Annotated in this window: 108 protein-coding genes (2 of these 108 cut by a window edge); 58 read left to right on the plus strand and 50 right to left on the minus strand. The window is 59.6% G+C overall.

What is annotated here, in order from left to right; translation table 11 throughout:
• A protein-coding gene (locus tag ACGKZZ_RS02400) for a DUF2798 domain-containing protein (RefSeq protein ID WP_411221829.1) crosses the window boundary here: on the plus strand, positions 1-177 show its 3' portion. It extends 51 nt beyond the left edge of the window; the window shows 177 of its 228 coding nt (coding positions 52-228); the start codon falls outside the window, past its left edge; the stop codon is at positions 175-177.
• Positions 178-192: 15 nt separating this feature from the next.
• Here the strand turns inward: ACGKZZ_RS02400 and ACGKZZ_RS02405 are convergent, their stop codons facing one another.
• A complete protein-coding gene (locus ACGKZZ_RS02405) occupies positions 193-1,011 on the minus strand; it encodes a sulfotransferase family protein (RefSeq protein ID WP_411221830.1) in 819 nt (272 codons plus the stop codon).
• Positions 1,012-1,151: 140 nt separating this feature from the next.
• On the opposite strand from ACGKZZ_RS02405, the gene ACGKZZ_RS02410 reads away from it, so the two are divergent.
• A complete protein-coding gene (locus tag ACGKZZ_RS02410) occupies positions 1,152-2,729 on the plus strand; it encodes a DUF5928 domain-containing protein (protein ID WP_411221831.1) in 1,578 nt (525 codons plus the stop codon).
• An 11-nt stretch (positions 2,730-2,740) separates the two neighbouring features.
• On the plus strand, positions 2,741-3,112 hold the full coding sequence (locus ACGKZZ_RS02415) for a histidine triad nucleotide-binding protein (RefSeq protein ID WP_411221832.1): 372 nt from the start codon (positions 2,741-2,743) through the stop codon (positions 3,110-3,112).
• A gap of 7 nt (positions 3,113-3,119) precedes the next feature.
• Here ACGKZZ_RS02415 and ACGKZZ_RS02420 read toward each other — a convergent pair whose 3' ends face one another.
• Complete coding sequence (locus ACGKZZ_RS02420) at positions 3,120-4,037, minus strand: ABC transporter ATP-binding protein (RefSeq protein WP_411221833.1); 918 nt, start codon at positions 4,035-4,037, stop codon at positions 3,120-3,122.
• A 76-nt stretch (positions 4,038-4,113) separates the two neighbouring features.
• On the opposite strand from ACGKZZ_RS02420, the gene ACGKZZ_RS02425 reads away from it, so the two are divergent.
• From ACGKZZ_RS02425 to ACGKZZ_RS02445, 5 genes are all read left to right on the plus strand, one after another.
• Positions 4,114-4,293, plus strand: coding sequence for a zinc-finger domain-containing protein (locus ACGKZZ_RS02425; protein WP_411221834.1), 180 nt, complete (start codon positions 4,114-4,116; stop codon positions 4,291-4,293).
• Positions 4,294-4,419: 126 nt separating this feature from the next.
• Positions 4,420-7,224, plus strand: a complete 2,805-nt coding sequence (gene polA / locus ACGKZZ_RS02430) for a DNA polymerase I (RefSeq protein ID WP_411221835.1) — start codon at positions 4,420-4,422, stop codon at positions 7,222-7,224.
• Between the two features lie 57 nt (positions 7,225-7,281).
• Positions 7,282-8,454, plus strand: coding sequence for a winged helix-turn-helix domain-containing protein (locus tag ACGKZZ_RS02435; RefSeq protein WP_411221836.1), 1,173 nt, complete (start codon positions 7,282-7,284; stop codon positions 8,452-8,454).
• Positions 8,455-8,574: 120 nt separating this feature from the next.
• Positions 8,575-9,234, plus strand: coding sequence for a DUF998 domain-containing protein (locus ACGKZZ_RS02440; protein ID WP_411221837.1), 660 nt, complete (start codon positions 8,575-8,577; stop codon positions 9,232-9,234).
• The gene (locus ACGKZZ_RS02445) at positions 9,224-9,745 is read left to right on the plus strand and encodes a DUF421 domain-containing protein (protein ID WP_411221838.1); all 522 of its coding nucleotides are present in this window, start codon (positions 9,224-9,226) and stop codon (positions 9,743-9,745) included. The genes ACGKZZ_RS02440 and ACGKZZ_RS02445 overlap by 11 nt, the downstream gene beginning before the upstream one ends.
• Positions 9,746-9,781: 36 nt before the next feature.
• Here ACGKZZ_RS02445 and ACGKZZ_RS02450 read toward each other — a convergent pair whose 3' ends face one another.
• The 5 genes from ACGKZZ_RS02450 to ACGKZZ_RS02470 all read right to left on the minus strand — a co-directional run bounded on the left by ACGKZZ_RS02450 (position 9,782) and on the right by ACGKZZ_RS02470 (position 14,523).
• Positions 9,782-10,927, minus strand: a complete 1,146-nt coding sequence (locus tag ACGKZZ_RS02450) for an AI-2E family transporter (RefSeq protein WP_411221839.1) — start codon at positions 10,925-10,927, stop codon at positions 9,782-9,784.
• 1 nt (position 10,928) lies between these two features.
• The gene (locus ACGKZZ_RS02455; RefSeq protein ID WP_411221840.1) at positions 10,929-11,897 is read right to left on the minus strand and encodes an endonuclease/exonuclease/phosphatase family protein; all 969 of its coding nucleotides are present in this window, start codon (positions 11,895-11,897) and stop codon (positions 10,929-10,931) included.
• Positions 11,898-11,913: 16 nt separating this feature from the next.
• Positions 11,914-12,861 carry a YihY/virulence factor BrkB family protein gene (locus tag ACGKZZ_RS02460; RefSeq protein ID WP_411221841.1) on the minus strand — a complete coding sequence of 316 codons (948 nt, stop codon included), beginning with the start codon at positions 12,859-12,861 and terminating at the stop codon, positions 11,914-11,916.
• Positions 12,862-13,021: 160 nt separating this feature from the next.
• Positions 13,022-14,077: an alpha/beta hydrolase family esterase gene (locus tag ACGKZZ_RS02465; RefSeq protein WP_411221842.1), complete on the minus strand. Its 1,056-nt coding sequence runs from the start codon at positions 14,075-14,077 to the stop codon at positions 13,022-13,024.
• A 29-nt stretch (positions 14,078-14,106) separates the two neighbouring features.
• Positions 14,107-14,523, minus strand: a complete 417-nt coding sequence (locus ACGKZZ_RS02470; RefSeq protein ID WP_411221843.1) for a CopG family transcriptional regulator — start codon at positions 14,521-14,523, stop codon at positions 14,107-14,109.
• A 351-nt stretch (positions 14,524-14,874) separates the two neighbouring features.
• Here ACGKZZ_RS02470 and ACGKZZ_RS02475 point away from each other — a divergent pair, with 351 nt between their 5' ends.
• Positions 14,875-15,072 (plus strand): CsbD family protein, encoded by a 198-nt coding sequence (locus ACGKZZ_RS02475; RefSeq protein WP_411221844.1) that lies wholly within the window; start codon positions 14,875-14,877, stop codon positions 15,070-15,072.
• A 163-nt stretch (positions 15,073-15,235) separates the two neighbouring features.
• On the opposite strand, the gene ACGKZZ_RS02480 is transcribed toward ACGKZZ_RS02475, so the two are convergent.
• Together ACGKZZ_RS02480 and nth are read right to left on the minus strand one after the other, a co-directional pair.
• Positions 15,236-16,228, minus strand: a complete 993-nt coding sequence (locus tag ACGKZZ_RS02480) for an adenosine kinase (RefSeq protein ID WP_411221845.1) — start codon at positions 16,226-16,228, stop codon at positions 15,236-15,238.
• Positions 16,225-16,869 carry an endonuclease III gene (gene nth, locus ACGKZZ_RS02485; protein WP_411221846.1) on the minus strand — a complete coding sequence of 215 codons (645 nt, stop codon included), beginning with the start codon at positions 16,867-16,869 and terminating at the stop codon, positions 16,225-16,227. Before nth ends, ACGKZZ_RS02480 begins: the two co-directional genes overlap by 4 nt.
• Before the next feature lie 123 nt (positions 16,870-16,992).
• Between nth and ACGKZZ_RS02490 the strand changes: the two genes are divergently transcribed.
• The 3 genes from ACGKZZ_RS02490 (at position 16,993) to ACGKZZ_RS02500 (ending at position 19,311) form a co-directional block, all read left to right on the plus strand.
• A complete protein-coding gene (locus tag ACGKZZ_RS02490; RefSeq protein ID WP_411221847.1) occupies positions 16,993-17,850 on the plus strand; it encodes a methylated-DNA--[protein]-cysteine S-methyltransferase in 858 nt (285 codons plus the stop codon).
• 122 nt (positions 17,851-17,972) lie between these two features.
• A complete protein-coding gene (locus ACGKZZ_RS02495) occupies positions 17,973-18,632 on the plus strand; it encodes an OmpA family protein (RefSeq protein ID WP_411221848.1) in 660 nt (219 codons plus the stop codon).
• A gap of 121 nt (positions 18,633-18,753) precedes the next feature.
• Positions 18,754-19,311, plus strand: coding sequence for an NADPH-dependent FMN reductase (locus ACGKZZ_RS02500; protein ID WP_411221849.1), 558 nt, complete (start codon positions 18,754-18,756; stop codon positions 19,309-19,311).
• On the opposite strand, the gene ACGKZZ_RS02505 is transcribed toward ACGKZZ_RS02500, so the two are convergent.
• A complete protein-coding gene (locus tag ACGKZZ_RS02505) occupies positions 19,308-19,997 on the minus strand; it encodes a sugar transferase (protein WP_411221850.1) in 690 nt (229 codons plus the stop codon). The two genes, ACGKZZ_RS02500 and ACGKZZ_RS02505, sit on opposite strands and share 4 nt — an antisense overlap.
• A 907-nt stretch (positions 19,998-20,904) precedes the next feature.
• On the opposite strand from ACGKZZ_RS02505, the gene ACGKZZ_RS02510 reads away from it, so the two are divergent.
• The 6 genes from ACGKZZ_RS02510 to ACGKZZ_RS02535 all read left to right on the plus strand — a co-directional run bounded on the left by ACGKZZ_RS02510 (position 20,905) and on the right by ACGKZZ_RS02535 (position 24,671).
• Complete coding sequence (locus ACGKZZ_RS02510) at positions 20,905-21,519, plus strand: ribonuclease D (RefSeq protein ID WP_411221851.1); 615 nt, start codon at positions 20,905-20,907, stop codon at positions 21,517-21,519.
• Between the two features lie 17 nt (positions 21,520-21,536).
• The gene (lptC, locus tag ACGKZZ_RS02515; RefSeq protein WP_411221852.1) at positions 21,537-22,133 is read left to right on the plus strand and encodes an LPS export ABC transporter periplasmic protein LptC; all 597 of its coding nucleotides are present in this window, start codon (positions 21,537-21,539) and stop codon (positions 22,131-22,133) included.
• On the plus strand, positions 22,130-22,612 hold the full coding sequence (lptA, locus tag ACGKZZ_RS02520; RefSeq protein ID WP_411221853.1) for a lipopolysaccharide transport periplasmic protein LptA: 483 nt from the start codon (positions 22,130-22,132) through the stop codon (positions 22,610-22,612). Before lptC ends, lptA begins: the two co-directional genes overlap by 4 nt.
• Positions 22,612-23,370, plus strand: coding sequence for an LPS export ABC transporter ATP-binding protein (lptB, locus tag ACGKZZ_RS02525; RefSeq protein WP_411221854.1), 759 nt, complete (start codon positions 22,612-22,614; stop codon positions 23,368-23,370). Before lptA ends, lptB begins: the two co-directional genes overlap by 1 nt.
• A 226-nt stretch (positions 23,371-23,596) precedes the next feature.
• Positions 23,597-24,166, plus strand: a complete 570-nt coding sequence (gene hpf / locus ACGKZZ_RS02530; protein ID WP_411221855.1) for a ribosome hibernation-promoting factor, HPF/YfiA family — start codon at positions 23,597-23,599, stop codon at positions 24,164-24,166.
• A 40-nt stretch (positions 24,167-24,206) separates the two neighbouring features.
• Positions 24,207-24,671, plus strand: a complete 465-nt coding sequence (locus ACGKZZ_RS02535; RefSeq protein WP_411221856.1) for a PTS sugar transporter subunit IIA — start codon at positions 24,207-24,209, stop codon at positions 24,669-24,671.
• A gap of 12 nt (positions 24,672-24,683) precedes the next feature.
• Here the strand turns inward: ACGKZZ_RS02535 and ACGKZZ_RS02540 are convergent, their stop codons facing one another.
• The 8 genes from ACGKZZ_RS02540 to cysQ form a co-directional block, all read right to left on the minus strand.
• The gene (locus tag ACGKZZ_RS02540) at positions 24,684-26,123 is read right to left on the minus strand and encodes a sulfotransferase family 2 domain-containing protein (RefSeq protein ID WP_411221857.1); all 1,440 of its coding nucleotides are present in this window, start codon (positions 26,121-26,123) and stop codon (positions 24,684-24,686) included.
• 4 nt (positions 26,124-26,127) lie between these two features.
• Positions 26,128-27,834: a beta-1,6-N-acetylglucosaminyltransferase gene (locus ACGKZZ_RS02545; RefSeq protein ID WP_411221858.1), complete on the minus strand. Its 1,707-nt coding sequence runs from the start codon at positions 27,832-27,834 to the stop codon at positions 26,128-26,130.
• Complete coding sequence (locus ACGKZZ_RS02550; protein WP_411221859.1) at positions 27,831-28,841, minus strand: glycosyltransferase family 2 protein; 1,011 nt, start codon at positions 28,839-28,841, stop codon at positions 27,831-27,833. Before ACGKZZ_RS02550 ends, ACGKZZ_RS02545 begins: the two co-directional genes overlap by 4 nt.
• A 43-nt stretch (positions 28,842-28,884) precedes the next feature.
• Positions 28,885-29,967, minus strand: a complete 1,083-nt coding sequence (locus ACGKZZ_RS02555) for a glycosyltransferase (RefSeq protein WP_411221860.1) — start codon at positions 29,965-29,967, stop codon at positions 28,885-28,887.
• Positions 29,968-30,082: 115 nt separating this feature from the next.
• Complete coding sequence (gene galE, locus ACGKZZ_RS02560; protein ID WP_411222196.1) at positions 30,083-31,066, minus strand: UDP-glucose 4-epimerase GalE; 984 nt, start codon at positions 31,064-31,066, stop codon at positions 30,083-30,085.
• On the minus strand, positions 31,067-31,957 hold the full coding sequence (galU, locus tag ACGKZZ_RS02565; protein ID WP_411221861.1) for a UTP--glucose-1-phosphate uridylyltransferase GalU: 891 nt from the start codon (positions 31,955-31,957) through the stop codon (positions 31,067-31,069).
• Positions 31,958-32,070: 113 nt separating this feature from the next.
• Positions 32,071-33,321, minus strand: coding sequence for a glycosyltransferase family 2 protein (locus ACGKZZ_RS02570; protein ID WP_411221862.1), 1,251 nt, complete (start codon positions 33,319-33,321; stop codon positions 32,071-32,073).
• Positions 33,322-33,328: 7 nt separating this feature from the next.
• Positions 33,329-34,126: a 3'(2'),5'-bisphosphate nucleotidase CysQ gene (gene cysQ, locus ACGKZZ_RS02575; RefSeq protein ID WP_411221863.1), complete on the minus strand. Its 798-nt coding sequence runs from the start codon at positions 34,124-34,126 to the stop codon at positions 33,329-33,331.
• A 126-nt stretch (positions 34,127-34,252) separates the two neighbouring features.
• Here cysQ and ACGKZZ_RS02580 point away from each other — a divergent pair, with 126 nt between their 5' ends.
• Positions 34,253-35,083, plus strand: a complete 831-nt coding sequence (locus ACGKZZ_RS02580) for an ABC transporter permease (protein ID WP_411221864.1) — start codon at positions 34,253-34,255, stop codon at positions 35,081-35,083.
• Here the strand turns inward: ACGKZZ_RS02580 and ACGKZZ_RS02585 are convergent, their stop codons facing one another.
• Positions 35,084-35,686, minus strand: coding sequence for an alpha-ketoglutarate-dependent dioxygenase AlkB family protein (locus ACGKZZ_RS02585; protein WP_411221865.1), 603 nt, complete (start codon positions 35,684-35,686; stop codon positions 35,084-35,086).
• A gap of 212 nt (positions 35,687-35,898) precedes the next feature.
• Between ACGKZZ_RS02585 and dnaK the strand changes: the two genes are divergently transcribed.
• The 3 genes from dnaK to radC all read left to right on the plus strand — a co-directional run bounded on the left by dnaK (position 35,899) and on the right by radC (position 39,852).
• Complete coding sequence (dnaK, locus tag ACGKZZ_RS02590) at positions 35,899-37,824, plus strand: molecular chaperone DnaK (protein WP_411221866.1); 1,926 nt, start codon at positions 35,899-35,901, stop codon at positions 37,822-37,824.
• 77 nt (positions 37,825-37,901) lie between these two features.
• The gene (gene dnaJ, locus ACGKZZ_RS02595; RefSeq protein WP_411221867.1) at positions 37,902-39,041 is read left to right on the plus strand and encodes a molecular chaperone DnaJ; all 1,140 of its coding nucleotides are present in this window, start codon (positions 37,902-37,904) and stop codon (positions 39,039-39,041) included.
• 67 nt (positions 39,042-39,108) lie between these two features.
• Complete coding sequence (gene radC / locus ACGKZZ_RS02600; RefSeq protein WP_411221868.1) at positions 39,109-39,852, plus strand: RadC family protein; 744 nt, start codon at positions 39,109-39,111, stop codon at positions 39,850-39,852.
• Here the strand turns inward: radC and ACGKZZ_RS02605 are convergent.
• The 3 genes from ACGKZZ_RS02605 to secA all read right to left on the minus strand — a co-directional run bounded on the left by ACGKZZ_RS02605 (position 39,849) and on the right by secA (position 45,202).
• Positions 39,849-41,408 (minus strand): substrate-binding domain-containing protein, encoded by a 1,560-nt coding sequence (locus tag ACGKZZ_RS02605; RefSeq protein WP_411221869.1) that lies wholly within the window; start codon positions 41,406-41,408, stop codon positions 39,849-39,851. The genes radC and ACGKZZ_RS02605 overlap by 4 nt on opposite strands.
• A gap of 24 nt (positions 41,409-41,432) precedes the next feature.
• On the minus strand, positions 41,433-42,398 hold the full coding sequence (locus tag ACGKZZ_RS02610; RefSeq protein WP_411221870.1) for a translocase: 966 nt from the start codon (positions 42,396-42,398) through the stop codon (positions 41,433-41,435).
• Positions 42,399-42,502: 104 nt separating this feature from the next.
• Entirely contained in the window at positions 42,503-45,202 is a 2,700-nt protein-coding gene (gene secA, locus ACGKZZ_RS02615; RefSeq protein ID WP_411221871.1) for a preprotein translocase subunit SecA, read from the minus strand.
• Positions 45,203-45,377: 175 nt separating this feature from the next.
• On the opposite strand from secA, the gene ACGKZZ_RS02620 reads away from it, so the two are divergent.
• Genes ACGKZZ_RS02620 through mutT form a run of 3 tightly spaced genes read left to right on the plus strand, consistent with a single transcriptional unit; the run spans position 45,378 to position 47,864 of the window.
• Positions 45,378-46,229 (plus strand): peptidylprolyl isomerase, encoded by an 852-nt coding sequence (locus ACGKZZ_RS02620; RefSeq protein WP_411221872.1) that lies wholly within the window; start codon positions 45,378-45,380, stop codon positions 46,227-46,229.
• Positions 46,230-46,232: 3 nt separating this feature from the next.
• Positions 46,233-47,462, plus strand: coding sequence for a bifunctional glutamate N-acetyltransferase/amino-acid acetyltransferase ArgJ (gene argJ / locus ACGKZZ_RS02625; protein ID WP_411221873.1), 1,230 nt, complete (start codon positions 46,233-46,235; stop codon positions 47,460-47,462).
• A gap of 3 nt (positions 47,463-47,465) precedes the next feature.
• Positions 47,466-47,864, plus strand: a complete 399-nt coding sequence (mutT, locus tag ACGKZZ_RS02630; RefSeq protein WP_411221874.1) for an 8-oxo-dGTP diphosphatase MutT — start codon at positions 47,466-47,468, stop codon at positions 47,862-47,864.
• Positions 47,865-48,153: 289 nt separating this feature from the next.
• Here the strand turns inward: mutT and infB are convergent, their stop codons facing one another.
• The 7 genes from infB to ACGKZZ_RS02665 form a co-directional block, all read right to left on the minus strand.
• A complete protein-coding gene (gene infB, locus ACGKZZ_RS02635) occupies positions 48,154-50,640 on the minus strand; it encodes a translation initiation factor IF-2 (protein WP_411221875.1) in 2,487 nt (828 codons plus the stop codon).
• A complete protein-coding gene (locus ACGKZZ_RS02640) occupies positions 50,637-51,284 on the minus strand; it encodes an RNA-binding protein (RefSeq protein ID WP_411221876.1) in 648 nt (215 codons plus the stop codon). Before ACGKZZ_RS02640 ends, infB begins: the two co-directional genes overlap by 4 nt.
• A 34-nt stretch (positions 51,285-51,318) precedes the next feature.
• Entirely contained in the window at positions 51,319-53,013 is a 1,695-nt protein-coding gene (gene nusA, locus ACGKZZ_RS02645; protein WP_411221877.1) for a transcription termination factor NusA, read from the minus strand.
• Positions 53,014-53,018: 5 nt separating this feature from the next.
• Positions 53,019-53,588: a ribosome maturation factor RimP gene (gene rimP / locus ACGKZZ_RS02650; protein ID WP_411221878.1), complete on the minus strand. Its 570-nt coding sequence runs from the start codon at positions 53,586-53,588 to the stop codon at positions 53,019-53,021.
• Between the two features lie 133 nt (positions 53,589-53,721).
• Positions 53,722-54,528 (minus strand): iron chelate uptake ABC transporter family permease subunit, encoded by an 807-nt coding sequence (locus tag ACGKZZ_RS02655; RefSeq protein WP_411221879.1) that lies wholly within the window; start codon positions 54,526-54,528, stop codon positions 53,722-53,724.
• Positions 54,525-55,256 (minus strand): ATP-binding cassette domain-containing protein, encoded by a 732-nt coding sequence (locus ACGKZZ_RS02660; RefSeq protein ID WP_411221880.1) that lies wholly within the window; start codon positions 55,254-55,256, stop codon positions 54,525-54,527. Before ACGKZZ_RS02660 ends, ACGKZZ_RS02655 begins: the two co-directional genes overlap by 4 nt.
• Complete coding sequence (locus ACGKZZ_RS02665; protein WP_411221881.1) at positions 55,253-55,729, minus strand: Fur family transcriptional regulator; 477 nt, start codon at positions 55,727-55,729, stop codon at positions 55,253-55,255. Before ACGKZZ_RS02665 ends, ACGKZZ_RS02660 begins: the two co-directional genes overlap by 4 nt.
• Before the next feature lie 69 nt (positions 55,730-55,798).
• Here ACGKZZ_RS02665 and ACGKZZ_RS02670 point away from each other — a divergent pair, with 69 nt between their 5' ends.
• A complete protein-coding gene (locus ACGKZZ_RS02670; RefSeq protein ID WP_411221882.1) occupies positions 55,799-56,722 on the plus strand; it encodes a zinc ABC transporter substrate-binding protein in 924 nt (307 codons plus the stop codon).
• On the opposite strand, the gene ACGKZZ_RS02675 is transcribed toward ACGKZZ_RS02670, so the two are convergent.
• The 3 genes from ACGKZZ_RS02675 to ACGKZZ_RS02685 form a co-directional block, all read right to left on the minus strand.
• Entirely contained in the window at positions 56,716-60,795 is a 4,080-nt protein-coding gene (locus ACGKZZ_RS02675; protein WP_411221883.1) for a translocation/assembly module TamB domain-containing protein, read from the minus strand. The genes ACGKZZ_RS02670 and ACGKZZ_RS02675 overlap by 7 nt on opposite strands.
• A gap of 1 nt (position 60,796) precedes the next feature.
• Complete coding sequence (locus tag ACGKZZ_RS02680) at positions 60,797-62,548, minus strand: autotransporter assembly complex protein TamA (RefSeq protein WP_411221884.1); 1,752 nt, start codon at positions 62,546-62,548, stop codon at positions 60,797-60,799.
• A 211-nt stretch (positions 62,549-62,759) separates the two neighbouring features.
• The gene (locus ACGKZZ_RS02685) at positions 62,760-63,239 is read right to left on the minus strand and encodes a hypothetical protein (protein WP_411221885.1); all 480 of its coding nucleotides are present in this window, start codon (positions 63,237-63,239) and stop codon (positions 62,760-62,762) included.
• Between the two features lie 69 nt (positions 63,240-63,308).
• On the opposite strand from ACGKZZ_RS02685, the gene ACGKZZ_RS02690 reads away from it, so the two are divergent.
• Positions 63,309-63,710, plus strand: a complete 402-nt coding sequence (locus ACGKZZ_RS02690; protein ID WP_411221886.1) for a hypothetical protein — start codon at positions 63,309-63,311, stop codon at positions 63,708-63,710.
• Positions 63,682-64,386, plus strand: a complete 705-nt coding sequence (locus ACGKZZ_RS02695; RefSeq protein ID WP_411221887.1) for a winged helix-turn-helix domain-containing protein — start codon at positions 63,682-63,684, stop codon at positions 64,384-64,386. The genes ACGKZZ_RS02690 and ACGKZZ_RS02695 overlap by 29 nt, the downstream gene beginning before the upstream one ends.
• Before the next feature lie 27 nt (positions 64,387-64,413).
• On the opposite strand, the gene ACGKZZ_RS02700 is transcribed toward ACGKZZ_RS02695, so the two are convergent.
• The 4 genes from ACGKZZ_RS02700 to rbfA form a co-directional block, all read right to left on the minus strand.
• Positions 64,414-65,196 carry a 3'(2'),5'-bisphosphate nucleotidase CysQ gene (locus tag ACGKZZ_RS02700; protein WP_411221888.1) on the minus strand — a complete coding sequence of 261 codons (783 nt, stop codon included), beginning with the start codon at positions 65,194-65,196 and terminating at the stop codon, positions 64,414-64,416.
• A complete protein-coding gene (locus ACGKZZ_RS02705; RefSeq protein WP_411221889.1) occupies positions 65,183-66,529 on the minus strand; it encodes a TldD/PmbA family protein in 1,347 nt (448 codons plus the stop codon). The genes ACGKZZ_RS02700 and ACGKZZ_RS02705 overlap by 14 nt, the downstream gene beginning before the upstream one ends.
• A 66-nt stretch (positions 66,530-66,595) precedes the next feature.
• Positions 66,596-67,351: a phosphodiester glycosidase family protein gene (locus ACGKZZ_RS02710; RefSeq protein ID WP_411221890.1), complete on the minus strand. Its 756-nt coding sequence runs from the start codon at positions 67,349-67,351 to the stop codon at positions 66,596-66,598.
• Positions 67,338-67,733, minus strand: a complete 396-nt coding sequence (gene rbfA, locus ACGKZZ_RS02715; protein ID WP_411221891.1) for a 30S ribosome-binding factor RbfA — start codon at positions 67,731-67,733, stop codon at positions 67,338-67,340. Before rbfA ends, ACGKZZ_RS02710 begins: the two co-directional genes overlap by 14 nt.
• Before the next feature lie 84 nt (positions 67,734-67,817).
• Here rbfA and dapB point away from each other — a divergent pair, with 84 nt between their 5' ends.
• On the plus strand, positions 67,818-68,636 hold the full coding sequence (gene dapB, locus ACGKZZ_RS02720; protein ID WP_411221892.1) for a 4-hydroxy-tetrahydrodipicolinate reductase: 819 nt from the start codon (positions 67,818-67,820) through the stop codon (positions 68,634-68,636).
• 72 nt (positions 68,637-68,708) lie between these two features.
• Positions 68,709-69,071, plus strand: a complete 363-nt coding sequence (locus ACGKZZ_RS02725; RefSeq protein ID WP_411221893.1) for a dihydrodipicolinate reductase — start codon at positions 68,709-68,711, stop codon at positions 69,069-69,071.
• A 5-nt stretch (positions 69,072-69,076) separates the two neighbouring features.
• On the opposite strand, the gene ACGKZZ_RS02730 is transcribed toward ACGKZZ_RS02725, so the two are convergent.
• Positions 69,077-69,259, minus strand: coding sequence for a DUF1674 domain-containing protein (locus ACGKZZ_RS02730; RefSeq protein ID WP_411221894.1), 183 nt, complete (start codon positions 69,257-69,259; stop codon positions 69,077-69,079).
• Between the two features lie 79 nt (positions 69,260-69,338).
• Here ACGKZZ_RS02730 and ACGKZZ_RS02735 point away from each other — a divergent pair, with 79 nt between their 5' ends.
• The 7 genes from ACGKZZ_RS02735 (at position 69,339) to ACGKZZ_RS02765 (ending at position 77,905) form a co-directional block, all read left to right on the plus strand.
• A complete protein-coding gene (locus ACGKZZ_RS02735; protein ID WP_411221895.1) occupies positions 69,339-70,607 on the plus strand; it encodes an RsmB/NOP family class I SAM-dependent RNA methyltransferase in 1,269 nt (422 codons plus the stop codon).
• Between the two features lie 85 nt (positions 70,608-70,692).
• On the plus strand, positions 70,693-72,441 hold the full coding sequence (locus ACGKZZ_RS02740) for a heparinase II/III family protein (RefSeq protein WP_411221896.1): 1,749 nt from the start codon (positions 70,693-70,695) through the stop codon (positions 72,439-72,441).
• Positions 72,442-72,462: 21 nt separating this feature from the next.
• Positions 72,463-74,052 carry a bifunctional phosphoribosylaminoimidazolecarboxamide formyltransferase/IMP cyclohydrolase gene (purH, locus tag ACGKZZ_RS02745; protein ID WP_411221897.1) on the plus strand — a complete coding sequence of 530 codons (1,590 nt, stop codon included), beginning with the start codon at positions 72,463-72,465 and terminating at the stop codon, positions 74,050-74,052.
• Positions 74,053-74,074: 22 nt separating this feature from the next.
• Entirely contained in the window at positions 74,075-74,545 is a 471-nt protein-coding gene (gene lspA / locus ACGKZZ_RS02750; protein WP_411221898.1) for a signal peptidase II, read from the plus strand.
• Positions 74,546-74,604: 59 nt separating this feature from the next.
• The gene (locus ACGKZZ_RS02755) at positions 74,605-75,132 is read left to right on the plus strand and encodes a DUF3035 domain-containing protein (protein WP_411221899.1); all 528 of its coding nucleotides are present in this window, start codon (positions 74,605-74,607) and stop codon (positions 75,130-75,132) included.
• A gap of 107 nt (positions 75,133-75,239) precedes the next feature.
• Positions 75,240-76,583: a M16 family metallopeptidase gene (locus ACGKZZ_RS02760; protein ID WP_411221900.1), complete on the plus strand. Its 1,344-nt coding sequence runs from the start codon at positions 75,240-75,242 to the stop codon at positions 76,581-76,583.
• The gene (locus ACGKZZ_RS02765) at positions 76,580-77,905 is read left to right on the plus strand and encodes a M16 family metallopeptidase (protein ID WP_411221901.1); all 1,326 of its coding nucleotides are present in this window, start codon (positions 76,580-76,582) and stop codon (positions 77,903-77,905) included. The genes ACGKZZ_RS02760 and ACGKZZ_RS02765 overlap by 4 nt, the downstream gene beginning before the upstream one ends.
• Before the next feature lie 54 nt (positions 77,906-77,959).
• Here ACGKZZ_RS02765 and dapA read toward each other — a convergent pair whose 3' ends face one another.
• Positions 77,960-78,835 (minus strand): 4-hydroxy-tetrahydrodipicolinate synthase, encoded by an 876-nt coding sequence (gene dapA, locus ACGKZZ_RS02770; protein ID WP_411221902.1) that lies wholly within the window; start codon positions 78,833-78,835, stop codon positions 77,960-77,962.
• A 132-nt stretch (positions 78,836-78,967) separates the two neighbouring features.
• On the opposite strand from dapA, the gene ACGKZZ_RS02775 reads away from it, so the two are divergent.
• On the plus strand, positions 78,968-80,923 hold the full coding sequence (locus ACGKZZ_RS02775; RefSeq protein WP_411221903.1) for a lytic transglycosylase domain-containing protein: 1,956 nt from the start codon (positions 78,968-78,970) through the stop codon (positions 80,921-80,923).
• On the opposite strand, the gene ACGKZZ_RS02780 is transcribed toward ACGKZZ_RS02775, so the two are convergent.
• Both ACGKZZ_RS02780 and mnmD read right to left on the minus strand, forming a co-directional pair.
• The gene (locus ACGKZZ_RS02780) at positions 80,897-81,763 is read right to left on the minus strand and encodes a DMT family transporter (RefSeq protein ID WP_411221904.1); all 867 of its coding nucleotides are present in this window, start codon (positions 81,761-81,763) and stop codon (positions 80,897-80,899) included. The two genes, ACGKZZ_RS02775 and ACGKZZ_RS02780, sit on opposite strands and share 27 nt — an antisense overlap.
• On the minus strand, positions 81,760-82,437 hold the full coding sequence (gene mnmD / locus ACGKZZ_RS02785; protein ID WP_411221905.1) for a tRNA (5-methylaminomethyl-2-thiouridine)(34)-methyltransferase MnmD: 678 nt from the start codon (positions 82,435-82,437) through the stop codon (positions 81,760-81,762). Before mnmD ends, ACGKZZ_RS02780 begins: the two co-directional genes overlap by 4 nt.
• Positions 82,438-82,484: 47 nt before the next feature.
• Between mnmD and ACGKZZ_RS02790 the strand changes: the two genes are divergently transcribed.
• Positions 82,485-83,525: an NAD(P)/FAD-dependent oxidoreductase gene (locus tag ACGKZZ_RS02790; RefSeq protein ID WP_411221906.1), complete on the plus strand. Its 1,041-nt coding sequence runs from the start codon at positions 82,485-82,487 to the stop codon at positions 83,523-83,525.
• Here ACGKZZ_RS02790 and ACGKZZ_RS02795 read toward each other — a convergent pair.
• The 4 genes from ACGKZZ_RS02795 to ACGKZZ_RS02810 all read right to left on the minus strand — a co-directional run bounded on the left by ACGKZZ_RS02795 (position 83,518) and on the right by ACGKZZ_RS02810 (position 89,015).
• On the minus strand, positions 83,518-84,987 hold the full coding sequence (locus ACGKZZ_RS02795) for a PLP-dependent aminotransferase family protein (RefSeq protein WP_411221907.1): 1,470 nt from the start codon (positions 84,985-84,987) through the stop codon (positions 83,518-83,520). The two genes, ACGKZZ_RS02790 and ACGKZZ_RS02795, sit on opposite strands and share 8 nt — an antisense overlap.
• Positions 84,988-85,069: 82 nt before the next feature.
• Positions 85,070-86,545, minus strand: coding sequence for an ABC transporter substrate-binding protein (locus ACGKZZ_RS02800; protein ID WP_411221908.1), 1,476 nt, complete (start codon positions 86,543-86,545; stop codon positions 85,070-85,072).
• A gap of 169 nt (positions 86,546-86,714) precedes the next feature.
• The gene (locus ACGKZZ_RS02805) at positions 86,715-87,989 is read right to left on the minus strand and encodes an acetylornithine deacetylase/succinyl-diaminopimelate desuccinylase family protein (RefSeq protein ID WP_411221909.1); all 1,275 of its coding nucleotides are present in this window, start codon (positions 87,987-87,989) and stop codon (positions 86,715-86,717) included.
• Between the two features lie 54 nt (positions 87,990-88,043).
• Positions 88,044-89,015 carry a DUF2125 domain-containing protein gene (locus ACGKZZ_RS02810; protein ID WP_411221910.1) on the minus strand — a complete coding sequence of 324 codons (972 nt, stop codon included), beginning with the start codon at positions 89,013-89,015 and terminating at the stop codon, positions 88,044-88,046.
• Positions 89,016-89,082: 67 nt separating this feature from the next.
• Between ACGKZZ_RS02810 and ACGKZZ_RS02815 the strand changes: the two genes are divergently transcribed.
• The 3 genes from ACGKZZ_RS02815 to ACGKZZ_RS02825 all read left to right on the plus strand — a co-directional run bounded on the left by ACGKZZ_RS02815 (position 89,083) and on the right by ACGKZZ_RS02825 (position 93,014).
• The gene (locus ACGKZZ_RS02815; protein WP_411221911.1) at positions 89,083-89,610 is read left to right on the plus strand and encodes a gamma-glutamylcyclotransferase; all 528 of its coding nucleotides are present in this window, start codon (positions 89,083-89,085) and stop codon (positions 89,608-89,610) included.
• Between the two features lie 74 nt (positions 89,611-89,684).
• Entirely contained in the window at positions 89,685-90,875 is a 1,191-nt protein-coding gene (locus tag ACGKZZ_RS02820; protein ID WP_411221912.1) for a biopolymer transporter ExbB, read from the plus strand.
• Positions 90,876-90,878: 3 nt separating this feature from the next.
• A complete protein-coding gene (locus tag ACGKZZ_RS02825; RefSeq protein ID WP_411221913.1) occupies positions 90,879-93,014 on the plus strand; it encodes a peptidoglycan -binding protein in 2,136 nt (711 codons plus the stop codon).
• A 3-nt stretch (positions 93,015-93,017) separates the two neighbouring features.
• Here ACGKZZ_RS02825 and ACGKZZ_RS02830 read toward each other — a convergent pair whose 3' ends face one another.
• The 3 genes from ACGKZZ_RS02830 to gloB all read right to left on the minus strand — a co-directional run bounded on the left by ACGKZZ_RS02830 (position 93,018) and on the right by gloB (position 97,218).
• Positions 93,018-93,923: a M23 family metallopeptidase gene (locus ACGKZZ_RS02830; RefSeq protein WP_411221914.1), complete on the minus strand. Its 906-nt coding sequence runs from the start codon at positions 93,921-93,923 to the stop codon at positions 93,018-93,020.
• 44 nt (positions 93,924-93,967) lie between these two features.
• Positions 93,968-96,292 (minus strand): ATP-dependent Clp protease ATP-binding subunit ClpA, encoded by a 2,325-nt coding sequence (clpA, locus tag ACGKZZ_RS02835; RefSeq protein ID WP_411221915.1) that lies wholly within the window; start codon positions 96,290-96,292, stop codon positions 93,968-93,970.
• A 158-nt stretch (positions 96,293-96,450) separates the two neighbouring features.
• Complete coding sequence (gene gloB / locus ACGKZZ_RS02840; protein WP_411221916.1) at positions 96,451-97,218, minus strand: hydroxyacylglutathione hydrolase; 768 nt, start codon at positions 97,216-97,218, stop codon at positions 96,451-96,453.
• A 62-nt stretch (positions 97,219-97,280) separates the two neighbouring features.
• On the opposite strand from gloB, the gene ACGKZZ_RS02845 reads away from it, so the two are divergent.
• The 7 genes from ACGKZZ_RS02845 (at position 97,281) to ACGKZZ_RS02875 (ending at position 103,769) form a co-directional block, all read left to right on the plus strand.
• Entirely contained in the window at positions 97,281-98,045 is a 765-nt protein-coding gene (locus tag ACGKZZ_RS02845) for a methyltransferase domain-containing protein (RefSeq protein WP_411221917.1), read from the plus strand.
• A 295-nt stretch (positions 98,046-98,340) separates the two neighbouring features.
• Positions 98,341-98,907 (plus strand): F0F1 ATP synthase subunit delta, encoded by a 567-nt coding sequence (locus tag ACGKZZ_RS02850; RefSeq protein WP_411221918.1) that lies wholly within the window; start codon positions 98,341-98,343, stop codon positions 98,905-98,907.
• Positions 98,908-100,446 carry a F0F1 ATP synthase subunit alpha gene (gene atpA, locus ACGKZZ_RS02855; protein WP_411221919.1) on the plus strand — a complete coding sequence of 513 codons (1,539 nt, stop codon included), beginning with the start codon at positions 98,908-98,910 and terminating at the stop codon, positions 100,444-100,446.
• 12 nt (positions 100,447-100,458) lie between these two features.
• A complete protein-coding gene (locus tag ACGKZZ_RS02860) occupies positions 100,459-101,340 on the plus strand; it encodes a F0F1 ATP synthase subunit gamma (RefSeq protein WP_411221920.1) in 882 nt (293 codons plus the stop codon).
• 16 nt (positions 101,341-101,356) lie between these two features.
• Entirely contained in the window at positions 101,357-102,781 is a 1,425-nt protein-coding gene (atpD, locus tag ACGKZZ_RS02865) for a F0F1 ATP synthase subunit beta (RefSeq protein ID WP_411221921.1), read from the plus strand.
• An 81-nt stretch (positions 102,782-102,862) separates the two neighbouring features.
• Positions 102,863-103,297 carry a F0F1 ATP synthase subunit epsilon gene (locus tag ACGKZZ_RS02870; protein ID WP_411221922.1) on the plus strand — a complete coding sequence of 145 codons (435 nt, stop codon included), beginning with the start codon at positions 102,863-102,865 and terminating at the stop codon, positions 103,295-103,297.
• Between the two features lie 121 nt (positions 103,298-103,418).
• The gene (locus tag ACGKZZ_RS02875) at positions 103,419-103,769 is read left to right on the plus strand and encodes an H-type lectin domain-containing protein (RefSeq protein ID WP_411221923.1); all 351 of its coding nucleotides are present in this window, start codon (positions 103,419-103,421) and stop codon (positions 103,767-103,769) included.
• Positions 103,770-103,927: 158 nt separating this feature from the next.
• Here the strand turns inward: ACGKZZ_RS02875 and ACGKZZ_RS02880 are convergent, their stop codons facing one another.
• Both ACGKZZ_RS02880 and ACGKZZ_RS02885 read right to left on the minus strand, forming a co-directional pair.
• The gene (locus ACGKZZ_RS02880) at positions 103,928-104,758 is read right to left on the minus strand and encodes a YdiY family protein (protein WP_411221924.1); all 831 of its coding nucleotides are present in this window, start codon (positions 104,756-104,758) and stop codon (positions 103,928-103,930) included.
• A 352-nt stretch (positions 104,759-105,110) separates the two neighbouring features.
• Positions 105,111-106,121 carry a ribose-phosphate pyrophosphokinase gene (locus ACGKZZ_RS02885; RefSeq protein ID WP_411221925.1) on the minus strand — a complete coding sequence of 337 codons (1,011 nt, stop codon included), beginning with the start codon at positions 106,119-106,121 and terminating at the stop codon, positions 105,111-105,113.
• A gap of 103 nt (positions 106,122-106,224) precedes the next feature.
• Between ACGKZZ_RS02885 and ACGKZZ_RS02890 the strand changes: the two genes are divergently transcribed.
• The 9 genes from ACGKZZ_RS02890 to rpsO all read left to right on the plus strand — a co-directional run bounded on the left by ACGKZZ_RS02890 (position 106,225) and on the right by rpsO (position 111,909).
• Complete coding sequence (locus tag ACGKZZ_RS02890) at positions 106,225-106,824, plus strand: 2-hydroxychromene-2-carboxylate isomerase (RefSeq protein WP_411221926.1); 600 nt, start codon at positions 106,225-106,227, stop codon at positions 106,822-106,824.
• Between the two features lie 5 nt (positions 106,825-106,829).
• Positions 106,830-107,681 (plus strand): alpha/beta fold hydrolase, encoded by an 852-nt coding sequence (locus ACGKZZ_RS02895; protein WP_411221927.1) that lies wholly within the window; start codon positions 106,830-106,832, stop codon positions 107,679-107,681.
• Between the two features lie 18 nt (positions 107,682-107,699).
• Positions 107,700-108,623, plus strand: coding sequence for a tetratricopeptide repeat protein (locus ACGKZZ_RS02900; protein WP_411221928.1), 924 nt, complete (start codon positions 107,700-107,702; stop codon positions 108,621-108,623).
• Between the two features lie 27 nt (positions 108,624-108,650).
• A complete protein-coding gene (locus tag ACGKZZ_RS02905) occupies positions 108,651-109,295 on the plus strand; it encodes an LON peptidase substrate-binding domain-containing protein (RefSeq protein ID WP_411221929.1) in 645 nt (214 codons plus the stop codon).
• Positions 109,292-109,477, plus strand: a complete 186-nt coding sequence (locus ACGKZZ_RS02910; RefSeq protein ID WP_411221930.1) for a Trm112 family protein — start codon at positions 109,292-109,294, stop codon at positions 109,475-109,477. Before ACGKZZ_RS02905 ends, ACGKZZ_RS02910 begins: the two co-directional genes overlap by 4 nt.
• Positions 109,478-109,549: 72 nt before the next feature.
• A complete protein-coding gene (gene truB / locus ACGKZZ_RS02915; protein WP_411221931.1) occupies positions 109,550-110,458 on the plus strand; it encodes a tRNA pseudouridine(55) synthase TruB in 909 nt (302 codons plus the stop codon).
• The gene (locus ACGKZZ_RS02920) at positions 110,455-110,991 is read left to right on the plus strand and encodes a DUF1643 domain-containing protein (protein ID WP_411221932.1); all 537 of its coding nucleotides are present in this window, start codon (positions 110,455-110,457) and stop codon (positions 110,989-110,991) included. Before truB ends, ACGKZZ_RS02920 begins: the two co-directional genes overlap by 4 nt.
• A 104-nt stretch (positions 110,992-111,095) precedes the next feature.
• Positions 111,096-111,512 carry a hypothetical protein gene (locus tag ACGKZZ_RS02925; RefSeq protein ID WP_411221933.1) on the plus strand — a complete coding sequence of 139 codons (417 nt, stop codon included), beginning with the start codon at positions 111,096-111,098 and terminating at the stop codon, positions 111,510-111,512.
• Between the two features lie 127 nt (positions 111,513-111,639).
• Positions 111,640-111,909, plus strand: coding sequence for a 30S ribosomal protein S15 (gene rpsO / locus ACGKZZ_RS02930; protein WP_411221934.1), 270 nt, complete (start codon positions 111,640-111,642; stop codon positions 111,907-111,909).
• 81 nt (positions 111,910-111,990) lie between these two features.
• On the opposite strand, the gene ACGKZZ_RS02935 is transcribed toward rpsO, so the two are convergent.
• Positions 111,991-112,270: the 3' end of a nitroreductase family protein gene (locus ACGKZZ_RS02935; RefSeq protein ID WP_411222197.1), read on the minus strand. Its footprint extends 410 nt past the window's final position; only the last 280 of its 690 coding nucleotides appear in the window; the start codon falls outside the window, past its right edge — the gene reads right to left on this strand; its stop codon occupies positions 111,991-111,993.

The raw sequence follows: 112,270 nt of genomic DNA on the forward strand, positions 1-112,270 counted from the left end.
CTGATGTCTCTTATCGTGTCGTTCATTGCGACATTTCAGGCGGTAGGGCTGGAACCGGGGTTCCTCGGGCTGTGGATGTCGTCATGGTTGTCGAGCTGGCTGGTCGCGTTTCCGACGGTTCTGGTTGTCGCGCCCGTCGTGCGCCGGATTGTCGAGCGCAACACCCGGAGAGCGTAGAGCGCGACCGCTCTGCTAGTCCCCCAGTTTTGCATGCACCTCGGCCAGATCGATTTCGCCGATGGGCATCTTGTTGCCCGGATTTTCAAAGTCGTATTTGAACAGGTCGAAATCGCGTTTGTAGATCTCGTAGACAAGATGCATCGACAGATCGTCGAAATAGTCTTCTACCGGATGGGCGCGTTTGGGGCCGTGGCCCTCGCTTTCGTTGAAGCGCGGGATCTTCTTTAGATCGATGGTCTTCTTCGTTTCGGCCGTGTTCAGAACCTCCGCCATGCCCTCGTTGAACCTTTCGGTCCAGAAGATGTGATCGTAGCGACCGCCATTGACGATAAACGTGCTGATATGGCCCGACATGGCCGACCAGTGGATGTCAGGGTCCATCGGGCGGCGCCAGCGGATGGTGTCGCGCGCGAACAGGAGGAAGCGGCGAAAGCTTTCGATCTGGTCGAACTCCTGCTTGCCATCCGCGCCTCCCACGTCAATGCCGTATTTCTGGATCAAGAGAGGCACGAGATTGCCGCGATAGCGCTTGCCGTTGCGTTGTATGCCGCAGATCTTGTCGAAAAACGAACTTAGGATGCGCGTGTAGGGGTTGCGCACGCAGGTAAACGAATAGGTGTCATGCGCTTGAATCCGCTGGGTGATCGCGTCTTTGCTGTGATCGAGCGCCCACTTGTGCAGGCCGCTTTGCGCGTCGTGAATGTCACCATCGAAAAATTCGCCATGATCTGAATAATACATGATCTGACCGATGGTCGAGCAGGCGCATTTCGGCACCACGCGATAGACCATGCTCTCGCTCTCGGTCATCCAAGTACCGGGAAATCCCATATTCTGCCGCCTCCAGCCTCGTTCCGGGCCTTTATCGACCGGTAACGTAAACAAAAAATCAAAGAAATGGAGTTTATTCAATGCATGATGCGTCGTATCACCGAGGGAGTGAGGCAAAAATAGGGCAGAAGATCCACTGAATGGCAAAAATTGCCTTTATATTACTGTGCCACAAGGATCCGGACGCAATTATCCGTCAAGCGCTCAGCCTGACGGCGGTCGGAGATTATATCTCGATCCACTTTGACGCACGTGCCGATGCGACCGCGTTCAAGACGATCCACACCGCGCTGGGCGACAATCCCAATGTCACTTTCGCCAAAAAGCGGATCAAATGCGGTTGGGGAGAATGGTCGCTGGTTCAGGCCACGCTGCACGCCGTCGAGGCGGCGGTAGAGGCATTTCCGCGCGCCACGCATTTCTACATGCTTTCGGGCGATTGTCAGGCGATCAAGACCGCCGAGTACGCGCATGACTATCTTGATCGCACCGATGTCGATTTTATCGAAAGCTTCGATTTCTTCGCTTCCGACTGGATCAAGACCGGCATGAAGGAAGAGCGGCTGATCTATCGCCACGTCTTCAACGAACGCAACGCCAAGTGGATTTTCTACAAAAGCATGGAACTGCAACGGCGGCTGGGCCTTGCACGCAAAGTGCCTGACGACCTTGAAATCCAGATTGGCAGTCAATGGTGGTGTCTGCGGCGACACACGGTCGAAGCGATCCTTGATTTCATCAGGAAGCGGCCAGACGTAAAGCGCTTTTTCTCGACGACATGGATTCCGGACGAGACGTTTTTTCAAACGCTTGTGCGCCATCTTGTGCCCGAATCAGAGATCGACTGCCGCACGCTGACCTTTTTGATGTTTTCCGATTACGGCATGCCGGTCACGTTCTATAACGACCATTTCGATCTGCTGCTCAGTCAGGATTTCCTGTTCGCCCGCAAGATCAGCCCCGAAGCGCTGGTGCTCAAGGAACGTCTTGGTTCGCTTTACTCCGCCAAGAATGTGAATTTCGAAATCTCGAACGAGGGGCGCTCGCTTTACAAGTTTCTGACCGGCAAGGGCCGCATTGGCCGCCGGTTCGCGCCCCGGTTCTGGGAGACGGAGAGCACGCTGGGCCGCGAACGCGAGATGTTGATCGTGGTGTGCAAGAAATGGCATGTCGCCAAACGGTTGGTTGCGCGCATTCAGCAAACAACCAACATTCCCTGTATCGAGTATCTTTTTAACGAAGAAGATACCGACGTGCCCGACATGGGCGGCATTCAATCCACCTTGGGCAAACGCCACCGTCACCGCAGATCGCTGATGCGGATGTTGTTCGATTATTACGATTCCGATCGCATGGTGGTGTGTATGGACCCCGGCAATCTCGACCTGCTGGAGGATTTCTGCCGGGATCGCGCGACCACGCGCCTGTTGGAAATCAATTGCACCTTCACCGACGAATATCTGATCGGCCATGCCATGCGCGTCGGCCTTGCCGGTGACAGAACGCCGCGCGAAACGCTGGAGCGCTTGCTGCCGACGATCCGCAACGACATCCTGCACGAGAGCGACCATATCCGCGATGCGGATTTCGAAAACTACACACGCATTCGCGAGGAAGACAGCCCGGAAGCGAACGCCGCCTCGCTCGCCGCATTCTTGTCGATCACACCGGAACAGGCGCTGGAGATCGCGCGCACCGACCATCTTTTTGCTGATTGAGGAGCCGAGACATGGCTTACGTCTATGACGATCAAAACATCTTCGCCAAGATCCTGCGCGGCGAGATTCCCAACGACACGGTGATGGAAACCGAACACACGCTGGCGTTTCGCGATATTCAACCGCAAGCGCCGGTGCATGTGCTGGTGATCCCGAAGGGTCCGTATGTGTGTTACGACCATTTCGCGCTTGAGGCGAGCGATGCCGAGATCGCCGATTACACCCGCACCATCGGCGAGATCTGCAAGGCCGAGGGCGTGCAGGACGGCGGATATCGCATCATCTCGAACGCCGGTGAGGCGGGGGTGCAGGAAGTACCGCATTTGCACATCCATATCCTTGGCGGACGGAATCTGGGCCGGATGCTGGCCCCGGCGCGGTAAGGTCCGATCAGGCCGAGCGGGTCAGCGACAAAAACACATCCTCCAGATCGGCCTGCTCGGTGCGCACGTCGCGGATGCGCACGCCGTTGTCGCGTAACAACGTCAGAACATCCTCGGCAGAGGTTTGCCGCGCGCGGTAGGTGATTGCGATGGTGCCGTCATCGCGTGTCGTGACACCGATGCCCTCGACCTCTGGCAAGGATCCGATGGCTGTCTCTGGCTGAATCACCATCGTCTTGGCGTCCAGTTGGCCAAGCAGATTGCGCGTGCTGTCGCGCGCGGCGACTTCGCCGTGATTGATGATCGCGATTTCGTCGCACATCTGTTCCGCCTCTTCGAGATAGTGCGTCGTCAAGATGATCGTCATGCCGCGCTCCCGGTTCAGCTTGCGCACGTTCTCCCAAAGCATCTGCCGCAACTCGATGTCGACACCTGCCGTTGGTTCGTCGAGCACCAGAACGCGGGGCCAGTGCACCAGCGCCTTGCCGAGCAACAGCCGCCGCCGCATCCCGCCGGACAGGGTGCGGGCATAGGCTTCGGCCTTGTCGGTCAAGCCGATCATCTCGAGAATTTCATCAGAGCGACGTTCTGATTTCGGCACGCCGTAAAGCCCCGCCTGCACTTCGAGCGCACCGCGCGGGGTGAAGAACGGATCAAGGTTCAGTTCCTGCGGCATCACCCCGATCGCCGCGCGCGACTGGCGCGGGTTCACATCTTGATCCCAGCCCTGGATCGTCACGCTGCCGGCGGTTTTGGACACCAGACCCGCCAGGATGTTGATGAGAGTCGATTTGCCGGCTCCGTTAGGTCCAAGCAAGCCGAACACTGATCCGTGCGGCACGGTCAGATCAACTCCCTTGAGGGCTTCTTTCCCGCCCTGATAGGTTTTGCGCAGGCCCTCGATCTGAATGGCGTCCTGTGTCATTGCGATCCCTTGCTCCTGTGCCGTTGTCGTCTTAAACCGCACTTATTGGAAAACCCCAGCGAAGGGAACGCACCAGATGACAACGCAAGCGCCGGAAACCAAGATCGTGGACAACTACCGCATTGCCTGCGACGGCGGCGAAGGCGCGCTGGGTCATCCGCGCGTGTGGTTGCAGATTCCGCAGGACACCGGCTTTGTCGAATGCGGCTATTGCGACGCGCGGTATGTTCACCGCGATTTCGAGGGCAAGGTCTGATCCATTCGAACCTGTGGTCTGCGGCGCGATTGAAGCCGGGACGCATCACCCGAGGCTGAGGTTCCTGCTGGCGCCGTGTCGCGGTCCGTGGCACATCTGGCGGATCACCAGACAGGGACGCGCGTTATGGCATTCGGCAAAGGACACCACCTTCATCTCATCGACGGATCGGCCTTCATATTCCGGGCCTATCACGCGTTGCCGCCGCTGACCCGCAAATCCGATGGCCTGCCGATCGGGGCGGTCGCGGGCTTTTGCAACATGCTGCAGAAATATGTCGAGGGAAACAGCGGCTCTGACGCGCCGACCCATGTGGCGGTGATTTTCGACAAGGGCAGCCACACGTTCCGCAACGAAATGTACGATCAGTACAAGGCCAATCGTGACGCGATGCCCGAAGATCTGCGTCCGCAGATCCCACTGACCCGCCGCGCAACCGAGGCGTTCAACATCGCCTGCGAGGAGAAGGAAGGGTACGAGGCGGACGACATCATCGCCACGCTGGCCGTTCAGGCCCGCGACGCCGGTGGCCGTGTCACGATCATCAGTTCCGACAAGGATCTGATGCAGTTGGTCGGCGACGGCGTGGAAATGCTCGATGCGATGAAGAACCGACGGATCGACCGCGACGGCGTGTTCGAGAAATTCGGCGTCTGGCCGGACAGGGTGGTGGATGTGCAGGCGCTGGCGGGCGACTCGGTTGACAACGTGCCCGGCGCGCCCGGCATCGGGGTCAAGACGGCGGCGTTGCTGATCAACGAGTTCGGCTCGCTCGAAGAGTTGCTCGACCGGGCTGAAGAGATCAAACAACCCAAGCGCCGGGAAACCCTGATCGACAAACGCGATCAGATCGAATTGAGCAAGAAGCTGGTGCTGCTCGATGTCAATACGCCGCTGGATTTCACGTTGGATGATCTTGAGGTGCGCGACCCCGACCCCGACGTTCTCATGCCGTTTCTGGCCGAGATGGAATTTCGCACCCTGACCAAGCGCATAGCCGATGCGCTCGATGTCGAGGCACCGGTGATCGAGGATACCACCCCCGAAGGTGCCAATCCGCCCGACGCCGACGCGCCGGAACTTCCCGCAATGAACCCTGAAAGCTACGAATGCGTCCGCGATCTGGACACGCTCAAGGCTTGGGTGGCGGAGGCCAGCGACGTGGGGCACGTCGCGTTCGATACCGAGACCACTGGCCTCAACGACATGACCGCCGGTCTGGTTGGCATTTCGCTATGCGTGGTGCCCGGCAGGGCGTGCTACGTTCCGCTTGCCCACAAGGCCGAGCAGGGCGACGGCCTGTTCGGGTCCGACGCGCTGGCCGAAGGGCAGATCACGCTGGAAGATGCGCTTGATGTCCTGAAGCCGATGCTCGAGGATCCGGCGGTTCTGAAGATCGGCCAGAACATGAAATACGACACTAAGATCATGTCGCGCTACGGGGTGGATATTGCGCCCATCGACGATACGATGCTGATGTCATACGCGATGAACGCAGGGCTTCACGGGCACGGCATGGACACGCTGGCCGAGCGTTATCTTGGGCACAGCTGCATTCCGATCAAGGAACTGCTTGGCAGTGGCAAAAGCCAGATTACCTTTGATCGCGTCCCGATAGATCAGGCCACGCGTTATGCTGCCGAAGATGCGGAAGTGACGCTGCGCCTGTGGCTCATGTTCAAGCCGCAACTGCACCGCGTCCGCGTCACCCGCGTTTATGAGGGGATGGAGCGGCCGCTGGTGCCTGTGCTGGCGCAGATGGAGCGCCACGGCATCAAGGTCGACCGCGATACGCTGTCGCGCATGTCCAATGCGTTCAGCCAGAAAATGGCGGGTCTGGAGGACGAAATTTATCAACTTGCGGGCCGCAAGTTCAACGTCGGCTCTCCCAAGCAGTTGGGTGAGATCCTGTTTGACGAGATGTCGCTTGACGGTGGCAAGCGGGGCAAGACGGGTGCCTATGCGACCGGCGCCGATGTGCTCGAGGATTTGGCCACCGAGCACGAATTGCCGCGCCGCGTTCTGGACTGGCGGCAATTGTCCAAGTTGAAATCCACCTACACCGATGCGCTTCAAGACCATATCAACACCGAAACTGGGCGCGTGCACACCTGCTATTCCATTGCGGGCGCCAATACGGGCCGTCTGGCGTCCACCGATCCGAACCTGCAAAACATCCCGATCCGCAGCGAGGAAGGCCGTCGCATCCGCGAGGCATTCGTGGCCGAGGAGGGCAAGACGCTGGTGGCGCTTGATTACTCGCAGATCGAGCTGCGCATCCTTGCCCATATCGCCGACATTCAAGCCCTCAAGGACGCCTTCAAGGACGGGCAGGACATTCACGCCGCAACCGCGTCTGAGATGTTCAACGTGCCGCTGGAGGAGATGACTCCCGACGTGCGCCGTCAGGCCAAGGCGATCAATTTCGGCGTGATCTACGGGATCAGTGGCTTTGGCCTGGCGCGCAACCTGCGTATTCCGCGGGCCGAGGCGCAGGGCTTCATCGACCGCTATTTCGAACGCTTCCCCGGCATCCGTGCCTATATGGACGACACCACCGAATTCGCCAAAAAGCACAACCGGGTCGAAACGCTGTTCGGTCGCGTCATCCACACACCCGAGATCAACGCCAAGGGTCCACGCGCGGGGTTCGCCAAGCGCGCGGCCATCAACGCGCCGATTCAGGGCACTGCCGCCGACATCATCCGCCGCGCGATGGTGCGGATGCCCGATGCTATCGCAGACCTGCCGGTGAAGATGCTGCTGCAAGTGCATGACGAACTGCTTTTCGAGGTGGAGCAGGGGGCCGAGGATGACTTGATCAAGGTCGCGCGCGAGGTCATGGAAGGCGCTGCCGATCCGGTGATCCGGCTGACTGTTCCGCTTGTTGCCGAAGCCGGACAGGGCAAGAACTGGGCCGAAGCACACTAAGGTGGCCTCGGCGCGGCGAAAGTTTGAGGGTGTTGCTCAAAGCTCTGGTGCCACGGTATGAGTGGCATCAGGATCTCCAACCAGGACGCCCGCCGTCTGTGGCTGTCAACGCACGGGCTCGGCGCCACGCCGACCGGCCCGCTTGACCCCGCTGCGTTGATCGGTGCCTTGGGCTTTGTCCAGCTCGATACCATTCAAGTTGTCGCGCGCGCGCATCATCACATTCTGTGGTCGCGAAACCAGAATTACCGCGAATCCATGCTCAACACGCTGCTTGCCGACGACAGAGCCGTGTTCGAGCATTTCACTCACGATGCGTCCGTGCTGCCGATCGAGACACTGCCGATGTGGCAACGCCAGTTCCAGCGCATGAAAGCCAAGGTGTCACGAACGGCTTGGTATGGTAAACACCTCGATCCGGGTGAGCTTGACGCCATCCTGAGACGCATCGCCAATGAAGGTCCGCTCTCGACGCATGATTTCGACAGCAAGAGTGTCGGCAAGTCCAAGATGTGGACGGGCCCGCCCCATAAGATCGGGTTGGATTATCTTTGGTATGCCGGCGAACTGGCGACGTCCCGGCGCGACGGGTTCACGAAGGTCTATGATCTTGCCGAACGGGTCTATCCTGCCCATCTGCATCGCCAAAAGATCGCGGACCGTGATCAGATCGACTGGCTTTGCAGCGCCGCCCTCGATCGCATCGGCTTTGGCACGCTTGGCGAGATCCGCAAGTTCTGGGACGCGACCGATCCCGGCGAAGTGGCGGCGTGGGCAACCCGCAACAGCTCGACGCTGGTTCCGGTCGAGGTGCAATCTGCCGATGGCTCATGGGCCAAGGCGGTCGCGTGTCCGGATATCGAAATGCGACTGCGCACCGTTCCGCCTCCCACCACGCGGCTTCGACTTCTCAATCCGTTTGACCCGGCGATCCGCGACCGAGCGCGGCTGAAACGTCTGTTCGGGTTCGACTACACCGTGGAAATGTTTGTTCCGGCCGTCAAACGCCAATGGGGTTACTACGTTTTTCCGTTGCTCGAAGGCAGCCGCTTTGTCGGCCGCATCGAAGCGAAGGCAGACCGAAGCAGCAAGACATTGATCGTCTCGAAGTTTTGGCTTGAACCGCGGGTTGCCGCCTCGGCACAGCGGTTTCGGAAACTCGATTCCGAGCTTGCACGCCTGTCACGGTTTGTTGGTCTGGACTCCGTTTCGTGGCACTGCTTGCGCTGACAGCGTGGCCCCGTGAACGCGCTTCAATCGAACATTCCCGGAACGATCGCGCGCGGGTCGCGTTTGAAACTCATAGCGGCGCCAGCTTGAAACCGCTTCAGCCCCATCAAGGATCTCCGAATGTCCGAACATCATCAGCCCAACTCGCAGTTATTATGGGCCGCCGGGCTGATCGCATTGATGGGGTCGCTCGCGCTCATTCTGGGTAATGTGATCGGGAGCATCGTGGTTCCCGGACACGACTGGGTCGCAGATACGGTGAGCGACCTTGCCGCCGGACGATATGAGATTATCCAGGACGTGGCGCTCTACGGCTATGCCGGAGCATTGTTCGCCTGTGCAATCGGCGCCGCACATCATCATAAAGACGGCACAAGATGGAACCTTGGCATAGGATGCTTGGCGATATTGACCGTCTGCGTGGTCGTGATCGGTGCGCGCAATGAGTATGGGGATAACGACAGCGAGGGCATCGTGATTCACATCTATGTCGTCTATGCGCTTGGGGTTCTGTTCGCGGCTTTGTTCTTTCTCATGGCGCGCGGCATGGCGAATATCGGAATCTGGTACGCCCGGTTCAGCTATGGCTGCGCGATCCTCTGGGTCATCGGCGCGCCGGTTTTTTTCATCATGCCGACCGGATATGACGGCATTTACGAACGCGGTTTGGGCGTTTTGACCGTGGCCTGGGTCACGGTCTTTGCATGGATGCTGATTTCCATCGCGCGCGGCAAGCTCGATGCGGAGATCAGCGCGCAAAGGAGTTCGGATGTTTTTTGACAACGCGATTCTCGACGCAGTCGCGAGGGGAGCTCTGCTGAGTGCCGTCGGGCTTTTTTGGGTCATCCTGCTGGTCCGGATCGTCGGGCTGCGCTCCTTTTCGAAAATGACGAATTTCGACTTCGTGATGACAGTGGCGATGGGGTCGCTTCTGGCGGGGGCCGCACAAACCGGCACCTGGCTGGATCTGTTGCAGACATTGGTCGCGATGGCTTCGCTTTTCGCCGTTCAGTACGGTGTCGCGCAGATGCGCCAGCGGTTTGATACGTTCGATACATTGGTCCAGAACACGCCGGTGTTTCTGATGAAAAACGGAGTCATCCTGCACGACATGCTACGCCAGACGCGGGTGAGCGAAGACGATCTCATCGCCAAGCTGCGCGAGGCGAATGCTCTTGATCTCAACAAGGTCCATGCCGTCGTCTTAGAGACGACGGGTGACGTTTCAGTATTGCATGGCGATCAAGTCGATGAAGTGTTGCTGGACGGCATTCCCGACGAACCAAAGTGAACGCGCCAGCTCCTCTGCAAAAGCGCAAAACGGACATCACACCGGCTCAGCCTCTTTCTCGGTTTGGGCATTTTGCCCGTCGCCAAGAAACCGCGCCAGCGTCGGCCAGGATCCGGTCTCGTCACAAACGATCTTGATGACGATCAAAATGGGCAAGGCCACGACCATTCCCATTACGGACCAAATCCATGCGAAGAACGCGACAGTCAGGAATACCACCGTCGTGTTCAGGCGCATCCGGCGCGATATGACGAGTGGCGTGACGAGCTGCCCTTCGATGGACGTCAGCGCGATATACGTGGCGAAGACGCCGAACGCGGGCCATGTGCCGTCTAACGTCACGAAGGCAACAGCGGCTGCGATCGTGGCACCCATCAGCCCGCCAAGGTAGGGGACAAAGTTCAGGCCGAAGGCGAGAAACCCAAAGATCACAGCACTCGACAAGCCCCAGATATACATCGCGAGCGCCACGGCAATGCCGAGACCTGTGTTGATGATCGCGATGCCTCCGAGGTAATGTCCCAATCGGTCTTCTATCGAATAGAGCACCCCGACGGCTTTGCGCTTGTCTCCGAAACGCTTGAAGCTTTGCACGGTCTTGACCAGAAACATGTCGCCGGACGCCACGAGAAAGAACAGCAGCACAAGCGCGAACATGATCCGGCTTAGAAAACCGGGCGCCATGCTGAATATCGTGGTGATGATGCCTCTGTTGGACACAACCTCGACTTCAACGGTTTCGGCGTCTTTCTCGGCAATGATTTCTTCCGCCGCTTCACTCGCATCGTTGATTTTTTCCAACGTGCCACCGGCGGAAGCCAGTTCGTTCTTGATCCGCTCCATAAGCGACGGCAAATCTTCGATGAACTGCGCGGCGGGCGCGCTGAGTTGCACCAGAAGCAAGCCGATCACCATCGTCAACACGGTGGTGAAGAGCGCGGCCGACACAACTGGTGGGATACCGATGCGCGCCAGCCATCGTCTTGGGCGGTTGAGCACGAAGTAGCCCAGAAACGCTGCCGTGACCGGGATCAGGAAATCGCTGGCCCAGACCATTGCTTGCAGCAGCAATATGCAAAAGATTCCGATGATCGGGACCTCCAAGCGTCCCAATCCGGTCCGTTGTTCCGATCCGATCGCAGGATCGACTGCGATGGGTTCGGTCTTCAGGTTGTCTGTCATGTCATGTGGCCTTGACGGGATCGACGAAAACGGTCGTCTTGATGGGGAAGTGATCCGATCCGAAATTTTCAAGCCGTTCGAACGACACCAGCTTGATGTCCTTGGTCAGGAATAGCTGGTCGATCGGCAGACGGATCAGCGGGTAGTCTGCATGAAAGCTCGAGACCATCCCGCGTCCGACCCGTGGTTCCTGAAACGATCCGTAATGCTTGAACCGGCGCGTCGTCCATGACCAGGCAACATCGTTGAAATCGCCCATGCAAATCGTCGGCCGCTCGGTCGATGACGTACGCTCCGCGGCGGCCTTGATCTGGCGGTCACGCACCTTGGTGCTGTTGCCGGGAACCGGTGGGCGCGGATGCAAGCCGATGAAATTGAACCCGGTTCCGTCGCGGTCACGCAGGGTCGCTTTCAGCGAGGGTGTGTCGTCCCCATCAGGCCAGAGAAATTCGCAATTCTCGACATCAAGACGGGTGGCGAAGATCATGCCGTAATGATCATCGGTGACATGCGATTTCACGGTTGCATAGCGCGCCAGCACGTCGCTCAACCCATCTGCCCAAGCTGCATTCGTCTCCATCAGCAAGAGAACGTCTGGGTCCTCGCGGTCGATGATGCTTGCCAGATCGGCGTAGCGGTCGTTTTCCATCAGGACGTTGACGGCCATGAGACAGATCGTGTCAGTGTCAGGACCGGGTGTTGTCTTTTCAATCTCAGTCCGCGCGATTGGAGTGTAGGGAAAAATCAGGATCGCCTGATAGGCGAAGGCAGCAGCCATCAGGGCCAGTAACACCGGCTTGAACGCGATCGCAAACGGCAAGGAGACCAGAAGCACGGCCAGAGCGAGCACTGCGATGTGCACGCGGGGGAAATCCCACATTCGCACCCACCATCTGACGCTGTTGGTCAGCGGCAGGACTGTGGTGACGACCACGATCACCGCCAGTATCCAGAGTAGCGCGTTCAACATCTGTCAGCCCCATGTGTCACTTGCCTGCAGCCTCGCCCAGCTTGTCGGCTTTGACTGCGTCGCGCTGGCCCATGGGCAGATCCTGCCCTTGCGTGGTGTCGCGGCGGGTCTGCGCTTCCAGTTCGGCATTCAGTTCCGCTCCGAGAAGTATGACAAAGGCCGAGATCCAGAACCACATCAGCAACACGACAACGCCCGCCAAGGTGCCGAAGCTTTCATTGTAGGAGCCGAAATTGGCGACATAAAAGGCGAATCCCGCAGAGGCGATGAGCCATCCAAAGCAGGCGGCAACGGCACCGATAGATGCCCATTGCCATTCCGGCTCATCGCGCGAAGGACCGTATCGATAGAGAACCGACAACCCGACCATGGTGAGGACGAACAAACCGACGAACAGAGCGACGCTCAGCAAGGTTTCGATGATACCGCCAAGACCGAGAAACTCGATCGCAATCGGCAAGGTAACAGTCGCAAGGAGCGCCACCAACAGACCGGCAAACAGAAACAGTGTCAGCGCGAAGGTCACCAGCTTCAGCTTTATGAACCCGCGCTTTTCGTCTTCGTCGTAGGCGACATTGATGCCTTCGATCAAACTCGCCACGCCCTTGGACGCAGAATAAAGAGCGAGAAGAACACCAACGATCGCGGCAAGGCCAAGGCCGCCGTTCTGTGATCCGGCAACCTTGGTTGCTTGATTCATGATGATCGAAATGACCTCCTCGGGCATGAGGCCGGACATGCTTTGCAACAGATCGACAACCTGGCTTGGTTCGACGACCAGCCCGCTGATGGCGAGAAACGCGGTGATGGCCGGAAATAGGGCGAGCAAGCCGTAGAAGGCTATTCCGGCAGCGATCAGGCCAACGCGGTCCTCGGCAATCTCGTCCTTCACGCGAAAGAGGATGTCTTTCCATCCCGACGATGGGATGTCCCCGGGTGAGTCTGCTTTGCGGCCACGCGCCATAGAAATTCCTTCTGGTGTCTTGGGCGAGTGCAGAGCCGTCGCTCTCACTCGGCCGGTCGTCTCTTGCGATGATGGCGGTTGCGGGCGTCGCTATGACCGCCCCGCGCAACCGTTTCGCGTTGCCAGAAGTAACGTCCCATTCACGTCATTGTTCCCAATCTCACGGGGAAAAGAAAAAGCGGACCATCTCGGCACTGGCGTCCGGACCTTTGGGGTCTGTGTAGGAGCCGGATGGTTGGCCGCCCGACCAGGCGTGGCCCAAGCCGTCTATGGTCCAATGCTCAAGCTCGGCCCTGCCCGACGGCCCCGTTGATACGCGACAGGTATAGCCGCGACCTCCCATCTGACCGGATTGAGTGGCTTCGATGGTTTGCGACGGACCAACATCAAGCGCTTGTTGCACGATACTGGCGCCGTTGGACGGATGTACGGTGGAATCTGAAGTTCCGTGAAACACGATGGTGCGCACCGGATCGGCCTGACGGTTCCGCGGTGTTAACGACTGTGCCCCGCTGCTCATTGCAGCAAAGGCCGACGGCACGTCTTTCGCCGCTCCGAAAGGCAGGCCGGAATGCGCGCCAACGCCGGTGAACACGTCTGAATAGGTTTCTCCCAATATGATCGCCATTGCCGCTCCGGCAGACAATCCGGCGACAAATGTTCTATCCCTCTCGATGTTGTAAATGTCGCGCACCTGTCGCGTTATCCCCGAAAGGATTGCAGGCTCTCCGGCATCACGCCGCTGATCACCCCGACTGAACCAGTTCCAGCATGATTGCGCATTATCGCCTCTCGCTTGTGCTGGGTAGACGACAACAAAGCGGTGCAGTTCGGCAAGGGCGTTCATTCCGGTACCTGCCGCGAAATCTTCGGGTGTCTGGGTGCAGCCGTGCAACATGACGACAACGCCGGTCACCCCGTCTTGGGCGGCTGCGGGAACGTAGGTGCGATAAGCCCGGCTTCCTGCATCACAGGAATAGGTATCTCGCGCGAAGGTGGCACCTTCGGGCAGGTGAAGTTCGGGTTGTGAAAGCCCGCCAAGCGGGAAGTTCAGCCCGGAAAGCATGCCGTCAAGCGAGGCGCTCATGGGAAGGCCCTGGTGCTCCGGTCCCGCCAATCCGTGCTGCGCCAAAGTGCGCTGAACAAGCTCTTGTGCTGCTGACATGCGGTCTTCGCCAGTCGTGTTGCGCGGTGCGCCCACGTTGAATCGTTTCATAATCTGTATCCTTGTCAGAGCACTCAGGCTCAGGTGATGCGGTCTGCGAGGGCAGCCTTGATGTCTTTGCTGGCCTGCAACGCGCCCAGCACTGTGATTGAACCGATGGTCTGCCGTGCAAGTTCCGGCGTCACATCGGGCGCGATGCGCGCCAGGCCGACGACCTTGACGTGCAACATCTCTCCGGCATCCCGCAGAGCTTCCAAATCGGCGACCGAATAGTCGCGAAGACCGAGTTCCATGGTGTGACGCTCGATCGACTTTTCGACGGCATCGACATGGCTGGCCAATTGATTGCGGATCGCGGTCCGGATCAGGTCGGTGCGGTTGGAATAGAACCCTTCCTGTACCAACAGGTCGATGCGCCCAAGATCGACGTAGCCGAGATTGATGGTGATCTTCTCGCTGTCGGGCGCTTTGTCGCGTATCGGTCTGACATTGCTCATTGTGATAATCTCCATCTATATGGATGGTATACGGATGTTAATGCTGTCAGCGCAAGTGGAACTTTGTGCGAATATCACGTCAAATCGAAAAAACCTGGCTGGGAGCTGGGCCGCGCAGAAATTCTTGTCTCGCGCTTCGGGAACAACCGTTCGACCTCGGCGTTGTTCAGATGCGCCACTCAGCAAGACCGAGTGGCAGGCGTATCAGGTGGATTGGCCCTCAGACGAGTAAGGCACAACGGTTCCGAGCCACGGTTTGGAACATATTCGTTCGGCTCCCAACTGGTGCAAACCGATTTAATGCTGCCGCAGGGGTGCGACCCGCGGCGCACAGACAGGAAAGGATATCCTATGAATTGGGATCAAGTCGAAGGCAACTGGAAGCAGATGACCGGAAATGTGAAAGCCAAGTGGGGCGATCTGACCGATGACGAGATCGCCGAGGTCAACGGCAATCGCGAGGCTCTGGAAGGCAAAATCCAGGCCAAGTACGGCAAGAGCAAAGAAGAAGCTAAACGCGAAGTCGATGACTTCCTGGCAGAGCGTTAAGGCGTTCCAGAGCCGCCCGGTCGGGCGGCTCTATCCTCGTTGATGGGCTGTCAGTTTCCCCCCGGTCAGCCGCCATCAACCAAGGCCCATCTGGTCGCTGGCACCACGCGTGCCACCTTGTGACCAGATGGGCCTTTTTTCGTGATGATCAAATATCTGATTTTCAGATCAGGCCGGACTTGCGAAACAGGGCTTTCAGTTCCGCCTCTGGCCGTGGCCCGATATGCGAGATGACCTCGCTCGCGGCGACGCAACCCATTCGCCCGCAGACGTCCATGTCGCGCCCCAGTGAGAGTCCGTAGAGAAAACCTGCGGCAAACTGATCTCCGGCACCCGTGGCGTCCACCGGAACCACCTTGGTAACCGGAATTTCTGTCCGCACCCCGTTGTGAATGATCGACACCGCATCGCCGGACCGAGTGCACACGACCAGCGGACAGACCGCAGCGACGGCCGCAAGATCGGCTTCCAGATCGTCGTTCTGATATAGCGACATGATTTCCGCCTCGTTTCCGATAACGAAATCCATCTCATGTTCGATCAGGTCGAGGAAATCCTCACGATGCCTTTCCACGCAGAACGGATCGGAAATCGCGATACCGGCTTTGCCCCCGGCGGCACGACAGGTGCGGGCGGTGCGAATGAACGCGTCTTTGCCCTTGTCCTTGTCAAACAGGTAGCCTTCCAGAAATACGATCTCTGCCTCCGCAGCGACATCCTCGGACACATCGGCAGGCCCAAGTTCGGCAGAGATGCCAAGGTATGTGTTCATCGACCGCTCCCCGTCGGGAGAGACAAAGATCATCGAGCGTGATGTGGGAAGCTCTCCGCCGGACACCGGCGCATTCACGAAATCGGTTCCGTCTTTTTCCATCGCATCGGCATAAAAGCGCCCCAGGGCGTCGTCGTGTACCCGACCGATAAAGCCGGTGCGCAAACCCAAATTGCCCAGCCCTGCAAGCGTGTTGGCAACCGAACCACCCGGTGTCTGGGTTCGTTTCTTCATCGCGGCATAAAGGGTTTCTCCTCGCTCCCTTTCGACCAGTTGCATGATGCCTTTCTGGATCCCCATCAGATCGAGAAACGTATCCTCGGCGCGCGCGATGACATCGACGACGGCATTGCCGATCCCGACGACCTGGTACTTTTTGCTCATAGGGTCTTATCCTCGAATTGGCAGAGATCGCGGATCAGACATGCCGCGCATTTGGGTTTTCGGGCGACGCAGGTATAGCGCCCGTGCAAAATCAGCCAGTGGTGGGCGTGTTGCTGGAAATCGACCGGAATGTGGTTCTCGATCGCGCGCTCTACGGCCACCACGTCTTTACCCGGGCAAATGCCCGTGCGGTTGCCGACGCGGAAAATATGCGTGTCCACCGCCTGCGCCGGATAGTGCCACCACATGTTGAGCACGACATTGGCGGTCTTGCGTCCCACGCCGGGCAGGCTTTCAAGTGCCGCGCGGGAGTTCGGAACCTCGCCGCCATAGTCGTCGACCAGCATGCGGCTGAGCTTGATGACGTTTTTGGCCTTGTTACGATAGAGCCCAATGCTCTTGATGTGTTCGATCACTCCGTCTTCACCAAGCTCCAGCATCTTTTGCGGCGTATCAGCGATCTTGAAGAGTTCCTTGGTGGCCTTGTTCACGCCCAGATCGGTGGCCTGCGCGCTCAAGGCGACGGCCACCACGAGCGTATAGGCATTCACATGATCCAGTTCGCCCTTGGGTTCGGGTTCAGTCTCCTGAAAGCGCGTGAAGATCTCGCGGATCGTGTGGTAATCGAGTTGCTTGGCCATGACATTTCATATGCCGCGCGAATCCTTGCGGGGCAAGCGGTGAACTTGCGCAGGTTTCGGGTCGCGGTGACGGGGCCGTATCGAATAGATATACGGACACGAAACCCAGAAGTGGATGGCATCATGGACAGCGCAGAACAGCAAAGCCAAGGCTATCATTTTCACGTCATGCGCCGGGCGCTCGAACTTATTGATGCGCATGGGCCATCCGTGTCGCTCGAGGAGCTGGCCGCCGAGATGAATATGAGCCCGGCGCATTTCCAACGGGTGTTTTCGCGTTGGGTGGGCGTCAGCCCGAAACGCTACCAGCAATACTTGACCCTGGAGCATGCCAAGGCGCTTTTGCAAAACCGGTTCACGACGTTGCACACCGCTCATTCGACCGGGTTGTCCGGAGGCGGCAGATTGCACGACCTGTTCCTGCGATGGGAGGCGATGAGTCCGGGTGAATTTGCCCGCAAAGGTGACGGTCTGGTCATCTATTGGGGCTGGTTCGACAGCCCGTTTGGTCCTGCGCTGGTCATGGGAACCGAAAAGGGGCTGTGCGGGATCGCGTTCTCGGCGGAAACAGGCGAGACTCACGCTTGGGAGGATTTGACGGCGCGTTGGCCCGAGGCGTCTTATGTCGAAGATGACGAGCGCCTGCGTCCGTGGGTGATGAACGCCTTCGGTGCAAACCCCGCCGACGAACCCACGCCGCTCTTCTTGATCGGCGCGCCGTTCCAGATCAAGGTTTGGGAGGCGTTGATGAACGTGCCGTCGGGCCATGTCACAACGTACTCCGAAATTGCGGAGTTTATCGGCCACCCCAAGGCAGTGCGGGCCGTCGGGACTGCTGTGGGGCGAAACCCGATCAGCTATCTCATCCCCTGTCACCGCGCGTTGCGCAAATCAGGCGCGCTTGGCGGATATCATTGGGGGCTGCCAGTGAAGCGCGGAATCCTGGCATGGGAGGCAGCGCGTCGGGATGCCGAAGTGTAATGTTTCAGATTTGGGCGGAAATGCGCCGATTTTGTCGGGATAATTGTTTCGGACAGGGACCTTGCACGATATGGTCAAATGGTCCCCGCGATGACGGGGCTTCTATTGAAGAGGCATTAAACATGATCCGAATCCGAACCAAATCCACCATGCTATTGGGCAGCGCCGCGTTGATCGCACTGACTGCATGTACCGATGTGAACGATCCCAACCGCCGTGCAAAATCTGGCGCCGCTGTGGGTGCGGGCGCGGGTGCCGTCGTCGGTGCACTGATGGGCAACGATCCCGAAGAACGCCGTCGCAATGCCGTGCTTGGCGCGGTGATTGGAGGGGGCGGTGGTGCCATCGTCGGCAACCAACTCGACAAGCAGGAAGCCGACCTGCGCAACCAGATCGGCAACGACAATGTCACCATCCGCAACACCGGTGATCGTCTGATTGTCACGCTCCCGCAGGACATCCTGTTTGCGACAGACAGCGCATCGCTGCGGCCCGACCTGCAACGCGACCTGCGCACTGTCGGCCAGAACCTCCTGGCGTATCCGAACACGACGGTTCAGGTCTTGGGCCATACCGACAACACCGGTGAGGCTGGTTACAACCTCGACCTGTCGCAGCGCCGGGCGCAATCGGTGGCAAATATCCTCATGAGCGAAGGTGTTCCGTCGTCGCGTATCCGCAGCATCGGTCGCGGTGAAGACCAGCCGATCGCCAGCAACCTGACAACGCAGGGACGTGCGCAAAACCGGCGTGTCGAGATCGTGATCCTTCCGAACGCCTGATCCCGATAAAGCTGAACATCCGGGCCCGCGCCAATTGGTGCGGGCCTTTCTTTTTGTGCGGGTCCGGGTTGCCAGTCTAGGGTTGCGACCCAATCGGAAGGCGACCCAGCAGGAGACATTCATGACAAGCCTGAGACTACTTGGCATTTGCGGCTCTCTTCGCAAAGCCTCGACCAACCGGTTGCTGATGATGGAGGCCGTTCGCCGTTTGGACGCGGCCAGTTTCACCGAAGCGAATTTGCGCTTTCCCCTATATGACAGTGACCTCGAAGACGAATCCGGCGTACCCAGCGATGTGCAGGCGCTTTCAGACCAGATCGCCGACGCTGACGCGGTGCTGATCGCGACGCCCGAGTACAACAAGGCGATTCCCGGCGTCTTGAAGAATGCGCTGGATTGGGTCAGCCGGACAAAAGGCAATCCCTGGTTAAACAAACCCGTTGCGCTGATGTCTGCAACCGCGGGGCGTGCAGGTGGAGAACGGGCGCAAAGCATGACCAGGCTTTGTCTCACGCCGTTTCGACCCTTGCTGGTTCCGGGGCCAGAGGTGCTTGTCGCGGCGACGTCTCAGCAATGGGATGAAAATGGTGTGTTGATCAACGACATAAATGCCAAAGCATTGGATGGTCTGATGCACATGCTGCACCGCCTCGTCGAAGCGCATCGGCGAATTGACTAGCAGCCGGTGCCTTTGCTGACGACGCTCAGTGTTTTCCACATCACCGAGATATCCTGGGCAAAGGTCACCTTGCTCAGGTAGTCGGCGTCGTAATTTGCGCGGTCTGCAAAGCTGCTTTCGTGACGGACCGACACCTGCCAAAAACCTGTGAGGCCGGGGCGAAGAGCGTAATATGCCGATCCCGGATAGATCGCTTGCTGATCAACCATCATCGGGCGAGGGCCGACCAGCGACATATCACCCTTCAGGACATTCCAGAGTTGGGGAAGCTCGTCGAGCGAGGTCTTGCGCAGGATATGACCAATTTTTGTAATCCGCGGATCGTCGCGCAACTTTTGCGTCCGATCCCATTCTGCCCGAGCGACGGGGTTGGTCTCAAGATGCTTTTCCAAAGCTGCATCAGCATTGGTGACCATGCTGCGCAGCTTCCACAACTTGAATGTCTTGCCGAAGCGGCCAATGCGGGTTTGACTGTAAAACGGCGATCCGCCGTCAACCGCAACCAAAAGCGCACAAAATGCGAGCACGAGCACGACGGGAACGGCGGCGGTCAAGACGAGGGCGACATCCAAACCGCGTTTGAGCCAGTCGCGGTACACATTTTTCGGTTCGGTTGAGGTGAAGGCGGCATTCACCAGTGTTTCAACATCGGCGCCTGGCATCGGATGGCGAATGTGTAGTGTCATGAATACACTCTTTGATCCTATGTGCATGGGCTCGGAATGATGCTGTCAAATACATGAAGAAATCGGGTGCGTGCCGCGCGGCGCGGCAGGCAATTGCTTCGGGCAAGAAACCCGGAAGTTCTGAATTTCAGGTAAATTTGGCAGATTTTAGCAGACGAACCGTACGCAACTCCCAATTGGAAGCACCAACCCCCAAGTGCCAACTTCAAACATGGCAGGATTGTGGCCTGCCGGAACATGTATGCTTATGACGATGTGCCTTATTTAGGTCAACTTTGAGATCTGCATATATCCTTGGCGGGTGCAGCGAGGCGATAATCAACCTAAGGGTGTGGGTGGATTTGCCGTATCGGCAGGCTGGATCGACGAAATCACTTTTTACAAATCGTGAGCAATTCTTCGCTTACGCTCAACCTGTGCGTGATTAACACCTTATTAATCCGATGGTTTCGCTCAGGCTATTGGCTCCAGAGATCCGCGAATTTCCCGATAATTTCGGTGATCAAGGCTAGAATAGACTCGTTTTGCAAAGCGACGTAACGTTAGTTTGGCCCCGAGTTCACGATTGATTTCTCAATCGAAATGTTTGTACAAACTGTGCGCGATGAAGGCGTTAGGGGCATTGTTCTGAAAAACGCGACAATCAATTAGCGCTCGGGGTCGTTCGGACAGGAGAATTTGTCACCGGTCCGAGAATTTCCGTTCAAACTGGCTGGATCACGCACTGACATATTTTGTAACAATGTAGGCGAAAATTAGGCAGTGCCGGTCACGGCCTCGCCGCAATCTGGTGCGAATCACGCCCCAATTCGCAGAATCAGGAAAAACTTGGGCAGAGTTGGACAGGTTGCGCCACATTCTGCGACGGTCTATCTCCGACACAGTCGTTTTCCTCATGGTGGTTCCAATGTCTCATACAGTTCATGCGCGCGATCTTCCCGATGATCTTGATCTGGGGCCGGAGGTTGCTATCGATTGCGAGACGATGGGGCTTCATCCGCATCGAGATCGGCTGTGCGTGGTTCAGTTGTCGAACGGTGACGGTACGGCGCATTTGGTTCAGATTGAAAAGGGTCAGACATCTGCACCCAATCTGGAGCGGCTGCTTGCCGATCCAGAGGTTTTGAAGCTTTTTCACTTCGGTAGGTTCGATATTGCAGTCATGCTGCACGCATTCGGTGTGCTCACCGCTCCGGTCTATTGCACCAAGATCGCAAGCCGTCTGGTGCGCACATATACCGATCGCCACGGGCTCAAGGTGCTGTTGCAGGAATTGCTGAGCGTCGACATTTCGAAACAGCAACAGTCAAGTGACTGGGGTGCGGCGAGCCTCAGTTCCGCGCAAATCGACTATGCCGCCTCGGATGTCTTGCATTTACACAAACTGCGTGATGCGTTGCAGGCCATGCTGGAGCGCGAAGGCCGTGCGGACGTGGCGCAGACCTGTTTCGAGTTTCTGCCGACACGCGCAAAGCTCGATCTCATGGGTTGGCCGGAGACCGACATCTTCGCGCACTCCTGAGCGGATCGGACAGCGGCATGTATTCGCGCCTGATCGCCTGGTTGAAAATTCTCCTGCCATTGGGCGCGTTGGTGCTTTTGTCGACCGTGTTTCTGTATTCGCGTGGTCCTGATCCGATTGTGACACTTCCGCTTTTGACCGATGGCACCGACCCCAGCCAATCCGAACAGGTGGGTCGCCCCATCTACGCCGGGACCACCGATAATGGTCGTGCGCTGACCCTCGAAGCAAGGCAAGCGCGAACGCAGAGCGTTGGCAGCTCCGATGTGGTGGCAGACGATCTGCATATTGTTCTGGATGTTGAGGACGGCAATCGGATCACAATTGATGCCGCGGTCGGGCAGATGCACGGAAGCGAGATGGTTCATCTGGAGGGCGGCGTCACCCTGCAAAGCACTTCGGGATACACCGTGCGCACCGAAAGCCTTGCCGCTGCGATCGAGCGTGTCGATATTGAAAGCCAGGCGCCGGTCAATGCGGACGGGCCTGGCCTGACGCTTTCGGCAGGGAAGCTTCGGGTGCTGGAAGACGACGACAGTTCGGATATTCAGTTGCTGTTCACCGATGGCGTAAAGCTGGTATATACGCCGCAACAAGTAAAGGCAGAGCAATGATCCGAGTTGTGACACTACTATGTATGCTAAGCCTGTCGACCGCGGCAATTGGTCAAGGAACGGAAGTGGCGTTCGGCACCGTTCAGCAGGACACCTCCTTGCCGGTCGAGGTGAGTGCGGACGCATTGTCCGTGTCCCAGAATGACGGATCGGCGCTGTTTACCGGGAACGTCGTCATCGGACAGGGCGAGATGCGGCTCTCTGCTCCCCGGGTGTTGGTGTTTTACACCGAAAATCAGTCCGGAGTCGAACGTCTTGAAGCCACTGGTGGTGTGACCTTGGTGAATGGCGATCAGGCTGCCGAGGCGAACAGCGCCGAATACGAGGTCAATCGCGGCACCATCCGCATGATCGGCAACGTGCTGCTGACCCAAGGCGCAAATACGCTGGTGTCCGACACGATGGATGTCGATCTGGAAAACGGCACGGCCCAGATGGAGGGCCGGGTTCGCACGGTCTTCCAGTCGGGAGAGAACTGATGCCGCAGCCGACGCTTTCCGTCACCGAAGGACAAAGCGGGCTGGTCGTTCGTCAGTTGCGCAAGAGCTACAAGAAACGTGTGGTCATCCGTGACGTCACGCTTGAGGTTCAGCGCGGCGAAGTTGTCGCCTTGCTTGGCCCGAACGGGAGCGGCAAGACGACGATGTTTTATGCGATCGCGGGGCTGGTCAATCCTGAAGGCGGGCAGGTTCTGATCGATGGGCAAGACGTGACGTACCTTCCGATGTACCGGCGCGCGCGTCTGGGGATCGGGTATTTGCCACAAGAAATGTCGATCTTCCGTGGTTTGTCGGTCGAAGACAACATCACCGCCATTCTGGATATCAGTCAGCCCGACAGGCTCAAGCGACGCGAGCGGCTGGAGGAATTGCTGGGTGAGTTTTCCATCGAGCATCTGCGCCGCGCTCCGGCGCTTGCTCTATCGGGTGGTGAGCGCCGCCGGGTCGAGATCGCCCGATGCCTTGCTGCCGATCCCAAATACCTCCTGCTTGACGAGCCATTCGCGGGGGTGGATCCCATCAGTGTTGTGGATATCCGCCATCTGGTTGCCGACCTCAAGAAGCGGGGCATCGGCGTTTTGATTACCGATCATAACGTGCGCGACACGCTCGAGATCGTGGATCGCGCCTACATTCTGCATGATGGCAAGGTGCTCATGTCGGGCTCGCCCGACGAAGTGGTGCGCAATGAAAACGTGCGCCGCGTCTATCTGGGCGACAATTTCCGCATTGGATAATTGCCGGCTTTCAGGTGGAAGTCATTGACAGATGTGCGCCGCGGGATTGAAATGGTCGTATGGCGTTTGAAAACTCAACTCGTCACGTTATGGCTGACCTCGTCACAGCGGTTGGATGATTGATCGCTATGCTCCACACGCCCTCTCCCCCCTTTGCTCGACACCGCCGCCCTGCTATCGTCGGGTGCGTCTGCGTGCAGAGCTAAGATAATAAAAAGGATATCATATGCGTTACCAGATAACCGGCAAACAGATCGACATCGGTGAGGCGCTTCAAACCCATGTGAAGACCGAACTGGACGGAATGCTTGGCAAATATGCCGGGCGACCGACGGATGCGACAGTCGTCTTTTCCAAGAGCGCACATGAATTTGTCTGTGAGGCAGTGGTTCACCTGTCGACCGGTTTGAACGCGACTGCCAAGGCGCATGCCACTGAAATCTATTCCGCTTTCGACGGCTGCTGCGAAAAAATGGACAAGCAGTTGCGGCGTTACAAGCGCCGTCTCAAGGACCACCACAAGGACCGTACAGAACCGGTTGAACTCATCGGCGCATCCTCCTATATCCTCGCCAGCGATTTGAATACGCATGAGCAAGAGAACGAGCCGGAGTCGCTTCAACCGATCATCGTCGCAGAGATGGAAACGAAAATTCCATCTTTGACTGTTGGCGAAGCGGTGATGCAGATGGAGTTGGCGGGGCTGCCGGTATTGGTGTTCCGCAATGATAAAAAGGACGGAGTGAACGTCGTTTATCGTCGGGAAGATGGAAACATCGGCTGGATTGATCCGTAAGCAGATTACGGGCGACATTCGTCCATAACGCGAGCAGCACATGAAATTTGCAGACCTGTTGAATCCCAAGGCCGTCAAGGCCGTGACGAGTGCGTCCAGCAAGAAGCGCTTGATGCATGACATCGCGGATGTGGCGGAGTCTGCGTATGGCATCCCGGCACAGCGCGCGGTCGAGGCATTGATGGAGCGCGAAAACCTTGGCCCCACCGGTGTGGGCCACGGTGTCGCGCTGCCACATGCGCGGCTCGATGGTGTAAAATCGGTTGTCGGCGTTTTCATGCTGCTTGAAAAGCCGATTGATTTTGAAGCGGTGGACCGCCAGCCCGTGGATGTCATTTTCGCGTTGTTCGCTCCCGAAAATGCCGGGGTGGAGCATCTCAAAGCGCTTGCGCTGGTATCGCGCACGCTGCGGGATCAGGAATTTTGCGCCAAGTTGCGTGCAAATCCCGATCCGGCGACCTTGCACACCATCATCACCGAAGCCGCGGTGGTGCAGGCAGCTTGATCCAAACCCCGCTCAGGCGGGGTTTTTCACGTCCAGGTCTTTGAATCCGAACATCATGTAATCACGCGGATACGCATCGCGACACAGGGTCTCGATGTCTGCGTCATACACCCGAGCCAGCTTTTCGTGAAGCGGATGCGCAGTATGTGCGATCGGAGGAGGCGTCGCGATGCCCAGCTTCCGAGCGATCGCCGGGAGTGCGGTTGATACATCTGCCTCGCGCAGAACGTGGTCGGGCAGGCAGAACTCCGACATGCCCTGAAGACAGGACACCTGACTGGCCCAGTGGGCGTCAACTCGAATACTCGTCTGGCCGTTCAGATTGGCGCGCAGGAAACGTAAAAAACCTTTGAATGCTGCCTTGTGTGCAGCGGCGTCATAGGCCGGATCGTTCATGTCCTCCGGTAGGTCAATGTCGTGAAAGCGGATCAGCTGGTTTCGGATCATGGTAAAGCTGCCCGGACCGGTGTTCAGAATGCGATCGCAAAACGCGGCGTGGGCGCGCGCGACGGGATGGCGCAAGACGGTAAACCGCTGGTGACCGGGATTGTCGAGCAACCAGCCACGCAGCGTTTTCTGATTGAACTTCGTCTCAAGCTCAGAGCCGTCGCCATCCAGAGCGCTCATCCATTGGCTGACCATGTCTTCGGGGCCCGACCGGATCGGCAGGTAAAGCAACGGTCGCGTTGTACAGGCCTTGTACGAGGGCACCACCGGCCCGCGGCGCGGTTCGAAATTTGGCGTGCGCGTCAGATCGAACCGGTCAAAGCTACGTAACGCCGCCTGCATCTGGTCGAAATTCTCGACCTTGGCAGAAAGCGGTTGCGGGTTCTGCGGTTTGAGAGTGCTTTGAAAGCTGTCAGGCGCAGTTGGTACGCCCAACCAATGCGCCAGTCCGCTTAGCACGTCAGTGTCGTGCAGATCGTCATAGCCGATGTAGAATGCCGTCTGCCCGGTGACTTGCAATCCATGCATCAGCTCAAGCTGACGAGTCTGAAGAGTGCCGACGTGACGCTCGAATTCGTGGGCATCGAAATGGGCCGTTGCTGTCTTTGCATTCTTGAAGTTGGTCAGTTTCCATTGATCTGTCGCACGCGCGATCTTGAGACTTATATAGCTGTCGATCGGATTGCGCGTCAGGATCACCTTGGCACAGCGCGGGTCGGTTAGCAGAGTAGGTAAAATCCGTGGATCGTGGTCGTGAAAATACCGAAAGCCGCCTAATTTCCTGGCCTGAGTGCGGATGGCTTTGAGCAAGCGATCGGGATTATCCTCGCGCTGTAGATGCGTCACACCGAGAATGTCATCGCGGTTTGGATATCCGATGAAGCTTGGATTGAATGCTTCGCCGAAACAGGTGATGCCGTCGATCTGGTTGAGGTAATCTTCAAGCAGGTTCGAACCGGTCCGCATTTCGGCAAACACGACGAAATAATCAAAATTCGCCGTCATCGCCTTACTTCTTTACCAAATAGGGGCGTGGAGGCGCCGATGCGCGGATCGGTGTCTGCGCAATCGGGTCGGCGGGAAAATCGCCCATCAAGTAGGGATGCATTCCCTGGTTCTTGAGGTTTTGCAGAAATTGGCCAAAGCCCGTCAGGTCAACCATCTTGGGCGCTTCGCTCAGACGGCGGTTGGGTTGAAAACCGATCTCGTCAACGATCACCTGAATGGCCTCCATCGGGCTTTCGATGAATTCGGCCATTGTCCAAATCCGTTTGCGGCATTTTGAATAAGGCGACCGAAGCGCGTCGAGCATTTCGGTCTCGACCTTTTGCAGCTGCGCTGCCTCTTTGCGCAGATCGGCAAAGGTTCGGTTGGATTGGAACAGCGGGATCGCCCAGGCGCCGCTGATGACCGATACCTGCGCGTTCGGGTCTTTCGCGATGTCCCAGATCACATGACGGGTGCTGTGCGGGCCAAGCTGAAAGCACTGGCGTTCGCCGCGCGTGTTCCACAGCAGATTGGTGAGGAACATCTTCGGATCATAGTCGCGCAGGATTGCACTGTCAGACAGTGAACCATTCATCACTGTCTGATCGTCGGCAAAATGCGCCCGATCCGGCGCAAACAGATGCCCGTGCACGCGCGCTCCGGTCACTTGCGCCAGCCACGGTTCAAAGTCGGTGAACAGTTCGGTAAACCCCTGAAACACCGAGTATTTCGCCGCCGTGACGCCGTTTTCCCAATCTTCATTGGGGTGACGGCTTTGCATGTAGAGCCCGGCACGGCCGCGCGTTCGGCGGTCTACGGCTTTGGCAAAAATCCGGTCGATCTTGCCCGGATTGGGCTCCTGCAAGCTCAATTCGCCCGGTTTGGGATTCAGAAACGTGTCGTACAAACGCTCGGCATTGGGCCAGATCTTGCGGGCAACAAAGCAATCCGAGCGCCGAAGCAATTGCAGATGGTCGTCGTAGAAAATATGTGGTTTCCCCTGAAAGTCGAATTTCGACAAGGTGAGGGATCGGCTGACGATGTTGGTCGAATACAGCCGCGCCAATGTCTGGAAGTAGCTTTCATCTGGAATCCAGACATGGCGGAAGTAGCGGTCATACACCTTGCGCTTGGGGTCATGCAGGATCGACGCCAGCGTTTGCCGCGTCAGACACCACCATTGGCTGCCCATATGCGGCACCAACCCATCGGGAATGTTGCGGCGGTATCCCAGCCTGCGCTGCAATTCGACAAACTTGTCAAACAGGTACCGGTTGTTGCGCCATGAAAATGGAAAGCGCATGGTAAAACGTTCTTCATCCAGACCGCCGACGGTCCAGGGCACATCGGCGGTTGTGGCGCTTTCGATGTGATCGGTGCGCGGGCGCGCCTTGAGGTAGTCGATCAGTTCCTGAACAGGGCGCAGCGGCAGACATGAACCGGAGGTCAGATAAACATGGCTGACGTCTTCAAATTCATCGAGCATCATCTCGCTGGCGTCCTGGCTTGCGGCGACAAGTGCCCAGGTTCCCCAATCGCATCGATGGCGGCGCGAAAAACGGATCAGAGGGTCATCGCTGAGACGCTCGGTAAAAATCTTGTAGCGCCTGTTCGACACAACCTCGTCAACATGGATGACCACCGGACAACCTGCCTTGGTCCAATGGCGCGCAGTCTGTTCAGCGCGATGCAGCGCGGTGTGGGCCAGCATGACGATGCCGATACTCATGCCCAGTTCCCCATCGACATGAGGCCCAGAATTTCAAGCTGCCGCCAGTTGATGTATTTCTCGGACCACTTGCACCAAAGCTCCGGATTGTCCCGAAGCGCGCTGGCGTAGGCCAGATATTCCTGGCTTCCGGCGTAATGCTCGCGGCGCTTGAGTTCTTCCATCGCCTTTTCGTTGAATGTGCTCAGAAACTTCGTGTGCAACAGCGCGCCAGAGGCTTTTTCGCCGCCCCATTCGTCGTAGACATAGTTCAAGCCACGCGGCAACAGCATGTGTGTGGAACTCGCGTAGACGTATCGCCTGTCCCACTTCACCAAGGGAATTTTGTTGAGTGCGGGGGCTGCTTCGGGCCGGTCGGGAAAAAACACGCGCGCACGTGGGCCGCCCTGTATCCAGAGATTGCCCAGCAGATGATTGCGCTTGAGCGTATAATTTCCTGAATCAAACCATGCGGCGATGTCCAGAGGGTTCTGCCCGGCCTGATAGGGCACCGCATCTATTGGTCCCTTGGGATACATATCCAGCAACATTGCGCTGAATGAGCGGATCGAGGATGCTTCCAACCAGTCGGTGAGCGCAGGCAGGGGGCGTGAATCGCAGAATGGGTAGACGAAGAATTCGTCTGGATCGACGGTCAGGCACCAATGACCGCTGCCGTATTTGCGCAACAGCCAGTTGAGCCAGTCCATTCCGAAGCGCGCGCGCTTATAGCTCGAACGGGTGTGCCAGACCGAGACGTCCGGCTGCTGGGCCAGCATTTCGGCGCTTCCGTCGGTGCTGTCATTGTCTACAAAGAAAAAATGCGAAACGCCCATCTCGCGATAGTACTTAAGGAAATAGGGCAGACGGATTCCTTCGTTGCGCAATGTGCAGAACAACAGGATATCGTTCTTGCGAATGTGATCCGTGCGTTTGGACACAGGTTTCAGTTCGCGGCGTTTGCGGAACGCGCGAATTCTCCAGCGCTTGCGCTGAAGCCTTAAGCCGTATCGTTGCACCACACCCAAGCGTCAGCTTTCTGTTTTACGGGTCGCACGTCGCGTCTGGGTATCAAAGGAGTGTAAACAGCCGGTTGAAATGTGCCTGCCATCCGGGGGCGTCGAACGCCCGCTGTTCTGTCTGCTCACCGCTTTGGCCCCGACATCTCTGCGTCAGTTGCTCGATCTTAGTGGCCCAAAGGTAGCGGTCTGATTCGCCTGCGTAAATAGGGTAATCCCCCAACACTTCCCTTAAGGCTGGCAAAGGGTTGCAGATTAGAGGCACTTTCAATTGCGCAGCTTCGATTGCAGGGTATCCAAAGCCCTCGGCCCGGCTGGGAAAGAGCAGGCCCGTGCTGCCTTGTAACAGCGCCCACATTTCAGGGTCGGACAGATTTGGCAATTCGTGCACGTTGGGTGGGCTCTGGTCGAGCCGCTGAAACACGTCTTCGTTGAGCCATCCGCGCCGGCCGCAAATCAATAGCCGTGGCGCGTTCGGGCCAGTGTGATCCGTCCAAAGATCGAGCAGAAAGCCGATGTTCTTACGCGGCTCGATCGTGCCTATCGCCATGAAGTATGGCTTGCCCGACCACGGACCCGCGGGCGCTGCCCCCAAAGTCATCTTGGGTAAACCCGGCCAAATCACCTTTACAGAAAGGGGGTTCAGCCTACGCGCGTGCTTTAAGATATGGGCCTTGGTGTCGTTCGAGTTACAAAGAACCAGATCGGCATATCTCTCGACCCGCTTGAAGAAACCCTGGAATTTCAGGCGGGATTTTTGGGTCTGGGTGTCGGGCCAATCAAGTGGAATGGTATCGTGCACGTAGGGTACGATCTTCAGCCTTTCGCACTGTGCAAGGCTGTGGATCATGCGGTCGGTAAAATTGGTTTGTCCGGTGTTGAAATAGACCGTTCCGGCTGGAAGGTGACGCTTCAACATCCTGCCGAGCCGTGACGGTGTCGCGCGATCCAAGGCGATCCGGCGAAGCCCGGTTTCGACCGCGCCGCGCAAGGGCGCGTTCCGGCGTGTCAATCGTGAAATCATGTCGGTGTCTTGCCAAACCGGCGCTTTGGCTTGCGCTAAAAGAGTTTGGCAACCCGCTTTGTCGAGCAAGAGGTATCCAAGCCTGGTGCGCAGAATTCCGAAAAGCGGCATCGGACACGCGGCAAGATGTTCGATATAGGCCTGTTCGATCCGGTCGATCCCGGTCGGGCGCAGGCCAGCGCGGCTGACGGTGCGGGTCACGTCAAGCAGATGCGCGGCGGCGGGGCTATCTTTGATAGTCAGCAACTTGATGCCAGCGCCATGCATCCTCGATCATGTGCGCCATGTCAGACCGTTTGGGCTGCCAGCCAAGCTCTTCTTCTGCGCGCACCGACCCGGACACCAGCTTCACCGCATCTCCGGCGCGCCGATTTCCGACCTTGGTGGGCACGTCCTTGTTGGTGATCCTGCGCGCGGCGTCGATCACCTCGCGGACGGAAAAGCCGGTACCCGTCCCGAGGTTGAAGTCGCGACTCTCCTTGCCGTCCATGAGCCAGCGAAGTCCGAGAATATGCGCATCTACCAGATCGCTGACATGCACATAATCGCGAACGCATGTGCCATCGGGGGTCGGATAATCGGTGCCAAACACGGTCACTCCGTCGCGAGTTCCCGCAACGGCATCCAGAACGATCGGGATAAGGTGGGTTTCAGGACGATGAAACTCGCCCACATCGGCGTCGGGATCTGCTCCGGCTACGTTGAAGTACCGGAAAATCACATGGCGGAGACCGTGCGTCGCCTCGAAGTCGTGCAACATGCGTTCGATGGCTTGCTTTGACGCGCCATAGGCATTGATGGGGTATTGCGCCGTGGTCTCGTTCAGGATCACGTTGTCCTGATCACCGTAGGTTGCGCAGGTTGAGGAGAATACGATATCGCGGCACCCATGCTCCACCGCTGCCTCTACAAGATTGAGCGATCCAAGGACATTGTTGCGCCAATAAAGACCGGGTTTGGCCATCGCTTCATCCACCCGGCTCAACGCCGCGAAATGCATGATCGCCGCTGGCGCGTGGTCCGCAAAGGCGCGGTCGATATCGGCGCGGATCGTCAAATCACCCTCAACGCAGGGGCCGAACTGAACCGCGTCGTGCCACCCGGTTGAGAAATTGTCGAATGTGACCGGCGTGAAGCCCGCTTTGGACAACGCCTTGCACGCGTGTGATCCGATATAGCCGGCACCACCGGTGACAAGGACTTTCATAATCTACTCTGCCGCGCTTTCAATCTGCATCACGGAATCAAGGAAGCTGCGCAGGTCGTCCTTGAGATCGTCTCGCGCCAATCCAAACGCAACCGTCGCCTGGAGAAATCCGGCTTTCGAACCGCAATCAAAACGCTGTCCACGGAAGCGGTAGCCATAGACCCCGGTATCATCGATTTCCGGAGCGATCGCATCGGTCAGCTGAATTTCACCACCCGCGCCGGTTTTGATCTTGTTCAGGTTTTTGAGGACATTGGGATGCAGGATATAGCGGCCGATCACCGCAAGGTTGGACGGCGCGTCCTCGGCACGGGGCTTTTCCACCATTCCCTTCACGGACACGAGCGCGCCCATGTCGTCTTTCACGTCCAGAATACCGTAGCTTGCAGTTTTGTCCCTCGGCACTTCCATCGCGGCGACGATGTTGCCGCCCGTTTCTTCATACGCCTCGACCATCTGTTGCAGACAGGGCTTCTCGGCGGAAATGACGTCATCGGGGAGCATGACGGCGAACGGCTCGTCACCGATCAGACGTCGGGCGCACCAGACTGCGTGTCCCAGGCCCAATGGCTTGTGCTGGCGCATATAGGCAATCGCGCCGCTTTCCATGTTGGTGGATTTCAAGTCCTCAAGTATATTGAGCTTGCCTTTTTTGCGCAGCTCCTGCTCCAGCAGCGGAGACTGGTCAAAATAATCCTCAAGCGCGCTTTTGCCGCGCGAGGTGATAAAGATAAATTCCTTGATACCCGCCGCGCGCGCTTCATCGATGGCGTATTGCACCAGCGGACGGTCGACCAGAGTCATGATTTCTTTTGGAACGGATTTGGTGGCGGGTAGAAAACGGGTGCCAAGCCCGGCCACTGGAAAAACGGCTTTTGTCACTTTTTTGCGCATGGGGCGGTTCCTTGTTCCTCGCGTCTTACTGCGCGTTCGTGAGTATGTCACAAGAATGCTAAGGCGTGTATGACATAACTGGGAAATAACTGCGGTTTTTTCTCGATTTCAGTCTAAATTTTGCCGATCAAAGCGTTTTTCGAGCGGATACCCTCCAATCTTTGCAACGTGCGGTTGATCCGAGTTTCGAACGTGCCGTTTTGCAAAAGCGGTTCGCCTCGCAGTTCGCGCCCGTAGATGCCGCCAGTGTGACGCCAGTAACCGCCTTCAGTAAACATGACGTGATGATACATGGCGGTTCTGGAATATTCAAACACGGTGACTCGGTGACCGTCTTGCACCAGTTTTCGGGCCTCAGTGTCGGTTCTTCTGCGCGCGAGGGGGCGACCGGTCAGATACAGGTCGGGCTTTGAACGCGCGGGAGCCTGTTCCATCGATCGGTGGTCCACGAAATTCAAATCGGGTCTATCGTCCGGATACCTCGTAATGCCAGTCCGATAGCCATGTTCCAATTCGCTCATCAGACGCGCAACACCATCCGGCATGATCGCGCCGCTTTGCATATGCCGCAGCAACCAGTTGCGCCGGTCCGCAAAAATCAGGTCTTTGCCCGCCTGACGCTCGGCTGGGGGCGTATGTTTTTGATGGAACACGCCAATGGACGCCCCGATCTCGAATAGCGTGCGCGGCGTCCGCGCTTTGGTTCGAAATGTGCTGGGTCCGCTTGCATGATGCACCACAGCCTTTGGAACGAACGCGGTTTGGCCGCCGGATTTCGCAATCCGCAAACATAGATCGGTTTCATCGAGGTAGAACGCAAAGCGGGGGTCAAAGCCGTTCATGTCCGCCAGCACGTTGCGTCTGATCGCCATATTCGTGCCGTGCAAGCGCGGGTACAGCGTGTTTTGCGGTAGGATGACTTGAATTGTTGGCTTCAAGAGGGGGGCCGGAAATGAGCGTCCGGTCAGGTCTACGCGTGTCGCCGCGTGCTGCACCGATATGCCGTTGCGGCCCAGCGTCGTCCCGCCCGCTTGCGCGACACTGGTCTCGACAAAAGGTGCAGTGATGTGGTGCAGCCACGTCGGCTCCGGCACGGCATCATCATCAAGAAACGCGACGATCTCTCCGTTTGACTGCGCGATGCCAAGGTTGCGCGCGGCTGAGATATTGGGGCGGTCAAACTCCAGAACTGTGATACGGCTGGGCGCTCGCGCAGCGCGCGCAATGCGGGATCCAGCAGGGCAGGCAACCACGGCAATTTCAAATAGCGGATAATCGATCTGGGATACCGCGAGCAAACATCTGCGAAGCCAATTGGCCCTGTTGCGGCTCACGATGACGACGCTGACGGAAAACGGCGTCATGTTGAGTTCAGGCGACGGATAGGTTGATGCCCGGCGCGGTTGCCACAAAAAACGGATTGGCGAATGTGGCCTTGCCATACGTCAACGGCTGCAAATCATCCAGACGCAGAACCCGTCCGCCAGCGCCACTCAGCACCGCATGGCCAGCAGCGGTGTCCCATTCCATCGTGCGCCCGAGACGGGGATAGAAATCGGCTTCTCCAGTGGCCACGAGGCAGAACTTCAGCGATGACCCGGCACTTTTGCTGTCTTTGACCGAATAGCGGTTGATGTAGTCATCCGTTGCCTGATCGCGGTGGGATTTGGACGCCACGACCATCAGGCCGTTTTCATCCGGTTCCGAGACCTTGATTGGCGCAAGAGCGCCGATCCTTTCCTTGTCAAAGGGGCCGCTTTCCTCGACGCTTTGTCCGGTTGCATCGGTGTAAAAGAGACGGTCTTTCGCCGGCGCATAGACTACGCCGCGCGTTGGCACTCCGTTTTCGACAAGCGCGATATTGACAGTGAAATCGCCGCGCCGGTGGATGAATTCCTTGGTGCCGTCAAGCGGATCGACAATCAGGAAATCGCGCACTTGCAGATCATGTGTGTCCGACTGCTCCTCGGTCACCAAGGGCATATCCGGAAAGGCGTCGCGAAGCCCGTCGGAAATCAAAGCGTCCGCCGCTTCATCGGCCATAGTGACGGGGCTGTCGTCGGATTTCGCCCGTATGTCGAAATCATCGGAGTGATAGATTTCCATGATCTTGTCGCCAGCCTCAAGCGCAAGGCGGCGCATCGTTTGCATCAGTGCATCATAGTTCATCGCGGACCGACCCCACATCAATTGATTTGAAAGCGCGTCTCTCTTATCATCCGCTTAATATTTGTCCGCAACAACAGTCAGAGAAACTGACGCCGAAAATGCGGGCTGAGGCAAAGGCAGACGAAGATGTTTCAAAAATCGGTCCCGACGAACCGGGTGTCCTCGGCTGTGAATCTTGCCGAGCTGGTGTATCACAACACCGTTCGCTCCATTCGCAAGGCGCATGGGAACGCATTCATGTCGATTGCGATCAGCGTGTTCCAGTCGCTGATGTTCGTGCTTTTCTTCTACGCGATGTTCACGATCATGGGCTTGAAGGGCTTGGCCCTTCGGGGGGATTTCGTGATCTTTCTGCTGACCGGCATCTTCATGTTCATGACTCACAACAAGGCGGTCGGCGCGGTGTTCGGCAGCGAAGGGCCGTCCAGTCCGATGATGCAGCACGCCCCGATGAACACCTTTGTGTCGATCGCCTCAGGCATGATTTCGACGCTTTATATCCAGGTGCTCGCGATGATCCTCATCTTGTTCGTCTATGACGTGGCCATGAACCCCTACGTGCTGACCGAGATTGTCGATCCTGTTCCGGTATTCGGCATGTTGCTGTTGTCATGGATTTCGGGTGGCGCAGTGGGATTGGTCTTTTTGGCGATGAAACCGTGGTTTCCAGGCTTTACCGGCACGCTGGCGACGCTTTACAAGCGCGCCAACATGATCGCGTCGGGCAAGATGTTCGTTGCCAATTCGCTGCCCGCCTTCATGGTGTCGATGTTTGACTGGAACCCGTTGTTTCACACCATTGATCAGGCCAGAGGGTTTGCTTTCATCAATTACGTCCCGCGCAACAGCAATTGGGAATACGTGATGTACCTCACGCTTGTGTTGCTGATGATCGGCCTGATGGGCGAATTTTATACCCGCAAGCACGCGTCTGCCTCTTGGTCGGCCCGGCGGTGATCAGGTCACCACACGCAGGGTCAGGTTGATCCGCCCGCCATTGGGCAGCAACGTCGAACTGTCAGGGCGCACGCGGTCGATCCCGTGATAGGCCCGCCGCGCCGCGCCTTGCATGACGACCACATCGCCCGAGCGCAGCCAGATGGACTCGGTCTTGCCGCCGCGCGTCGCGTTGCCCACGCGAAACAAGGCCTCGTCGCCAAGTGAGATCGACACGACAGGCTGGGAAAAATCCGCCTCGTCCTTGTCTTGGTGCAGGCCCATCCTTGCCGCTCCGTCATACCAATTGATCAGACAGCATTCAGGAAGCCGCGCATCGGGAACCAGATCGCGCCAGATCTTCAGCAGAGCGTCGGGAATCGGCGGCCAGTCAACACCCGACGGATGTCGCGGCTCGTAACGATAGCCTTTTGCATCGCTGACCCAGCCGTAATCGCCGGCCGCGCTCATTCGCACCGACATCGCTTTGCCGCGCGGCGTCGTCGGTTGGACAAGGGGCGCTACTGCCAAGCACGCGCGAAGCCGCTCGACCAAATCTTTTTGCTCTGACGCAGGGATATAGGCGGGGTGAATTTCGAAGTCACGGATGCGAAGAACGGTCATGTTCGCAATTTATTCTACCTCTTCGTGAAAGACATACCAAATTTTCAGAAATTCAGGGTAGCTGCGATGCTTGCAGGCGTAGTGTTGCCTCCTTATATACCCAGCGGACCTGCTGAAGATGAAAGTCTTTGGCGGAACTCACTGCGGGGCGGGATGCCGGAACGGGTCATCGTCTCGCGACATCGCCTTAAGATATGAAGGGATCGAAAAACATGGCCAAAGTGATTGGTATTGACCTTGGTACAACAAACAGCTGCGTCGCGATCATGGATGGATCGCAACCGCGCGTAATCGAAAACTCCGAAGGGGCGCGCACGACACCGTCCATCGTCGCATTTACCGACGATGAACGTCTGGTCGGTCAGCCTGCGAAACGGCAGGCCGTGACGAACCCGGAGAACACCGTCTTTGGTGTCAAGCGTCTGGTCGGTCGTCGCAATGACGATCCGGATCTGGCCAAAGACCGCAAGAACATGCCGTTCGAGGTGATCGACGGCGGCAATGGCGACGCATGGGTGCGCGCCAAGGGTGACAAGTATTCGCCCTCGCAACTGTCTGCGTTCATTTTGCAGAAGATGAAGGAAACCGCCGAGAGCTATCTTGGCGAGGAAGTCACGCAAGCGGTGATCACCGTTCCTGCGTACTTCAACGACGCCCAGCGTCAGGCGACCAAGGATGCCGGCAAGATCGCCGGACTCGAAGTGCTGCGGATCATCAACGAGCCGACAGCGGCCGCTCTGGCTTATGGCCTCGACAAGAAAGAAGCGCGCACGATCGCAGTCTATGACCTTGGCGGGGGTACGTTCGACGTCACCATTCTCGAGATTGACGACGGCCTGTTCGAAGTGAAATCCACCAATGGCGACACGTTCCTTGGCGGTGAAGACTTTGACATGCGCATCGTCAACTACCTTGCTGACGAGTTCAAGAAAGAGAACGGCGTCGACCTGACCAAGGACAAGATGGCGTTGCAGCGTCTCAAGGAAGCTGCGGAAAAGGCCAAGATCGAGCTGAGCTCTTCGAGCCAGACCGAGATCAACCAGCCGTTCATCTCGATGGATGGAAAAACCGGCCAGCCGCTGCACCTTGTCATGAAGCTGACCCGCGCCAAGCTGGAAAGCCTTGTCGGCGATCTGATCAAGGCGTCTCTCAAGCCGTGTCAGGCTGCGTTGAAAGATGCGGGTTTGTCGACGTCAGACATTGACGAGGTGGTTCTGGTCGGTGGTATGACCCGGATGCCCAAGGTGTTCGACGAAGTGACCAAGTTCTTCGGCAAGGAACCGCACAAGGGTGTGAACCCTGACGAGGTTGTCGCGATGGGTGCCGCCATTCAGGCCGGTGTTCTTCAGGGTGACGTGAAAGACGTTGTGTTGCTTGACGTGACACCGCTGTCGTTGGGGATCGAGACATTGGGTGGCGTGTTTACCCGCCTGATCGACCGCAATACGACGATCCCGACGAAGAAGTCCCAGATCTTCTCGACCGCCGAAGACAACCAGAACGCCGTGACGATCCGTGTGTTCCAGGGTGAGCGCGAGATGGCGTCTGACAACAAGATGCTGGGTCAGTTCAACCTTGAGGACATCCCGCCAGCACCGCGCGGTATGCCGCAGATCGAGGTGACGTTCGACATCGACGCCAACGGTATCGTGTCCGTGTCCGCCAAGGACAAAGGCACCGGCAAAGAGCAGAACATCACGATCCAGGCGTCCGGCGGTCTGTCGGAATCCGACATCGAAAAGATGGTTCAGGATGCCGAAGCCAATGCCGAGTCCGACAAGGAACGTCGCGAGATGGTCGAGGCCCGCAACCAGGCGGAAAGCCTGATCCATTCGACAGAGAAATCGGTCGAAGATCACGGCGACAAGGTTGACCCGACGACTGTCGAAGCCATCGAACTGGCGGTTGCGGCTCTGAAGGACGATCTGGAAGATGAGAAGACCACGGCTGACAAGATCAAGTCGGGTATCCAGAACGTCACCGAAGCTGCGATGAAGCTTGGTGAGGCAATCTACAAGGCGCAGCAGGATGGCGGCGACTCAGAGCCGTCTGCGGCTGATGCGCAGCAAGGCGGTGAGGACGATGACACCATCGTTGATGCCGACTTCGAAGATCTCGACGACGACAAGCGCGCCTAACGCTTGTTGGGCGGAACCGATCAGGGGCCGGACCGACCATCGGGCCGGCCTCTTTCGTTCCGTAGATGGAGGGATTGATGTCCAAACGTGACTATTACGACGTGCTCGGCCTGTCCAAAGGCGCTTCGCCCGATGAGATCAAGAAGGCGTATCGCCAAAAGGCGAAAGAGCTTCACCCCGACCGGAACTCCGGCAATCCGAATGCCGAGGCCCAGTTCAAGGAAGCCAACGAGGCACACGAGATTCTGAAGGATGCCGAAAAAAAGGCTGCCTATGACCGGTATGGGCATGCGGCTTTTGAAGGTGGCATGGGTGGCGGACGCCACGGCGGCGGGCAAGGCGATTTCGCGAGCGCCTTCTCGGATGTGTTCGATGACCTTTTCGGCGACTTCATGGGCGGCGGAGGACGTGGCGGTGGCCGTCAGCGCGCCGCGCGTGGGGCTGACTTGCGATACAACCTGCGCGTAACGCTCGAAGATTCCTTTGCCGGGTTGCAGAAAACGATCCAGGTGCCAACGTCCGTCCAGTGCGAATCCTGTTCCGGTTCGGGTGCCGAGGGCGGCGCCGAACCCACCACATGTCCGACCTGTTCGGGTATGGGAAAGGTGCGCGCGACGCAGGGGTTCTTCACCGTTGAACGCACCTGTCCGACCTGTTCGGGGCTTGGTCAGACGATCAAAAATCCCTGCAAGACCTGCGCCGGGGCCGGTCGGGTCAACAAGGAACGCGCACTCTCGGTGAACATTCCAAAGGGCGTCGAAACGGGCACGCGCATTCGACTGGCCGGAGAGGGCGAGGCGGGCTTGCGCGGCGGGCCTCCGGGCGATCTTTACATTTTCATCGAAGTAGCACCGCACAAACTGTTCGAGCGGGACGGCGTGCATCTCCATTGCCGCGTGCCCGTTTCGATGATCGTGGCCGCGCTCGGCGGCACCATCGAGGTGCCCACAATCGACGGTGGCCGCAGCCGCGTGTCGATCCCCAATGGCAGCCAGTCGGGCCGCCAGATGCGCCTTCGCAGCAAGGGGATGCCATCGCTTCGCGGTCAGGGGCAAGGTGATATGTTCATCGAACTTGCGGTTGAAACGCCGGTCAACCTGACCTCGAAACAGAAAGAACTGTTGCGCGAGTTCGAAGATCTCAGCGAAGACAACAACCCGGAATCGAAAAGCTTTTTCAAATCCGTCAAAGGTTTTTGGGATTCCATGAAAGGCTAGTCCAACGGCTCCGCAAAATGCGGGGCCGTTAGTGCTTTCTTAAGCGTCGCAGGTCCATTCTGCGGCTATGACGCAGTTCTCTAACACTCAGGCATCACTATTCGAGGCGCCGGCACCGATCCCGGCCAAACCACGTGTTCCGTCCTATATTGCGGGTCACCGGAAACGCTTGCGAGACAGGTTTCTCGTCGGCGGGCCAGAGCCGTTGCCGGATTATGAAATGCTGGAACTTTTGCTGTTCCGCACAATCCGGAACGGCGATGTCAAACCGGTTGCATACCGGCTTATCGAAACGTTCGGCGATTTCAATCGGGTCATCTCGGCGCCGATCCAACGTCTCAAAGAGGTGCAAGGCGTCGGGCACGAGGTGGCGGTTGATCTCAAACTGGTCGAAGCTGCGGCACATCGTTTGTCACAGGCGCGGGTTCTGCAAAAGCCAGTAATCTCAAGCTGGGACGCGCTGTTGGAGTATTGCCGAATAACCATGGCGCACCGAGAAACCGAGCAATTTCGCATTTTGTTTCTGGATCGCAAGAACGTGCTCATCGCCGATGAAATGCAGGCCAAAGGCACGGTCGATCATGTGCCCGTCTACCCGCGCGAGGTGATCAAGCGCGCGCTTGATCTGAATGCGTCGGCACTGATCCTGGTGCACAACCATCCCTCGGGCGATCCTACGCCATCGCAGGCCGATATCACGATGACGCAAGACATCGTCCGCGCTTGCGAAGCGGTGGGCCTGTCGGTGCACGACCATTTGATCGTCGGCAAATCGCGGGAAACCAGCTTTCGCTCGGACGGTCTGATCTAGCGAACCCAAACCTCAACACGTCGGTTCACCTGCCGACCCCAGCGCGTGTCGTCACATGCCATTGGCATCGCTTCGCCAAAGGCATCCGTCGACAGATGTACCTGAGAGAGGCTGGACGTTTCCACCGCCGCCTCGACGGCCGTTTTTACCGCGTGTGCCCTTTGGTGCGCGATATCGAGGTTACTTGATGCAGGCCCGGCCCCGTCCGAAAACCCGACGAAGACCATTTGACGCCCGTCATAAACACCGGCCTCAATGGTGTGTGCGAGGTGCTGTACGTTGGACCGCGATTGTGCGTCGAGCCGGGCCGCACCGGGTTCGAACCGAAACGATGTGGACAGCCGCCGCAGCGGCGACAGCGTGTCGACCATGCGCTTGAGTGTCTCCAAACCGTCCTCACCTTCGGCCGTCCGGATCGCGTTGGCAAATCGATCGCCTTGAACGTTCAGTGCAATTTCTTCGGGTGCCTGATCCACAAATCCTGCGCGACGGGAGATGATCTGCGCCGGGCCGGTGCGCGTGTAGGCGAGGAATTCCCGCGCCAGCTTGGGCAGGCGGCGGGCTGGAACGTATAAAAACATCGGTGCGGTCAGCGGGTAGTCTTCGGTCTTGATCGTCAACCGGTTGGCGCGCAACGAAAACCCACAGGTTCCGGTGAGTGCAAGCGGCTTGCTGTTGCCGATCTCGGAATGGCTGGAGATGCCTATGGCCAATTGATCTTCGGTCACCGCGCGAGCGAGGTCGGTGTTGGTTGCATGTCGGCGTACAGTGTCCAACAACCTCACCGACGCACGACGCAGGATGCGGTCCTCGACCGCCTGCGCGATGCCGGATTGGGCGTCGCGCAAATGCACCGATATGGGCGCATCAGGCCCACCCAGACTGCGCCAGTTTTCGAATTCGCCCGATAAAACACGCGCCAGATCGGTGATAGATATCGCAGAAACCGGATTTGTAGGCGATACGATCACTGTCATCGCATCTAGCGCAAGGACCCGGCTTCGGTTCACGTCATCCAGTTCGCCCAAACCGGCCTCGGCGGCAAGCGCCAGTTCGCCGGGGCGTATTTCGCGCAGCGCCATCACCAGGTCCGCCTCATCGGCGAGAAGATCGGCAAAGCCCTCGTCAGTGCTGGAAACGCGAAAGCTGAAGCGGCCCACCCTTGCGCCCGATTTGGGTTGGGACAGGATATATTCGAAATGTGTCTCATCACCGATCATGCGTTCGGACGTAAGACCATTCTGAAGCGCAAATCCTTCGACCAGTGCGGGCATCAACACCTCTCCGATTGTCGAGGACCCCGAGATTGACAATTCGGCCACGTAATTGACCAGCGATGGGCAACCGGGCCCCTCGCACAATACGCCTGAGCCATCGACGGTCAGTTCACCGTAGCGGGTTTCAACCCGGTAAAATTCTCCATCAAAGCCGAGAAGCGTACCGGAAAGCTCTATCGCGCCGTCCCGTGACCGTAGGGTCACGTCATCCGCAACCGCCGGTAAGCCCGAAACGAGCAGGAAAAGTACGGCCCCAAGTGCCGCACGAAAATGTCTCATGGAGTATGCCTTTGAAGCGCCCGATTACCTTGCGGCGATTGTCAGGTTTTCAACAACATTTTTCAACATCAAGAAATCGCCGACCGTGTCGCAGCCAGGCACATCAATCGTCAACTCCCGCGACTTCAGGTCGTGCTCTTGGCGAAGTTCAAGCGTTTGTGCCTCGACGACCGTGTTGCAATTAGAGGCTTGAATTGCCGCCTCGACCGTCAAAGTGACGGTGCCAGAGGACTCGGTCACGCCAGTGGGGAAAGTGTAGACCTCGGCCAAGAGAGCGTCGGGGGCGTCTGGTTGACCCAATCTGGTAAGAAAGCCGCCGTCGCCAGTTGCGGCGCGGCTTGCGTCGAAATTGGCGCCTTGCCAGATGTGACCATCCGAAAAGTACTGCGCGTCGAACTCGCGCGCGTGCAATTGCAATCCGGCGTCGCCGCGCCATTGCAGCACAACACGGTCGTAAAACGGAATTGTGCTGACCTCTGCATGTGCAACAGCGCCGGTGCCGTCAAGAAACGAAGCGATCACCAGCGCGCGTTCCGACAGCGCCGGAATGTCAACGCTGAGGCTGCCGTCGGGCTGCATCACGTCGGTGAACATCAAGCCGCTATGATGCAGTGTCACACGTTCGCTTCCGTGACAGGGCGCGCGCAACGTGACCGAGAGCATCGCGCCGGCAGTGGCGGTGGCGGTGAGGTCGATGTCGCAGGAAAAGCCGCTCTCCACCGGCGCTTTCGGCAGATCGATCCGGGGCGCGGTTCCCAAGGCGGCCGTGTTGCTTACGAGCGACGTCGGCAAAGCGACCGTGACCGGAACATCAAGCGGAACCGGCGCTTTGGGTGTCGATGACACCTCTTGAACGTCTGACATCACGAGTTGCTTCTGAACCGATCGCGCTGGCGTACCCGACGAGGGCAGGTATTGCATCGCTGCGCCAATGCCCAGTGCTGCGACAACCGTTCCGGCGGCGATAAGGACAGAAGCTTTCCGAATCATGGCAGACTCCCCGATGCGTTAACTGCAAGGATGTGTCTGTCACGCGATTCGGGTGCACCTAGGGCGCGGATTTGGTCACTTTGCGTCGGCTTTGTGGCACGAGATTATGTAAGTTTCCCATGACAATGCTTGAATTTCTTGCCTGATCCACATGGGCAAAGATCGTTTCTGCCGGGGTTCCCCCAGGTCGTCGGATCGTTCTCGTCAAAGCCGTCGACACCGCTGCTGTCCCGATCGTCTGAAGCGGTCGGTTGATCGGCAGCTTTCGACATCGCCGCCTGCTGCGCCGCGAGTTGTTCCATCATCGCGCGCTGTTCTTCTTCGGACATCGGGCGGATCTGACCAAGTTGCTTGGTGACATCTTCGCGCAGCGAATCGAGCATTGATTCGAATAGTTGAAACGCTTCGGATTTGTATTCGTTCAAGGGATCGCGCTGGGCATAGCCGCGAAACCCGACGACGGACCGCAGGTGTTCGAGCGTCAGGAGATGCTCGCGCCACTTGCCGTCGATGGTCTGTAGCAACACCTGCTTTTCGATCTGGCGCATCGTGTCCGGGCCGAAGGCTTTGGCCTTTTCGTCCATGAACGCGTCCGACGCCTCTTCGAGCCGTTCGCGGATCACTTCGCGGTCCACACCTTCTTCATCGCCCCACTCGACAACCGGCGCGTCAAACCCCACCAGTTCTTTCACGGAGGCTTGCAACCCTTCGGTGTTCCACTGGTCGGCATATGTTTTCGGAGGAACATAGGTGTCGATCAGATCGTCGATCACCTGATGGCGCATGTCCTGTGCCACTTCGGCCAGATCCTGTGCTTCCATGATCTCGCGGCGTTGGCTGAAAATCACCTTGCGCTGATCGTTCATCACATCGTCGAATTTCAGCAATTGCTTGCGGATGTCAAAGTTGCGCCCCTCGACCTTGGCTTGTGCGCGCTCCAGTGACTTATTGACCCAAGGGTGAATGATCGCCTCGCCCTCTTTCATACCAAGTGTCGACAGAACCTTGTCGAGCCGCTCGGAACCAAAGATGCGCATCAGATCGTCGTCTAGGCTCAGAAAGAATGAGGATCGCCCCGGATCACCCTGACGGCCCGAGCGGCCGCGCAGCTGGTTGTCGATACGGCGGCTTTCGTGCCGTTCGGTTGCCAGAACATACAATCCACCGGCGTCCTTGACCGCTTGTTCGTCGGCGCCATGCTCGGCTTCGATCTTCTTGCGCAGTTCTTCGGGGTCAGCATCGGGGTTGGCGGCGATCGCTTCCATGATCTGAAAGTCGACATTCCCGCCCAATTTGATGTCGGTTCCGCGACCGGCCATGTTGGTGGCGATTGTGACCGCGCCGAACTTGCCGGCATCAGCGACGATTTGCGCCTCCTGCTCGTGTTGACGCGCGTTCAGAACGTTGTGCTTCAGCCCTGCCTTTTCCAGCAATTGGCTGAGCATTTCGGATTTCTCGATCGACGTCGTGCCCACCAGAACGGGCTGGCCCTTTTCATGCGCCCCTTTGATCTCGGTGACGATTGCGTCGTATTTTTCCTGCGCGGTGCGGTACACACGATCATCTTCGTCGATCCGCGCGATTTCGCGGTTGGTCGGCACCTCGACAACGCCAAGCCCGTAAATCTCGGCGAATTCGTCGGCCTCGGTGACGGCGGTGCCTGTCATGCCCGACAGTTTTTCGTAGAGACGGAAGTAATTCTGGAACGTGACACTGGCGAGCGTGACGTTCTCGGGCTTGATATCAACGCCTTCCTTGGCTTCGATTGCCTGATGCAAACCTTCTGACAGCCGCCGACCGGCCATCATGCGGCCGGTAAATTCGTCGATCAGCACAACCTCGTCATCGCGAACGATATAATCCTTGTCGCGCTGGAACAGCTTATGCGCCCGCAGTCCCTGATTGACGTGGTGCACGATCGTGGTGCTTTCGGGGTCGTAGAGCGACTGATCTTCAGGCAGCACGCCCTGGTCTTGCAGGGTTTGCTCAAGAAACTCGTTGCCCTCATCGGTGAACGTGACGTTGCGCGTCTTTTCGTCGATGGTGAAATGCTCGTCTGTCAGCAGCGGAATGATCTTGTCGATGGCGACATAGAGTTCGCTGCGATCCTGTGACGGGCCTGAAATAATCAACGGCGTTCGCGCCTCGTCAATCAAGATCGAGTCGACCTCGTCCACCACGGCGAAAAAATGGTCGCGCTGATACATCTGGTTCAGCTCTGACTTCATGTTGTCGCGCAGATAATCAAAGCCCAGTTCGTTGTTGGTGGCATAGGTGATGTCGCTGGCGTACGCGGCTTGTTTTTCGGCATCCGGCTGGCGCGGATAGACCACACCCGTTGTCAGACCCAGCGCGCCATAGACGTTGCTCATCCACTCGGAATCGCGCCGCGCGAGATAGTCGTTGACGGTGACGATATGCACACCGCGCCCGGTGAGCGCGTTGAGATAGGCGGGGAAGGTGGCGACCAGCGTCTTGCCTTCGCCGGTTTTCATTTCGGAAATGTTGCCCTGATGCAGGAATATCCCACCCATCAGCTGCACATCGAATGCCCGCAGGCCCAAGGCCCGCTTGGCGGCTTCGCGGCAATTCGCAAAGGCTTCCGGCAGAAGATCGTCGAGCGATTCACCGTTTGAGACCCGCGCCTTGAATTCGGCGGTTTTCTCGATCAGCTGCGCATCGCTCAGCTTTTCGAATTCCGGTTCCAATGCGTTGATCTTTTCGACCAGCGGACGCGTCGCCTTGACTTTGCGGTCGTTCGGCGTTCCGAACACCTTGCGCGCGACTTTACCTAATCCCAGCATGGTCTCTCTTTCAGGTTTGACATCTTCGTGTGCGGCATCTGCTTGCCCGTTTCGCACACAGCCCATATGTCACAGGGGAACGACCGGCCTTGCAGAGCCTTCAGGCGATGTAAGGTCAGGGAAATACAGTGTCAACGTCACCCGTAGCTGCGGTGGCCCCGGAAAGGAACAAGCGATGTCGAATCTCATCACTAAATTGTCTGCAAGCGCATTTGCGATCATGCTGGCTTTGCCTGCGCAGGCGCAAGATACACCGACCGCCGACAGCGTCATGGCGACCATCAACGGCACCGAGATCACGCTCGGTCATATGTTGATGATCCGTGCCGCGCTGCCCGAGCAGTATCAGCAATTGCCCGACGAAGTGTTGTGGGACGGTATCCTGGACCAGATCGTACAACAGACCGTGTTGAGCCAGCAAAGCGAAGGCGAAGACAATCGTCGCATCGCGCTGGCGCTGGAAAACGAGCGGCGCGCGCTGTTGGCGGCACAGGCTGTCGAAGGCATCGTTGGGGATGCAGTCACCGACGAAGCGGTGCAGTCCTACTACGACGAAGCCTACCTCGCAGGGGAGCCGACAGAGGAATTTAACGCGTCGCATATTCTTGTCGAAACCGAGGAAGAAGCCGCCGCAATCGCGGAAGAGATCAAGGCCGGCGCTGACTTTGCCGAGATCGCCAGGGAGAAATCGACCGGCCCGTCCGGCCCCAATGGGGGTGAGCTTGGTTGGTTCGGACCCGGCATGATGGTGCCGGAATTCCAGACCGCCGTTGAACGCATGGAAATCGGTGCGGTGTCCGACCCGGTGCAATCGCAATTTGGCTGGCACGTGATCACGCTGAATGAAAAGCGCAACAAGGAAGCGCCCGAGCTTGACGCGGTGCGCGCAGAAATCGAAGGCCAGTTGAGCCAGCAAGCCGTCAACAAGGCGCTTGAGGATTTGACTGCAAGTGCCGACATCACCCGCACCGCCAAGGAAGACGTGGACACGTCGGTTCTCAGCAATCTTGAACTGCTGGAGAAGTAAAACATGGCCAAGATCACATCGGTCTCACCGCTTGCGCCGAAACGGTTTCCTGACCTGCCAGTTATCAAAGGCGCATGTTTTGCCACCGCTGCTGCCGGGGTGAAATACGCGGATCGAACCGATGTGATGTTGGCGCTGCTTGATCCCGGAACCCGTGTCGCGGGCGTGTTTACCAAATCAGCGACGCGATCTGCCAATGTGTTGGATTGCCAGGCCAAAATTGGCATAAATGATGATTCAGGTGCCGCGATTATCGTCAATTCGGGCAATTCGAACGCCTTTACCGGTCGCGCCGGAGATGCCTCGGTCAAGGCAATTTGCGAAGAAGTGGCGCGTGTGACCGGACTTCCCGCGTCGCGCGTTTTCACAAGTTCCACCGGTGTGATCGGAGAGCGTCTGCCGCATGATCGCATCAATGCCAAGATCGCCGAACTTGCCGGATCGGTCGACGCGGCACAGATCGCGGCCGCCGCCAAGGCCATCATGACGACCGACACGTTCGCCAAAGGAGCCTCGGCGGAAGTCGATTTGCCGGAAGGGCGTGTTTCGATTGCCGGTATCGCCAAAGGGTCAGGAATGGTCGCTCCGGACATGGCGACCATGTTGGTCTATATCTTTACCGACGCAAGGATTGCCCAAAGCGATTTGCAGTCGCTGGTGTCACAAATCAACGACAAGACGTTCAATTGCATCACTGTCGACAGCGACACCTCGACATCCGACACCGTTCTGGTCGCGGCAACCGGTGCGTCTGGCGTTGACGTGACGGCTGACACGGTCGCGTTCAAAGAAGCGTTAAGCGACGTCATGCGCGATCTTGCCCATCAAGTCGTGCGCGATGGCGAAGGCGCCACGAAATTCGTGTCGATCCACGTCAAGGGCGCTTTGAATGACGCCGACGCCAAGACGCACGCCCTGTCGATCGCCAACTCGCCGTTGGTCAAAACCGCCATTGCGGGCGAAGACCCGAATTGGGGCCGCGTCGTCATGGCGATCGGTAAATCCGGTGCCGCCGCCGACCGAGACAAGCTCGGCATTGCCTTCGGTGATGTGACCGTCGCCAAAGATGGCTGGGTGCATCCCGATTACCGCGAAGAACAAGGCGCAGCGGTGATGAAGGAGCAAGAGATCGAGATGACTGTTGATCTTGGGATCGGCGAAGGACAAGCCACGGTCTGGACCTGTGACCTGACCCACGGTTACATCACGATCAACGCGGATTACCGGTCCTAGCAGATGAGCGTTGTTCTGGTCTCCGCAGTGGCTCTGATCGACCCGGACGGGCGGGTTCTTCTGGCGCAACGACCGCAAGGCAAGGCGATGGCTGGCCTTTGGGAGTTCCCCGGCGGCAAAGTAGAAGCCGACGAAACCCCGGAACGCGCCTTGATCCGCGAGTTGCAGGAAGAACTCGGGATCGACACATGGGAGAGCTGTCTTGCACCGTTGACCTTTGCGTCGCATGCGTATGACAGCTTTCACCTGTTGATGCCACTGTTCGCCTGCCGAAAGTGGCAGGGAACACCGCAATCAAAGGAAGGTCAGGCGCTGAAATGGGTGCGGGTCAATCAACTCAAGGAATATCCCATGCCGCCCGCGGACATTCCGCTGATTCCCATCCTGCGAGACTGGCTGTAACGCAACGGCCAAGGCGACACGTGAGGCTTTGTTCTGGCCAAGGACGAACCCAGGTATTATCTCGAAGCTGTCAGACCTATGGGGAGATTTGACATGTTGAAAACAATCACTGTCGGAAGCTGCATGTCCGTTCAGGGGACTCTTGAGGCAACCTTGCCTGACGGGCGTATATCAATTCGAGTTGGAAACCGCATTTTCGTAGGCCCGCCGGTTCTTAAGGCGGCCTGATACAAAAAAAAGGGGCAACGCCAGCGCTGCCCCTTTTTTCATGCTTGTTTGCAGTCAGGTATCAGTCGAGCGCGCGCTCGACCTCTTCCCGCTCGAAAATCTCGATCACATCGTTCGGACGCACATCCTCGTAATTCTCGAACGCCATACCGCATTCCTGACCCGATTGAACCTCGGGCACTTCGTCCTTGAAGCGCTTCAGCGTCTTGAGCGTGCCCTCGTGGATCACCACGTTGTCACGCAACAAGCGAACACCGGCGCTGCGACGTGCGACACCTTCGGTGACTAGACAACCGGCGACCTTGCCGACGTTGGACACCTTGAAGACCTCTTTGACTTGCGCGTAGCCGATGAAGGTCTCTTTGATCTCGGCACTGAGCAGGCCGGAAGCCGCCGCTTTCACATCGTCCACGAGATCGTAGATGATGCTGTAATAGCGAATCTCGACGCCCTTCTGGTTCGCCGTGTTGCGCGCCGAGGCGTTGGCCCGCACGTTGAACCCGATGACAGGTGCGCCTGAAGCTTCGGCCAGTCCGATATCCGTCTCGGTGATCGCGCCGACACCGGAATGCAGGACCCGCACGCGCACTTCGTCGTTGCCGATCTTCTCCATCGCCTGAACGATCGCTTCGGCAGAGCCTTGCACGTCCGCTTTGACGAGGATCGGAAGCTCGGAGACGGTTTCGTCGTCCTTGGCCTTCTGCATCAACTGTTCCAGCGTGGTCGCTGCACCAGCCGCCGCGCGCTTTTCCTTGGCGACGTTGGCACGGTACTCCGCGATTTCGCGCGCCTGAGCCTCGGTCTCGGTGACGTTGAGAACGTCACCCGCCTCGGGCGTGCCATTCAAGCCAAGCACCTCGACAGGCACCGACGGTCCGGCCTCTTTCACGCGCTCGCCCTGATCGTTGATGAGAGCTCGCACCTTGCCGTACTGTTCGCCGACGACAAAGATATCTCCCTGACGCAGTGTTCCGTTCTGAACCAGAACGGTCGCAACAGGTCCACGGCCCACGTCAAGTTGTGCTTCGATCACCGCACCCTGTGCGGCGCGATCGGGGTTCGCCTTAAGTTCAAGGATCTCTGCCTGAAGCGCGATGGCTTCCAGCAGTTCGGGCAAACCCTGGCCCGAGATCGCCGAGACTTCGACATCCTGCACGTCACCCGACATCTGCTCGACCACAACTTCGTGTTGCAACAGGTCGGTGCGCACCTTGGTCGGGTTCGCGGCTGGTTTGTCGATCTTGTTGATCGCCACGATCATCGGCACTTTCGCCGCCTTGGCGTGATTGATCGCCTCCACCGTCTGCGGCATCACCGCGTCGTCGGCAGCAACCACCAGCACCACGATATCCGTCACTTGCGCACCGCGCGAGCGCATCGACGTGAACGCCGCGTGACCCGGAGTGTCGAGGAACGTCAACAGCGCGCCGTCCTTCGTCTTGACCTGATAGGCACCGATATGCTGCGTGATTCCGCCGGCTTCGGCTGAGGTCACATTGGCATCGCGGATCGCGTCAAGAAGCGAGGTCTTGCCGTGATCGACGTGGCCCATGATCGTGATCACAGGCGCGCGGGGCTTCAGATCGTCTTCTGCGTCCACGACCTCGTTGATGACATCTTCAACGTCGGAATCCGAAACGCGGGTCACCTTATGACCGAATTCCTCGATGATGAGCTCGGCGGTATCCGCGTCGATCGACTCGTTCTGAGTCGCCATGATGCCGCTGTTCATCAGCGATTTGATCACGTCACCCACGCGCTCGGCCATACGGTTGGCAAGCTCGGCCACGCTGATCGCCTCGGGCAGTTTGACGTCCCGCACGATCTTTTCGCGCGGCTGGCTGCCGCCCATTGCCTTTTGACGCGCGCGCTCTTGCTTGCGCTTCATCGCGGCCATGGACTTCTGACGGCCACCGCCGCCACCCAACGCCTGGTTCAGTGTCAGCTTGCCCGAGCGGCGACCGCCGCCATCGTCCGCCTTGCGGCGTCCGCCACCATCGCGCTCGCGATCGGTCTTGCGCGGCGCGGCTTGCGACGGCTTCGGGCCGCCGGAAGGCTGACGCGCGGCTGGCGCTTCGACCGGAGCTGCGGCGGCCTGCTTGGCCGCGTCCGCGGCTTCCTGTGCCTTGCGCTCTTCGTCTTCGGCCTTCTTGCGCGCACGCTCTTCGGCCTCGCGCTGTTCGCGGTCCTTGGCTTCCTTCTCGGCACGCATCCGGTCACGCTCTTCAGCGCGGGCTTTCTCTTCGGCTTCGCGTTGAGCGGCTTCTTCGCTCTCGCGCGCCTTGGCTGCCTGTAGCGCCTTCAGACGGCGCTCCATCTCTGCGTCTGAAATACCCGCCGGGCGTTTGCTGCCAGCCGCGGCGACGGCGGCACTTGCCGACCCGCCCGATGCTGGTTTTGACGCACCCGTTTTGGGCACCACAACGCGCTTGCGCTTGGTCTCTACCACAACGTTTTTGGTGCGTCCGTGGCTGAAGCTCTGCTTCACGTTCCCGGAACGGGGACCGCCGCGCAAACCCAACGTCTTTTTGCCGTCGTTATCGCTCATTTAGCTCTATTTTCCTTCCCAGCGACCCCTGCCGCTGTCTTTGCATCAGACGTTCCGATGCGAAAGCCCTTCAATCTTTGGGCCTCCTCTACAACACGTTGCGTGAGTCCACCAGCACCAAGCGCCGCGTGTATCACAGTTTGTCGCCCGAAGGCCATTCCAAGCTCATCCGCCGTCAGCCAGCCTATGTAATGGCCAAAATGCGGTGTGCTTAGTTTCGATTTGCCGCGGCTGGAGCCATCTTCGGCCTGCAAGAGCACTTCGGCAGTTTCCTTGGACAGTTCGCCTTTGACTTTTTCGTAGCCAGAGACAGCAAGTCCCGATTTACGGCTCAAACTTATCAGGTCAACAACCCGACGTGCAAGCTGCTGCTCTATCGTCTCCACAAGATCGGAGGACACACGCAATTCGGTGCGCGCCGCACGATGAAACATGTTCTTTTTTACAGCCGTTTCAAGAGCTGCGCGGGTTGCGGAAACCCAAATTCCCCGACCAGGCAGTTTACCGGCCAGATCGGGGCAGAGAACATTGTCAGGTCCGACCACAAAGCGGATCATCTCGGATTTCGGGCGCACCTCTCCGGTCGCAATGCACTTGCGCTCCGGGCCGCTTTCCCTGTCCTTGTTTTTTCCGCCGCGTGTCATGCGTGTGGTCGTCCTCGTTCAAAAGAAGCGCGGATCAGGCTTGTTCATCCGCGCTGTCCAGCTCGTCAATCTCTTCGTCGTCGTCTTCGGTGTCGTCCTCGAGTTCTGTCGGATCGACCCAACCCAGAAGAACACGGGCGGTCATCACCAGATGTTGCGCCTCTTCCAACGACATATCGAACGGCTCGAGCAAACCGTCGTCCTTGATGCGCTCACCGTTCTCGGTGGTCCAGCCGCCCGCCAGCTCCCAATCAGCGCAGGTGGCGAAATCTTCAAGCGTCTTCACACCATCTTTTGCCAGCGCTTCGACCATTTGCGGCGTCAGCCCATTAAAGTCGATCAGGCTATCCTCGGCGCCAAGCTCGCGCGCGGTTTCCAGCGCCTTTCGGGCCTGTGCCTCAAGATGTTCCTTGGCGCGGGTCTGAAGTTCGGCGGCGGTATCTTCGTCAACACCGTCGATCACCAGCAGTTCGTCAACCTCGACATAGGCCACCTCTTCGAGATTGGTGAAGCCTTCGGCGACCAGCAACTGCGCAAAGAACTCGTCGAGATCGAGCGTATCCATAAAGAGCTGCGTGCGCTCTTCGAATTCCTTTTGACGACGCGCCGATTCTTCTTCCTCGGTCATGATGTCGATATCAAGACCGGTCAACTGCGATGCGAGACGCACGTTTTGACCGCGACGGCCGATGGCAAGGCTCAGCTGTTCGTCCGGAACCACAACCTCGATCCGCTCGGCGTCCTCATCAAGAACGACCTTGCTGACTTCTGCGGGCTGCAACGCGTTCACAAGGAAGGTCGGAACGTCTTCGTTCCACGGGATGATGTCGATCTTCTCGCCCTGAAGCTCGTTCACCACGGCCTGAACCCGGCTGCCGCGCATACCGACGCAGGCGCCGACAGGATCAATCGAGCCGTCATAGGAAATCACCGCGATCTTGGCGCGCGATCCCGGATCACGGGCAACTGCCTTGATCTCGATGATGCCGTCATAGATTTCAGGCACTTCCATCTTGAAGAGCTCGGCCATGAATTCAGGCGCAGTGCGCGACAGGAAGATCTGCGGCCCACGCGTCTCGCGGCGCACATCCTTGATGTAGCAACGGATACGGTCGCCATTGCGATAGCTTTCGCGGCCGATCTTTTCGTTGCGGCGCAGGATGCCTTCGCCCCGGCCCACATCGACGATGACGTTGCCGTATTCCTCGCGCTTGACCACGCCGTTGATGATCGTGCCAGCACGATCCTGGAATTCCTCGAACTGACGGTCGCGTTCCGCTTCGCGCACTTTTTGCAGGATCACCTGCTTGGCAGATTGTGCGGCGATGCGGCCCATCTCGACCGGCGGCACTTCCTCGACAAAGGTATCCCCAACCTGCGCCGCCCCGGAGAATTCGGTGATCGGCGCGCCATCGCGCAGCCAGACCGCGTTCTGGGTCGGTTTGGGAGCAAGGAAATAGGGCTTGGCGCTCTCGGAGGTGAATTCGGCCTGATAGTTCTCAAGCTCTTCATCCTCGACCACGGTGCGCACGCGGGTGAATGTCGCGCGGCCTGTCTTGCGGTCAATCGACACGCGGATGTCCATTTCGGACCCGTAGCGCGACTTCGCGGCGCGGGCGAGGCTTTCTTCCATTGCCTCGACGACCAGACCGGGGTCGATCATCTTTTCGCGCGCCACCGCTTCTGCGGTCTGCAACAGTTCCAACTGGTTGGCGGAGGTGATTGCCATCGGTGTTACTCCTCTTCGGGCCCTTCGGCCTCGATCACGTCGTCAAAATTTTTCTCGTCGAAGCCTTGAGCCTTACGCGCCTTCAGCATTTCCTTGATCAGCTCGTCGGTCAGAACCAGCTTGGCATCGTCCAGCCATTCAAATTTAAGGCCGACAGTGCCTTCCTCGATGTTGATCAGAACCTCATCGCCTTCGACCCCGGCAAGAACACCCTTGAAGCGCTTGCGCCCCTCGATCAATTCAGAGGTCTCGATCTTGGCCTCGTACCCCTCGAACGTCTCGAAATCCTTGAGGCGGGTCAGAGGCCGGTCGATTCCAGGTGATGAGACTTCAAGCGTATAGGTGTCGAGGATCGGATCTTCGACATCCAGCGTTGCGCTCACCGCCGTGCTGATGGCGGCGCATTCATCCACCTCGATCCCGCCTTCGGGCCGTTCGGCCATGATTTGAAGCGTCGCGATCTTGCCGCCCATCAGACGAATGCGCACAAGTTCGAACCCCATATCTTCGATGACAGGGGTCACGATCTCGGCCAATCGGCGGTCTATCGCGGCTTTTGCGATCAAGTCAGACATTGTCGTGCAGGTCTCCAAACACAAAAAAACGGGCGCGCGGCCCGTTACAAGTTTCGGTGGGTGCCGACCGAAGCCAACACGCCGCTGTTGATGTGCATATACGAACCGTTGCCCGAGTCTGCAAGGGCTTTTGTCAGTTGCCCTGCCGAGCGCGCACCAAAAGCCCAAGACTGTTGCAGATGATGAAGATCGCGGCGGCTACGCTGACGATGGTCGGGCCGGTCGGCGTGTCGTAGAACCAAGACACCGCCAATCCGCCCAATGCCGATGTCGCGCCGATGATCCCTGACAGAAGCACCATCTGCTCGGGCGTCTTGGCAAAGACGCGCGCCGCCGCGGGGGGCACGATCAGCATCGCTCCGATCAGCAACACGCCCACCACCTTGATGGACACCGCGACGACCACCGCGAGCGTCACCGTCAGGATCAATTTTTCGCGCGCCGGGTCGATCCCCGATGCCCGCGCCAGATCCTCGTTCAGCGTGGCCGTCAGCAATGCGGACCATCGCCACGCCAACAGCGCGACAACCGCCAGAGCGCCGGCCCAGATGATCGCCAGATCCCATCGGCTGACCGCCAGGATGTCGCCAAACAGAAACGCCATGAGATCAATCCGCACCCCGTCAAGAAACGACACCGCAACGATCCCAAGCGCCAACGCGCTATGGGCGAGAACGCCCAGCACCGTGTCGACGGCGACGTTGCGCGCCGAGAGCGACGTGACCAACGATGCCATCGCCAGAGCCACCAACAGAGCGCCAAGAAAAACCGGCAGATCGAACGACACCGCCAAGGCGACCCCCAAAATCGCGGCGTGGGCGGTGGCATCGCCGAAATAGGCCATGCGCCGCCAGACGACGAAACACCCCAGGGGTGCTGCGGCCAAGGCAACACCAACACCGGCCAAACCGGCCCGCCACAGGAAGCTGTCGAGACTCATTCCGCCGCCTCATGCGCGTGATCGTGGCTGTGATTGTGCTCGTGACGATATAGGGCCAAAGCGCCTTGCGTGCCTGTCCCGAACAACGCGCGATACTCCGGTGCGCTTGCCACATGCTCGGGCGCGCCTTCGCAACAGACATGGCCGTTAAGACAAATCACGCGATCCGACGCGGCCATGACGACGTGCAATTCGTGGCTCACCATCAAGACGCCGCAGCCCATGTCCGCACGGATTTCTTCGATCAAGCGGTAGAACGCCGCGGATCCTGCCTGATCCAGGCCTTGCGTGGCTTCGTCCAGAACCAGCAATTGCGGATCGTTCAGAATTGCCCGCGCCAGCAGAACGCGCTGCATCTGGCCGCCCGACAGATCCGACAATTGCCGATCAGCCAGAGCGGCAACGCCCGTGCGATCCAGCGCGTCAAGCGACTGTGCGCGCGGAACTGGCGTCGGCAGGCTGAGAAACCGCAAGACGGGTAGGGGCAGCGTCGGGTCGATGTGCAGCTTTTGCGGCACATAGCCGACCCGCAGACCTTCAGTCCTGTCCACATGTCCTCTCGTTGGCTCGATCGCGCCCAGCAGAGTTTTCAGCAACGTGGATTTGCCCGACCCGTTCGGCCCGACGATGGTGACGATCTCTCCGGCATCAATCGAAAGGGTCACGTTCGACAGGATCGTCGCGCCGCCAAGGCGGACGCTGACGCCATGCGCGTCAATCAGGCTCATGCGCTTGCCCCTCGCTGGCAGTTCGGGCACAGACCTTCAAATTCGATGGTCATGCTCTCGATGCTGAACCCGGTCTTTTGCGCGCTCTCATCAAGCGCGACCTGCGCGCCCTGCGCCTCGGCCACGCCGTTGCAATCCCGACAGATCAGGAATGCCGGCGCGTGGTCCTTCCCTGGATGAGCGCATGCGACAAAAGCGTTCAACTTTTCGATTTTATGCGCAAAGCCGTTCTTTACCAGAAAATCCAGCGCCCGATAGGCGACAGGCGGCTGAGACCCAAGCCCCTCGCGGCGTAGCACGTCCAGAATGTCATATGCGCCAAGCGCCTGATGCTCCTGCAACAGGATTTCCAGCACCCGCCGCCGCACCGGTGTCAACTGCAACCGTGCCGCTCCGCACCGCGCCTCAACCTCGCGCACCGACTGAGAGATGCACGAACGATGGTCGTGTTCTGAAAATCCGATTGTGGTCATCTCAATCTCCTGCTTGACGAGACTGTTATGATATTACATTACAAAGCTCAAGTTCGAACCCTGAATTTCATGGATACCCATATGCTGCGCCCGATCCTGATCGCCCTGACGCTGAGCCTGCCATTCTCGTTTGTGCAGGCGGATACACCGCGCGTTGTGACCGATATCGCGCCGGTACACGGGTTGGTGTCCATGGTGATGGAGGGAATTGCAGAGCCAGTGCTTTTGATCCAGCCCACAGACAGCCCGCACACAAATGCGATGCGGCCCTCATCCGCCGCCGCCTTGCAGAACGCGGATGTGGTTTTTTGGGTCGGTCCGCAGTTGACCTCCTGGCTGCAAGGTCCGCTCGATAGTCTTGCTGACGGCGCACTCATGGTCGCGCTGCTTGATCTTGACGAAACTCACAGGTTGCCCTTCCGCGACAGCGACGCATTCGAACCGCACGAGCACGATCACGCCCATGACAACCATGCGGCAACGACCGACCCCCATGCCTGGCTCGACCCCGGAAATGCGACGGTCTGGTTGGCCCGGATTGCCGAAACGCTGAAATCAATCGATCCTGAACACGCCGCGCAATACGACGCGAACGCCAGTGACGCGCAGTCGCAGATTGCAAAAGAAGTCACCACGGCGCGCGATCTTCTCACCCCGCTTGCTGGCCGTCCTTTCGTGGTGTTCCACGACGCTTATCACTATTTCGAAGCCGCGTTCGACCTGCACTCAATGGGAGCCCTGGCTCTAAGCGACGCGGCCTCGTCCGGCCCGTCACACATCGCCGGCATCCAGTCGATAATCCGCGAACAGGGGGTCGTGTGTGTCTTTTCCGAGCCGCAATTCAATGACCGATTGGTGCGCACCGTGATCGATGGGACGCCAGCGAAATCCATTGAACTCGACCCGCTTGGGGCAAGCCTTTCGCCGGGTGTCTCGTTCTATCCCGCGCTTATCCGCGATATGGCCCAACGCTTTGCAGAATGCCTTCAGTAGTCGCGCTCGAAAAACACGCCGAGCGAAGAATTCCCGTCATTGTCCACGCTCCCGCGCGCTGAAATATCCGACGTTATGTCGAGGTTCAGATTGATTTCAGTGCGCCCGCCACTTTCGACAACCACATCGGAATAGACATTCTCTGAAATGTATTTGCCGGCACGAACCGCCGTGCCGCCTTCCTCGGTTTGCGACACGTCCAGATCGTCCAGCCCGAACCCTTCGCGCAAATTCGACAAAATACCGCCAGAGCTTCGCCCGGCGAGCGTGGCCACCGCATTTGCCAATTCCAGCGCCTGCAATGCCGAGATGCTCGACAAATCGCGCCCGAACAGCAGTTGAGCCAGAACTTCGTCTTCCGGCAACTCGGGTGTGGACGTGAACGTGATATCGGGCGAGGAGGCGGGGCCGTCCAGAATGATCCGCACCTGGATCCCGTTACTTGCCCGCGTGCTTGCCACAAAGCGCAAGATCGGATTGAAACTGCCGCTCAACTGTATCCGCCCTTCGTCCAGAGTAAGACGCTGGTTCAGGATATCGAGCCTGCCGCGCACCAGTTCGAACCCACCTTGCGGCACGATGTCGGACGTCGGGCCGGTCAGGCGCAGCGATCCGGCAAGCTCGGCATCCAGCCCGCGACCGCGCACAAACACCTGTCCGGGTGCGGTCAGGGTCAGGTCCAACCGGGTGCTTGACCTGCTGGGCGCAGCAGTTTCACTGCCGTTCTTATCCGTTTCGAGGTCCGCTCGCGCGATTGTCCGCATGACGGGGCGTGTCGCGCCGATGTGATCAATCGGAGGTATGTCGCTTAGCGCCGAAACGCCGGTTGTCGGAACCTGAATTTCGGTCTCGTTCAGCCGCAAATTACCACCAATCAAGAGATCGCGTCCGATCGTCCCGGTGATGTTCACGGTGCCATCGACGCTGGTGTCGTAGAGGGAAACGTCCCTGATCCCGAACCGCGTGAGCGTCGCCGTGATATTTGTGTCAAACGATTCCAGACCCAGACGTCCATTCACGGCAACCGATCCACCATTGTTGCCCTGCGCCGCCAGATCAATCTGCGCGGCTCCGTTTTGCAGACGGATTTGCCCGTCAATCGGGTTCAGGATGATGCCCAGCGTCGGTGCGCTCATCTCGGCCTGCGACGGCGTGATGGTGCCCGACAGGCTGGACAACGCCAGCGGCCCGTTCAGTGACAAATCAATCCGCGCCTGACCGTTGAGACGACGCGGCTCGATGAACGCGTTGGCCAAGCCAAGGGGTGCCAGTCCGTTGATCCGCAGGCTCGCGCTCTCTGCGCTCTGGACGCGACCTTCGACCGAAAGCGTTGTGCCGCCGGGACCATCCAGATCGACGTCCACGCCATATCCGCCGTTCATCTGCCGAACGGTGCCGTCTATCTCCAGAGCACCCTGAAAATCGGGCGCGATCAGGCCGACATTGCGAAGGCGAGCGTCAATCTCCAGGTCGCTGAGCGAGCCACTGACCTTGGCATTTATCTCGGGATTGACGACTTCCGCCGACACCTCATCCAAAGCGCCGTTTTGCCCGGCGGCCGACAGGTCGAACCGCGTAGTTCCCGCCAGAAGTCGGTCCACAATGGCGTTGTTGATGCCAAGCCCGGTGCCTTGGCCATTCGCCGAAACTTCGAAATCGCCACCGTCTTTATAAGATCCGCTCACATCCATCGTGGCGCGTCCGCGAAGCGATTGGCCTGCGAGGCCAGATAGGGGCGCAAGGCTGTCAGCCACCACCTGCGCCGAAAATTGTGCGTCAGGCTCCGACAGTGCCTGCGAGACACTTGCCGTTCCGGTCACGTCGATTGCGCCGGTGCTGAGTGAATAACTGTCCAGCGTCAGCCGCTGTTCATCCTGCACCCAGGCAAAGCGCGTTGTGAGGGTGGGGTTGCGTCCGACAGCTTGCGCAAAGCGCGCGTCCGCCAGCGAGATGTTCGAACCGCCCGCACTCAGATCACCGCTCACCGAGACCAGACCGCCGGTTTCAGCCTGCCGCACCGCGCCATCGCCTGTCACGCTCAACGATGCCGCGCTCACCATAGGCGAGCGGAGATCGGTGGCGCGGATGTCGGCGTTCCATGTGCCGTCCGGCCCGCCCGCGGCAACGATCTCGACCGTTCCATTCTGAAGCGTCACGCCACCCGCAACCGGCAGTCTGACAAGCCCAGACATGTTGCTCAGATCGGCGTTAAGTTCTGCTGTGCGCAATTGCGTTCCAGCCAACTGGACAGAACCTTCGAGTTTCGCGGCACCAGAAGCTTCTCCGGGGAACGCGTCGTTCAGAGCGCTGATGTCGCCGTTCAGAGTAAGCGACGTCTCCTCGCTGGTGATCGTGCCGCTCGCTTCGATCTGGGCGGCCGGAGTGACAATGCGCGCGGTTCGCAAGGTTGTGCCGGTCTCGTCGCGCCGCACGTCGATGCGCGCCGATCCGACGCCTGCAAGCACCCTGTCTGCAATCTCCTGACCGACGGACAGATCAACCGTTGTACCGTCGATCACCAGATCGGCCATGCCGGAAATCGGCGCAACCCGACCGTCGATCGTCACTTCGGCCCGCCCACCAAGGTCGCGCCCGGCCAGCGCCGAAAACCGGCTGATGCTCTCTGCCACCAGCTTGAGATCCAACGTGAGGGGAATCGTTGCCTCGGTGTCGAATTGCGCCGTTCCGCTCAGACCGAAATCCTCGCCATTGGCCTGCAAACCGGTGATCTGGATCGGCTCACCGCTTTGATAATCCACCCGCGCTGCGCCGTTCAGGTCTGTGCCGACAGCCTCCGCCAAAGCCGGATCGCTCAGTTTCAAGGCGTCAGCTTGCCAGGTCAGATCAAGGGCGAAGGTGCCGCTTTCGGCAAAGGCTTCCTGATCCAGTTCGCCGCGTCCGGTGAGTGTCAACGCCTCCAGCGACGCTGCCGGGTTGGAGAAATCCTCAAGTTTCGCATCGAAACGCAACTGCTCGTCCAGTTCAGCATCGAAAGTGACCGACGCGACTTGTGTGTCGCCTCCGCCAAAGGGCAAAATGACGGGGCCTCCGTCGGGATTGGCCAGTCGTCCCGTAGCATCCAGTGCTTCAAGCCAACCATTCGCCGCAATTGCGGCACTGCCTTCCAGCGACAGCGCATTGGCGTTCAATTCGAACTGCGGCAATTCGGTTCGCCCTGACGCATCGCGCGTCACCCGCGCCTTAAGCGCGATGTCAGTGCCAAAGAAGTCCTGAACGTTCTCGCTCACCAATGGCGTCGGGTCGCCGCTGATGTCCACCTGCACGTCCCATCCTCCCGCATCTTCCGGAGCGAGAATGGCAACTGTGCCGGTAATCCGGGGTTCTCCGTCTGTTGCCAATTCAATGTCGGCTTCGAAGTCTTCGATCGACCCCTGACCTTGTACCGTCAGGGCAACCGATGGCTCGTTCGGGATGCCCAACAACCTCGCGGCAATCCCGCCAGCGGCCTCCTCGGCGTTCAGATCGACGGACAACTGGCGCGCGTCGGGATCATAGCTTGCAGCCAACTGGATCTGGGCTTCGGTCCCGTCAACGCGAACAAGATCGAACTGGATATCGGCCCCGCCGTCCGCCAGTCCGGCGGACCCGGTGACGGTAAATTCCGCTTGCTCACCCAAAAGAGGTTCTCCCAGCACGACCGATTTCGCCTCGATGCGCCCGATTTGAACCGACACTGGCAAGTCGGGAATGGTGAAGGGCGTCGCTTCCGCGCTCGGCACATCAGGGCCGCTGTCCGGAGCGCGCGCAACGACGATGCTGTCGGCGGTAAATGCGGTCACCTCCACCCTACCGCGCAAGAGCGCAGAGCGGTTCCAGTCGAGCACCACGTTCTCGGCGCGAAACCATTCGCCCTGAGCATCGGAAATCGCGATGAGCGCGATGCTGGCCTCGCTCGACAGCGCGCCTTCAAAACCGCGGATGCGCACGTCGCGCCCGGCTCCGGACAGAAGGTCCTGCAACTTGCCAGCCAGAAAGCCGGGATCGTCGTCGTCCTGTGCATGTGCCAGGACCGGCAAGCATAGAAAGATAAGGAGTGCTGCTATCAATCGCATATCAGAATGCCTGTCCTATACCGATGTAAAGCTCAACGCTTTGTCCCGCATCGTCTCCGGTTACTGGCGTCGCGACATCGACCCGGATAGGGCCGATGCCTGTGTCGTAGCGAAGACCGACGCCAGCGCCGGCGTGCCAGTCACTATCGCCGGAAAAGCTGTTGTCCTCGGTGATGAAGCCCGCATCGTAAAAGCCGACCAGCCCGATTTTCTCACCCACCTTGGCACGCAGTTCTGCCGATGCAGCAGCAAAGCTTTGCCCGCCGGTGAAATCGCTCGACGATGTGGTCACCCCCAGCGATTGATAGGGTTGCCCCCGCACCGTGCCGCCACCTCCCGAGTAGAACAGGTAATCGGGGACAGTCTCGGACGGGCTCGGCCCCCAGACCGTTCCGATTTGTGCCCGGCCGGCGAGAACGAAGCGGTCATCCGCTCCGAACCCGAAATAGGTTCGCGCGTCGGACGTAAAGAGCAGCCCGCTTTCGGTGTCGTCGAGCCCGAGAAATGGCGTTCCCGTGGCCGAGAGATAGAACCCTTCAGTCGGGTTCAGCGTGTTGTCGCGGGTGTCGTAAGTCGCGCCAACCATCGCGGTCAATAGCGAGAACTGCCTGTCACCGAACGCATCTTCGGTATCAATGTAGCGATACCCCAACGCGAATGTGCCGCTCAACTCATCGGAAAAACGATGCGTCAGTCCGGCGCCGATGTTGGCCTGATTGCTGACATATCCCGGTTCGTTCAGCCGCTCGATTCCGGCGGTCAGGAAGAATTCGGTGTCCGGCGTAAACGTGGCAGGCCGCCCGTAGGTCAGGTTGAGCGCGTAATCCAACTCATCCTCGTCGGTCCCGATCCCGGCCACCTGGCCTTCGACACGAAGCCGCTCTGCACCGCCAAACAGGTTTCGATGCAGCCAGAACGCACTTAGCCTTCCGCCATCATCGGTCGACACTTCAGCGCCAAAGCCGAAGCGTCGCGGCTTTTGCTCGACCACCTGCAATGCCAGATCAAGAGTGCCATCGGCGTTGGGCGTGTCTGCCTCGGCAATGGCGACCGAACTGAAGACGCCGGTCTGGCGCAAACGGCGCTCTGCATCCGAGATTTCTTCGGGATCGAACACGGTCCCTTGAGGGATGCCGGCAATCTCGCGAATCCGTGTGCGGCGCACTCCGTCATTTCCGGTGACCACGATATCTCCGAATCGCAGACGCGGGCCGGGCGCAAGATCAAGGCGCACATCCAGTTGCTGTTTCGGGTGAATCGCCTTGATCTCTTGTCGATCAAGCTGCGCCTTGGCATGGCCAACCTCGCGCCATCTTGTGACACCGGCGCTGACCGCGTTGCGAATGGGGGCAGTGCCGGCACGAGCGCCGGATCGAAACGTGTCGGGAATCTCCGTACCCTCGGCCAATGGCGCAATCTCGGCCTTGCCGAACCGGAACCTTGGGCCGGGGTCGACAACGACATGGATCTTGCTGATCGCGCGGGGAGCCTCGAACGGCGAAATGCCGGCGGCTTCCTGACCGTCGATCTTGATCGAAACCACGGGGCCAAAGCGACCGACACTATAGAGCGCAGCAAGGATGCGCGCATAATCGGCTTGCGCGCCAGCCAGCAGGGATTGCGGTGTCGGGTTTTCGCCGTCGAGAAGTTCGATCAGCGACATCGCGTTTTTCAACTCGCTGCGCAACTCATCGCCGCCACCGTTCACATCCAGATCAAGATCCTGCGCCGGGCCCATCACAGGAACCACCATAAGTGACGCGCACAAAATAGTGCGTTTCAGCCCGATCATATGCCTCTACCCCGCTTGAAATCTCTTGTTGTTATAGCAGGCGAACGAATCATCGCGCAAACGGGTTCCGCCACACGGCGATCACAATTTGGAAGCGCCCGCTGCATCGCCCGACGATAGGTCGACCGAGGCGAAGGACAGCAGACGAGTTTCCAAAAGGCAGTGTTTTCCCTTATCGCCGCGCAACGGTGTAGCCGCGATCCCGAAGGCAGGGCAGCGCATAGGCACGCTGCGTGCCGCGGCGCGTCTCGACAGCCATTTGGCAACGTTTGGGCAAGGCACGCGCACTGCGATAGTTTCGCTTGAGGCACGGGGCCATCACCACGCGATTGACCCGCCCGCCTTCGATCTGGCGCACGCATTGCCTCGGCAGCGCAGCGGCACGGTTGCGAGAGCGGGGGACAACCTTGGGAATGTGGCGGTCACGGTGGATCACGTGTGGCGTGCGATCATAGTGCTTTGCCTTCTTCTTTTTCTTGTCGCGGTCATCGTCGCGCGCGTTTTCAATGGCTTTGCCAATGATAAAGACTGTGGCTGCTGCACCCAAAATTCGTGCAACATCCTCATTTGATGCCGCGTTTGCCGGCGCAGCGCCGATCCCGGCTATTGTGGTTGAGATTGCCAGAACAACTCCAATGAATTTGCGTGACATGATCTGAGTTCCTTTCCTGAGGTTCAGCGTCAATAGTGACGCTTTTTCCGCACGGGCCGGGGTTAGCCCATGCCCGCAGGTTCCAGTTCGGTCGACATCGAAAGGACAGGCAATATCGGGGTGTGGTTATCGGATAACCGCGTGGATGTTATTGAACTTCACGCGCGAACCTCGCAGGTTGACAGCATGACCCGCATTCTCGCATTTTTCCTTTTCGCCACGTTGATTGGCCCGGCCAGTGCTCAGGCGGAGTGTTACGCTGACTACAAGGCCAAGCAGGACGCCCCGTTTCGGTTGCATTATGGTGTGGCTGAAATCACTGCGCCCTGTAGTGTCGATGCCGCCAGGCGCCAGCTAGCCTCGAGACTTGAACAGGCCGGCTGGACGCTGTTGAACGTGGTATCGGTGTTTGACGAAAACGGGCTTGCCGAAAGGAAAGACAGTGCCGGACAGCACTTCCTCCGTTACTGAGGCGCGCCGCTCGGGCACCCGCATCGTGGCGATCGGCATCGCGGCGATTGTTGCTCTTCTGGCACTGGCGGGCGTGCTGCTCGTGCTCACCTTGCCCGATGCCAACGCGTTCAACATGCGGGTCGAGCGGATCTTTGTCGAAAACGATGACCTCACCTCTCAGGCAGAGGTCAAGCTGCTCGAGATCCTCGCCCAGTCCGGCACTGCTTTTTCGGATACGCTGGCCGGGTATCGAACAACCATCTTCGTATTGCTGGTCTTCGCCACCGCATTGCTCGTCGCGGCCTTGCTGTTTCTTGTGATGCTGGTGACGCTCAACCGGCGCATGGCGCAGATCGAGCGGTCGGGCATACAGGTGAGTTCCCTGATCGTCAGCCGCGAGGAGAACACTGTCTATCTCAACACGATGGGGTTCAAACTCACCGAAGCGATGATGGAAACGCTGGCGATTCTGGCAGAAGCACGCCTTGATGACGAGCTTCTGTCGGGCGCGCAGATCGAGGCGATTATTTCCGGGCGGATCGAAAGCGATTGCGACGAGGCCGCTGGCGCTACACGGATCAAGCGGCTGCGGGACGGGCTGGGCAACCAACTTGTCAGCGAATTGCTGATCAAGAACATCGCGCGGCGCGGCTATATGCTCGCCATCGACAAAGAGGTGATCGAAGTTCTTTAGCAGCCGCGACCGCCGTGGCAGCGCGCTCTATTTTGAATAGACCAGCCCGCTGGTGATCTGTGAGTGCAACGCAGATCGTGCACCAAGCACCCCTTGCGTTTGCGGCACCGGATTGTTGAACACGAGCGCCGCGCCGCGCCGGTCGGTTACCGTCGCACCCGCCTCTGACATGATCAGCGCGCCCGCGGCAATATCCCATTCCCAGCTTGGCCGAAGCGTCAACATCGCATCATAGCGCCCTTGTGCCACCAGGCACAGCCGGTACGCCAGCGACGGACGATGTGAGCGCGTGAACTGCGGCGCAGCGCCGCGCCAATGCGCGGAATCCATGTTCGGCCTGGTGGCCAGAACACGCGCGTGATCCACATCAACATCATTTGAAACACGTACCTGCGCATCATTGCAAAACGCCCCTTTCGACGTTTCGGCAGAATAGAGCAGGTTCATTTCCGGCAGGTAAACGACGCCTGCCGTGACGATACCATTTTCGACAATTGCAAGCGAATGCGCCCAGGTCCGTTCACCTTTGATAAAGCTGCGCGTGCCATCAATGGGGTCGACTATGAACACACGCTCGGTATTCAGCCGTTTCAAATCGTCCTCGGACTCTTCGCTCAGCCAGCCGTAACCGGGCCGCGCTGCCGTCAATTCTTCGCGCAACGCCGCGTCAACGGCGTAATCCGCTTGCGTGACCGGACCGGCGTCGTCGGGCTTGTCCTCGATATCCAGACCGCGCGCCTTCTCGCGCAAGGCAATCTCTCCAGCCGCTTTGGCGGCGTCGATCAAAAGACGCAGGTCACTCTCCGGCAAGGGTCAGTCCTTCGACCAAGACGGATGGCACCACGCGGCTCAACCACTTCCGCGCGTCGTTGGCCGGTGTAATCCGGCGCAGCATGTCGCGCAGATTTCCGGCGATCGTCACCCCGCTGACCGGATAGGCCACGGTGCCATTCTCCACCCAGAACCCGGCCGCGCCACGAGAATAATCGCCTGTGTTCGGGTTGATCGTCGATCCGATCATCGAGGTCACGACAAGCCCGGTGCCCATTTGCGCAATCAAATCATCGCGCGAGTGCGCCCCTTGCGTAAGCGCCACGTTCGATACGCTGGGCGATGGCCCGCCGGATGTGCTGCGCGCCGCATTCGCGGTTGGCGCAAGTTCCAGCTTGCGCGCGGTGGCCAGATCCAGCGTCCAACCGGTCAGGATACCATCTTTCACGATGTCGCGGGACTGCGTTGCCAGCCCCTCGGCATCAAACGGGCGCGATCCGGCAACCCGCATGCGGTGCGGGTTCTCAGTCAATGACAGCCCGCTTGGAAGGACGTCCTGCCCCAGCAAATCAAGCGCCCATGACGAGCGCCGCGCGATCGAGACGCCGTTGATCGCCGCCAACAGATGTCCGATGAGGCTTGAAGAAATCCGCTCGTCAAACAGCACCGGGTAGGCGCCGGTCTTGGGTTTGCGCGGTGCCATCCTCTCCAGCGCGCGCTCTGCGGCGGTGCGCCCGATCTCTTGCGGTGTGCGCAAATCGCCTTGGAAAATTCGCTGGTCAGCGTCGTGATCACGCTCCATTCCAGTGCCGGTCCCGGCGATCGCCACGCAGGACGTGTGCCGCGACGTGCGCCGGTAACCGCCGCTGAACCCGTTGCTTGCCGCAAGGTGTATGTCCTGCCAACCATAGCCCGCAGAGGCAGACGAGACCTGCGTGATCCCGTTCACCGCCAACGCGGCGCTTTCGGCAGAGCGTGCGTCGGTCTCCAGTTCCGCTGGCGTCGGTTCGTCCGTCGCATCGTAAAGCTCAAGGTCGCGGCCATCGCGCACATCGGCCAACTGGCTCGGATCAGCCAGCCCGACATACGGGTCTTCCGGCGCTTCCCTGGCCATCGCCACCGCGCGCTCGGCCATGATGGCAAGGCTTGCGTCGCGCACATCCGATGATGACACGTTCGCCACCCTCTGTCCGACAAAAACCCGCAAGCCGATATCGGTGGATTCCGAGCGCTCCGCCTGTTCCAGAACCCCGTTCCGCACGTCGATTGACGTCGCGCTGCCGCGCACGGCCAGCACGTCGGCGGCGTCCGCTCCGGCCTTGGCGGCACGCTGCAAAAGGCTTTGCGTCAGATGGTCAAGCGTGTCGGTCATGGGGCCTCCGGTGGGGTTTGGGCGATGAATGAGAGGTAGAGCGCGCTACCCCGCGCCGCAACCCTGCTACTGCGGCAGATCCTCGACCACGCCGATGATCGGCCCAAGCCAACGGCCAAAATCCGACCGTTTCAACTGCGGCGCGTAGAGCCGCGAGACGTTGCCGTCGAGGAACAAGGCTTGCGGCAGCTTCAGGTCATCGCGAAAAATGCGGCCAAATTCATGAAACGTCACCGGCTGGTCCGAGATCGCGAACACAACGCGCGTTCCATCAGCCGATGTTCCGACACCGTTGCGAATATAGCGCGAAGTGCTGTCGGGCAGAAAGCGTGGATGCAGTTCTCCATCGACCACCAGCATCGGGCCGGACTGCGTGGCATGGGTGCACTCCGGGCGCGCTGCTTCGTATGTCAGTGTCTCGATCACGTCGGCGCGACCGTCGCGGATACAGAACACGCCGTTGGGCAACAGGCCAAAATTGCCCGGCCCCGCGTTGGGAATCACCCGCATGAGCTCCTGGCCATCCTCGACGTAATGACCGACCGGCGCACGGTCGTCGTGATACATTCCGCCATTCATCGCGAAGGTCAGCTTTTGGCCGTCTTGCGTCAGCGCGCGGTCGATCGACGTGAACTGACCAAAGCGTTCACCCGACGGCGCGTCCAGGAACAGGCGAAGGGTGTCTTCGCGAGGATCGACACTGCAAGCGGTATAACGCAACCCCTCAAAGCTGCGGTTCTCGCACGCGACATCGGCTTGCACAAACGTTGCAAGCGTCGTCACACATGCCCAGACCGCCAGTGCGAGCCTAGCTTTCGACATCTCTGCGTACATCGTCTTGTTCGAACATCCGGCGCGTGTCGTCCATCCGGTCGAACGTGTCGTCCAGTCGGAAACGAAGTTCGGGAGAATGTTTCAGCGTCAGGTTTTTAGACACGATCCGGCGCAGCTCTCCGCGATTGCGGTCCAGCAACTCCAGAACGTCATCCTGCCCCTTGCCGCCAAGCGGCACGACAAATGCCGTCGCGATCTTGAGATCAGGCGACACGCGCACCTCGCCCACGGTGATCGAATAGCGGTTGAGGTCGGGGTCGTGAATGTCGCCGCGTGCCAGTACATCTGACAGGGTGCGTCGGATCAATTCGCCCACACGCAATTGGCGCGTGCTGGGGCCGTCCGAGGAATGAGATCGGTTTTTTGCCATATCCGGCACATAAGCCGTCCGACGGCCTTTGCCAAGCATCCGGCCAACCGCTATTGAGACAAAAATCCTTGACCGGAGCGGATCATGAGCGAAGAAATCGGCGTTGTTGTCACCGGAGTGTCCGGGCGCATGGGGCAGATGTTGGTGTCCGAAATCGCCAAACATCCCAAGATGTATCTTGCCGGAGCGGTCGAGCGCGCAGGCCATGACTGGATCGGTCAGGATGTCGGCAGCGCGATGGGCGGAGCGTCGATTGGCGTGCTGGTCGCTGACGATCCGCTCGATTGCTTTGCTCGCGCGCAGGCGGTCATCGACTTCACGGCCCCCGCCGCCACCGTCGCCTATGCCGAGCTGGCCGCACAGGCGCGTGCCGTGCATGTGATCGGAACCACCGGCCTGAGCGATGACGATCTTAAGAAGATCAAAGCCGCATCGCGTCATGCGGTTGTCGTTCGCGCCGGCAACATGAGCCTGGGCGTCAATCTCTTGACTGTGCTGACCCGCAAGGTCGCGGCGGCGCTCGACGAGGATTTCGATATCGAAGTGATCGAATACCATCACAACCAGAAGGTTGATGCCCCCTCGGGCACCGCGCTGATGCTGGGCGAGGCGGCGGCGACGGGGCGCGGTGTCGATCTTCGCGAGGTGTCCGACAGCGGGCGTGACGGACTGACCGGCGCACGCACACGCGGCGATATCGGGTTCAGCGCCGTGCGCGGTGGCGATATTGTCGGCGAACATGATGTGATGTTTGCAGCACAGGGCGAACGGATCATCCTGCGCCATGTCGCCAGCGACCGCGCGCTGTTTGCCCGTGGCGCGCTCAAGGCAGCCCTTTGGGGTCAGGACAAGGCGCCGGGCGATTACGACATGCTCGACGTGCTTGGTCTGTCAGAAGATTAAGCCGGAAATTGATGTGATCTGACACGGCGGCACACGCGTACCCTTTAATACCAGACGTGTTGAGAGGGTTCCATGCCACACCGCGCAGTCATCGCCGCGATCGCGCTTGTTTCAACTTTGACGCCGCAGAGTGCTGCTGCCGAGATGAAGCGGATCGACAGCAAATCGGAATTTGTGCAGCTCGTTCAGGGCAAGACCCTGTCGCGCGCCTTTGTCAAACTTCGCGTTGGCGCAGATGGCGCAATTGCAGGGCGCGGAGCGGGCTGGGATGTGACCGGGCGCTGGGATTGGAAAGACGGCTATTTCTGCCGCGATCTCAACTGGGGCGGAGACGATCTTGGCTATAATTGCCAAGAGGTCCGCGCAGACGGTCGGGCGATGCGCTTTACCGCCGACAAGGGCACGGGCGACGCCGCCAATTTCACCTTGCGTTAAGTGGCTTAAAAGTCGATCGCCAGACCACCCTTTTCCCAGTCACCATAGCGCACGGGCTCCGGCCCGTCACGGCCACCAAGTTCCTTTGGCAGAGGCGGTTGACTCGCCGCTTCCTTGCGGCGTGCTTCGGCCTCGGCCAAGGCGCGTTGGGCGGCTGCGGGAAGGGTCGGGTCGATTTCAGAGCTCATCGTGGTCTTCCATATCTTTGACCTTTGATATACGCGCGATCCGGTCCGGGACAACCCCGGCCTTGCCGAGGAACCCTGTATGTCACCCCGCTTAGTTGCCCTTGACGGATTGAGCCAGATCATCGGCGAAGGCCGTATGTTGTCCGAAGTGACCGGCGATCAGCTGTGGGAGGACCTGACGCCCCCCGAACGCGCCACCGCGCAACGGCTGATGACGGAGACGCTGCGCTATCTGGGCCGCGCTGACCATCTTCTGACGCCGCTCCTTCAACGCCAGCCTCCGCTGCGGGTGATGAACCTGCTGCGCATGGCCACGGTCGAATTCATGACCGGCGGCGCGGCGCATGGCGTGGTGAACGAGGCCGTAAAGCTGGCTGGACGCAACAAGAAAACCGCGCCGATGAAGGGGCTTGTGAACGCCGTGTTGCGCAAGATCACCGCGCTCGACGCCGAGGCGTGGAACAACGCGCCCGACACCATGCTGCCCAAATGGCTGCGCCCAAAACTGGTCAAGGCGTGGAGTAAACCCGTCGTCACCGCGATCGAGCGCGCCCATGCCGTGCCGCCGCCTGTCGACCTGTCGGTCAAGGAAGATGCCGAAGGGTGGGCGGAAAAGCTGGGTGGTGTCGTGCTTCCCACCGGGTCTGTGCGACTGTCGGCTCGCGGTCAGCTTTCGGCTTTGCCGGGGTTTGAAACCGGGGACTGGTGGGTTCAGGATGCCGCCGCCGCGATCCCGGTTCAATTGCTGGGAGATGTCAAAGACCAGCGCGTGCTCGACATATGCGCGGCACCGGGCGGCAAGACGATGCAGCTTGCCGCCAAGGGCGCACATGTCACCGCGCTTGACATATCGGCGCCGCGCATGGCGCGACTCTCGGAAAACCTGACTCGCACCAGATTGTCGGCAGAGGCCGTTACGGCGGACGCGCTGACCTACGAGGCAGACGCGTTCGACGCGATTTTGCTGGATGCGCCTTGCACCGCCACAGGGACGATCCGGCGGCATCCCGATCTGCCCTGTGTCAAGACCCAGACCAGCATCACCGACCTTGTCGCGCTGCAACGCGCTCTTTTGAAACGTACGGTCGAGCGTCTCCAACCGTACGGTCGGATGGTCTATTGCACCTGTAGCCTGTTGCGCGAGGAAGGCGAGGACCAGATCAAGTGGCTGCTGTCCCAGACCGACGATCTGGAGATCCTGCCACCCGAAGCGCCGGGCCTCGAGCCCGACTGGATCAGCCCGGAGGGCGGTGTGCGGTTGCGGCCCGACTATTGGCCCGATGCCGGCGGCATGGACGGATTTTACATGGCGCTCCTGCGCCGCAAAGGCGGGTCGTCGCCCGTGTGAAGATTGCGGCGTGACTCAAAGTCATTGGAAAGCTATGCTTGGAGCATAAGAATGCTTGCGCAAATGCAAGCCAGAGGCAGAGCAAATGTTTCGACTGGACGCCGTAAAAAGGGCGCAAACCCGGCTTTTGAACCGTGTTCACGCACGGTTGTCGGCGCGCGTCAAACCGGCGACTGCCTTTGTCGGACAGCCCGAACCCCGCACAGTCGGATCGTTTGCACGCGGGCGGCAGCTGACAGCGGGGAACCTTTTGTTCGCCGGTCATCTGGTCGAAGCGCCGGGAGCGTCGCTGTGGGACATCACGCCGCCTGACGACGCGTTCGTCGAGGAGATACACGGCTTTGTCTGGCTTGACGACATGGCCAGCGTTGGCGAGCCAGCGACCCGGCAGAAGGCTCAGAAATGGCTGTTTGACTGGATTGAACACTACGGCAACGGCTCGGGCCCCGGCTGGACGCCGGAACTGGCGGGGCGGCGGGTGATCCGCTGGCTGCATCACGCAATTTTCGTTCTGGGCGGTTCGACGCCCGAGCAATCGCATGCGTTTTTCCGCTCGATCGCGCAGCAGACGATATTTCTGAACCGACGCTGGCACAGCTCGACCCCCGGATTGCCGCGCTTTGAGGCGCTGACCGGCCTGATCTCTGCCGGCTTGTCGCTGCAAGGGATGGAAGCGCAAGCCGATCCTGCGATCCGCGCGCTTGGGCAGGAATGCGCGCGACAGGTCAGCGAAGCGGGCGGCATTCCGACCCGCAACCCCGAGGAACTGATGGAAGTGTGTACGCTGCTGATCTGGGCGCGCGATGTGTTGCATGATGCGGGCCGGTCACCGGAACTGACGCATCTCGAGGCCATTGCCAAGATCGTGCCGACCTTGCGTGCGCTGCGTCACGCCGATGGCGGGCTGGCGCGCTTTCACGGCGGTGGACGCGGCGCGGAAGGGCGGCTGGATACCGCTTTGGCCGCTGCCGGGGTCAAGGCGCAGGTCGCGCAGGATCTTGCCATGGGCTATGCGCGGCTCTCTGCGGGGCGGACCACGATGATCATCGACGCAGCCGCCCCGCCCACCGGTATGGCAAGCTTCAATGCCCATGCCTCGACGTTGGCGTTTGAATTGACCTCGGGCCGTCGCCCGCTGATCGTGAATTGCGGATCGGGCGCCAGCTTTGGCGAGGACTGGCGCCGTGCCGGGCGTGCCACACCGTCGCATTCGACACTCTGTCTTGACGGCTATTCCAGCGCGCGGCTGGGCGAGAAATCCCGCATGGGGCCGGTCGAGCGTGAATTGCTGGACGATGTGCCGAAGGGCGTGCCGACCGAGATGTCGCGAGCTTCTGACGGGATACGGTTCGAGGGCGGGCATGACGGCTATCTGCGTACGCACGGCCTCACTCATGCGCGGATCCTCGAGTTGACGTTCGACGGGCGCGGCATTGTCGGAGAAGACCTGCTCGTGGCACTGGATGCAACCGACAAGGGGCGGTTCAATGACAAGCTCGAGGCCAGCCGTTTGACGGGTGTGCCGTTCGATATCCGCTTTCACCTGCACCCCGAGGTCGACAGTGCCATCGACATGAACGGCACTGCGGTTTCAATGGCCCTGCGCAGTGGCGAGATCTGGGTGTTTCGCTTTGATGCGGCCTGCGAATTGTCGTTGGAACCGTCGGTGTTTCTTGAAAAAGGCCGTCTTCGCCCCCGCGCGACGAAACAGATCGTTTTATCTGGCCGCGCAATAGAGTATGCGACGCGCGTTCGCTGGTCGTTGGCGAAGGCTCAGGACACCGCCATCGCGGTCAGGGACCTTGTTCAGGACGATGTGAACCTGCTGACTTGAACATTTGGGATCCTTGCTGCCATGACCAACCTCGCCCCCATCCGCCGCGCGCTACTGTCCGTTTCCGATAAAACCGGGCTTGTGGACCTTGCCCAGACGCTTGCTGCACGCGGGGTCGAGATTTTGTCGACCGGCGGTTCAGCGCAGGCGCTGCGCGATGCCGACGTTGCGGTGACGGACGTGGCGGACGTGACCGGTTTTCCCGAGATGATGGACGGGCGGGTCAAGACGTTGCATCCGATGGTGCATGGCGGGTTGCTGGCGCTGCGCGACAATGATGCGCATATCGATGCGATGGAGGAGCATGGCATCGGCCCGATCGACCTTCTGGTGGTCAACTTGTATCCCTTTGAGGACACGGTCGCCAAAGGTTCGGATTACGACACCTGCATCGAGAACATCGACATCGGTGGCCCGGCAATGATCCGTGCGGCGGCGAAGAACCATGCCTTTGTCACTGTATTGGTCGATACCGAAGACTATGCCGCGCTGACCGAGGAACTGGAACAGAACGACGGCAAGACCACGCTCGCCTTCCGTCGCCGGATGGCACAGATCGCCTATGCCCGTACCGGAGCCTATGACGCCGCTGTCAGCACATGGCTCGCCGACGCCATAGACGAGCCCACGCCGCGCCGTCGGGTGTTTGCCGGAACGCTTGCGCAGCCCTTGCGCTATGGAGAGAACGCGCATCAGAAAGCCGCTTTCTACCACGATGGATCGGCGCGTCCGGGCGTTGCCACCGCGACGCAGTTGCAGGGCAAGGAGCTGAGCTACAACAACATCAACGACACTGACGCGGCGTTCGAACTGGTTTCGGAATTCCTGCCGCGCGACGGCTTTGCCTGCGTCATTGTCAAGCACGCCAACCCGTGTGGTGTGGCCACGGGCCGCACGCTGCTCGAAGCCTATCAAAAGGCGTTTGACTGTGACCGCACGTCAGCGTTTGGCGGGATCGTTGCGCTGAACTCGACGCTTGACGGCGAGACCGCCAGGGCCATTGCCGAGGTGTTCACCGAAGTCGTGATTGCGCCCGGAATTGATCAGGCGGCCAAGGATGTCTTTGCGCCAAAGACCAATGTTCGCGTGTTGCAAACCAAGGGAATCGCCAACACCGCCGCGCCGGGGCTGGCATGGAAACAGGTGTCTGGCGGATTTCTGGCGCAAAACCGCGACAACGGGCGGCTTGATCCTGATGACCTGAAGGTGGTGACGAGGATCGCGCCGACCGAGGCGCAGATGCAGGATCTTTTGTTTGCCTGGACGGTGGCCAAACACGTCAAGTCCAATGCCATCGTCTACGCCAAAGATGGCGCGACCGTGGGTGTCGGAGCGGGCCAGATGAGCCGGCTGGATTCCGCTCTGATCGCCGGGCGCAAGGCCGAACGCATGGCCGAGGCGCTTGGCCTGCCGGAGCCGCTGACCAGGGGCAGTGCGGTTGCGTCGGATGCGTTTTTCCCGTTTGCCGACGGTTTGCTGGAAGCAGCGGCCGCCGGGGCGACGAGCATCATCCAGCCCGGCGGGTCCATGCGAGACGATGAGGTGATTGCGGCGGCCGACGAGGCTGGTCTGGCAATGGTCATGACCGGGATGCGGCATTTCCGACACTAGACCCAGCATCGAAGGACTGCCCATGCGTCTTGTCACCCTTGTTGCATTTGCGATCTTCGTGATCGACCAGCTCACCAAATGGTGGGTGGTGCACGTGATGGATCTGGCCCGCCGCGGAGCGATCGACGTGTTTCCGCCTTACCTCAATTTTCGCATGGCGTGGAATACGGGCATCAATTTCGGGCTTCTGTCAGGCAATACGGACTGGACGCGATGGGTTTTGATTTCGGTTGCATTGGGGATCGTGTTGTTCGTGCTGGTCTGGATGCGCCGCTCGCCGCCGGGGCGGGCGGGGCTGATTTTTGCCGGGCTTTTGATCGGTGGCGCGCTGGGCAATGTGGTGGACCGGGTATTTTACGGCGCGGTGGCGGATTTTCTCAACGTGTCATGTTGTGGGCTTGGCAATCCTTATGCATTCAATGTCGCCGATGTTTCGGTGTTTATCGGAGCGATCGGACTGGCGCTTTTCTCAGGCGGCAAAAACGCCTCGTGACGGGCGCGGCCGGATGCGTTAAAGCAGGTTTGAGGCGAATATGGAGGCGGGCAGCAGCAATGCCGCACACGATCATGATACTGGCACTGATGGCCCTGACCGCGTGTAGCGCAGGGCAGGATACGGGTGAGCGCGACACGGACTTGCGCCAGTTGCGCAATACGACGGGCGCGCCCGAGGAGTTTTCCATCGTTCCCAACAAACCACTTGCGACCCCCGACACCCTTAGCGGGTTGCCGCAACCGACACCGGGTGGTGCCAACCGGACCGACCAGACACCGCTGAGAGACGCGGTTGCGGTGCTGGGCGGAGAACCTTCGCGGCTCGATCCGCAGGCGGGTATCGGTGCGGGCGATCAGGCGCTTGTCGCGCGTGCGTCGCGGTTTGGCCGCCAGCCGGGCATCCGGCAAGAACTGGCCGTCGCGGATCAGGACTTCCGCGAGCGGAAATCCTTGTTCAACTGGCGGCTGTTCAAGCAAGACACATATGACAGTGCCTATCGCCGCGAGTCGCTTGATGCCTACCGCACGCTTGACGCGGCACGCCGTGCCGGTGCTTTGACACCGTCGGCCCCCCCGCAGCAGTAGCAGCACAGCTCATTTTGAACCGCCTGAGCGCTCACAAAGCTGTTGGGTGGCTTGAAGTCGTCGGTGCACGTCGTAGGTTTGTCGGGTAACTCACGGAGATATTGCCGATGCATCGTCTGATAGCCCTTGCCGGGGCAGTCTGTCTTGCCGCCGCGCCGTTGCGAGCGCAAACCATCGAAGATCAGGTTAGCACCTTTCAGCTTGATAACGGTATGGATGTGGTGGTGATCGAGGATCATCGCGCGCCTGCGGTGATGCACATGGTGTGGTATCGGGCCGGATCGGCGGACGAACAGGTCGGGGTGTCCGGCGTCGCGCATTTTCTGGAGCATCTGCTGTTCAAGGGCACCGAAAAGCGCGCACCGGGAGAGTTCAGCGAGATCGTCAAGGCCAATGGCGGGTCGGACAACGCGTTCACCAGCTATGATTATACCGGCTATTTTCAGCGCGTCGCGGCAGACCGGCTCGGTCTGATGATGGAGTTTGAAGCGGACCGGATGAAGAATGTGCAACTCGATCGCGAGGATATTCTGACCGAGCGTGACGTGATTGTCGAAGAGCGCAATCAGCGGGTCGAGAACGATCCCGGATCGCTGTTTCGCGAACAGCGCATGGCGGCGCAATATCTCAACCATCCCTATGGCACGCCGATCATCGGCTGGCGGCACGAGATGGTGGATCTCGATCTCGACGACGCGCTCGCTTATTACGAACAGTACTATTCGCCCAACAACGCGGTTCTGGTAGTCGCGGGCGATGTGATACCGGACGAGGTTCTGGCGCTGGCGCAGGAGCATTACGGCCCGATCCCGCGCAACGAGGCTTTGCCCGAGCGGGTGCGTCCGACCGAGCCGCCGCAGATGGCCGAGCGACGGATGTCGTTCAGCGACCCGCGTGTCGCGCAGCCCTATGTGATGCGCACGTATCTGGCTCCGGAACGTGATCCCGGCGATCAGCGCAAGGCGGCGGCACTGACGTTGCTGGCCGAGATTCTGGGCGGGTCGCAAACATCCGTACTGCCGCAAAAGCTTCAGTTCGAGACCAAGCGCGCGGTTTATACCAGCGCATTTTACAGTGGCCTGTCGCTTGATGACACAACCTTCGGCTTGGTCAATGTGCCCTCCGAGGGGGTTAGCCTGGAAGAAGCCGAAGCGGACATGGATCGGGTCGTGACAGAGTTTCTGGAAGGCGGCATCGATCCCGAACAGCTTGAGCGGATCAAGTTCCAGTTCCGTGCCGCGCAGGTCTATGCGCTCGACAATTCCGATTCGCTGGCGCGCCGCTACGGCGCAGCCCTGACGTCGGGGCTGACGATCGAAGATGTGCACGACTGGCCAGACATCGTGCAATCCATCACGCCGGACGAGATCATTGCGGCGGCGCGTGAGGTGTTTGATCGCGATAGGGCCGTGACAGGTTTCCTGCGCAGCTCTGCTGAGGTGACACAATGAACTTTGCCCTGAGAATCGCGGCCCCGATGATCGCTTTCGTCTTGATGGCGATGCCGTTGCGGGCTGAAATCGAAATATCCGAGGTTGAAAGCCCCGGTGGTGTGAACGCCTGGCTCGTGGAAGAACATTCCATCCCGTTCGTCGCGCTGGAGCTTCGTTTCAAAGGCGGAGCGTCGCTCGACTTGCTGGGCAAGCGCGGCGCGACCAATCTCATGGTCGGATTGTTAAAAGAGGGCGCTGCGGACATGGACGCGCGAGCGTTCGCCGAACGTGCTGAATCTCTGGCGGCGAGTTTCAGCTTCAACGCAAGCGACGATGCCGTAACAGTGTCAGCGCGATTCCTCACCGAAAATCAGGACGAGGCGCTGGCTTTGTTGCGCGATGCGCTGACCCAGCCTCGGTTCGACCAACAGGCGATCGACAGGGTGCGGGCGCAGGTCGTGTCGGCGATCCGCTCTGACGCGCAGGATCCGGATGCGATCGTCGGCGCAAAATTCAACGCGATGGTCTTCGGCGATCACCCTTACGGATCAGAGATTGAGGGCACCGAGGAAAGCGTGGCAGCCCTTGATCGCGACGATTTGGTTGCCGCGCACAAAGGCGCACTGGCGCGTGACCGCGTTTATGTCGGCGCGGCTGGGGCCATCTCGCCAGAGGAGTTGGCCGCGGTGCTGGACGAGTTGCTGGCCGATTTGCCCGCCACGGGTGTCGCGCAACCTTCCGATGTCGAGGTTGCGACCGAAGCAGGAGTGACCGTCGTGCCATTCGACGTGCCGCAATCGGTGGCGATCTTTGGCCATGAAGGCATCGCCCGTGACGATCCCGACTTCTTTGCAGCCTATGTGCTGAACGAAATTCTGGGTGGCGGCGGCTTTGAGGCGCGATTGATGGAAGAGGTGCGCGAAAAGCGCGGACTGACATATGGCGTCTACAGCTATCTCGTGCCGAAGGATCACGCAGCGCTATATCTGGGCCGTGTGTCGAGCGCCAATGACAGGGTGGCCGAGGCGATTGAGGTGATCACCGAGGAATGGGCCAAGATGGCCGAAAACGGTGTCACCGAGGCCGAACTGGAGAGCGCCAAGACCTATCTCACCGGGGCGTATCCCTTGCGCTTTGATGGCAATGGCCGGATCGCGAATATTCTCGTTGGAATGCAGATGGATGGATTGCCGACCGAATATGTGACCACGCGCAACGACATGATCGAGGCGCTCACGCTGGATGACATCAAGCGCGTTGCGGCGCGTATTCTGAAGCCTGAGGCATTGCGGTTTGTGGTGGTCGGTCAACCTGAAGGGCTGGACGCTCCGGGGCAGTAGCTCAGGACCGCGCGAAGCCCTCGCGCGGTCTCCTTTGCGTGCGACACGGGCTTGTCAGTTCAACAGACCGGCGTGGCGCAATCCGGCGTCGATCAGCTCGCGGGTGGGTTGGGTCACCGGAAACAATGGCGGGCGCATTTCTTCGTCGCACAAGCCCTGCCGATACATGGCATATTTTGCGCCGCTGACGCCCGGTTCGGCAAAGATCGCGTGGTGAAGTGGCATCAGCCGGTCCTGCAGATCAAGTGCGGTGGCAAAATCGCCTGCAAGCGTCGCCTCCTGGACCTGCGCACACAGCGCGGGCGCGGCATTGGCGGTGACCGAGATGACCCCGACGCCGCCTTGCGCATTGTAGCCATGCGCGGTGGCATCTTCACCGGAAATCTGGATAAAATCGCGCCCGCAGGTGATGCGCTGGGCACAGACGCGGGCAAGATCGCCTGTGGCGTCTTTTACGCCGACGATGCGCGGCAGCTTGGCCAGCTCGCCCATCGTGCTGGGCAGCATATCCACGGCCGAACGTCCGGGGATGTTGTAGATGATGATCGGCAGGTTGCAGGCGTCATGCACCATCTTGAAGTGCTGGATCAGCCCGTTCTGGGTTGGCTTGTTGTAATACGGTGTCACCACCAAAGCGCCTTGCGCGCCCGCAGCTTCCGCGTGCTGTACGAAGCGGATGCATTCATCGGTGTTGTTCGACCCGGCGCCGGCGATAACGGGGATACGGCCGTTGGCGGCCTCGACAACGCAGGTCACGACGTCTTCGTGTTCCTCATGCGTCAGCGTCGGGCTTTCGCCGGTGGTGCCGACGGGAACAAGCCCGTGGCTGCCCTGATCCACATGCCAATCGACCAGACGTTTGAGCGTGTCAAAATCCACTGCACCGTTTCTGAACGGTGTGATCAGTGCAGGCATCGACCCTTTGAACATCGTCACGCTCCTTTTATGTGTTATGGCCTGAGTGGACCAGTGACCCGTCCCGCATATGTGATTTGAAGGTCGCAGGGGGCGGGGTATCCTTAGCGAGCCGTCTATCCTGTTTCAGTGGAGAAAATGCAAGTCATGATTCGGCTCAAAGCGGTTCTGACGGTGTGGTTGATGATCGTGCCCGTTCTGACAATGGCGCAAGTGCGCGAACGCCCCCTGGAGCGGGCGATGGATTTGATGCGCGAGGGCAACTGGGCCGCCGCACAGATTGAAGCGCGCGGCGATGGGCAGGCGGCTCTGGATGTGATCCTGTGGCACTATCTGCGCGCGGGCCTCGGTTCGGCGCGCGAGGTGCAGGATTTTCTGGCGCGCAATCCGGATTGGCCCGGTCTGCCCTATTTGCGCAAGAAAAGCGAAGGCGCGATCGCGGCAAGCTCTGCCGAGGCGATTCGCGTCTTTTACGCCGATCACACTCCCGAAACGGGTGCCGGTGCCCTGTCTCTGGCACGCGCGCAATTCCTGGCCGATGAGCCCGACAAGGCAAACGCCACCTTGGTGAACGCCTGGACAACATTAAGCTTGGCCAGTGACGAAATCACGGCGATGCGGGCGGCCTATGGCGAGGTTCTGGCGCCACACCATAAGGACCGGCTCGACGCGATGCTGTGGCTGGGCTGGATCAGCAATGCGCAAGCGATGATTCCCTTGGTCGGGGAGGGCGAGGCGGCGCTGGCTGCGGCGCGGATCGGCTTGCGCACGGACGCGGCGGGAGTGGATCGGTTGATCGAAGCGGTGCCTGCTTCCCTGAGCATGGACGCAGGTCTGGCCTATGAACGATTCGCATGGCGGATGCGCAAGGGGCGAACCGACGATGCCGTCGAATTGCTGCGCGCACGGTCGAAAATGGCGGAGTCGCTGGGTCGGCCAGAGATATGGGCCGGTCAGCGCGCGGTGTTGGTGCGCCAGATCATGCGCGCGGGCGATTACGGTCTGGCCTACGAACTTGCTGCCAATCACCATTTGACCGAGGGCGCGCGTTTTGCCGATCTGGAATGGCTGGCGGGGTATCTATCCCTGCGGTTTCTTGAGGCACCGAAGCGGGCCGTGACGCATTTCAACGCGTTTCGCGGCGCGGTCGAGACGCCGATCTCGCTGGGCCGCGCCGGGTATTGGCTGGGCCGCGCCTATGAAGCGGCAGGCAATAAAGACGCCGCGGCGCGCGCCTATGCGTCTGGCGGCCAATTCCAGACATCGTTTTACGGCCTGTTGGCGGCAGAGCGCGGCGGGATCGCACCCGATCCGCGCCTTTCGGGAAAAGAAGCCTTTGCCGACTGGCGCGATGCTGAGTTCACCACCAGTTCGGTGTTTACTGCCGCGATCCTGCTTCTGGATGCCGAGGAAGCGGTGCTGGCCGAGCGGTTCCTGACCCATCTTGCCGAGAGTCTCGAGCGTCGCGAGATCGGACAGCTTGGACAGATGTTGGAGGATTTGGGGCAGCCTCATATTCAGGTCATGCTTGGCAAACGCGCGGCGCAATCCGGATATGAAATCCATGCGCCCTATTATGCGTTGCACCCGGTAGCCGAGCTGTCGCATCCCGTTCCGACCGAGCTTGTTCTGGCAATTGCGCGGCGCGAATCCGAATTCGATCCGCTGGTCATTTCGCCCGTCGGGGCGCGCGGGTTGATGCAGGTGATGCCGGGCACGGCGAGGGAGGTCGCGGGTTGGCTGCAAGTGGACTATTCCGAGACCAAGCTGCTGGCCGACCCGGTGTATAACGCCGTTCTGGGGAGCGCCTACCTGGAACGCTTGGCCGAGCAGTTCAACGGCAATGCGGTGATGATTGCCGCCGGCTACAATGCCGGACCGAGCCGGCCTGAGCGCTGGATGCGAGAGCGCGGCGATCCGCGGGCGGGGGGTATGGAGATCATCGACTGGATCGAGCACATTCCGTTTACCGAAACGCGCAACTACGTCATGCGGGTGACCGAAAGCCTGCCAATGTACCGCGCGCGCTTGGGGCGAGAACCGCATCCGGTGCCGTTTTCGGAAGAACTGGCCGGATCAACCCTTCTGCCGCGCACGCCATAGGGTGAAGAGGCCAGCCGACACGATCAGTGCACCGCCGACGACAACATGGGTTTCGACCGTTTCGTTGAACACCAGAAGGCCGATGCTGACCACGAACGGCAATTGCAGGTAGGCGAACGGCTGGACCGCACTGGCTTCGGCCACGTCATAGCATTTGATGAGCAGAAAATGCCCCAAAGCGCCCGTCACGCAGAGCGCTGACATCAATGCCCAGTCGGTGCCGGTCATCGGCTCCCAGAACCAGACGCCCACCAAGGTGATCGCAATCGCGCCGACGGTCCCGGTCCAGAAAAAGCTGGTGGCCGCACCGTCGCGGCGCGCGGCGTAGCGGGTGAGCAGCCCGTAAAGCGCGAACATCGTTGCGGCAATGGCGGGGAGAATCGCAAATGGGGAAAACACGCCCAAACCGGGTTGCAGAATGATCAGTATGCCGACGAAGCCGACACCGATCGCCGCATAGCGCCGCCAGCCGACATATTCGCCCAGCACCGGGCCGGACAGGGCCGCGATCAGCAAGGGATAGCAGGCGAATACCGCATGGGTCTCGACAAGGCCGAGATAGGTGAAGGACAGCACCATCACGCAGATTTCGCTGACCAATAACAGGCCGCGAAACACCTGTAGCTTCGGTTGCGTGGTTGCAGCAGCGGCCCTGACCCCTCCGGCGCGACGGGTGGCGATGACGACGACAAAGGCCGCGAAGAACCAGTATCGGATCATCACGATCATCAGCACGTTGTAGGTGCTGGCCAGGTGCTGCGACAGGCCGTCCTGCACGGCGAAAACCAGCGTCGTAGCCACCATGAGCCAGATGCCGAGCGTGTTGTTCGTGGTGGTCATTCGGCAGCTTTCCGGGCAGTGGTCATGTGACGCTTGCGGCCATAGCCGGGAATGCGCTGAGTTAGAAGCCCTGCGGCATCAAGTGCGCGCCGCACATGGCCTGCGGCGGTGTAAGTGGCGGCAGTGCCTTGGGGCGCAGTGTGGGCTGCGACCTGTGCCAGAAGGGCGGGCTCCCAAAGCTCTGGATTCTTGGCAGGAGAGAAACCGTCGAGAAACCATGCATCCGCGGGGTGGCGCAGTGTTGAGAGCGTTTCGCGCGCGTCGCCGACAACAATTTCGAACGACAGATCGGGCAGGGTGATGCGCCTTTCCCCACGTTCCCAATGGGGGCGCAGATCATTGGCGATGTCGGCCAGTTCAGGAAACGCGGCCTGCGCGCGGATCATATCATGCGGCTGCATCGGGAAGGCTTCGAAGCTGGTGAAGTAAAGAATTCCGGTTTGATTGGTTTCGCGCCACATCTGAAGCGCCGCGAGAAGGTTGAGGCCGGTGCCGAAGCCAAGCTCGGCGATGTGGAAACCGTCGCGGAACCGCGCGGGCAGATCGTTACCGGCCAGAAACACATGCCGCGTCTCGGCCAGCCCGTCGTCGAGGGAAAAATAGGGATCATCGAACCGGCGCGAGACGGGAACCTCTCCGTCGCGCCAGTCGAGCGCTTCTGACTGGTGTTTCATGTGGGTGTACCTTACCTGCGGCGAGACAGTGGCGGGGGGTTGACGGAATGGCAATGGTCGAAATCACGGTACGCGGCGCGGGCATTTTCGGACTGAGTATCGCATGGGTTCTGACCCAACGCGGCGCGTCGGTGCAGGTGGTCGATCCCTTCGGCGCCGGTGCCGGTTCGAGCGGTGGCCTGGTCGGGGCATTGGCGCCGCATGTGCCGGAGAACTGGAACGGCAAGAAAGCGTTCCAACTGGACAGCTTGCTGATGGCGGAGAGCTTTTGGGCCGAGGTGCAGGAGGCTGGCGGGGTTGATCCGGGCTATGCGCGGTTGGGCCGGCTGCAACCGATTGCCGATACGCACGGTCTTGAGTTGGCGCGGTCCCGGACGTCGGGTGCCGAAGAGCTTTGGAAGGGGCGTGCCGAGTGGAACGTAATCCCGGCGGTTGACGCAGGAGCGTTTGCGCCATCTTCCGCGACCGGTTTTCTGATCCGGGACAGCCTGACTGCGCGTATGCATCCGAGACAGGCTTGCGCGGCATTGGTCGCGGCCCTTCGCGCGAAGGGCGTCAAAGTTGTCGCTGACGCCCCTGACCGGGGCGCGGTGATCTGGGCAACCGGCTGGCAGGGCTTGCGCGATTTGTCAGAGCAGATCGGCAAATCCGTGGGCGCGGGCGTCAAGGGGCAGTCGGCGGCGTTTGCATGTGACGCGCGCCATGCGCCGCAGGTTTTTGTCGATGGGCTGCATATCGTTCCGCATGGTGATGGAACGGTCGCGATCGGATCGACCAGCGAGCGGGAATTTGACGACCCAAGCACGATTGACGCGCAATGCGATGCGCTGATCGCCAAAGCGATTGACGCAATGCCGGTGCTGGCCGATGCGCCGGTGGTGGCGCGCTGGGCGGGAGTGCGCCCGCGCGCCCGATCGCGTGCACCGATGCTGGGGGAGTGGCCAGGGCGAGAGGGGCATTTCATCGCCAATGGAGGTTTCAAGATCGGCTTTGGCATGGCGCCGAAGGTGGCGCATGTGATGGCGGAACTGGTGCTCGACGGGCGCGATGCCATCCCCGAAGGATTCCGCGTCGCGGCGTCTATGTGAACGGCGTGGCCTGAATGGCCTTGGCGATCTCGGCGATGCCCGGCTCGATCCGGGCTTGGGCGATGGAGCTATAGGCCAAGCGGTAGTAGTTGCGCGGCGGGGCGTCTCCGGCAAAGAACGGGGTGCCGGGTTCGATCAGGACACCGGCCTCGCGAAGCCGGGTAGCAAGCTCTTCGCTGTCTATATGGTCGGGCGCGCGCATCCAGAAGGACGACCCGCCATAGGCGCCTTGACCGGCGATCCTCAGATCATGTTTGCGGATCGCATGTTCCATAATGGCGCGCCTGTCGGCCAGCGCTTTGCCAGTGCGCCGGATCAGGCTGTCGTAATGGCCGAGGCTCAGAAAATAGGCGGTGGTGCGTTGCATCAGGCCGGGCGGGTGGCGCAGGATTGACGCGCGCAACGCGCGGGCTTCGCGGATGAACGGGGCCGAGCCGACAAGGTAGCCGAGCCTCAGACCGGGAAAGAGAGATTTGGAAAAGCTGCCGACATAGATCACCCGTCCGTCGCCATCGAGACTTTTGAGCGCGGGCATTGGCGGCTTGAGGTAGGCCATTTCGAATTCGTAATCATCCTCGACGATCAAGGCGTCAAGCGCGCGGGCGCGCTCAAGCAGGGCCTGTCTGCGCGCCAAGGGCATGGTGTGGGACGTGGGGCACTGGTGGCTGGGCGTGGTGAAGATCACGTCGGTGTTGGCCGGAATGTCAGAAGGCGGCAGCCCATCCTTGTCGACATCGACCGCGCATCGGTGGCAACGCGACTGGGTGAGAATGTCGCGCAGGGCCGGATAGCAGGGGTTTTCGATCACCGCCTGACGGCGTTGCGTCAAGAGAACCTGCGTCGTCATCCAAAGCGCGTTTTGTGCACCCATCGTGATGAGAACCTCGTCTGGAGCGGCGGTGATGCCGCGACGGGGCAGGGTGTGGCGCAGGATGAATTCGACCAGTTGGGGGTCATCCTGATCGTAGTAATCGCGAGTCAGCGCCGCGAAATCTCGGGCGCCAAGAGCTTGCAGCGCACAGTGTCGCCAGTTGGCATGATCGAACAGTTGCGGATCGGTCTGACCATAAAGGAACGGGTAGCGATATTGCGCCCAGTCCTGCGGTTTGACGGGTGTGGCCCCGCCGGTGAACTTCTGACCCAAAGCACGCGCCCAGTCGACCGCATCCTGCCGCGCAGGTGCAGCTGCAAAATGCGGTGGCTCGGGCGCGGTGTCGGACACGAAATAGCCCGAGCGTCCCTTGGACGACAGGTAGTCGTTCGACAACAATTCGGTATAGGCCAGCGTGACGGTGATCCGGCTGACGCCAAGATGCTGGGCAAGCTTTCGTGTGGACGGCAGCTTCTCGCCGCGCCGGAAGCGGCCTGACAGGATGCCTTCGGCCACCATCTGTTGAATGCGCGATTGCAGCGTGCCCTTGGTGTCGGGCTTGAGAAAAAAGGTCTCCAGCGGTACGGCCATGCGAGTCAGACTAGTCTGGACTTATGGAATGCGCAATCTGGACCGAAGGCCGGGGCGGATTCTCCGCCCGCGGCCATTGTCTTTATTCAGACCAAGACACGCCGGTCAGGTCGGTTGCCTGGGTCGGCGCGTTCTGCCAAAGACCTTTGATGCGTGCGTCTGCGATTGTCGGGAACGCAAGTTGGAACAGATAGGCGTTGACATAATCGTCCGCGATGATGGTCTGCGCCTGATGCAGCAGGGCGGTGCGCTGTTCGGGGTTTGTCGTTTCGCCAAGCTGGGTCATCAGCGATTGCAACGCCGGATTGTCGTATTGAAAGTAGTAATCGGGCCGCGCGTAGATGCCGATATCGAACGGTTCGGTGTGGCTGACGATGGTCAGGCCGAAATCCTTGCCGCGAAACACTTCTTCGAGCCATTGCGCCCATTCGAGATTGGTGATCTCGGTCTGGATGCCCACAGCGCGCAGTTGCGATGCGATGATTTCACCGCCACGCCGGGCATAGGAGGGCGGCGGCAGCTTCAACGTCGTGGTGAAGCCATCGGGCAAACCAGCTTCGGCCAGCAGCGCCTTGGATCTTTCCGGATCAAAGGCGGATTGCGCCGTCAGGTCGAGATAGTCGGGATTGTGGGGCGCGAAATGCGTGCCGATGGGTGTGCCCAGACCGAACATCGCGCCGTCGATCACGGCTTGGCGGTCAATCGCATGGGCAACAGCCTCACGGACACGCACATCATCGAACGGGGGAAGCTTGTTGTTCATCGCCAAGATCGTCTCGCCCTCGGTCGAGCCGACAAGAACCTGAAACCGCGGGTCGGCTTCGAACTGGGGCAGATTTTCGGGCGCTGGAAATCCGGCGAAGGCGTCGATATCCTGCGCCATCATAGCGGCAAAGGCGGCTGTGGGATCGGAGATGAACTTGAATGTCGCCGAATCCAGCGCCGGCGCGTCGCCCCAGTAGTCGGGGTTGCGCGACAGCTCGATCCGGTCGCCCTGAACCCATTCGTCGAATTTGAACGCGCCGGTGCCGATCGGCGTCTGCTTGATCGTGTCGATGCTCTCGGGCGCGACGATCACGGCGTCGCCCCAGGCCAGGTTGAACAGGAAGTTGCCGTCTGGCGCGGAAAGTGTGATCTCGACAGTTGAGGGGTCGACGGCGTTCACCTCTGCGATGCCTTCGAACAGAGCCTTTTGCGCATTGGCGCTGTCATCGGCACGGGCGCGGTCGAGCGAGAACTTGACGTCCTCGGAATCCATCGTTGTGCCGTCATGGAAGGTGACGCCATCGCGAAGCTTGAAGGTGTAGACCGTGCCGTCTTCGCTGATGTCCCAGCTTTCGGCCAGTCCGGCGACCACAGAGCCGTCGGACATGAACCGCGTCAGGCCTTCGAACACGTTGGTGTAGAGCACCGAGTCGATCGCACCGGCTGCGGCGCTGGTCGGATCGAGATGCGGCGGTTCAAGTTGCAGTGCGATGGTGATGTCGGTTTGCTGGGCAAACGCAGGTGTGCAGAGCAGCATCGCGCTTGCGGCGGCGCCGAGAAAACGGGCTTTCATGAAGTCCCTCCTGTTGACGGGCGAGGCCCGGTTGTTTTGCCGAGTGTCATGGGGAATCGCGATGCAATCAAGCGCCGGATTTTTTCGCGCGCATTTCGGTGGTCGCGAGAATTGCCCGTCGGGGGGCCAGCCCCCCGATCCCCCCTAGGTATTTTCGAACCAGAGACGATCAGGGCAGGAGCAGGGATTGCAGGCTGCGCGTCATGACCTTGGCGCTGTCGAGCATGTCGGTGACGCCGATCCATTCATCGGGTTTATGCGCCAGTTCCAGCACGCCGGGACCATAGGCAATGCAATTGCGCAGCTTGCCGATCCGGTCGATGTGTTTCTGGTCGTAGGAGCCGGGGGAAGCGACATAGGTCGGGTCCTGACCAAGCACGTCGCGGATGGCGGCGTGCACTGTGGTGACGACCGGTGCGGATTTGTCGGTCATGGACGGGATGACGCGATTGAGTTCGCGGATGTCGTAGTCGAAATTCGGGCGTCGCGCCTTGAGGTCGTCGAGCAGGTCGATCACTTCCTGGCGCACGGCCTCGACGGGCTCCTCCATAAGGAAACGGCGGTCGATCACGATGCGGCAGGAATCCGGCACGCAATGGGCAGGCAGGCCTGTGTAATCCTCGGATTGCTCGGCCTGTCCGCCATGAACCGAATTGATGTTCATAGTCGATTGCCGCGCGCCTTCGGGAACGACGGGCATGTCGGTGCGCCGCGATGCCATTGCCGGGAAGAGCGTGTCTTCGAACGCTTGAAGCACCGCCCCCATGTGGCGCACCGCGCAATCGCCGAGAAAGGGCATGGAGCCGTGCGCAATCTCGCCCTTGGTCTCGATCTCGGCCCACCAGCCGCCGCGGTGACCCAGGCAGATGCGGTCCTTGTTGAGCGGTTCGGGAATGATGACATGCTGCACGCGCGCTGGATCGAACCAGCCATGTTCGGCGAGGTAGGCCACGCCGCCATAGCCGCCGGATTCTTCATCTGCCGTGCCGCTGATTTCGATTGCGCCAGTGTAGTCGGGGTGCTGGGCGATGAAGGCTTCGGCGGCAATGATGGACGCTGCCAGCCCGCCTTTCATGTCGCAGGCACCGCGGCCGTAAATCCTGTCACCCTCAAGCGCGCCGCCGAAGGGATCGCGGGTCCAACCGTGGCCCACTTCGACAACATCGGTGTGCGAGTTGAAATGCACGCAGTCGCCGCTGGCCTTGCCGTCATGGCGCGCGATCAGGTTCCAGCGCGGAAAGCGCTCGCTGTCGCCGGGGGCGCCTTCTGCACGCACCCAGGTGGTTTGGAATCCGGACCCGGAGAGACGGGTGTCAAGATAGTCGCAGATCGCGGCGTAATTCCGGCCCGGAGGGTTCAATGTTGGAATCGCGATCAGGTCTCGCGTCAATGCGATCACGTCGTCGCGCGCCTCGTCAATCCTTTGGAACAGCCTGTCGGTCATGTCTCACCTTGCTTTGCGCGCCAGTGTCGCGGCGCCGTGGCGGCTTGGCAAGCTTCAGCGCAAGAGAAGCGGTGGTAGCTGGCCGATTTTCAACGGTCCGAGAAAGACGGCTCCCGATGTCAAGCCAAGCGTGACATCAAGCGCATCGCGCGATCCGCTGAGACCGGAGAGCAGGGTCAACATGTCGATCACGCCATCCGACAGCGCTGGCGGGAGGTCACCCTTTTCGCGCGCAGCGTTCAGGCTTTCGCGCCAGTTGTCAGCCTTGATCGTGACGGTGCCAGTCGGATAGCCCAGCGGATCGATGTCGGCATCGCCGGTGATCCGGAGTGTCAGTGCACCATAGCTGATTTCGCTGTGTCGCACGGCAAGATGTGTGAGGCGCGCAGCGGGGTTGGCGGAGCCGTTCAGCGGGCCGCTCAGGGTGACGACGGTGTCGGCGCGCAGATTGGAGAGGGATTCGGGCGCCAAGCCACCGCTGTTTGGCAGGTCAGGCAAGGCAATGCCGTCGACGGTCAGCGCCAGACGATAGCTCGCGTCGCTCGGTTCGACCTTGTGCAGCGCGGCGTTCACGCCCGCGAGCGCGATGGAATGATCCGGCAGTGTCAGGTTGAGCACGGATGCCTCAACGTTGCTGCGCAGAAATTGCGTGTGTTCGCGCACGACGCTGGCGCGCAAGCCGTCGGACCCCACCGACACCTCACCGGACGGCGTGAACAGCGTCTGGGTGTCGGCCCATGCAACGATCACATGCGCATGGTTGTAACTGAGGCTGAGCACCTGAAAGAACGGTGCTTGCCATCCGTGTTGGCCGTCCGGAGACCGCAGCAACGGGCCTGTCACGGTGAGATCTGTCCGGTTGGGGAAGCCGCGAATTTCAAGATCTTGGTATTCAGCGGTCCACCCTTGATCGCGCTGGGCCTGAAACCAGTTCTCGACGCTGACGCGCATCGTGTGGGCCGCATAGAACCACCAGGCGCAATAGCCTAGCGTTGCCACAAGAATGGCCGCGAAAAGCCGTTTCATCCGCGTACCCCCTTTTGTCTGCCGCGTGTTTGGTGTTTATCGCGCTCATGCCAGCAGGACCAGTGACATGACGCTTTGGGTTTTCGGATACGGATCGCTCTTGTGGAATCCGGGTTTCACGCCGGTTGCGACGGCCCATGCGCGGCTCGCGAATTATTCGCGCAGCTTTTGTATGCGCTCGATCCATCATCGGGGCACCGAAACCGATCCGGGGCTGGTGCTGGCGCTGGACGAACATCCTGGCAGCCTGTGTGATGGCCTGGCGATGCAGATGCACGAGGCTGAATATGACGCGACAATGGCCTATTTGCGCGAACGTGAACTGGTCTCGGCGGCGTATCTGGAAAAGCTCTTGCCGATCCGGTTCAGCGACGGGCGCGAAGTGACGGCGGTTACGTATGTCATTGATCCCGATCACGTTCAGTATTGCGCGCTTGATCTGGAAGAACAGGCGCGGATCATCGCCAGAGCGGTTGGCGGTCGCGGGCCGAACAGCGAATATCTGTTCAACACCGCGGCGCATCTTGCGGAGCTTGGCATCCCGGACACGGATCTGGAATGGCTGAGCGCGCGTGTGCGGGCCCTGATCGCTTAACTGCTTGGAGATTGGTGCTTTTGCGCCTAGTGTCGGTGCCGAAGAACAAGAAACGTGCGTCAGGAACTGTCCGTATGGACCAGCCGGACATCGAGGCCGAGCCACATTTTTCACAGCCTGTGCGTCAGGTGTTGATGATGCTTGTCGTTCTGGGGCTGACCGGCTCCGGGGCGTTTCTGGCATTGCCGCGGGTGTTGCCGGTCTTCGAGGCCAACCCGTATCTCAACGGTTTTATCATCTTCGTGTTCGGGATCGGCGTTCTGGCTTGCTTTTGGCAGGTGTGGCAACTGATCCAGTCTGTGCGCTGGATCGAGGCATTTGCCCGCGAAAAGGATCATAGTTTTCAAACGTCGGCACCGTTGCTTTTGGCACCGTTGGCAACTTTGCTGCGATCGCGCGGCAAGCGGATGCAGATCAACACGGCATCGACCCGCTCCATTCTGGATTCCGTCGCCACCCGCATAGACGAAGCGCGCGAGATTACGCGATATATCGTCAACCTTTTGATTTTCCTGGGCCTTTTGGGCACGTTTTACGGGCTTGCCACGACCGTTCCGGCTCTGGTCGATACGATCCGGGGGCTTGCACCCGAAGATGGCGAAACCGGGACGGAAGTGTTCTCGCGGCTCATGCAGGGATTGGACAGCCAGTTGTCGGGCATGGGCGTTGCCTTTGCGTCGTCTTTGCTGGGGCTCGCCGGATCGTTGGTGGTTGGGCTGCTGGAGCTGTTTGCGGGGCATGGCCAGAACCGGTTTTACCGCGAGTTGGAAGAGTGGCTGAGTTCGATCACGCGGTTGGGGTATTCCAGCGGTGATGGTGACGCTGCGGCCGATGCGGATGTGACTGCCGTTCTCATGGACCAGATGGTCGACAATATGGAATCGCTGCAACTGCTGTTCGCGCGCTCGGAAGAGGGCCGCTCGGAGGTGGAGAACCGTCTGGGCCAACTTGGAGACGCTCTGGAGCGGATGACCGAACGCATGGAGGCCAGCGCACCCACCGCGAAGGCGTTTTCCCGCATTGCCGAGGGGCAGGAGCGGTTGATCGAGGTGTTGGAGCACAAAGCTGCCAACGAGGGACTGGATGCGGAAAGCCGGATGCGGTTGCGTTCGATCGATGTGCAGATGCTGCGCATCCTTGAGGAAATATCGGCCGGGCGGCAGGAATCGATGGCCGAACTGCGCACCGATCTAAGCGGGATCGCACGGGCGATGGACCGGATCGCGCGCATGGCTGGCCGAGGCTCGGGCAAGGGCGAGGGCTAGGCGATGGCGTTGTCGCGGCGCACCGGAGCAAGGTTTCAGGCCTCGATCTGGCCGGGATTCGTAGATGCCATGACCGGGCTTCTGCTGGTGCTGATGTTCGTGCTGACCATTTTCATGGTTGTGCAGGCGGTATTGCGCGACACCATAACAGGTCAGGAAACGCAGCTGAATTCGCTGTCCTCGGAAATTGCGGAGCTGGCCAGTGCTCTGGGGTTGGAGCGGCAGCGAACCGTGGCGTTGCGCAATGAGCTCGGCGCTTTGAATGCCACGCTGGACGACACGCAAACCCGGCTGACCGAGCAGGACGCGATCATTGCATCCCTATCGGCGACGCGCGACCGTCAGGCGGCGGCGTTGGACGCCGCCGATGCGCGTATCGCGTCATTCGAGGAGCAGGTCGCCGGGCTGTTGTCGCAACGCGATGAAGCGCGCGATCAGGCGGCGGATCTCACGGCGGTTCGAGACCGGCTGATGAGTGAGCAAGAGGCGCTCAATCTCGCTCTTTCATCTGCGCGAGGTGAAATTGACGCCCAGGCCGAGGCAGCGCGCCTGGCTGCGGCAAAACGTGAAGCGCTGGAGGCGTTGGTTGCCGATTTGCGCACGCGCAGCGAAGAAACGGCGGCAGAGATTGGCGCTTTGAGTGAGCAGGTCGAAACCCTTGAGACCGCGTTGAGCGAGGAAGAGGCGGCAAAGCTGACCGAAGCGGCGGCGGCAGAGGCATTGCGCGCGCGGCTGCAAGAGGCTGATGCAGAGCTGACCGCGATGACAATGGCGCTCGAGCAACAACGTGCACAGGCGGAAGAAACGCTGACCCTTTTGGCGGCGGCGCGCGGGTCAGAGGCGGACTTGAACGCAAGACTGGCGGCCGCCCTGCTGGAGGGCGAGGAAACGGCGGCGTCCCTGCAGGCGCGCCTTGACGCGCAGGCAGATGAAATCGACGCATTGGAAGCTGATCTCGGGCGCGCTCAGGTTGACCAGACAACGCTGACCTCATTGGAAGCGCGGTTGTCGGAGGCTCTGATCCGGGTGTCAGAGGCCAACGCTCTGGAGGCGCGGCTGGAGGAATTGCGGTCACAAAACGCCGAGCTGAGCGAAGATCTTACCGCTTCGGAGCAAACCAGTGCAGACATGATGGCCACGGTCGATGCCTTGCGGCAAGCCTTGGCAGATGCACAGGCGGACGCAGCGGCGCGGGTCGCGCAGGAAAAATCGTTGGAAGAGCGTCTTGCGGCCGCGCTGGCCGAACAGTCGACCATTGATGCGTCGCTCGGTGAGACGCGGGATCAATTGGCGGCGGCGCTTGCCGCGAAGATCGCCGCTGAAACTGCGCTGCAAGACCGGATGTCCACCGCCGAGGAACGGCAGGTTCTGCTGTCTGAAGCACGTGCCCGGTTGCAGGAGGAAAGCGAGAGGGCGACTGCGGCGCAACGTCAGACCGAGTTGCTGAACCAACAGGTTGGCGCATTGCGGCGGCAATTATCGTCGTTGCAATCGCTCCTCGATGAGGCCGAGATGCGCGACAGTGAAGCGCAAATCCAACTGGAGAGTCTTGGCAGCGAATTGAACACCGCACTGGCCCGCGTTGCCGCCGAGGAGCGGCGGCGGCGGCAGTTGGAAGAAGCCGAGCGTCAGCGTCTTGAAGAGGAACGCCAACGCCTTGAAGGCGAAAAGCAGGATCTGGAGCGCTATCGTTCGGAGTTCTTTGGCCGTCTGCGCGACGTGCTGGGTGCCCGTGAGGGAGTGCGTATCGAGGGCGACCGGTTCGTCTTTTCCTCTGAAGTGCTCTTCCCGCCGGGACAGGCGGCGCTTTCCGTGGACGGGCGGCGTGAAATTGCGAATGTCGCTGCAATCCTGCGCGATGTGGCCGCCGATATTCCGGAAGAGATCAACTGGGTGATCCGCGTTGACGGTCATACTGATGACGTGCCGCTGTCAGGCCTTGGCGAGTTTGTAGACAATTGGGAGCTGTCGCAGGCGCGGGCGTTGTCGGTCGTGCGCTACATGATCAACTTCCTGGACATCCCGCCGCAGCGCCTGGCGGCAAACGGGTTCGGGCAATATCAACCGGTGAATACCGACGACACGCCAGAGGCGCGGGCGCAGAACCGTCGGATCGAATTGAAATTGACAGAGCAGTAGCGGTTACTGGACGGCCACGTCCGCACGGCGCACGGCCAGAATTGTGTCGCCGCGTTTCATCGTCACATAACCGCGATACGTGCCGGTGTCCCATCCGGTGGCAGGTGGTCTGCGACCGAAGGCCCGAAAAAACCGGGGCTGATCCGCGTCAAGCCGGGCCGTGTGGCTGAAAATTTCTTCGTTTGGCCCGTGCATCACCAATTCGATCAGATCGCCGCGAATTCCGTGGAACGCGTGGCCGTAAAGGATCATCGGGTCGGTGGGCGAAAGGCTGTCAACGCGCGCGGCGCCGGACTGGACGTCTTCCATGTCGGGCATGCGGAGCGACACACCCGCGCTCGCAAGGCCGCCGTCAATATAGCGAGGCGTCTCGCGCCAGAGCGAGTCCAGGGGTTCGCCGCACGCATTGATCTGGTCGGGCGCGAAGGGGTCGATAATATCGCTCCCTTGGGTGATGGTCAGGTGCAGATGCGGAAAGATCGTCTGACCGCTCAACCCGACTTCCCCCAATCGCTGCCCCGCCAAAACCCGTTGACCCGGCGTGACGGGAACCGAGCCAAGCTTCAGGTGGCAGTAGACCGACTGATAGCCGTTGCCATGATCGATACGGACAGCGTTGCCGCATTCCTGGCCGTTCAGATCCGTACCGGGAACATAGGGTTGATCGGGACGTGTGTTGCGGATCGCTTGAACGCGGCCGTCCGCGGCAGCGAGGACGGCAACTCCGGTCTTCATTTGTTCGAAGGTGAGGAGGGAGAAATCCGTACCGCTATGCGCCTCGCGCGATTTCTGTCCGCACCGGTAGTCCGCGACATCGGTCGTCGGGTCAACGTCGGGGTAGTCGGAGATCACACAAGTTTTTCCCAAGGTGCAGTCAAGCGGCATGCGCAGAAACGAAACGTCCGCCACAACGGATGTGGCGGACGCGAGATATATCAGGGCAAGACTGCGGATCACTCTGCCGTCAGAAGCGGTGGTTTCTTGCTGGAGAGGCGCCGGCTTTCCGGACCCTCGAGATCAAGCACCAGTTTGTCATCCTTGACAGACACCTTGACCACACCGCCTTTGGCCAGCTTGCCGAACAGCAGTTCCTCGGCCAGCGGCTTTTTCAGGTGCTCCTGAATGACACGGCCCAAGGGGCGCGCTCCCATCTTGTCGTCGTACCCTTTGTCCGCCAGCCAAATCGCGGCGGGCTCGGTCAGTTCGATGGTTACGTTGCGGTCCATCAATTGCGCCTCAAGCTGAAGCACGAACTTTTCGACCACTTGCAGGATCACCGACTTGGGCAGCGGCGCGAAGGAGATGACCGCGTCCAGACGGTTGCGGAATTCCGGCGTGAACGTGCGTTCGATGGCGGCCGTATCCTCGCCCTCGCGACGGTCGCGGCCAAAGCCGATTGCTGCTTTCGCTTGCTCGGTCGCGCCGGCGTTGGAGGTCATGATCAGGATCACGTTGCGGAAGCTGACGGTGCGCCCGTTGTGATCGGTCAATGCGCCGTGGTCCATCACCTGCAACAGGATGTTGTAGACATCCGGGTGCGCTTTCTCGATCTCGTCGAGCAGCAACACGCAGTGCGGATGCTGGTCGACGCCATCGGTCAACTGCCCACCCTGATCGAAACCGACATAGCCGGGAGGTGCGCCAATCAGACGGGAGACGGCGTGTTTCTCCATGTACTCCGACATGTCGAACCGCAACAGCTCCACGCCCAGCGTGTCGGCCAATTGCTTTGCGACCTCGGTCTTGCCCACACCGGTGGGACCGGCGAACAGGTAGTTGCCGATGGGCTTTTCAGGTTCGCGCAGACCGGCACGGGCCAGCTTGATTGCCGACGACAGCGCATCGATGGCGGCATCCTGACCGAAGACAACACGTTTGAGGCTGGCTTCGAGATCGCGAAGCACCTCTGCGTCGTCCTTGGAGACGCTTTTTGGCGGGATGCGCGCGATCTTGGCCACCACGGCCTCGATCTCCTTTGCTCCCAGCGTCTTGCGCCGTTTCGACTCCGCGACAAGGTGTTGCGCTGCACCGGCTTCGTCGATCACGTCGATCGCCTTGTCGGGCAGCTTGCGGTCATTGATATAACGCGCCGAGAGTTCGACGGCGGATTTGATCGCGTCAGCGGTGTATTTAACGCTGTGATGCTCCTCGAAATAAGGTTTGAGGCCCTTGAGGATCTTGATGGTGTCTTCGACAGAAGGCTCGTTCACGTCGATCTTCTGGAACCGGCGCGACAGCGCACGGTCTTTTTCAAAGTGCTGACGGAATTCCTTATACGTGGTCGAGCCCATGCAGCGCAGCTTGCCGCCCTGCAACGCAGGCTTGAGCAGGTTGGATGCATCCATCGCGCCACCAGAGGTGGCACCGGCCCCGATCACGGTGTGAATTTCGTCAATGAACAGCACAGCGTCGGGATGGTCTTCAAGCTCGGTCATCACTGCCTTGAGGCGCTCTTCGAAGTCGCCGCGATAGCGTGTGCCCGCCAGGAGCGCGCCCATGTCGAGTGAATAGATCGTGGTTTCGGCCAGAACAGCAGGTGTTTCACCCGACACGATCTTGCGTGCCAGACCTTCTGCAATCGCGGTCTTGCCGACGCCCGGATCGCCCACCAGAAGCGGGTTGTTCTTGCGGCGGCGGCACAACACCTGAATGCAGCGCTCAACTTCGGAATCACGCCCGATCAGCGGATCAATATCACCCTCGCGGGATTTGGCGTTGAGGTCGACGCAATACTTGGCAAGCGCCGATTCCTTCTGCTCGCCCTGCGGCTCCTGTGGCTGGATATCGTCCTCGCCCTCAGATGCACCGGTCACGGGACGGCTTTCGCCAAAGGCCGGGTTCTTGGCCACGCCATGCGCGATATAATTCACCGCGTCATAGCGGGTCATGTCCTGATCCTGCAGGAAATAGGCGGCGTTGGATTCACGCTCGGCAAAGATCGCAACCAGGACGTTGGCGCCGGTCACTTCGCTGCGCCCAGAGCTTTGGACGTGGATCGCGGCACGCTGAATGACGCGCTGGAACGCGGCTGTCGGCACTGCCTCGGAGCCTTCGATGTCGGTCACAAGATTGGACAGGTCGTCATCGATGTAATCAACCAGCGTCGTCCGCAGTTCTTCGGTATCCACAGAACACGCCTTCATCACGCGCGCCGCGTCAGGTTCGTCGATCAACGCCAAAAGCAGATGCTCCAGCGTTGCAAATTCGTGCATTCGGGAATTGGCAAGCGCCAGCGCCGAATGGATGGACTGCTCAAGGGTATTCGAAAATGAAGGCACGGCTGGGTGCTCCTTCTTTTTTTGTGTTGGGTCGCAGGGTACGCCACAACTGTCATCTTAATATTAAAGTTTGGTCGTTACCGACAAACCTTCAAGTTTTTTCTTCCCCTTGACCGATCACAACCGTCCGATTTTGTGCAACTTCATGTGAATATGTCTCAGAAGCTGTCTTTTCGGGCGCGGATTTCGGCAAAGACGTCGACAGGGTCTGCGCCGATCATGTCGAGATGCGACTGAACAGCAGAGCTTTCGGCACGCAGGAAAGGGTTGGTGGCCAATTCGTCGGCCAGTGTGCTGGGAACGGTGGGTTCGTTCTTTTCTCTGGCATTATCTATGCGCTCGATGCGCGCTTTCAAGTCGTCATTGTCAGGATCAATGGTGATCGCAAAGCGCGCATTGGCTTGCGTGTATTCGTGACCGGAACAGACAAGCGTGTCCGGGTCATGGTCTGCGAGCTTTTGCAGACTTTCCCACATCTGCTCCGGCGTACCTTCGAACAGACGTCCGCAGCCCAAAGCCATCAGGCTGTCACCGGTGAACGCGTAGCCCGAACTTGGCAGGACAAACGCGATATGGCCGACCGTATGACCGGACACATCAAGAACATCGACAGTCTCGCCGCCGAACTCGAAGCTCTCGCCGTCGCTGACTTCGCGGTTGAGCGTCGGCAGGCGATGGATATCTGCCTTGGCGCCGGTGACTTTCGCGTCATATTTTTCCAACAGATCGTCAACCCCGCCGGTGTGGTCGTGATGGTGATGGGTCAGCCAGATCTCGGTCAGCGTCCAGTCGCGTTTTGACAGTTCCGCCAGAACCGGCTCTGCCTCGGGGACGTCTATGCAAACCGTGTCACCGCTGTCGCTATCATGCAGCAGGAAGGTATAGTTGTCCGACAGGGCCGGAAGCGTGACGAGTTCAAGAGGCATGGCGTTTCTCACTGTGGCGGTTACATTCGGGCGAACCTTGGCGCAACGCAACGGAGGTCGCAATGCACCTTGATGTGCAGACCTTGCACAAGTTTTATTATCGCAGCGCGCTAGGCCGCGTCGCGCAGCGCGTCGTGCGCGATCAGGTGCGCAGTTTTTGGCCCGAGGCAAAGCGGCAGACCGTTGGCGGGTATGGCTTTGCCATTCCGCTGTTGCGCCCCTATCTGACAGAGTCGCGGCGGATCATCGGTTTGATGCCGGCGCAGCAAGGGGTGATGGCATGGCCTGCCGGGATGCCGAACGTGTCGGTGCTGTGCGAGGAAACCCTGTGGCCGATCGAAAACGGGCGGTTTGACAAGCTGGTTCTGATGCACGGCCTGGAAACATCGGAACGGCCTTCGGCGCTGCTTGAAGAATGCTGGCGCGTTCTCGGGCCCGGCGGCAAGGCGTTGTTTATCGTCCCGAACCGGTCGGGTCTCTGGGCGCGATCCGATGCGACGCCGTTCGGCTACGGCAGACCCTATTCGGCGGGGCAACTGGAATCACAGCTCAAGGCACATCACTTTGAACCGGGGCGACATACGGCGGTGTTGTACCAGCCCCCCTCGACACGCCGGTTCTGGATGAAGACCGGACCGTTCTGGGAGAAGATGGGCCGGCGCGTCTCGGCCCTCGTGGCCGGCGGCGTGTTGATGATCGAAGTGACCAAGATCACACCCAAGCCGACGGGCACGCGGGTGGAGAGCCGTGTCCTCAAGCCGCTGGGCAGTCTGGTGCCGGCACCTACGGCGGAACCGGTGCAGGCCAGAGTGCAGACGGACGGATGAGCTTGTGCGATGCAAGCGGCAGGCGGCGACGTGCAGTCAGCAGCCAAGCGGATTCGCAAACACCACGAAAAATCCACCCTTTATCGTGTTTTTGAAGCGCGCAATACGTCGCACTAGCGGCAAAGTCATATAAAAAAGGGATTTGTAAACTTCGTTGAAATCTTCATAGCGTGTTGCGGGCTTTGGATGCCTCTGCTACATCCGCGCTGATTTCTATGCCTTACGGCATTTGCCAAACTGAACACAACCTCTGACCATCGCCCTTGCGAAGGATCGGGGGCAATATAGCGGAAGGGTGGACGTGTCTGAATCAGCATCCATTTCCTCTGGCATCGCTGACCGCTATGCCATGGCGGTCTTTGACCTGGCCAAAGAGGACAAAGAGCTGGATAAGCTCGAAACCGATCTGGACGATCTGTCGGCGGCACTTGCCGCCAGCCCCGAACTTGTGGAATTGATCCGCTCCCCCATCTACAGCCGCGATGCGCAGTCGGGGGCAATTTCAGCGATTGCCAAGAAGATGCGCCTGACGGCGACGATGCAAAAGGTGTTGGCATTGATGGCGTCCAAGCGCCGTCTGTTCGTGTTGCCGCAAATGATCGCCCGTCTGCGCGACCTGATCGCGGCGGAAAAGGGCGAAGTCACTGCAGATGTCGCATCGGCAGTCAAGCTGACGGACGAGCAGTCCAAGGAACTGGCCAAGACGCTCAAGGCGAACATTGGCAAAGACGTGAAGATCAATGCGACCGTTGATGAAAGCCTCATCGGCGGTCTTGTCGTTAAAGTGGGTTCGAAGATGATCGACACGTCGATCCGCTCCAAGCTCAACTCCCTGCAAAATGCTATGAAAGAGGTCGGATAAATGGGTATCCAAGCAGCCGAGATTTCTGCGATCCTGAAGGACCAGATCAAGAACTTCGGGCAGGACGCCGAAGTCTCCGAGGTGGGGCGTGTGCTCTCCGTCGGCGACGGTATCGCGCGTGTCTATGGCCTCGATAACATCCAGGCCGGTGAGATGGTCGAATTTCCCGGCGGTATCCGGGGCATGGCGCTCAACCTTGAGTCCGATAACGTCGGCGTCGTGATCTTTGGGTCCGACCAGGAGATCAAGGAAGGCGACACCGTCAAGCGCACCAAATCGATCGTTGACGTGCCGGTGGGCAACGAATTGCTGGGCCGCGTTGTTGACGGTCTGGGCAACCCGATTGACGGAAAAGGTCCGATCGGTGCGACCGAACGAGCGATCGCCGAAGTCAAGGCGCCGGGCATTATCCCGCGCAAATCGGTTCACGAGCCGATGGCGACCGGACTGAAAGCCGTGGACTCGATGATCCCGATCGGCCGTGGCCAGCGTGAGCTTATCATTGGTGACCGTCAGACCGGCAAGACGGCCGTCGCGCTCGACGCGATGTTGAACCAGAAATCCTACAACGATGCCGCCGGAGACGATGAAAGCAAGAAGCTTTACTGCGTCTACGTCGCCATCGGCCAGAAGCGCTCCACAGTGGCGCAGTTGGTTAAAAAGCTCGAAGAGAACGGTGCGATGGAATATTCCATCGTCGTCGCCGCGACCGCGTCCGACCCGGCGCCGTTGCAGTTCCTCGCGCCCTATGCCGCGACCTCGATGGCGGAATTCTTCCGCGACAACGGCCGCCACGCGCTCATCACCTACGATGACCTCTCCAAGCAGGCCGTGGCTTATCGCCAGATGTCCTTGCTTCTGCGCCGCCCGCCCGGCCGCGAAGCATATCCGGGTGACGTGTTCTACCTTCACTCGCGTCTGCTTGAGCGGTCCGCGAAGTTGAACGAGGATCATGGCGGCGGTTCTCTGACGGCGTTGCCGATTATCGAAACGCAAGGTGGTGACGTGTCGGCCTTTATTCCGACCAACGTGATCTCGATCACCGACGGCCAGATTTTCCTTGAGACAGAATTGTTCTATCAGGGCATCCGTCCTGCCGTGAACACCGGTCTTTCGGTGTCGCGCGTTGGCTCGTCGGCGCAAACCAAGGCGATGTCCTCGGTGGCCGGTCCGGTGAAGCTGTCGCTCGCGCAGTATCGCGAGATGGCGGCCTTTGCTCAGTTCGGCTCCGATCTTGATGCCTCGACCCAGCAATTGCTGAACCGTGGTGCGCGTCTGACCGAGCTGATGAAGCAGCCGCAGTACTCGCCGTTGACCAACGCCGAGATCGTGTGCGTGATCTTCGCCGGCACCAACGGTTATCTCGACAAGCTGCCGCTTGATCGGGTTCGGGATTTCGAACAGGGTCTGCTTGGCCATCTGCGTGGCAAGCGTAAGGACATCCTCGATTGGATCACCAACGAGGATCCCAAGATCAAGGGCGACGCGGCAGACAAACTCAAGGCCGCGCTTGACGAATACGCAGCCGACTTCTCGTAAGGAGGCACCGCAATGGCCAACCTTAAGGACCTGAAAAACCGGATCTCGTCGGTCAAATCGACCCGCAAGATCACCAAGGCCATGCAAATGGTGGCCGCCGCAAAACTGCGGCGGGCACAGGATGCTGCCGAGCAGTCACGTCCCTACACAGAGCGCTTCAATGCGGTTCTGGGATCGTTGGCGGCAAGTGTTGGCGACAGTGACAGCGCGCCCAAGCTCCTGCGCGGCACGGGCAAGGATGACGTGCATCTTCTCGTTGTCATGACCTCGGAGCGTGGTTTGTGTGGTGGCTTCAACGCCAACATCGCCAAGCTGGCCAAGCAAAAGGCGACCGAATTGCTGGGCAAAGGCAAGACGGTCAAGATCCTGACCGTCGGCAAGAAAGGTCGCGATTCCATGAAGCGCGACTTTGGCGAATACTTTGTCGGCCATGTCGATCTGAGCGACGTCAAGCGCATCGGCTACGCTGACGCGCAGGGCATTGCCAGGGACATTCTGGGCCGGTTCGATGCGGGCGAGTTTGACGTTGCGACGATTTTCTACGCGCAGTTCGTCAACGTCGTCAGCCAGATCCCGACCGAGCAACAGATCATCCCGGCGGCGTTCGACGCCCCCGATGACACGGCCGACGGTGCCGCGACGCTTTATGATTACGAACCGGACGAAGAGGCCATTCTGGCCGATCTTCTGCCGCGCGGTGTGGCGACACAGATCTTTGCGGCACTGCTTGAAAACGGTGCGTCCGAGCAGGGTGCCCGCATGAGCGCAATGGACAACGCCACGCGCAACGCCGGTGAAATGATCGAGAAGCTTACCATCGAATACAACCGTTCGCGTCAGGCCGTGATTACCAACGAACTGATCGAAATTATCTCGGGCGCTGAGGCGCTCTAAGGACCGGAGACGAAACATGGCAAACGCAAAAGGCAAAATCACCCAGGTGATCGGCGCCGTCGTGGACGTTCAGTTCGACGACGAGCTGCCGGCGATCTTGAACTCGCTGACCACTGACAACAACGGCAAGACGCTGATCCTCGAAGTGGCGCAGCACCTTGGTGAAAACACGGTCCGCACCATCGCGATGGACGCTACCGAAGGCTTGGTGCGCGGTTCCGAAGTGACCGACACCGGCGCACCGATCCAGGTGCCGGTGGGCAAGGCAACTCTTGGCCGCATTTTGAACGTCACCGGCGATCCGGTTGACGAAAAGGGCCCGGTCAATACCGACGAGACCCGCGCGATCCACGGCGAAGCGCCGTCCTTCGCGGCGCAGTCGACCGAGACTGAAATCCTGACCACAGGCATTAAGGTGATCGACCTGCTCGCCCCCTACACCAAGGGTGGTAAGATCGGCCTCTTCGGCGGTGCCGGCGTGGGAAAGACGGTTCTCATCATGGAACTGATCAACAACATCGCCAAGGTGCACTCGGGTCTGTCCGTGTTCGCCGGTGTGGGTGAGCGGACGCGCGAAGGCAACGACCTCTATCACGAGATGATCGAATCCGGCGTGATCGTTCCCGACAACATGGAAGAGAGCAAAATTGCCCTCGTCTATGGCCAGATGAACGAGCCTCCCGGAGCGCGTATGCGCGTTGCCCTGTCCGGCCTGACACTTGCCGAGCAGTTCCGCGACGAATCCGGGTCCGACGTTCTGTTCTTCGTCGACAACATCTTCCGCTTCACGCAGGCCGGTTCCGAGGTGTCCGCGCTTTTGGGTCGCATCCCGTCCGCTGTGGGCTACCAGCCGACACTGGCCACCGACATGGGCGCGATGCAGGAACGCATCTCCTCGACCAAGAACGGTTCGATCACCTCCGTTCAGGCCGTCTACGTGCCTGCGGACGACCTCACCGACCCGGCACCTGCGACATCCTTTGCGCACCTTGACGCGACAACGGTTCTGGACCGTGCGATTTCGGAAAAAGGCATTTACCCGGCTGTGGACCCGCTTGGTTCAACGTCGCGTCTGCTCGATCCGCTGATCATCGGTGAAGAGCACTACAAGGTTGCGACCGACGTGCAGCAGGTGCTTCAGCGCTACAAGTCGCTTCAGGACATCATCGCGATTCTGGGCATGGACGAATTGTCGGAAGATGACAAACTGGCCGTGGCGCGCGCCCGCAAGATCGAGCGTTTCCTGAGCCAGCCCTTCGACGTCGCCAAGGTGTTCACCGGGTCCGACGGCATCCAGGTGCCGCTGGAAGATACGATTGCGTCATTCAAAGCGGTTGTGGCTGGCGAGTATGACCATCTTCCCGAAGGCGCGTTCTACATGGTCGGCGGCATCGAAGATGTGAAGGCCAAGGCCGAGAAAATGGCGGCTGACGCGGCCTAATGGCTCAACCGTCCTCGCGGAGATTTTCGCGAGGACGCCCGCAAGGGCAGACACGCGTGTGACCCGAAAAGGAATTCACAGATGGCAGATACAATGCAATTCGATCTGGTCAGCCCCGAGCGCAGCCTGATGTCGGCGCAGGTCAAATCCGTGCAGCTTCCGGGTGCGGATGGCGACATGACGGCGATGCCGAACCATGCGCCGGTGATCACAACCTTGCGCCCCGGCGTCCTGAAGGTCGAGACCGAAAAAGGCACCGAAGAATTCGTCGTCACAGGCGGCTTTGCAGAGCTGGGCGAGAGCCTTTCGGTTCTGGCTGAGCGCGCGGTTCCGCGCGGCGATGTGGACCAGGCGACGTATGAAGCGATGGTCGATGAGGCCCAGACCTCTTATTACCAGACCAAGGAAACATTCAAGAACGAGCCCGGCCCTGTTGATGACGCGGCCAAGCTGCTGGCTGACATGGTCGCCGTTGGCACCCATATCGGGCTGTCTCCGAAACAACCGTCGCTCTGACAGCGCCAACGGTTCGAACGATCTTGGGCTCCGCAGAAATGCGGGGCTTTTTTCATTTTTTCCGGCTGCGCTCTGCGGTATGGGTCGGGTTCTGGCCCGGCTGGGCTCATGGGGCGATGACATGCAGATTATCAGCAGTGCTCGGGTTGGGATCGCCCAAGGGTCGGTCAATCTGTTTTCAGATTTCGAGGAAGGCGGCGAGATGTGGACCGGGCAGGGAACGCGCGTCCGGCGCCAAAAGGTTGTCTTTGAGCAGCCGTTTACCGCCCCTCCCGTCGTGCATGTCGCCTTGACCCTTTGGGATATGGACACAGCCCATAACGTGCGTGCCGATTTGGGTGCGGAGAATGTTACGGCCAGCGGGTTCGAGGCTGTGTTCTGCACCTGGCTTGACACACGGGTTGCACGGGTGCGGATTTCCTGGATGGCGGTCGGCGCAGTATCGGGAGAGGATGACTGGGACGTCATCTAAGGTCGATTGCTCATAGTCTCTGATGACTGATCGCTGCGCGCGATCAAGCCGTTACCCCTCGCGACCGCCCTGACCGGCGTGAAAATGGGCAGCAGCTTGCGCTGCCGCCCTTTTACATGTGCCTGGCTCGCATGAGGTACGAGTAAGCTCAACTCAACTTAGTTGAAGGAATAGACCAGCGACAGACCGATGGTGTTGTCGGTGTCTTTGAAACCCGGCTCCGGATCGGTGTGATGCTCGGTCAGGATGCTCGTGCGCAGCGCGAGGGTATTGGTCATCGCGACGCTCAGCGCCAGATCGTTATAGATTACGGTGTCCCGCGACGACGTGACGATGTCGGTGTCGTTGGTCAGGTACACGGTTTCCGTCAGCTTTTGCGCATAGTCGGACGAAATGCCAAACGCCTCTTCGTTGATGTCACGACCGACATCGCTGATTTCAGCAAAACGGTAGCCCGGACCGGCCTGGATCGACCATTGACGGTTGGGTTCGTTGAAGATGCGGTAGCCAGCACCGAGGATCAGAAAGGTGTCTGTCTCGAAGGCAGAGAATTCATCGACCGACCCCTGAAGCTTTGCAAAACCAAAGACCTTGGGATTGAAATCGCGGGTGTATTCGAGGCCATAGAACAGGCTCTCTTCGGTTTTCTTACCGTCGTCTTCGCCGTAAACATAGCTCAACTGAAGCTCGTAGCCGTTCGGTCCCTGAACGTAGTTCAGATCAGAACCGATCCCGACGTCGAGGCTGTCGGTGTTGCCAGTGCTGCCGAGAGCGCGCAGCGCGAAAGAGCCGGTGAAGCCCTGCGGGCGCCCTTCGTTGCCAAACCGGGTGATGTCACGCTCGGCATCGTCTTCGATGTCTTCGAGCAGATCTTCGTTGCGGTCTGCGGCGACGTTGGTGCCGGTAAAGACGTTTTGTGCGGAAGCAACCGACGCGAGGGACGTTGCGAGAATGACAGCGCCCAGTGCGGCGCGGGTAGGCGTGTTCATATCGGCATTCCTTAAGATATTAGGGTGCAGAAAATCTCTGCATGGCGCCCATCTAGCGGAATTTCCGATCACGGTACGAAGTACATTTGTTGGGTTCCCGGATGACGAAAAAACCCGGCAGAATCCACACATCGGCGACAAGGCGCGCATGGAAAAGCAAGCGATAACAATGAAGCGAATACCGCCAGAGATTGTGCCGCGATTAATTTTTCACGCTGACTTGAACTTGTCGCGTTTAGACATGTTTGTGAAAAGCATGTTTTAAGCCGCCTCATCGCAGGCGTTGCCTGCCAGGGCCCAGGCGAACCAGTCCAAATCGATTCGTTCGCCCGGATGAATAACGACCGTCGCTTTACAGGATGCCTTCATAGATCGGGCCAAGCGTGTCGGTCTCAAACAGGGACGACACCGATGTTCCGTTCCAGATGTTGAGGATTGCTTGAGCAAACATGGGAGCGGTCGGAACGATGCGAATGTTCCGGGCCGCCGAGACGAATTCGGTGGGTTGGATAGAGTCGCTGATGACCAGCGATTTCATGACCGAATTGGTGATCCGCTCAACCGCTGGCCCGCTCAGGACCCCGTGGGTGATGTAGGAATGTACTTCTGTCGCGCCGTGCTCGATCAGAACTTCCGCGGCCTTGCACAGGGTTCCAGCAGTGTCGCAGATATCATCGACGATGATGCATTTCTTGCCGGTCACTTCGCCGATGACGGTCATCTCCGCAATCTCGCCGGGCTTTTCGCGGCGCTTGTCGACGATCGACAGCGGAGCGTTGATACGCTTGGCCAGTTCACGTGCACGGGCAACGCCGCCGACATCCGGAGAGACGACCATCAGATCGCTGGTGTCGTTTTTGAACTGGTTGAGAATATCGAGTGCAAAGATCGGTGACGCATAGAGGTTGTCGACAGGCATGTCGAAGAAACCCTGAATCTGCGCGGCGTGTAGGTCCATCGTCAAGACGCGTTCGATGCCCGCTTCGGCGATCATGTTGGCCACCAGCTTGGCGGTGATCGGGGTGCGCGCCTTGGTGCGGCGATCTTGTCGTGCATAACCGAAATACGGGATCACGGCGGTGATGCGCGCCGCCGAGGAGCGGCGCAGCGCGTCCGACATGATGAGCAGTTCCATCAGGTTGTCGTTGGCCGGGTTCGAGGTCGGCTGGATGATGAACATGTCCTCGCCTCGGACGTTTTCGTAAACCTCGACGAATACTTCCTGATCGTTGAACCGTTCGACCCGCGCATTCACCAGCCCGATGTTCATGCCGCGATACATCGACATGCGCCGCGCGATCCCTTTGGCGAGCGGTAAATTCGCGTTGCCCGAAATCAGTTTGGGTTCATCAAGGCTGGGCATCAGGGGCGCTCCATAAAGGAAATAAATGACAGATTCGTGACGTTGCGCTCGCCTTAGCATGGGCCTACCGTCCGGCAAACCCACTAGCCCGGAGTTCAGCCAGATGCCTCACATTGATTACTTTTTCTCAACACTTTCGCCCTACACCTATCTTGCCGGGACGCGGATGGAGGAGGTTGCGGAAAGACACGGCGCGACGATCACGTATAAACCGTTGGATGTCATGGCGTTGTTCGCGCGCACAGGGGGAACGCCGCCCAATGAACGCCACCCAAGCCGTATGGAACTCCGGGCGCAGGAATTGGTGCGTCAGGCGAAAAAGCACAACATGCCGTTGAATCTCAAGCCTGCGCATTGGCCGACAAATGCAGCCCCAACGTCTTATGCGATCATTGCAGCGCAGACCGCCGGCGGTGGCGATCTTGCGCGGTTGGTGCATGGATATCTCAAGGCGGTTTGGGCGGACGAGGCCGACATTGCCGAAGATGACGTGGTGCGAGCGGGCTTGTCCGACGCCGGCTTTGATCCGGCGCTGGCAGACAGCGGTTTGTTGAGCGGAGCCGAGACCTACGCTGCCAATCAGGAGGAAGCGGTGGCGCGGGGCGTGTTTGGCGCGCCGTTCTATATCACCGACACCGACGAGCGTTTCTGGGGGCAGGACCGGATCGACGATCTCGATCTGCATCTGGCGGGCAAGCTCTGATGCCAATGGGCGTCAAGGCTGGATTTCCGGTCTATTGGCGAACCTTTGGCGACGGGGAAGAGCCGGCGCTGCTATTGCATTGCGGATTGGCGCATTCCGGAGCGTGGGCACGCCTGGCCGCGCTTTTGGCGGATCGCTTGACGATGATCGCGCCGGATATGCCCGGACACGGGCACAGCGGCGATTGGGATCCGGCGTATGATCTGCACGACCAGATCACCGCGATCGCGCGCGACTGTCTGGGGCAGGGCGGCCATGTGATCGGTCACAGCTTTGGCGCAACCGTGGCGCTTCGGTTGGCGATAGAGATGCCCGAGCGGGTTTGCAGCCTGACGCTGATCGAGCCGGTCCTGTTTGCGGCGGCGAAAGAAAGTGATCCGATGGTTTTCCAGAGGTATCTCGAAACTATGCAGGGCGTGAACCACGCGATGGACCGCGAAGACTGGGCCGAGGCGGCGCGGCTCTTCACCGCGCTTTGGGGTGACGGACGGTCATGGGATACGCTTTCGGACAAGGAGCGCCGGACCTTTGCGGAGCAGGTTCCGTTTGTTCGACAGACCGAGGGACATTTGGAGGATGACGGTGCCGGATTGCTGGATGCAGGCCGCTTGGAGGGTATCGCCTGTCCGGTAATGTTGCTGCGCGGAGCCGAGACGTTGCCCATCATCAGTGCGGTTCACGCGACGTTGCAGCGGCGTATTCCTGTGGCGCATGAACATGTTATCGGAGGCGCAGGCCATATGGCCCCGATCACTCATCCCGAACCTGTCGCGCGCCGGATCAAGGCGCTGCTCGACGCGGCGCCCCCTTGCAAGACGGCAGGTGGTGCGCCATTTACCGAAGCAATGAGACGTTAGCGGCCACAGGAGACTGGTATGATCGAACTCGGACAAAGCCCCAATGATGCCGACCTGATCAAGGATGTGTCACAAGAGGCCTTCATGGCCGAGGTTGTCGAAGGCAGCATGAACGGACCGGTGATCGTTGATTTCTGGGCGCCGTGGTGTGGGCCGTGCAAGACATTGGGCCCTCAACTCGAAGCGGCGGTTCGCTCTGCGCGCGGTGCGGTGCGGATGGTCAAACTCAACGTTGATGAGTCACAGGAACTGGTGCAGGCCTTGGGCCAGCAAGGGTTGCCGATCCAGTCGATCCCGACGGTGATTGCCTTTGTGCAAGGGCGACCGGTCGATATGTTCCAGGGGGCGAAATCGCCTTCCGAGTTGAAGGTGTTCGTCGATAAGGTGATCGAAGCGGCGGGCGGCGAGACCGGAAACGGGCTGGATGATGCTGTCGAGGCGGCTGAGGAAATGCTCGACACGGGTGCGGCTGTCGATGCGATCCAGACATTTTCGGCGGTGCTGGAAGAAGAGCCGCACCACGCGCGGGCCTATGCGGGGTTGGTGCGGGCCAATCTGGCGATTGGCGAAGTCGAGCAGGCCGAGGCCATTTTGAACGGCGCGCCGGCGGAAATTTCTGAAAGCGCAGAGATCGAAGCGGCTCACGCACAGCTTCTCTTGGCCAAACAAGCCAACAATTCCGGCCCGGTGACAGAGTTGCAGGCGAAGGTCGATGCAAATGCAGACGACCATCAGGCGCGGTTCGATCTGGCGCAGGCGCTTTATGCATCGGGCGATGGTCAGGCAGCGGTCGATCATCTGCTGGAACTGTTCCGGCGTGATCGTGAATGGAATGACGGTGCCGCCAAGACGCAGCTGATGACAATCTTCGAGGCGCTCAAGCCGAATGATCCCGTCGCGTTGAACGGGCGGCGACGTTTAAGCTCGATGATATTTGCCTGAACCGTTCAGGGGGCTACGTCCTGAGCCATGACAAGAGTCCATGAATTACCGGGGTCAATCCCCGTGTTCCCGCTACCCGGGGCGCTTTTGCTGCCACGGGCGCGGTTGCCCCTGCACCTGTTTGAGCCGCGCTATCTTCAGATGCTGGAAGATGCGATGAAAACGCCCGCCAGATTGATTGGCATGGTGCAACCCTATGCCCGACCCAACGGCGGCGAAGACGCGCTGCACCTCATTGGCTGTGCCGGGCGCATCACACAGTTTTCGGAAACCGAAGACGGCCGCTACATGATCACGCTCAGCGGGATCTCAAGGTTTCGCCTTGGCGACGAGGTGAAAGGCTTTACGCCGTACCGGAAGTTCGAAGTGAACTGGGATGGATTTGACCGCGACCAAGGGGGCCCGGAACACGATCGCGGGTTTGATCGTGACGCCTTTCTTGACCTTCTCGACAGATATTTCGACGCGCGCGATCTTTCGGCCGATTGGCCGACCTTGAAAGAGGCCGACGATGAATTGCTGATCAACTCGCTGTCCATGCTGCTTGATTTCGAGCCCGAGGAAAAGCAGGCTCTGCTGGAAGCACCCTCGCTCTCGACGCGGCGAGAGACTTTGATAACGTTGATCGAATACGCCCTCAGAGGCGGTCAGTCCGAGGATATTTTGCAATGAACCAAGAGAGTGCCGGATTCGATCGCAAGATGCTTGAGGCGCTTGTTTGTCCACAGACGCAAGGACGCCTTGATTACGATGCCGAGAGGCAAGAGTTGATCAGCCGCAGTGCCCATCTCGCCTATCCGATCCGCGATGGCATCCCGATCATGCTGATTGACGAGGCGCGCGAAATCGACTGACGCTCAAGCCGAGAATTGACAGGTCGAACCGCCTGCGATACCTCGCCGGTCTTTCATCTAGGCGAGGGCATCATGGGACGCAAACGCAAGGGGCGCGATATTTCCGGTTGGCTGGTGGTCGATAAACCCGCCGGGCCGACCTCGACCGCTGTCGTGAACAAGGTGCGCTGGGCGCTCGATGCCAAGAAGGCGGGTCATGCGGGAACGCTCGATCCGGACGCAACCGGAATTCTTGCCGTAGCGCTGGGTGAGGCGACGAAGACCGTGCCCTACATCACCGACGCGTTGAAAGCCTACAGGTTCACCGTGCGCTGGGGGCAGGCGACCCGCACTGATGACGCTGAAGGCGACGTCATCGCCACGTCCGATCTGCGTCCGACGGATGACGAAATCAAGGAAGCGTTGCACGGCTTTGTCGGAGATATCGAGCAGGTCCCACCGCAATTCTCGGCCGTGAAGATTGATGGGGAGCGCGCCTATAAACGCGCCCGCGACGGCGAGGAAATGGAATTGTCCGCGCGCCCGCTTTGGGTGGAAGAACTGACCCTGCTCGATCGGCCCGATGCTGATCATGCTGAACTTGAACTGGTGTGCGGCAAGGGCGGGTATGTCCGCTCGATCGCCCGCGATCTGGGTGAAACACTTGGGTGTTATGGCCATGTTCTGCACTTGCGGCGCACCTGGTCCGGGCCGTTTGACGCCGGAGATGCGCTGACACTCGAACAGATCGAGACGATGGCGCGCACGCCCGAACTCGACGCGCATCTGCGCCCGGTGGCGGAAGGTCTGGTCGAGTTGCCGGAAGTGTCCTGCTCTGCTGAAGCGGCGGTCAAGCTGCGCAACGGAAATCCGGCGATGGTTGTGGCGTCGGGGCTCGAGTATGGCGAAGAATGCTGGGTGTCGCATGACGGCGAACCGGTTGCGGTGGGCCGCTACAAATCGGGCGAAGTGCACCCCACGCGGGTTTTTGTCACTGCGTGACCGACTTGCCGGCAAACCTGTGCGACCGATTGGTGTGCCGCACGCATGAGGGTGAAGACTGCGTTTCGCGGGTGTGGTATTCGCCATGCGGTCACTATCGCTACGGGCTGTCGCGGCTTTGGAATGCAGATCAGCGGTCGGTCTTGTTCATCATGTTGAACCCCTCCACGGCGGATGAACATCGCAACGATCCAACTGTCGCGCGCTGCGAGACACGGGCGCGGCGCATGGGGTTCGGGGCGGTGATGATTGCCAATATCTTTGCCTTTCGCGCCACGAAACCCGCCGATCTGAAACGTGCGGCAGAGCCTGTGGGGCCGTTCAATGATGCGGTCCTGGAGCATTGGTCGGATCGCGCGGGCCTGATCATTGCGGCATGGGGAGCACATGGTGCATATCAAGGACGCGCATTGACGGTTGCAAGGCGGTTGCCCGCCGCTGCGCATCATCTGGGCCTGACGAAGCACGGCCATCCGAGGCATCCGCTTTATGTGTCTTTCGACACCGCGCCTGTGGCTTGGCAAGAGCGATAAACGTTCGAATTTTACAGGCATTCGTTTCCGAATTGCGCGCGCGAAAACCGCTCGTTTACTTTTTGTGCCTAACGTTTGTGACATCACTCACGGCGTAGGTTGTCATGATTTATTTTTCGCTCTGTCTTTTGGGCCTTTTCTGTTTTTCCCGCATCACCTTTGCAGAACCGCGCCGGGCTGCTGTTCTGGATCGATCCGTCTACCGCACGCCGCCACCCGATTGGCCCGACGTTCCAATCACGTCGCTGGGCCTTTTTCAGCCGTTGGGACGTATCAATACACCCGTCATGCAACCGATCTTGCCGACGCGGCTCTACTCTTTCGAAGAGGCGCAGGACTTCGTGCTGCAACAGGCGGATCTGGCATCGTCACGCGCGCCGGAAATCACTCTGCGCCTTTCCGAACTGGGCGGTCCGGAGTGGACAGACATCCTTCTGGATGGCGAGGTGAGAGCGCAGGTGAGCACTGCAGAACTGACATCAAGCGCCCGCGCTTCAAACGCACGCGGGCAAGCGGTATGAGGGGGTTTCCAATCGCATGGGAATTGCCTATACGCGCGCATCTGCCTGCTGGCAGAGATTCTCCATGGGCCTTGCTGGACGACATCCCGGCTTGCGCCATCACTCTAACCTTCGAAAGGGGACCCCGATGTCGATTACCGTTGAAGAAAAGAACCGCCTGATCAAGGAATTTGCAACCAAGGAAGGCGACACTGGTTCGCCCGAAGTACAGGTCGCGATCCTGACCAGCCGGATTTCCACACTGACCGAGCATTTCAAGACCCACAAGAAAGACAACCACTCGCGTCGTGGTCTGCTCAAGCTTGTGGCTCTGCGTCGTAAGCTCTTGGATTACACCAAGGCGAAAGACGAAGCGCGCTATCAGGATTTGATCAAGCGTCTTGGTATCCGCCGTTAAGGCCAAGAAATCGCGGTAAAGGAAAACGCCCGCCGATAGCGCGGGCGTTTTTCGTTTTGGGTACAGATGGTTGGCACGATATCACCGAACGCTGAGGATCTCGTCCAGCGGTTTTTTGATCTTTGCGGCCTTGGGGATTTTCGCATCGCGTGCGGCGTGCCCAACAGCTAGGATCATCGTTGGTTTTTCTGAAGCGGGTCGGTCGAGCGCGTGGTTCAGGAACTTCATCGGGTTGGGAGTGTGAGTCAGCGTCACCAGCCCCGCATGATGCAGCGCAGCGATCAGGAAACCCGTCGCGATGCCGACGCTTTCAGGGACATAATAATTCTTGAATCGCGTACCGTCGTCAAATTCTCCATAG

The sequence above is a fragment of the Marivita sp. S2033 genome (assembly GCF_046592965.1).
In the GTDB taxonomy this organism is placed as follows: domain Bacteria; phylum Pseudomonadota; class Alphaproteobacteria; order Rhodobacterales; family Rhodobacteraceae; genus Marivita.

Coding starts and splice junctions, on each gene's coding strand:
- atpD (WP_411221921.1), top strand. CDS start 101,357: ATGGCAAACGCAAAAGGCAAAATCACCCAGGTGATCGGCGCCGTCGTG.
- ACGKZZ_RS02815 (WP_411221911.1), top strand. CDS start 89,083: ATGACGCTTTGGGTTTTCGGATACGGATCGCTCTTGTGGAATCCGGGT.
- ACGKZZ_RS02895 (WP_411221927.1), top strand. CDS start 106,830: ATGGGCGTCAAGGCTGGATTTCCGGTCTATTGGCGAACCTTTGGCGAC.
- ACGKZZ_RS02765 (WP_411221901.1), top strand. CDS start 76,580: ATGAACTTTGCCCTGAGAATCGCGGCCCCGATGATCGCTTTCGTCTTG.
- ACGKZZ_RS02910 (WP_411221930.1), top strand. CDS start 109,292: ATGAACCAAGAGAGTGCCGGATTCGATCGCAAGATGCTTGAGGCGCTT.
- ACGKZZ_RS02465 (WP_411221842.1), bottom strand. CDS start 14,077: ATGAAACGATTCAACGTGGGCGCACCGCGCAACACGACTGGCGAAGAC.
- ACGKZZ_RS02435 (WP_411221836.1), top strand. CDS start 7,282: ATGAGTGGCATCAGGATCTCCAACCAGGACGCCCGCCGTCTGTGGCTG.
- dapA (WP_411221902.1), bottom strand. CDS start 78,835: ATGTTCAAAGGGTCGATGCCTGCACTGATCACACCGTTCAGAAACGGT.
- ACGKZZ_RS02470 (WP_411221843.1), bottom strand. CDS start 14,523: ATGAGCAATGTCAGACCGATACGCGACAAAGCGCCCGACAGCGAGAAG.
- ACGKZZ_RS02680 (WP_411221884.1), bottom strand. CDS start 62,548: ATGGTGGTTCCTGTGATGGGCCCGGCGCAGGATCTTGATCTGGATGTG.
- ACGKZZ_RS02475 (WP_411221844.1), top strand. CDS start 14,875: ATGAATTGGGATCAAGTCGAAGGCAACTGGAAGCAGATGACCGGAAAT.
- dnaJ (WP_411221867.1), top strand. CDS start 37,902: ATGTCCAAACGTGACTATTACGACGTGCTCGGCCTGTCCAAAGGCGCT.
- ACGKZZ_RS02780 (WP_411221904.1), bottom strand. CDS start 81,763: ATGACCACCACGAACAACACGCTCGGCATCTGGCTCATGGTGGCTACG.
- gloB (WP_411221916.1), bottom strand. CDS start 97,218: ATGCCTCTTGAACTCGTCACGCTTCCGGCCCTGTCGGACAACTATACC.
- nusA (WP_411221877.1), bottom strand. CDS start 53,013: ATGGCAATCACCTCCGCCAACCAGTTGGAACTGTTGCAGACCGCAGAA.
- ACGKZZ_RS02545 (WP_411221858.1), bottom strand. CDS start 27,834: ATGAGTATCGGCATCGTCATGCTGGCCCACACCGCGCTGCATCGCGCT.
- ACGKZZ_RS02825 (WP_411221913.1), top strand. CDS start 90,879: ATGGCGTTGTCGCGGCGCACCGGAGCAAGGTTTCAGGCCTCGATCTGG.
- ACGKZZ_RS02905 (WP_411221929.1), top strand. CDS start 108,651: ATGACAAGAGTCCATGAATTACCGGGGTCAATCCCCGTGTTCCCGCTA.
- rimP (WP_411221878.1), bottom strand. CDS start 53,588: ATGTCTGACTTGATCGCAAAAGCCGCGATAGACCGCCGATTGGCCGAG.
- ACGKZZ_RS02410 (WP_411221831.1), top strand. CDS start 1,152: ATGGCAAAAATTGCCTTTATATTACTGTGCCACAAGGATCCGGACGCA.
- ACGKZZ_RS02540 (WP_411221857.1), bottom strand. CDS start 26,123: ATGACGGCGAATTTTGATTATTTCGTCGTGTTTGCCGAAATGCGGACC.
- ACGKZZ_RS02640 (WP_411221876.1), bottom strand. CDS start 51,284: ATGACACGCGGCGGAAAAAACAAGGACAGGGAAAGCGGCCCGGAGCGC.
- ACGKZZ_RS02775 (WP_411221903.1), top strand. CDS start 78,968: ATGATTCGGCTCAAAGCGGTTCTGACGGTGTGGTTGATGATCGTGCCC.
- ACGKZZ_RS02735 (WP_411221895.1), top strand. CDS start 69,339: ATGTCACCCCGCTTAGTTGCCCTTGACGGATTGAGCCAGATCATCGGC.
- lptC (WP_411221852.1), top strand. CDS start 21,537: ATGTATTCGCGCCTGATCGCCTGGTTGAAAATTCTCCTGCCATTGGGC.
- secA (WP_411221871.1), bottom strand. CDS start 45,202: ATGCTGGGATTAGGTAAAGTCGCGCGCAAGGTGTTCGGAACGCCGAAC.
- ACGKZZ_RS02800 (WP_411221908.1), bottom strand. CDS start 86,545: ATGAAAGCCCGTTTTCTCGGCGCCGCCGCAAGCGCGATGCTGCTCTGC.
- ACGKZZ_RS02555 (WP_411221860.1), bottom strand. CDS start 29,967: ATGCCGCTTTTCGGAATTCTGCGCACCAGGCTTGGATACCTCTTGCTC.
- ACGKZZ_RS02455 (WP_411221840.1), bottom strand. CDS start 11,897: ATGTTGAACGCGCTACTCTGGATACTGGCGGTGATCGTGGTCGTCACC.
- ACGKZZ_RS02875 (WP_411221923.1), top strand. CDS start 103,419: ATGCAGATTATCAGCAGTGCTCGGGTTGGGATCGCCCAAGGGTCGGTC.
- hpf (WP_411221855.1), top strand. CDS start 23,597: ATGCGTTACCAGATAACCGGCAAACAGATCGACATCGGTGAGGCGCTT.
- ACGKZZ_RS02660 (WP_411221880.1), bottom strand. CDS start 55,256: ATGAGCCTGATTGACGCGCATGGCGTCAGCGTCCGCCTTGGCGGCGCG.
- ACGKZZ_RS02900 (WP_411221928.1), top strand. CDS start 107,700: ATGATCGAACTCGGACAAAGCCCCAATGATGCCGACCTGATCAAGGAT.
- truB (WP_411221931.1), top strand. CDS start 109,550: ATGGGACGCAAACGCAAGGGGCGCGATATTTCCGGTTGGCTGGTGGTC.
- ACGKZZ_RS02820 (WP_411221912.1), top strand. CDS start 89,685: ATGGACCAGCCGGACATCGAGGCCGAGCCACATTTTTCACAGCCTGTG.
- radC (WP_411221868.1), top strand. CDS start 39,109: ATGACGCAGTTCTCTAACACTCAGGCATCACTATTCGAGGCGCCGGCA.
- ACGKZZ_RS02620 (WP_411221872.1), top strand. CDS start 45,378: ATGTCGAATCTCATCACTAAATTGTCTGCAAGCGCATTTGCGATCATG.
- ACGKZZ_RS02885 (WP_411221925.1), bottom strand. CDS start 106,121: ATGCCCAGCCTTGATGAACCCAAACTGATTTCGGGCAACGCGAATTTA.
- ACGKZZ_RS02655 (WP_411221879.1), bottom strand. CDS start 54,528: ATGAGTCTCGACAGCTTCCTGTGGCGGGCCGGTTTGGCCGGTGTTGGT.
- ACGKZZ_RS02505 (WP_411221850.1), bottom strand. CDS start 19,997: ATGACACTACACATTCGCCATCCGATGCCAGGCGCCGATGTTGAAACA.
- ACGKZZ_RS02670 (WP_411221882.1), top strand. CDS start 55,799: ATGGATACCCATATGCTGCGCCCGATCCTGATCGCCCTGACGCTGAGC.
- ACGKZZ_RS02675 (WP_411221883.1), bottom strand. CDS start 60,795: ATGCGATTGATAGCAGCACTCCTTATCTTTCTATGCTTGCCGGTCCTG.
- cysQ (WP_411221863.1), bottom strand. CDS start 34,126: ATGAACTATGATGCACTGATGCAAACGATGCGCCGCCTTGCGCTTGAG.
- ACGKZZ_RS02870 (WP_411221922.1), top strand. CDS start 102,863: ATGGCAGATACAATGCAATTCGATCTGGTCAGCCCCGAGCGCAGCCTG.
- ACGKZZ_RS02415 (WP_411221832.1), top strand. CDS start 2,741: ATGGCTTACGTCTATGACGATCAAAACATCTTCGCCAAGATCCTGCGC.
- ACGKZZ_RS02810 (WP_411221910.1), bottom strand. CDS start 89,015: ATGAAACGGCTTTTCGCGGCCATTCTTGTGGCAACGCTAGGCTATTGC.
- ACGKZZ_RS02925 (WP_411221933.1), top strand. CDS start 111,096: ATGATTTATTTTTCGCTCTGTCTTTTGGGCCTTTTCTGTTTTTCCCGC.
- ACGKZZ_RS02450 (WP_411221839.1), bottom strand. CDS start 10,927: ATGACAGACAACCTGAAGACCGAACCCATCGCAGTCGATCCTGCGATC.
- ACGKZZ_RS02445 (WP_411221838.1), top strand. CDS start 9,224: ATGTTTTTTGACAACGCGATTCTCGACGCAGTCGCGAGGGGAGCTCTG.
- nth (WP_411221846.1), bottom strand. CDS start 16,869: ATGGCCAAGCAACTCGATTACCACACGATCCGCGAGATCTTCACGCGC.
- ACGKZZ_RS02570 (WP_411221862.1), bottom strand. CDS start 33,321: ATGACGCCGTTTTCCGTCAGCGTCGTCATCGTGAGCCGCAACAGGGCC.
- ACGKZZ_RS02495 (WP_411221848.1), top strand. CDS start 17,973: ATGATCCGAATCCGAACCAAATCCACCATGCTATTGGGCAGCGCCGCG.
- dnaK (WP_411221866.1), top strand. CDS start 35,899: ATGGCCAAAGTGATTGGTATTGACCTTGGTACAACAAACAGCTGCGTC.
- argJ (WP_411221873.1), top strand. CDS start 46,233: ATGGCCAAGATCACATCGGTCTCACCGCTTGCGCCGAAACGGTTTCCT.
- ACGKZZ_RS02460 (WP_411221841.1), bottom strand. CDS start 12,861: ATGGCGCGTGGCCGCAAAGCAGACTCACCCGGGGACATCCCATCGTCG.
- ACGKZZ_RS02860 (WP_411221920.1), top strand. CDS start 100,459: ATGGCCAACCTTAAGGACCTGAAAAACCGGATCTCGTCGGTCAAATCG.
- ACGKZZ_RS02890 (WP_411221926.1), top strand. CDS start 106,225: ATGCCTCACATTGATTACTTTTTCTCAACACTTTCGCCCTACACCTAT.
- ACGKZZ_RS02725 (WP_411221893.1), top strand. CDS start 68,709: ATGCCACACCGCGCAGTCATCGCCGCGATCGCGCTTGTTTCAACTTTG.
- ACGKZZ_RS02795 (WP_411221907.1), bottom strand. CDS start 84,987: ATGGCCGTACCGCTGGAGACCTTTTTTCTCAAGCCCGACACCAAGGGC.
- polA (WP_411221835.1), top strand. CDS start 4,420: ATGGCATTCGGCAAAGGACACCACCTTCATCTCATCGACGGATCGGCC.
- ACGKZZ_RS02705 (WP_411221889.1), bottom strand. CDS start 66,529: ATGACCGACACGCTTGACCATCTGACGCAAAGCCTTTTGCAGCGTGCC.
- rbfA (WP_411221891.1), bottom strand. CDS start 67,733: ATGGCAAAAAACCGATCTCATTCCTCGGACGGCCCCAGCACGCGCCAA.
- ACGKZZ_RS02760 (WP_411221900.1), top strand. CDS start 75,240: ATGCATCGTCTGATAGCCCTTGCCGGGGCAGTCTGTCTTGCCGCCGCG.
- ACGKZZ_RS02665 (WP_411221881.1), bottom strand. CDS start 55,729: ATGACCACAATCGGATTTTCAGAACACGACCATCGTTCGTGCATCTCT.
- lptA (WP_411221853.1), top strand. CDS start 22,130: ATGATCCGAGTTGTGACACTACTATGTATGCTAAGCCTGTCGACCGCG.
- ACGKZZ_RS02580 (WP_411221864.1), top strand. CDS start 34,253: ATGTTTCAAAAATCGGTCCCGACGAACCGGGTGTCCTCGGCTGTGAAT.
- mutT (WP_411221874.1), top strand. CDS start 47,466: ATGAGCGTTGTTCTGGTCTCCGCAGTGGCTCTGATCGACCCGGACGGG.
- ACGKZZ_RS02405 (WP_411221830.1), bottom strand. CDS start 1,011: ATGGGATTTCCCGGTACTTGGATGACCGAGAGCGAGAGCATGGTCTAT.
- ACGKZZ_RS02685 (WP_411221885.1), bottom strand. CDS start 63,239: ATGTCACGCAAATTCATTGGAGTTGTTCTGGCAATCTCAACCACAATA.
- ACGKZZ_RS02535 (WP_411221856.1), top strand. CDS start 24,207: ATGAAATTTGCAGACCTGTTGAATCCCAAGGCCGTCAAGGCCGTGACG.
- ACGKZZ_RS02610 (WP_411221870.1), bottom strand. CDS start 42,398: ATGATTCGGAAAGCTTCTGTCCTTATCGCCGCCGGAACGGTTGTCGCA.
- ACGKZZ_RS02500 (WP_411221849.1), top strand. CDS start 18,754: ATGACAAGCCTGAGACTACTTGGCATTTGCGGCTCTCTTCGCAAAGCC.
- ACGKZZ_RS02880 (WP_411221924.1), bottom strand. CDS start 104,758: ATGAACACGCCTACCCGCGCCGCACTGGGCGCTGTCATTCTCGCAACG.
- purH (WP_411221897.1), top strand. CDS start 72,463: ATGACCAACCTCGCCCCCATCCGCCGCGCGCTACTGTCCGTTTCCGAT.
- ACGKZZ_RS02425 (WP_411221834.1), top strand. CDS start 4,114: ATGACAACGCAAGCGCCGGAAACCAAGATCGTGGACAACTACCGCATT.
- rpsO (WP_411221934.1), top strand. CDS start 111,640: ATGTCGATTACCGTTGAAGAAAAGAACCGCCTGATCAAGGAATTTGCA.
- ACGKZZ_RS02710 (WP_411221890.1), bottom strand. CDS start 67,351: ATGTCGAAAGCTAGGCTCGCACTGGCGGTCTGGGCATGTGTGACGACG.
- mnmD (WP_411221905.1), bottom strand. CDS start 82,437: ATGAAACACCAGTCAGAAGCGCTCGACTGGCGCGACGGAGAGGTTCCC.
- ACGKZZ_RS02605 (WP_411221869.1), bottom strand. CDS start 41,408: ATGAGACATTTTCGTGCGGCACTTGGGGCCGTACTTTTCCTGCTCGTT.
- ACGKZZ_RS02845 (WP_411221917.1), top strand. CDS start 97,281: ATGCACCTTGATGTGCAGACCTTGCACAAGTTTTATTATCGCAGCGCG.
- ACGKZZ_RS02690 (WP_411221886.1), top strand. CDS start 63,309: ATGCCCGCAGGTTCCAGTTCGGTCGACATCGAAAGGACAGGCAATATC.
- lspA (WP_411221898.1), top strand. CDS start 74,075: ATGCGTCTTGTCACCCTTGTTGCATTTGCGATCTTCGTGATCGACCAG.
- ACGKZZ_RS02510 (WP_411221851.1), top strand. CDS start 20,905: ATGTCTCATACAGTTCATGCGCGCGATCTTCCCGATGATCTTGATCTG.
- ACGKZZ_RS02740 (WP_411221896.1), top strand. CDS start 70,693: ATGTTTCGACTGGACGCCGTAAAAAGGGCGCAAACCCGGCTTTTGAAC.
- ACGKZZ_RS02420 (WP_411221833.1), bottom strand. CDS start 4,037: ATGACACAGGACGCCATTCAGATCGAGGGCCTGCGCAAAACCTATCAG.
- atpA (WP_411221919.1), top strand. CDS start 98,908: ATGGGTATCCAAGCAGCCGAGATTTCTGCGATCCTGAAGGACCAGATC.
- ACGKZZ_RS02730 (WP_411221894.1), bottom strand. CDS start 69,259: ATGAGCTCTGAAATCGACCCGACCCTTCCCGCAGCCGCCCAACGCGCC.
- galU (WP_411221861.1), bottom strand. CDS start 31,957: ATGCGCAAAAAAGTGACAAAAGCCGTTTTTCCAGTGGCCGGGCTTGGC.
- lptB (WP_411221854.1), top strand. CDS start 22,612: ATGCCGCAGCCGACGCTTTCCGTCACCGAAGGACAAAGCGGGCTGGTC.
- dapB (WP_411221892.1), top strand. CDS start 67,818: ATGAGCGAAGAAATCGGCGTTGTTGTCACCGGAGTGTCCGGGCGCATG.
- ACGKZZ_RS02755 (WP_411221899.1), top strand. CDS start 74,605: ATGCCGCACACGATCATGATACTGGCACTGATGGCCCTGACCGCGTGT.
- ACGKZZ_RS02790 (WP_411221906.1), top strand. CDS start 82,485: ATGGCAATGGTCGAAATCACGGTACGCGGCGCGGGCATTTTCGGACTG.
- ACGKZZ_RS02805 (WP_411221909.1), bottom strand. CDS start 87,989: ATGACCGACAGGCTGTTCCAAAGGATTGACGAGGCGCGCGACGACGTG.
- ACGKZZ_RS02585 (WP_411221865.1), bottom strand. CDS start 35,686: ATGACCGTTCTTCGCATCCGTGACTTCGAAATTCACCCCGCCTATATC.
- ACGKZZ_RS02440 (WP_411221837.1), top strand. CDS start 8,575: ATGTCCGAACATCATCAGCCCAACTCGCAGTTATTATGGGCCGCCGGG.
- ACGKZZ_RS02480 (WP_411221845.1), bottom strand. CDS start 16,228: ATGAGCAAAAAGTACCAGGTCGTCGGGATCGGCAATGCCGTCGTCGAT.
- infB (WP_411221875.1), bottom strand. CDS start 50,640: ATGAGCGATAACGACGGCAAAAAGACGTTGGGTTTGCGCGGCGGTCCC.
- ACGKZZ_RS02490 (WP_411221847.1), top strand. CDS start 16,993: ATGGACAGCGCAGAACAGCAAAGCCAAGGCTATCATTTTCACGTCATG.